The sequence below is a fragment of the Candidatus Saccharibacteria bacterium genome (assembly GCA_016699895.1).
In the GTDB taxonomy this organism is placed as follows: Bacteria; Patescibacteriota; Saccharimonadia; order Saccharimonadales; family Saccharimonadaceae.
This window is the reverse complement of sequence record CP064991.1, coordinates 230,686-345,669: the sequence shown is the minus strand read 5'-3', so window position 1 is coordinate 345,669 and position 114,984 is coordinate 230,686. Positions and strand designations below refer to the sequence as shown.

General features: G+C 46.3%; 117 protein-coding genes, 7 tRNA genes, 6 pseudogenes and 1 riboswitch (2 of these 131 cut by a window edge). Of the genes and pseudogenes, 43 read left to right on the top strand and 87 right to left on the bottom strand.

The features are described from left to right. The 6 genes in view from ftsH to IPL44_01855 are tightly spaced (at most 56 nt apart) and all read right to left on the bottom strand, a layout consistent with a single transcriptional unit that may run on beyond the window. A protein-coding gene (gene ftsH, locus IPL44_01880; protein QQS17762.1) for an ATP-dependent zinc metalloprotease FtsH crosses the window boundary here: on the bottom strand, positions 1-821 show its start. Its footprint begins 1,072 nt before the window's first position; 821 of the gene's 1,893 nt are visible here — the first part of the coding sequence; it begins with the start codon at positions 819-821; the stop codon falls past the left edge of the window. 41 nt (positions 822-862) lie between these two features. Further along, entirely contained in the window at positions 863-1,735 is an 873-nt protein-coding gene (gene tilS, locus IPL44_01875; GenBank protein ID QQS17761.1) for a tRNA lysidine(34) synthetase TilS, read from the bottom strand. A gap of 12 nt (positions 1,736-1,747) precedes the next feature. Then, entirely contained in the window at positions 1,748-2,047 is a 300-nt protein-coding gene (locus tag IPL44_01870; protein ID QQS17760.1) for a hypothetical protein, read from the bottom strand. A 56-nt stretch (positions 2,048-2,103) separates the two neighbouring features. Next, entirely contained in the window at positions 2,104-3,474 is a 1,371-nt protein-coding gene (locus IPL44_01865) for an NAD(P)/FAD-dependent oxidoreductase (protein QQS17759.1), read from the bottom strand. 9 nt (positions 3,475-3,483) lie between these two features. Next, the gene (locus IPL44_01860; GenBank protein ID QQS17758.1) at positions 3,484-3,744 is read right to left on the bottom strand and encodes a hypothetical protein; all 261 of its coding nucleotides are present in this window, start codon (positions 3,742-3,744) and stop codon (positions 3,484-3,486) included. Between the two features lie 23 nt (positions 3,745-3,767). Then, a complete protein-coding gene (locus IPL44_01855) occupies positions 3,768-4,469 on the bottom strand; it encodes a hypothetical protein (GenBank protein QQS17757.1) in 702 nt (233 codons plus the stop codon). 96 nt (positions 4,470-4,565) lie between these two features. Here IPL44_01855 and IPL44_01850 point away from each other — a divergent pair, with 96 nt between their 5' ends. The 5 genes from IPL44_01850 (at position 4,566) to IPL44_01830 (ending at position 8,415) form a co-directional block, all read left to right on the top strand. Then, entirely contained in the window at positions 4,566-5,480 is a 915-nt protein-coding gene (locus IPL44_01850; GenBank protein ID QQS17756.1) for a cation diffusion facilitator family transporter, read from the top strand. A gap of 288 nt (positions 5,481-5,768) precedes the next feature. Next, positions 5,769-5,845 (top strand) — tRNA-Met (locus IPL44_01845). A 14-nt stretch (positions 5,846-5,859) separates the two neighbouring features. Further along, a tRNA-Met gene (locus IPL44_01840) sits at positions 5,860-5,937 on the top strand. Positions 5,938-6,021: 84 nt separating this feature from the next. Beyond that, a complete protein-coding gene (locus IPL44_01835; GenBank protein ID QQS17755.1) occupies positions 6,022-6,606 on the top strand; it encodes a hypothetical protein in 585 nt (194 codons plus the stop codon). A gap of 30 nt (positions 6,607-6,636) precedes the next feature. Beyond that, a complete protein-coding gene (locus tag IPL44_01830; protein QQS17754.1) occupies positions 6,637-8,415 on the top strand; it encodes an ABC-F family ATP-binding cassette domain-containing protein in 1,779 nt (592 codons plus the stop codon). A gap of 32 nt (positions 8,416-8,447) precedes the next feature. Here IPL44_01830 and rny read toward each other — a convergent pair whose 3' ends face one another. The 3 genes from rny to ruvA all read right to left on the bottom strand — a co-directional run bounded on the left by rny (position 8,448) and on the right by ruvA (position 11,052). Continuing rightward, a complete protein-coding gene (gene rny / locus IPL44_01825) occupies positions 8,448-9,935 on the bottom strand; it encodes a ribonuclease Y (GenBank protein QQS17753.1) in 1,488 nt (495 codons plus the stop codon). A 145-nt stretch (positions 9,936-10,080) separates the two neighbouring features. Further along, positions 10,081-10,464 (bottom strand): hypothetical protein, encoded by a 384-nt coding sequence (locus IPL44_01820; GenBank protein QQS17752.1) that lies wholly within the window; start codon positions 10,462-10,464, stop codon positions 10,081-10,083. Positions 10,465-10,467: 3 nt separating this feature from the next. Further along, complete coding sequence (gene ruvA / locus IPL44_01815; GenBank protein ID QQS17751.1) at positions 10,468-11,052, bottom strand: Holliday junction branch migration protein RuvA; 585 nt, start codon at positions 11,050-11,052, stop codon at positions 10,468-10,470. 101 nt (positions 11,053-11,153) lie between these two features. Between ruvA and IPL44_01810 the strand changes: the two genes are divergently transcribed. After that, positions 11,154-11,387, top strand: coding sequence for a hypothetical protein (locus tag IPL44_01810; protein ID QQS17750.1), 234 nt, complete (start codon positions 11,154-11,156; stop codon positions 11,385-11,387). Between the two features lie 11 nt (positions 11,388-11,398). On the opposite strand, the gene ruvC is transcribed toward IPL44_01810, so the two are convergent. Next, complete coding sequence (gene ruvC, locus IPL44_01805; GenBank protein ID QQS17749.1) at positions 11,399-11,878, bottom strand: crossover junction endodeoxyribonuclease RuvC; 480 nt, start codon at positions 11,876-11,878, stop codon at positions 11,399-11,401. A 19-nt stretch (positions 11,879-11,897) separates the two neighbouring features. Continuing rightward, complete coding sequence (locus IPL44_01800) at positions 11,898-13,673, bottom strand: lamin tail domain-containing protein (protein QQS17748.1); 1,776 nt, start codon at positions 13,671-13,673, stop codon at positions 11,898-11,900. A 77-nt stretch (positions 13,674-13,750) separates the two neighbouring features. Here IPL44_01800 and IPL44_01795 point away from each other — a divergent pair, with 77 nt between their 5' ends. Further along, positions 13,751-14,506 (top strand): PH domain-containing protein, encoded by a 756-nt coding sequence (locus tag IPL44_01795; GenBank protein ID QQS17747.1) that lies wholly within the window; start codon positions 13,751-13,753, stop codon positions 14,504-14,506. On the opposite strand, the gene IPL44_01790 is transcribed toward IPL44_01795, so the two are convergent. Beyond that, positions 14,503-14,946 (bottom strand): type II secretion system protein, encoded by a 444-nt coding sequence (locus IPL44_01790; protein QQS17746.1) that lies wholly within the window; start codon positions 14,944-14,946, stop codon positions 14,503-14,505. The genes IPL44_01795 and IPL44_01790 overlap by 4 nt on opposite strands. 21 nt (positions 14,947-14,967) lie before the next feature. Beyond that, positions 14,968-15,372: a septum formation initiator family protein gene (locus tag IPL44_01785; protein ID QQS17745.1), complete on the bottom strand. Its 405-nt coding sequence runs from the start codon at positions 15,370-15,372 to the stop codon at positions 14,968-14,970. Between the two features lie 67 nt (positions 15,373-15,439). Here IPL44_01785 and IPL44_01780 point away from each other — a divergent pair. After that, positions 15,440-15,515, top strand: a tRNA-Ile gene (locus tag IPL44_01780). 4 nt (positions 15,516-15,519) lie between these two features. Here the strand turns inward: IPL44_01780 and IPL44_01775 are convergent. From IPL44_01775 to IPL44_01765, 3 genes are all read right to left on the bottom strand, one after another. Continuing rightward, complete coding sequence (locus tag IPL44_01775; GenBank protein ID QQS17744.1) at positions 15,520-16,020, bottom strand: hypothetical protein; 501 nt, start codon at positions 16,018-16,020, stop codon at positions 15,520-15,522. Between the two features lie 86 nt (positions 16,021-16,106). After that, a complete protein-coding gene (locus tag IPL44_01770; protein QQS17743.1) occupies positions 16,107-16,316 on the bottom strand; it encodes a hypothetical protein in 210 nt (69 codons plus the stop codon). A 92-nt stretch (positions 16,317-16,408) separates the two neighbouring features. Beyond that, positions 16,409-17,080 (bottom strand): hypothetical protein, encoded by a 672-nt coding sequence (locus IPL44_01765; GenBank protein ID QQS17742.1) that lies wholly within the window; start codon positions 17,078-17,080, stop codon positions 16,409-16,411. A gap of 38 nt (positions 17,081-17,118) precedes the next feature. Between IPL44_01765 and IPL44_01760 the strand changes: the two genes are divergently transcribed. Continuing rightward, entirely contained in the window at positions 17,119-18,408 is a 1,290-nt protein-coding gene (locus IPL44_01760; protein QQS17741.1) for a hypothetical protein, read from the top strand. Here IPL44_01760 and trmB read toward each other — a convergent pair. Genes trmB through IPL44_01745 form a run of 3 tightly spaced genes read right to left on the bottom strand, consistent with a single transcriptional unit; the run spans position 18,347 to position 20,493 of the window. Further along, positions 18,347-19,615 carry a tRNA (guanosine(46)-N7)-methyltransferase TrmB gene (trmB, locus tag IPL44_01755; GenBank protein QQS17740.1) on the bottom strand — a complete coding sequence of 423 codons (1,269 nt, stop codon included), beginning with the start codon at positions 19,613-19,615 and terminating at the stop codon, positions 18,347-18,349. The genes IPL44_01760 and trmB overlap by 62 nt on opposite strands. Positions 19,616-19,621: 6 nt before the next feature. Then, the gene (locus tag IPL44_01750) at positions 19,622-19,996 is read right to left on the bottom strand and encodes a hypothetical protein (GenBank protein QQS17739.1); all 375 of its coding nucleotides are present in this window, start codon (positions 19,994-19,996) and stop codon (positions 19,622-19,624) included. Continuing rightward, a complete protein-coding gene (locus tag IPL44_01745) occupies positions 19,993-20,493 on the bottom strand; it encodes a hypothetical protein (protein QQS17738.1) in 501 nt (166 codons plus the stop codon). Before IPL44_01745 ends, IPL44_01750 begins: the two co-directional genes overlap by 4 nt. Before the next feature lie 83 nt (positions 20,494-20,576). Here IPL44_01745 and IPL44_01740 point away from each other — a divergent pair, with 83 nt between their 5' ends. The 3 genes from IPL44_01740 to IPL44_01730 are packed head-to-tail and all read left to right on the top strand — an operon-like array spanning position 20,577 to position 22,721. Then, entirely contained in the window at positions 20,577-21,005 is a 429-nt protein-coding gene (locus IPL44_01740) for a hypothetical protein (GenBank protein ID QQS17737.1), read from the top strand. Further along, positions 20,992-22,014: a UDP-N-acetylmuramate dehydrogenase gene (gene murB / locus IPL44_01735; GenBank protein QQS17736.1), complete on the top strand. Its 1,023-nt coding sequence runs from the start codon at positions 20,992-20,994 to the stop codon at positions 22,012-22,014. Before IPL44_01740 ends, murB begins: the two co-directional genes overlap by 14 nt. A 23-nt stretch (positions 22,015-22,037) precedes the next feature. After that, a complete protein-coding gene (locus tag IPL44_01730) occupies positions 22,038-22,721 on the top strand; it encodes a hypothetical protein (GenBank protein ID QQS17735.1) in 684 nt (227 codons plus the stop codon). Here the strand turns inward: IPL44_01730 and IPL44_01725 are convergent. Continuing rightward, complete coding sequence (locus IPL44_01725; protein QQS17734.1) at positions 22,714-23,997, bottom strand: serine hydroxymethyltransferase; 1,284 nt, start codon at positions 23,995-23,997, stop codon at positions 22,714-22,716. The two genes, IPL44_01730 and IPL44_01725, sit on opposite strands and share 8 nt — an antisense overlap. Positions 23,998-24,094: 97 nt before the next feature. On the opposite strand from IPL44_01725, the gene IPL44_01720 reads away from it, so the two are divergent. Continuing rightward, positions 24,095-25,627: a UDP-N-acetylglucosamine 1-carboxyvinyltransferase gene (locus IPL44_01720; protein QQS17733.1), complete on the top strand. Its 1,533-nt coding sequence runs from the start codon at positions 24,095-24,097 to the stop codon at positions 25,625-25,627. Between the two features lie 41 nt (positions 25,628-25,668). Here IPL44_01720 and IPL44_01715 read toward each other — a convergent pair. The 5 genes from IPL44_01715 to IPL44_01695 form a co-directional block, all read right to left on the bottom strand. Beyond that, positions 25,669-25,746: transfer RNA gene (locus IPL44_01715), tRNA-His, on the bottom strand. A gap of 97 nt (positions 25,747-25,843) precedes the next feature. Next, positions 25,844-26,515, bottom strand: coding sequence for a hypothetical protein (locus IPL44_01710; GenBank protein ID QQS17732.1), 672 nt, complete (start codon positions 26,513-26,515; stop codon positions 25,844-25,846). Between the two features lie 105 nt (positions 26,516-26,620). After that, positions 26,621-26,697 (bottom strand) — tRNA-Arg (locus IPL44_01705). Beyond that, on the bottom strand, positions 26,698-27,465 hold the full coding sequence (locus IPL44_01700; protein QQS17731.1) for a coenzyme F420-0:L-glutamate ligase: 768 nt from the start codon (positions 27,463-27,465) through the stop codon (positions 26,698-26,700). It lies immediately after the preceding tRNA gene. 7 nt (positions 27,466-27,472) lie between these two features. Beyond that, entirely contained in the window at positions 27,473-28,330 is an 858-nt protein-coding gene (locus IPL44_01695; GenBank protein ID QQS17730.1) for a YitT family protein, read from the bottom strand. Positions 28,331-28,427: 97 nt separating this feature from the next. Beyond that, a riboswitch (SAM riboswitch) is annotated at positions 28,428-28,524 on the top strand. On the opposite strand from IPL44_01695, the gene IPL44_01690 reads away from it, so the two are divergent. After that, entirely contained in the window at positions 28,520-29,590 is a 1,071-nt protein-coding gene (locus tag IPL44_01690; protein ID QQS17729.1) for a methionine adenosyltransferase domain-containing protein, read from the top strand. (Overlaps the previous riboswitch by 5 nt.) A gap of 64 nt (positions 29,591-29,654) precedes the next feature. On the opposite strand, the pseudogene IPL44_01685 reads toward IPL44_01690, so the two are convergent. From IPL44_01685 to IPL44_01665, 5 genes and pseudogenes are all read right to left on the bottom strand, one after another. Next, positions 29,655-30,823, bottom strand: a pseudogene (locus tag IPL44_01685) (restriction endonuclease). A gap of 59 nt (positions 30,824-30,882) precedes the next feature. Beyond that, the gene (dcm, locus tag IPL44_01680; protein QQS17728.1) at positions 30,883-31,983 is read right to left on the bottom strand and encodes a DNA (cytosine-5-)-methyltransferase; all 1,101 of its coding nucleotides are present in this window, start codon (positions 31,981-31,983) and stop codon (positions 30,883-30,885) included. Positions 31,984-32,174: 191 nt separating this feature from the next. After that, positions 32,175-32,249, bottom strand: a tRNA-Gly gene (locus IPL44_01675). Positions 32,250-32,282: 33 nt separating this feature from the next. Further along, a complete protein-coding gene (locus tag IPL44_01670; GenBank protein ID QQS17727.1) occupies positions 32,283-34,700 on the bottom strand; it encodes an ATP-dependent Clp protease ATP-binding subunit in 2,418 nt (805 codons plus the stop codon). Beyond that, the gene (locus IPL44_01665; protein QQS17726.1) at positions 34,685-35,071 is read right to left on the bottom strand and encodes a hypothetical protein; all 387 of its coding nucleotides are present in this window, start codon (positions 35,069-35,071) and stop codon (positions 34,685-34,687) included. Before IPL44_01665 ends, IPL44_01670 begins: the two co-directional genes overlap by 16 nt. Before the next feature lie 158 nt (positions 35,072-35,229). On the opposite strand from IPL44_01665, the gene IPL44_01660 reads away from it, so the two are divergent. Together IPL44_01660 and IPL44_01655 are read left to right on the top strand one after the other, a co-directional pair. Beyond that, the gene (locus IPL44_01660; GenBank protein ID QQS17725.1) at positions 35,230-35,661 is read left to right on the top strand and encodes a type II secretion system protein; all 432 of its coding nucleotides are present in this window, start codon (positions 35,230-35,232) and stop codon (positions 35,659-35,661) included. A 38-nt stretch (positions 35,662-35,699) separates the two neighbouring features. Further along, on the top strand, positions 35,700-36,452 hold the full coding sequence (locus tag IPL44_01655; protein QQS17724.1) for a thioredoxin domain-containing protein: 753 nt from the start codon (positions 35,700-35,702) through the stop codon (positions 36,450-36,452). A gap of 1 nt (position 36,453) precedes the next feature. On the opposite strand, the gene IPL44_01650 is transcribed toward IPL44_01655, so the two are convergent. Further along, the gene (locus tag IPL44_01650; protein ID QQS17723.1) at positions 36,454-37,395 is read right to left on the bottom strand and encodes a magnesium transporter CorA family protein; all 942 of its coding nucleotides are present in this window, start codon (positions 37,393-37,395) and stop codon (positions 36,454-36,456) included. A 44-nt stretch (positions 37,396-37,439) separates the two neighbouring features. Further along, on the bottom strand, positions 37,440-38,063 hold the full coding sequence (locus IPL44_01645; protein QQS17722.1) for a class I SAM-dependent methyltransferase: 624 nt from the start codon (positions 38,061-38,063) through the stop codon (positions 37,440-37,442). 43 nt (positions 38,064-38,106) lie between these two features. Between IPL44_01645 and cadA the strand changes: the two genes are divergently transcribed. Then, positions 38,107-39,936 (top strand): cadmium-translocating P-type ATPase, encoded by a 1,830-nt coding sequence (gene cadA, locus IPL44_01640; protein ID QQS17721.1) that lies wholly within the window; start codon positions 38,107-38,109, stop codon positions 39,934-39,936. A gap of 1 nt (position 39,937) precedes the next feature. Here the strand turns inward: cadA and IPL44_01635 are convergent, their stop codons facing one another. The 11 genes from IPL44_01635 to IPL44_01585 all read right to left on the bottom strand — a co-directional run bounded on the left by IPL44_01635 (position 39,938) and on the right by IPL44_01585 (position 52,696). Beyond that, positions 39,938-42,187: a ribonuclease J gene (locus tag IPL44_01635; protein QQS17720.1), complete on the bottom strand. Its 2,250-nt coding sequence runs from the start codon at positions 42,185-42,187 to the stop codon at positions 39,938-39,940. Between the two features lie 139 nt (positions 42,188-42,326). Next, the gene (locus IPL44_01630; GenBank protein QQS17719.1) at positions 42,327-42,953 is read right to left on the bottom strand and encodes a uracil-DNA glycosylase; all 627 of its coding nucleotides are present in this window, start codon (positions 42,951-42,953) and stop codon (positions 42,327-42,329) included. Next, a complete protein-coding gene (locus tag IPL44_01625; protein ID QQS17718.1) occupies positions 42,946-44,187 on the bottom strand; it encodes a trypsin-like peptidase domain-containing protein in 1,242 nt (413 codons plus the stop codon). Before IPL44_01625 ends, IPL44_01630 begins: the two co-directional genes overlap by 8 nt. A gap of 100 nt (positions 44,188-44,287) precedes the next feature. Continuing rightward, a complete protein-coding gene (locus IPL44_01620) occupies positions 44,288-45,178 on the bottom strand; it encodes a hypothetical protein (protein QQS17717.1) in 891 nt (296 codons plus the stop codon). Between the two features lie 85 nt (positions 45,179-45,263). Further along, on the bottom strand, positions 45,264-47,333 hold the full coding sequence (gene pnp, locus IPL44_01615) for a polyribonucleotide nucleotidyltransferase (protein QQS17801.1): 2,070 nt from the start codon (positions 47,331-47,333) through the stop codon (positions 45,264-45,266). A gap of 233 nt (positions 47,334-47,566) precedes the next feature. After that, complete coding sequence (gene rpsO / locus IPL44_01610) at positions 47,567-47,833, bottom strand: 30S ribosomal protein S15 (GenBank protein QQS17716.1); 267 nt, start codon at positions 47,831-47,833, stop codon at positions 47,567-47,569. Between the two features lie 51 nt (positions 47,834-47,884). Next, positions 47,885-49,183, bottom strand: a complete 1,299-nt coding sequence (locus tag IPL44_01605) for a hypothetical protein (protein ID QQS17715.1) — start codon at positions 49,181-49,183, stop codon at positions 47,885-47,887. Beyond that, complete coding sequence (locus IPL44_01600) at positions 49,183-49,866, bottom strand: collagen-like protein (GenBank protein QQS17800.1); 684 nt, start codon at positions 49,864-49,866, stop codon at positions 49,183-49,185. The genes IPL44_01605 and IPL44_01600 overlap by 1 nt, the downstream gene beginning before the upstream one ends. Before the next feature lie 41 nt (positions 49,867-49,907). Then, positions 49,908-50,048 (bottom strand): hypothetical protein, encoded by a 141-nt coding sequence (locus IPL44_01595; protein ID QQS17714.1) that lies wholly within the window; start codon positions 50,046-50,048, stop codon positions 49,908-49,910. 101 nt (positions 50,049-50,149) lie between these two features. After that, on the bottom strand, positions 50,150-50,809 hold the full coding sequence (gene truB, locus IPL44_01590) for a tRNA pseudouridine(55) synthase TruB (GenBank protein ID QQS17713.1): 660 nt from the start codon (positions 50,807-50,809) through the stop codon (positions 50,150-50,152). A gap of 21 nt (positions 50,810-50,830) precedes the next feature. Then, entirely contained in the window at positions 50,831-52,696 is a 1,866-nt protein-coding gene (locus IPL44_01585) for a hypothetical protein (GenBank protein ID QQS17712.1), read from the bottom strand. Positions 52,697-53,017: 321 nt separating this feature from the next. On the opposite strand from IPL44_01585, the gene IPL44_01580 reads away from it, so the two are divergent. After that, complete coding sequence (locus tag IPL44_01580) at positions 53,018-53,407, top strand: 30S ribosomal protein S20 (GenBank protein QQS17711.1); 390 nt, start codon at positions 53,018-53,020, stop codon at positions 53,405-53,407. A 47-nt stretch (positions 53,408-53,454) separates the two neighbouring features. On the opposite strand, the gene holA is transcribed toward IPL44_01580, so the two are convergent. Next, positions 53,455-54,378, bottom strand: coding sequence for a DNA polymerase III subunit delta (gene holA / locus IPL44_01575; protein QQS17710.1), 924 nt, complete (start codon positions 54,376-54,378; stop codon positions 53,455-53,457). A gap of 153 nt (positions 54,379-54,531) precedes the next feature. Here holA and IPL44_01570 point away from each other — a divergent pair, with 153 nt between their 5' ends. Together IPL44_01570 and IPL44_01565 are read left to right on the top strand one after the other, a co-directional pair. Further along, positions 54,532-56,703: a glycogen debranching enzyme GlgX gene (locus tag IPL44_01570; GenBank protein QQS17709.1), complete on the top strand. Its 2,172-nt coding sequence runs from the start codon at positions 54,532-54,534 to the stop codon at positions 56,701-56,703. 216 nt (positions 56,704-56,919) lie between these two features. Beyond that, positions 56,920-57,129: a hypothetical protein gene (locus IPL44_01565; protein ID QQS17708.1), complete on the top strand. Its 210-nt coding sequence runs from the start codon at positions 56,920-56,922 to the stop codon at positions 57,127-57,129. A gap of 17 nt (positions 57,130-57,146) precedes the next feature. On the opposite strand, the gene mutM is transcribed toward IPL44_01565, so the two are convergent. The 7 genes from mutM to IPL44_01530 all read right to left on the bottom strand — a co-directional run bounded on the left by mutM (position 57,147) and on the right by IPL44_01530 (position 65,541). After that, positions 57,147-58,022 (bottom strand): bifunctional DNA-formamidopyrimidine glycosylase/DNA-(apurinic or apyrimidinic site) lyase, encoded by an 876-nt coding sequence (gene mutM / locus IPL44_01560; GenBank protein QQS17707.1) that lies wholly within the window; start codon positions 58,020-58,022, stop codon positions 57,147-57,149. 28 nt (positions 58,023-58,050) lie between these two features. Continuing rightward, entirely contained in the window at positions 58,051-58,485 is a 435-nt protein-coding gene (gene dut / locus IPL44_01555) for a dUTP diphosphatase (protein QQS17706.1), read from the bottom strand. 1 nt (position 58,486) lies between these two features. Then, on the bottom strand, positions 58,487-60,655 hold the full coding sequence (locus tag IPL44_01550) for a DNA translocase FtsK (GenBank protein QQS17705.1): 2,169 nt from the start codon (positions 60,653-60,655) through the stop codon (positions 58,487-58,489). Positions 60,656-60,706: 51 nt separating this feature from the next. Beyond that, on the bottom strand, positions 60,707-62,461 hold the full coding sequence (locus IPL44_01545) for an MFS transporter (protein QQS17704.1): 1,755 nt from the start codon (positions 62,459-62,461) through the stop codon (positions 60,707-60,709). Between the two features lie 59 nt (positions 62,462-62,520). Next, positions 62,521-64,290 (bottom strand): DUF2207 domain-containing protein, encoded by a 1,770-nt coding sequence (locus IPL44_01540; GenBank protein QQS17703.1) that lies wholly within the window; start codon positions 64,288-64,290, stop codon positions 62,521-62,523. A gap of 57 nt (positions 64,291-64,347) precedes the next feature. Continuing rightward, complete coding sequence (locus tag IPL44_01535; GenBank protein QQS17702.1) at positions 64,348-64,872, bottom strand: NAD(P)H-dependent oxidoreductase; 525 nt, start codon at positions 64,870-64,872, stop codon at positions 64,348-64,350. A 111-nt stretch (positions 64,873-64,983) separates the two neighbouring features. Next, positions 64,984-65,541: a DUF308 domain-containing protein gene (locus tag IPL44_01530; GenBank protein ID QQS17701.1), complete on the bottom strand. Its 558-nt coding sequence runs from the start codon at positions 65,539-65,541 to the stop codon at positions 64,984-64,986. A 123-nt stretch (positions 65,542-65,664) separates the two neighbouring features. On the opposite strand from IPL44_01530, the gene IPL44_01525 reads away from it, so the two are divergent. The 3 genes from IPL44_01525 to IPL44_01515 all read left to right on the top strand — a co-directional run bounded on the left by IPL44_01525 (position 65,665) and on the right by IPL44_01515 (position 69,533). Further along, on the top strand, positions 65,665-67,236 hold the full coding sequence (locus IPL44_01525; protein ID QQS17700.1) for a trehalase: 1,572 nt from the start codon (positions 65,665-65,667) through the stop codon (positions 67,234-67,236). A 42-nt stretch (positions 67,237-67,278) separates the two neighbouring features. After that, complete coding sequence (zwf, locus tag IPL44_01520; protein ID QQS17699.1) at positions 67,279-68,658, top strand: glucose-6-phosphate dehydrogenase; 1,380 nt, start codon at positions 67,279-67,281, stop codon at positions 68,656-68,658. A gap of 164 nt (positions 68,659-68,822) precedes the next feature. Continuing rightward, entirely contained in the window at positions 68,823-69,533 is a 711-nt protein-coding gene (locus IPL44_01515) for an alpha/beta fold hydrolase (GenBank protein QQS17698.1), read from the top strand. Positions 69,534-69,540: 7 nt separating this feature from the next. Here IPL44_01515 and IPL44_01510 read toward each other — a convergent pair whose 3' ends face one another. After that, entirely contained in the window at positions 69,541-70,479 is a 939-nt protein-coding gene (locus IPL44_01510; GenBank protein ID QQS17799.1) for an FAD-dependent oxidoreductase, read from the bottom strand. Positions 70,480-70,499: 20 nt separating this feature from the next. Beyond that, entirely contained in the window at positions 70,500-72,083 is a 1,584-nt protein-coding gene (locus tag IPL44_01505) for a glycosyltransferase family 39 protein (GenBank protein QQS17697.1), read from the bottom strand. Between the two features lie 45 nt (positions 72,084-72,128). On the opposite strand from IPL44_01505, the gene IPL44_01500 reads away from it, so the two are divergent. Further along, positions 72,129-73,514 (top strand): alpha-amylase, encoded by a 1,386-nt coding sequence (locus IPL44_01500; GenBank protein QQS17696.1) that lies wholly within the window; start codon positions 72,129-72,131, stop codon positions 73,512-73,514. Here IPL44_01500 and IPL44_01495 read toward each other — a convergent pair. The 5 genes from IPL44_01495 to IPL44_01475 all read right to left on the bottom strand — a co-directional run bounded on the left by IPL44_01495 (position 73,511) and on the right by IPL44_01475 (position 79,156). Further along, positions 73,511-74,416 (bottom strand): rhodanese-related sulfurtransferase, encoded by a 906-nt coding sequence (locus tag IPL44_01495; protein QQS17695.1) that lies wholly within the window; start codon positions 74,414-74,416, stop codon positions 73,511-73,513. The two genes, IPL44_01500 and IPL44_01495, sit on opposite strands and share 4 nt — an antisense overlap. Positions 74,417-74,432: 16 nt before the next feature. After that, positions 74,433-76,289 (bottom strand): ABC transporter ATP-binding protein, encoded by a 1,857-nt coding sequence (locus IPL44_01490; protein QQS17798.1) that lies wholly within the window; start codon positions 76,287-76,289, stop codon positions 74,433-74,435. Positions 76,290-76,438: 149 nt separating this feature from the next. Further along, positions 76,439-78,199, bottom strand: coding sequence for an ABC transporter ATP-binding protein (locus IPL44_01485; protein ID QQS17694.1), 1,761 nt, complete (start codon positions 78,197-78,199; stop codon positions 76,439-76,441). Beyond that, entirely contained in the window at positions 78,196-78,636 is a 441-nt protein-coding gene (locus IPL44_01480) for a MarR family transcriptional regulator (GenBank protein QQS17693.1), read from the bottom strand. The genes IPL44_01485 and IPL44_01480 overlap by 4 nt, the downstream gene beginning before the upstream one ends. A 76-nt stretch (positions 78,637-78,712) precedes the next feature. Continuing rightward, a complete protein-coding gene (locus IPL44_01475; protein ID QQS17692.1) occupies positions 78,713-79,156 on the bottom strand; it encodes a hypothetical protein in 444 nt (147 codons plus the stop codon). A gap of 66 nt (positions 79,157-79,222) precedes the next feature. Here IPL44_01475 and IPL44_01470 point away from each other — a divergent pair, with 66 nt between their 5' ends. Both IPL44_01470 and IPL44_01465 read left to right on the top strand, forming a co-directional pair. Next, entirely contained in the window at positions 79,223-79,540 is a 318-nt protein-coding gene (locus IPL44_01470) for a YdeI/OmpD-associated family protein (GenBank protein QQS17691.1), read from the top strand. After that, positions 79,524-79,991 carry a tryptophan-rich sensory protein gene (locus tag IPL44_01465; protein ID QQS17690.1) on the top strand — a complete coding sequence of 156 codons (468 nt, stop codon included), beginning with the start codon at positions 79,524-79,526 and terminating at the stop codon, positions 79,989-79,991. The genes IPL44_01470 and IPL44_01465 overlap by 17 nt, the downstream gene beginning before the upstream one ends. Before the next feature lie 20 nt (positions 79,992-80,011). Here IPL44_01465 and IPL44_01460 read toward each other — a convergent pair whose 3' ends face one another. From IPL44_01460 to IPL44_01395, 14 genes are all read right to left on the bottom strand, one after another. Next, the gene (locus tag IPL44_01460; GenBank protein QQS17689.1) at positions 80,012-80,581 is read right to left on the bottom strand and encodes a DNA-3-methyladenine glycosylase; all 570 of its coding nucleotides are present in this window, start codon (positions 80,579-80,581) and stop codon (positions 80,012-80,014) included. Between the two features lie 24 nt (positions 80,582-80,605). Further along, the gene (locus tag IPL44_01455) at positions 80,606-81,166 is read right to left on the bottom strand and encodes a DUF1697 domain-containing protein (GenBank protein QQS17688.1); all 561 of its coding nucleotides are present in this window, start codon (positions 81,164-81,166) and stop codon (positions 80,606-80,608) included. Next, positions 81,145-81,378 (bottom strand): putative cation transport regulator ChaB, encoded by a 234-nt coding sequence (gene chaB / locus IPL44_01450; GenBank protein QQS17687.1) that lies wholly within the window; start codon positions 81,376-81,378, stop codon positions 81,145-81,147. The genes IPL44_01455 and chaB overlap by 22 nt, the downstream gene beginning before the upstream one ends. Positions 81,379-81,434: 56 nt before the next feature. Next, positions 81,435-81,896 (bottom strand): VOC family protein, encoded by a 462-nt coding sequence (locus IPL44_01445; protein ID QQS17797.1) that lies wholly within the window; start codon positions 81,894-81,896, stop codon positions 81,435-81,437. A gap of 99 nt (positions 81,897-81,995) precedes the next feature. Continuing rightward, the gene (locus IPL44_01440; GenBank protein QQS17686.1) at positions 81,996-82,781 is read right to left on the bottom strand and encodes a hypothetical protein; all 786 of its coding nucleotides are present in this window, start codon (positions 82,779-82,781) and stop codon (positions 81,996-81,998) included. After that, complete coding sequence (locus IPL44_01435; GenBank protein QQS17685.1) at positions 82,765-83,190, bottom strand: methionine-R-sulfoxide reductase; 426 nt, start codon at positions 83,188-83,190, stop codon at positions 82,765-82,767. Before IPL44_01435 ends, IPL44_01440 begins: the two co-directional genes overlap by 17 nt. 42 nt (positions 83,191-83,232) lie before the next feature. Further along, on the bottom strand, positions 83,233-83,439 hold the full coding sequence (locus tag IPL44_01430; GenBank protein ID QQS17684.1) for a CsbD family protein: 207 nt from the start codon (positions 83,437-83,439) through the stop codon (positions 83,233-83,235). 15 nt (positions 83,440-83,454) lie between these two features. Next, a complete protein-coding gene (locus IPL44_01425; protein QQS17683.1) occupies positions 83,455-83,628 on the bottom strand; it encodes a hypothetical protein in 174 nt (57 codons plus the stop codon). A gap of 413 nt (positions 83,629-84,041) precedes the next feature. After that, positions 84,042-84,620, bottom strand: coding sequence for a hypothetical protein (locus IPL44_01420; GenBank protein QQS17682.1), 579 nt, complete (start codon positions 84,618-84,620; stop codon positions 84,042-84,044). Beyond that, positions 84,607-84,960: a hypothetical protein gene (locus IPL44_01415; GenBank protein QQS17681.1), complete on the bottom strand. Its 354-nt coding sequence runs from the start codon at positions 84,958-84,960 to the stop codon at positions 84,607-84,609. Before IPL44_01415 ends, IPL44_01420 begins: the two co-directional genes overlap by 14 nt. Next, a complete protein-coding gene (locus IPL44_01410) occupies positions 84,957-85,217 on the bottom strand; it encodes an ATP-binding protein (protein QQS17680.1) in 261 nt (86 codons plus the stop codon). Before IPL44_01410 ends, IPL44_01415 begins: the two co-directional genes overlap by 4 nt. Positions 85,218-86,160: 943 nt before the next feature. Continuing rightward, a tRNA-Asn gene (locus tag IPL44_01405) sits at positions 86,161-86,235 on the bottom strand. A 48-nt stretch (positions 86,236-86,283) separates the two neighbouring features. Then, positions 86,284-87,540 carry an LCP family protein gene (locus tag IPL44_01400; protein ID QQS17679.1) on the bottom strand — a complete coding sequence of 419 codons (1,257 nt, stop codon included), beginning with the start codon at positions 87,538-87,540 and terminating at the stop codon, positions 86,284-86,286. A 284-nt stretch (positions 87,541-87,824) separates the two neighbouring features. Beyond that, the gene (locus IPL44_01395; GenBank protein ID QQS17678.1) at positions 87,825-87,971 is read right to left on the bottom strand and encodes a hypothetical protein; all 147 of its coding nucleotides are present in this window, start codon (positions 87,969-87,971) and stop codon (positions 87,825-87,827) included. A gap of 58 nt (positions 87,972-88,029) precedes the next feature. Between IPL44_01395 and IPL44_01390 the strand changes: the two genes are divergently transcribed. Continuing rightward, positions 88,030-89,439: a sugar transferase gene (locus IPL44_01390; GenBank protein ID QQS17677.1), complete on the top strand. Its 1,410-nt coding sequence runs from the start codon at positions 88,030-88,032 to the stop codon at positions 89,437-89,439. Here the strand turns inward: IPL44_01390 and IPL44_01385 are convergent. From IPL44_01385 to IPL44_01375, 3 genes are all read right to left on the bottom strand, one after another. Next, positions 89,396-90,823 (bottom strand): O-antigen ligase family protein, encoded by a 1,428-nt coding sequence (locus IPL44_01385; protein ID QQS17676.1) that lies wholly within the window; start codon positions 90,821-90,823, stop codon positions 89,396-89,398. The two genes, IPL44_01390 and IPL44_01385, sit on opposite strands and share 44 nt — an antisense overlap. Beyond that, positions 90,807-91,670, bottom strand: a complete 864-nt coding sequence (locus tag IPL44_01380) for a glycosyltransferase (GenBank protein QQS17675.1) — start codon at positions 91,668-91,670, stop codon at positions 90,807-90,809. The genes IPL44_01385 and IPL44_01380 overlap by 17 nt, the downstream gene beginning before the upstream one ends. 124 nt (positions 91,671-91,794) lie before the next feature. Beyond that, on the bottom strand, positions 91,795-91,941 hold the full coding sequence (locus IPL44_01375) for a hypothetical protein (GenBank protein ID QQS17674.1): 147 nt from the start codon (positions 91,939-91,941) through the stop codon (positions 91,795-91,797). Between the two features lie 79 nt (positions 91,942-92,020). Between IPL44_01375 and IPL44_01370 the strand changes: the two genes are divergently transcribed. The 8 genes and pseudogenes from IPL44_01370 to IPL44_01335 all read left to right on the top strand — a co-directional run bounded on the left by IPL44_01370 (position 92,021) and on the right by IPL44_01335 (position 98,343). Beyond that, the gene (locus IPL44_01370) at positions 92,021-92,662 is read left to right on the top strand and encodes a glycosyltransferase family 2 protein (protein QQS17673.1); all 642 of its coding nucleotides are present in this window, start codon (positions 92,021-92,023) and stop codon (positions 92,660-92,662) included. 55 nt (positions 92,663-92,717) lie between these two features. Beyond that, the gene (locus IPL44_01365; protein QQS17672.1) at positions 92,718-93,077 is read left to right on the top strand and encodes a hypothetical protein; all 360 of its coding nucleotides are present in this window, start codon (positions 92,718-92,720) and stop codon (positions 93,075-93,077) included. Between the two features lie 238 nt (positions 93,078-93,315). Next, positions 93,316-94,344, top strand: a complete 1,029-nt coding sequence (locus IPL44_01360; protein QQS17671.1) for a polysaccharide biosynthesis protein — start codon at positions 93,316-93,318, stop codon at positions 94,342-94,344. Continuing rightward, a complete protein-coding gene (locus IPL44_01355) occupies positions 94,344-95,195 on the top strand; it encodes a sugar nucleotide-binding protein (GenBank protein ID QQS17670.1) in 852 nt (283 codons plus the stop codon). The genes IPL44_01360 and IPL44_01355 overlap by 1 nt, the downstream gene beginning before the upstream one ends. Further along, positions 95,179-96,453 carry a glycosyltransferase family 4 protein gene (locus tag IPL44_01350; GenBank protein ID QQS17669.1) on the top strand — a complete coding sequence of 425 codons (1,275 nt, stop codon included), beginning with the start codon at positions 95,179-95,181 and terminating at the stop codon, positions 96,451-96,453. The genes IPL44_01355 and IPL44_01350 overlap by 17 nt, the downstream gene beginning before the upstream one ends. Positions 96,454-96,494: 41 nt before the next feature. Beyond that, positions 96,495-96,899 carry an EamA family transporter gene (locus IPL44_01345; protein ID QQS17668.1) on the top strand — a complete coding sequence of 135 codons (405 nt, stop codon included), beginning with the start codon at positions 96,495-96,497 and terminating at the stop codon, positions 96,897-96,899. 126 nt (positions 96,900-97,025) lie between these two features. Further along, positions 97,026-97,802 (top strand): annotated as a pseudogene (locus IPL44_01340) (DUF2142 domain-containing protein). Beyond that, a complete protein-coding gene (locus tag IPL44_01335) occupies positions 97,711-98,343 on the top strand; it encodes a hypothetical protein (GenBank protein ID QQS17667.1) in 633 nt (210 codons plus the stop codon). The pseudogene IPL44_01340 and the gene IPL44_01335 overlap by 92 nt, the downstream one beginning before the upstream one ends. Before the next feature lie 310 nt (positions 98,344-98,653). Here the strand turns inward: IPL44_01335 and IPL44_01330 are convergent, their stop codons facing one another. The 3 genes and pseudogenes from IPL44_01330 to IPL44_01320 all read right to left on the bottom strand — a co-directional run bounded on the left by IPL44_01330 (position 98,654) and on the right by IPL44_01320 (position 101,608). Further along, a complete protein-coding gene (locus IPL44_01330; GenBank protein QQS17796.1) occupies positions 98,654-100,180 on the bottom strand; it encodes a glycosyltransferase family 2 protein in 1,527 nt (508 codons plus the stop codon). Between the two features lie 60 nt (positions 100,181-100,240). Next, a pseudogene (locus tag IPL44_01325) lies at positions 100,241-100,530 on the bottom strand (glycosyltransferase). Beyond that, entirely contained in the window at positions 100,487-101,608 is a 1,122-nt protein-coding gene (locus tag IPL44_01320) for a glycosyltransferase family 2 protein (GenBank protein ID QQS17666.1), read from the bottom strand. The pseudogene IPL44_01325 and the gene IPL44_01320 overlap by 44 nt, the downstream one beginning before the upstream one ends. A 121-nt stretch (positions 101,609-101,729) precedes the next feature. Between IPL44_01320 and IPL44_01315 the strand changes: the two genes are divergently transcribed. Genes IPL44_01315 through IPL44_01305 form a run of 3 tightly spaced genes read left to right on the top strand, consistent with a single transcriptional unit; the run spans position 101,730 to position 104,240 of the window. Then, positions 101,730-102,275 carry a hypothetical protein gene (locus IPL44_01315; protein QQS17665.1) on the top strand — a complete coding sequence of 182 codons (546 nt, stop codon included), beginning with the start codon at positions 101,730-101,732 and terminating at the stop codon, positions 102,273-102,275. A gap of 10 nt (positions 102,276-102,285) precedes the next feature. After that, positions 102,286-102,564: a hypothetical protein gene (locus tag IPL44_01310; protein ID QQS17664.1), complete on the top strand. Its 279-nt coding sequence runs from the start codon at positions 102,286-102,288 to the stop codon at positions 102,562-102,564. Between the two features lie 20 nt (positions 102,565-102,584). After that, positions 102,585-104,240 (top strand): hypothetical protein, encoded by a 1,656-nt coding sequence (locus IPL44_01305; protein ID QQS17663.1) that lies wholly within the window; start codon positions 102,585-102,587, stop codon positions 104,238-104,240. Here the strand turns inward: IPL44_01305 and IPL44_01300 are convergent. The 5 genes and pseudogenes from IPL44_01300 to IPL44_01280 form a co-directional block, all read right to left on the bottom strand. Next, the gene (locus IPL44_01300; GenBank protein ID QQS17662.1) at positions 104,215-104,613 is read right to left on the bottom strand and encodes a hypothetical protein; all 399 of its coding nucleotides are present in this window, start codon (positions 104,611-104,613) and stop codon (positions 104,215-104,217) included. The two genes, IPL44_01305 and IPL44_01300, sit on opposite strands and share 26 nt — an antisense overlap. Further along, positions 104,576-105,661 (bottom strand): hypothetical protein, encoded by a 1,086-nt coding sequence (locus IPL44_01295; protein ID QQS17661.1) that lies wholly within the window; start codon positions 105,659-105,661, stop codon positions 104,576-104,578. Before IPL44_01295 ends, IPL44_01300 begins: the two co-directional genes overlap by 38 nt. A 5-nt stretch (positions 105,662-105,666) precedes the next feature. Beyond that, positions 105,667-106,050 carry a hypothetical protein gene (locus IPL44_01290; protein QQS17660.1) on the bottom strand — a complete coding sequence of 128 codons (384 nt, stop codon included), beginning with the start codon at positions 106,048-106,050 and terminating at the stop codon, positions 105,667-105,669. 130 nt (positions 106,051-106,180) lie between these two features. Further along, positions 106,181-106,863, bottom strand: a pseudogene (locus IPL44_01285) (ABC transporter ATP-binding protein). Next, positions 106,863-107,686 (bottom strand): annotated as a pseudogene (locus IPL44_01280) (ABC transporter permease). The pseudogenes IPL44_01285 and IPL44_01280 overlap by 1 nt, the downstream one beginning before the upstream one ends. A 41-nt stretch (positions 107,687-107,727) precedes the next feature. Here IPL44_01280 and IPL44_01275 point away from each other — a divergent pair. From IPL44_01275 to IPL44_01265, 3 genes are all read left to right on the top strand, one after another. Further along, positions 107,728-108,594 carry a glycosyltransferase family 2 protein gene (locus tag IPL44_01275; GenBank protein QQS17659.1) on the top strand — a complete coding sequence of 289 codons (867 nt, stop codon included), beginning with the start codon at positions 107,728-107,730 and terminating at the stop codon, positions 108,592-108,594. 204 nt (positions 108,595-108,798) lie between these two features. Beyond that, the gene (locus IPL44_01270) at positions 108,799-109,806 is read left to right on the top strand and encodes a glycosyltransferase family 2 protein (protein ID QQS17795.1); all 1,008 of its coding nucleotides are present in this window, start codon (positions 108,799-108,801) and stop codon (positions 109,804-109,806) included. Next, entirely contained in the window at positions 109,763-110,191 is a 429-nt protein-coding gene (locus tag IPL44_01265) for a GtrA family protein (protein QQS17658.1), read from the top strand. The genes IPL44_01270 and IPL44_01265 overlap by 44 nt, the downstream gene beginning before the upstream one ends. Here the strand turns inward: IPL44_01265 and IPL44_01260 are convergent. From IPL44_01260 to rpmH, 4 genes are read right to left on the bottom strand one after another with little or no spacing between them, the layout of a single operon-like run. Further along, complete coding sequence (locus IPL44_01260; protein ID QQS17657.1) at positions 110,126-110,584, bottom strand: single-stranded DNA-binding protein; 459 nt, start codon at positions 110,582-110,584, stop codon at positions 110,126-110,128. The two genes, IPL44_01265 and IPL44_01260, sit on opposite strands and share 66 nt — an antisense overlap. A 10-nt stretch (positions 110,585-110,594) precedes the next feature. Then, positions 110,595-111,557, bottom strand: coding sequence for a membrane protein insertase YidC (locus tag IPL44_01255; protein ID QQS17656.1), 963 nt, complete (start codon positions 111,555-111,557; stop codon positions 110,595-110,597). 47 nt (positions 111,558-111,604) lie between these two features. Continuing rightward, positions 111,605-111,964: a ribonuclease P protein component gene (rnpA, locus tag IPL44_01250; GenBank protein QQS17655.1), complete on the bottom strand. Its 360-nt coding sequence runs from the start codon at positions 111,962-111,964 to the stop codon at positions 111,605-111,607. A 59-nt stretch (positions 111,965-112,023) separates the two neighbouring features. After that, entirely contained in the window at positions 112,024-112,161 is a 138-nt protein-coding gene (gene rpmH, locus IPL44_01245) for a 50S ribosomal protein L34 (protein ID QQS17654.1), read from the bottom strand. A 230-nt stretch (positions 112,162-112,391) separates the two neighbouring features. Between rpmH and dnaA the strand changes: the two genes are divergently transcribed. Next, on the top strand, positions 112,392-113,768 hold the full coding sequence (dnaA, locus tag IPL44_01240; GenBank protein QQS17653.1) for a chromosomal replication initiator protein DnaA: 1,377 nt from the start codon (positions 112,392-112,394) through the stop codon (positions 113,766-113,768). Between the two features lie 255 nt (positions 113,769-114,023). Continuing rightward, positions 114,024-114,984 (top strand): annotated as a pseudogene (gene dnaN / locus IPL44_01235) (DNA polymerase III subunit beta); it runs 132 nt beyond the window's last position.

The window sequence follows — 114,984 nt, the reverse complement described above, 5'->3', positions numbered from 1 at the left end:
ATGATGCATGGTGCGTTCTTTTTGGCTTTTTCAAACAAATCGCGCACACGGCTAGCGCCGACACCAACGAACATTTCGACAAATTCAGAACCACTGATGGAAAAGAACGGCACATCAGCTTCGCCAGCGACGGCGCGAGCCAACATAGTTTTACCAGTTCCTGGAGGGCCAACTAACAACACGCCCTTTGGTATCTTAGCACCAACCTCAGCGAACTTCTTTGGATGACGCAGGAAATCAACGACCTCAACTAAATCCTCTTTGGCTTCTTCGTTGCCAGCAATCTCAGCGAATTTTGTCTGTTTTTTATCCTTGCCATACAGTTTGGCTTTGCTGCGACCGAATCCCATCGACTGATTATTTTGTGCACCAGCTGATCGCATCATCCAGACAAACAGTCCGACGATCAATAGGCCGGTGATCATGAGGCTGATCATGTTCCAGATAAAGTCAGAGCTGACGTCTGGCGCCTCGACCGTATACTCAACTCTGCTGATATTGAGACCCTGCTCGCTAGCGCTAGCTCCGCTCGGGATACGCGATTTTAGGGTAGGGGTTTTTTCCGCCTTGCCGTCTTTGCCGTTCACCGTAATCGTCAGTTCGGCCCCATTTTCAACAATTTTTGCAACTTTGCCGTCCTCAACCTTGCTAACGAGATTACTAAAGGAAATTTCCTCAAGTCTGTTTGTAGGTTGGACTGCTGCATAGATCATCAAGGCTAACAATATAATAATCGTATAGAAAATTGTGTTTTTGAGCCAACGCGACTTCTTTGGCGGCTCGGGCGCACGACCCCCCGGGAGCTTTTGATTTGTTCTCATCTAACTATTGTACCATAGAGCTAGCGATGTTCTAGGTTATTTCATAGCTCAATAGCTAGCTCGCGTTGTGAAACGCTCGCCCTCACGTTACCAAACATTAATCGACGTCCAGACCTCGCAACTTTGGCAAATAATAGTAGTCTGCCTAGCTGTGGACGCGTCAATCGTCCATCTACTGCTTTATGCAACAGCTCAACCGCGACATCCTCTGGTATCATGATTAAATAATATCGTGATATAGACACAGTACGCCCAGTAAACATAGCGACGTTGTTACCTATCATCGTTATTTCAGTCTCGATCTTATCACGCACCTGGTTTTGCTGTTTATACAATCGCATCAGACGGTGTCGATCAGTAGGCACTATGGCTAGTAATCGATCTCTGACGCGATTGCGGAAATAGTGAGCTGAGAAATTAGTTTCGTCGTCGTGCCAGGTCAAATTGTGATCGATGGCATAGGCTACAATTTCAGCCTTGGTTTTATCTAGCAGGGGACGCACAATGGCACTAGTCATCGGTGCGAGTCCACGCCAGCCCGTACCACGCAGCAGATTGATGACAATCGTCTCCAATACATCGTCTTGGTGATGAGCAGTAACGATAGTTCCGTCCTTTGCTATTGACCGCAGAAAAGTGTAGCGCCGTTCCCTAGCTACAGCTTCACTAGCATTAGCTCCTAACGTGGCAGAACCAGCTACGAAAGCAACGCCGTAGTCCGTACACAGTTGATCAACAAAGCTTGCGTCTTCACCAGACTCGGGTCGAATCCCGTGATCAAAGTGAGCCACAATAAAATCCTCGGGCCAGGAAGCCCCATCAAAGTGGAGCTTCCTGAAATGGCTATCACGTGCGACCATATCGAGCAGTACGACCGAGTCAATACCGCCCGAAACTGCCAGCACATAGTTCATCTGCCTATTATATCAGGCAGTGACAAGCTTGCCGTCTCGCAACTGGAAGGACACGTCCGTCCGACCGGCAATATCCAGATCATGTGTCACTACTACGATAGTCACATGTTCAGCTCGCGACAATTGATGCAACAAGCCAAAGATCATTTTTCCCGTAGTGGCATCGAGATTCCCTGTTGGTTCATCGGCTAGCGCCGATGCTAGACCTGATTCTCCATCATCACATACCTCGACAATAGATTTTTCTTGCTTTAGCCCGCGCGACAAAGCGCCGGCAATCTTTGGCTCGTCTTCTACTATTAAAACTTTCATAATGAATCTATTTAACACGCCAAACCTGAAAGCTGGCTGAACCTTATATTATAGAACTATCGAAGCTTTGCGCAAGCTAGTCGCAAAACTTCTGCCCAGGACCCAAAGGGTGGCGTTAGCTCGGCTAGCTCGTGCGCCGTTAGACCTTTGTTGACAGCCAGCGACGCCGTGAGGATGGTTTCCGCGGCATGTGGCGCCATGATGGTAACACCGAGTAGCACGCCTTTGGTGTCAGTTAACACTTTGGTGAATCCCATGCCGAAATTAGCAGCGTTAGCGCGCGTCACGGACGAGTTCGCTACCACCGAGCGATGGAATTTGATATCTTCTCGGACCAGATCTGTCTCGTTTAGACCGACAGTAGCGATTTCTGGCGTCGTCCAAAGTACCCGCGGTATGGCATTGCTGTCGAACACGGCAAGTGAGCGACCCCACACATTGTTAGCGACGATTTTGCTCTGAGCCAAAGCGCCTTGAGTCGACTCAGATCGACCCGTGACTGCCCCAGCAGCGAAGATATGCCGCGAAGAGGTTGCTAAATGAGCATCGGTATGAATACCTAAACGATCATATTCGACACCGGTGTTTTCTAGACCAATATCCGTATTCGGCTTCCAGCCAGCGGCAACGAGGACTTTTTCGACTTTGATTGAGTGTTCGTGTTCGCCGGACAGATAGTTGACGCGCACTAATGGACTTTCCTTTTTGACTGACACGACGCTAGCCGAGGTAATAATCTCCATGCCGCGTTGCTTGCGGAAGATCTCTGACAAAGCCTCCGAAACTTCGTCATCCTGTTTCGGCAAAATGCGTTTTTTAGATTCTAGCAAATAAACTTTGGTACCAAAAATAGCAAATAGTTCCGCTAGTTGGACGCCCGTTGCGCCAGCACCGATCACCATCAAAGTTTTTGGCGGACGTATCAGATCAATAATCGTTTCCGCGGTTAGGTAATCCGCCGTCTCTAGACCAGGGATAGTAGGAATAGCTGGTGATGCACCAGTAGCAATCAAGATCTTCTCGGCAGACAAATGTCGCCTGGCAATCGATAATTGGTTTGGTGACAAAAAGTGCGCCCGACCCTTGAACACGCTGATGCCACGACCACGTAAATAATCGCCTGTCGACGCTACACCCGAGCGCTTGATCGTCAGATCTTTCCAGTTCTTGATACTAGGATAATTGTAGCCAATAGTGTTAGTTCGGATGCCAAACGGCGCCGCTCGGCGCGCCTCGTCAAAGGCGTGCGCCGCCGTTAGTAGCGACTGGAGTGGCAAATCGCCTACCGTTGGCGCCGATCCGCCCAAAATCCCCTGTTCTATGACGGCTACGCGCTTGCCGGCTCGCGCAGCAGATTCAGCAGCTAACGATCCAGCCGGTCCGCTGCCGATGACGATCAAATCGTAGTCGTAGGTTACCTTTACCATTAATTTCTCCTAAAACATCCTTTTTTCATTTTCGTAAAAATAAGCAGCGTCGGGATCGTAGTCGGCTAGAGCCGCCGCAGTTTGCAACCGTAGTTCACGAGTCGTAAACTCAGTTTTATCACCTAGCCAGCTCTCAACTTTGTTGATAACCCTAGCGGCGAAATCGTCGGCCTGGCCAGACAAGCTATGATTGGCCATAACAGCGCTCCTGACGGCAACGGCTAGTCGATCGCTGTCGTAATCTTCTTTTCTAATGATGCTTGTTTTCATTTTTTCTCCTTTTTTTTATCTCTTTATGCCACGTATGTTAATAAATAAATGCTGAGCGTGATCATCAAGATACCGGCCGTGATCTGCAAAAATCGTTTGTTTTGTTCGCGCCAGCGCTGGATCGCGCCAACTTTGTAGCCGCGCGCATAAGCTATAGCTAGGGCGATTTGTGGCGCTACGGCGATTACCGTATAGACTATTAAAGCCAAGTAATAGGCGGGTCCTGTCATGCTAGATGCGATATAGGCAGCTATCGTCATTGGGAAAATGATGAAGACGATTTCTAGTAAAACCGCCATGCCGCCGAGCAAAAAGCTCCTATCGACGCTACCCGCTCGTTTGGTCGCCGCGTATATTCGCTCGGCAAAGCGCCGCGGTAGCCAGAGTCTGGTGCCTTTTGGATCGTACCTATAATAGAATAATAGGACTGCAAACCCAGCGGTCATTAGCGCTGAGATTAGTACCATTAACACAAAATCATTATCTGACCAGCCGGTCGTCCTAAACATCCAGGCGAGTCCCGCTAACAGAGCCAGTGTCACCACTACCGAACCCGCGACGTAGCTAGTCATTAACGCGCCGTGACCACGTTTGACCCGATGATTAGCCAGCGACACGCCCGACAGCAACGTTAGTACGCTAATACTCAAGCTAAAGCTAGCTTGCACGATCGCAACTATGGCTATAGGTAGCCAAATTGCCATCACTAGAGTATTTGTGTCCATTATCTGTTGCTTCTCCCTATGCTATATTTTAACACTAACACTATAAAAGCACAAACGAAATGCTTTGGTTCGTCGATTCTGGTACAATAGTTGAACATGAGTAAGGTTTCTGATGTTCGCGTCGTGCTGACATCCTTCGTCGTCAGTATCTTTGACGTGGCGTTAAACCTATTAGTTGCGCTCGTCACCGGCAGTACTGTGATGTTGTCGCAAGCTCTCCAAGGCTTATCTGACCTCATCACTGGCGGCATCTTGTTTATGGGCGTCAAGCGCTCCAAACGCCAATCGGACAATAAATTTCAGTTCGGCTATGGACGTGAGATCTTTTTCTGGGTCTTGATCGCCGGTATCGTCATGTTTGGCGGTACAGGTTTAGCGTCTGTTTTACTAGGCTACAACCAGATCGTCAAGCCCGAAGAAATCGAAAATATCTGGCTAGCCATTGCCATGCTCGTGGTCGGATTTTCGACTAATTTCTATGCATTCCGACTCAGTCTTGTCCGCCTCAAACAGCACAGCCGTAGCGGCAGCCTGTGGCGACACTTGATTTCATCTAGCATCGTCGAGACCAAGGCAACCTTTATCATTGATTTCCTCGGCACGCTAGCCGCCGTTATAGGATTTGTCTCGCTAGTTATCTCCCTGATCACCGGCAATGAACAGTTCGACGGCCTCGGCAGTATCGCCATTGGTCTAGCTATGATGGTTGGAGCGATTTTACTAATGAAAGACGTCCGCGATCTGATTGTCGGCAAGTCGGTCGACAAAGATACCTCGCGCCGGATCATTCGCGCCGCCACCTCGATCGACGGTGTCAACAAAGTGCTGGACCTGCGCACCATGTATCTAGGATCTGAGAAGCTGCTAGTTATTTTGGAAGTTCATATCCAGGACGATCTAGACACCGATACTATCGAAAAAATCACCGATATTATCAAAACCAAAGTCCAGCGGCTCGTGCCAATCGCGCAACATATACAGATTGAAATCGAAACACCAGACAACGAATAATTATTGTCCTTACGTTAAACTTGACAAAATGTCTAAAGTTTGCTAGTATAGATAGTATTAACAATTAATTAAACAAAAAGGAAAAGTTATCATGTCAAACACCGAACCGAAACCCGAAATGCCAGCCTCAGACGATGAACTAAAATCTCGCCTGGAACGCTTTGGGGGATCAGTAGTTGCAAAGAGACTACTCGCGTTAGAGAATATAGATCTAGGTATCTAATAGTCACAATTTGCGTTAATCTGAGCTATTTGCTATAATCGTCCCCGGTAATTGGTCAGGATCACGGCACCGTAGCTCAGTTGGTTAGAGCGTAGGACTCATAAGCCTGAGGTCGCTGGTTCGATCCCAGCCGGTGCTACCAAGTTTAAATTATATCGCGGGGTGGAGCAGTCTGGTCAGCTCGCTTGGCTCATAACCAAGAGGTCGTTGGTTCAAATCCAACCCCCGCCACCAAGAAAATTCCCTCATCGCAAGATGGGGGTATTTTCTTGGTTACAAATTGACAACTGCTCATGCTTACTATAAAATGAATTCATTATGAATAAACCAACAAAAAAATCTACGAAAAAGGCAACCGACAAACCCTCGGTCAAAAAGTCGCATCACATTAGAGGGCTAGCTATTGTCCTATTTGGCGTCGTTATCCTATCGGTTCTAGGTACTCTCGCCTTTCATAGGATCACCGTCAGCCAACGCCTGCAGCGAATTAATGCTGTCTACCAGAGCATCGATCTGGATGATAGCTATCTGATGGCAGCTAGCAACGTATTCGGCGAAAAGCAGGTCTACAGCTGGGACAAAGGTCGCACTTCATCGTCATATATAGTTTACTATCACGGTGCCAATGTCGATGTTACCGCCGCAGAGCTGAAAAAGAAGATTGAGGCAGCTGGATTCGAATATTTCGAAGAACCTTATCCAGGTAGCGCCGACGTGGAGTGGCATTTCAAATCAAAAGACGGTGTCTATGTTCGCCTAACCGTTTCTAGCAAATCGCGCAACGAGGCTATCCGCGATGCCAATCTGATGCATCAAGACGATTCCGCCGCTATCGATATGGATCCGAACGCCGGTCCAGCTGTTGTCATGATCAAAGTCAATCTCGACGATAACAACGAATAAAAGTCCTCTTCTCTGTTACAATAGTAAGCTATGATCGCTGATATCACCGTAACCGAGAAATCATTCGGATCAAAACTTCTCATGAGTAATGTGAAGTTTTCGGTTGATGATGGTGAAAAAGTCGGCATTATCGGCCGCAACGGCGTCGGCAAATCGACATTGTTCGGTATTTTGGCTGGCACCGATACCGATTTTACCGGGGACATTATCTATCGACGCGGCACAACGGTGGTTGCTACCGCCCAGGAGCACCACACCATGGGCGACACAACCGTGCTGCAATATGTGCTAGCTGGTCTGCCAGAATATTCCACGCTCAGCCATATCATCGAAACGTATCCAGCAACTATGGGCGATAATATGAAAAAGATCGAGGAGTACACTGCCGCTTTGCAGCGTTTTGATGATAAGGGTTTTTACCAGATCGAGGAACAAATCGAGCGTGAACTCGCCAACTTTCAATTGCCGGATGTCGCGCATCGCCCTTTTGCGACGCTGTCCGGTGGTCAAAAACGCCTCGTAGAGGTGGTGAAAATCATGCATTCTGATGCGCATTTAGCACTGGTCGATGAACCGACTAACCATATGGACTATGTCGCCAAAGCCCAGTTTATTGAATGGCTAAAAGATGCGCGCGAGGCAGTTCTCGTCATTACGCACGACCGCGATGTTTTGGCCGAAGTCGATCGAATCATCGAGCTAAAAGACGGCGGAAATGCTAGTTACAAAGGCAACTATGATGCCTATTTGAAACAAAATGCCGTGTCGACCGGTTCGCAAATGAACGAGTTTGAGCTCATCGAAAAACGGATTGTGAACCTGAAACAAAAAGTGATCGATTACCAACGACTCAAAGAAAAATCGCGCAATCCCGGCACTATCCAAAAGTTCAAACGACTCGAGGAGAACTCGCGTAAAGAGTTAGCCGAGCTCCAAGCCAAGGAAAAACCGACCTTTTGGATCGACAAAGAATCGGTCGAGAACTTGAACTATAAAGTCGCTAGCCAATATGACAAATTCAAGGCTCGAAACGTCCGCATCAATCTCAAAGACGACAGTTCGCGTAGCAAACATGTGCTAGTGAGCGCCCGAGATTTGGCACTCGGGTACGGCGAAAGTCCATTATTTGAAGGTATCGACATTGATCTGCGCGAAGGCGAGGCCGTGGAGCTGCGCGGTCGTAACGGCGCCGGTAAAACTACGTTGATCAAGGCACTACTATCCAGTTCGACTTTGTCCCAACCTCATTTTTCTCAGACGCGCTCGGCGCTAACTAATCCTGTCTTGCCTCGCTCTGGCGGAAAGCCAGAGTCTTCGAAAAACGAGAATGAAACAAAGTCTGAGACAAAGCCTAACAGTTCTGACCTTGTAATGTTTAGCGGCGAGCTAAAACTCGATCCGCAGGTTCGCGTCGGCATCTACGAACAAGAGGTCTCACCGACCTATTTCGATTTGCCGCTCGGCGAGGCCATCGAACGCATGTACCTCGATCGGAATCTCGCTATCACTACCACCAAAGTTCGTAGTCTGATGAGCGATTATCTCTTTACCGAGGGCGACGGACAAATCCCCATCCGGCGTCTCAGCGGCGGGCAAAAAGCTCGTTTTCAATTAATTACGATGCTCGCGAACGATCCGCAGCTACTGATTCTGGACGAACCGACGAATCACCTAGACCTACCGAGCATCGAAGAGCTCGAAACTGCCCTAGATAAATATAATGGCGCGATTCTCTACGTCAGTCACGACAGCTATTTCAGATCTAAACTCGGCGGTGAAGTTGTCGAGTTAAAAAGCCCCGAGGTTTAACTCGGAGCTTTTTAGTGCAGATCATTTTGACCTTATTTGGCGTATTCGATAGCGCGAGTTTCGCGGATCACGTTGACCTTGATCGTACCCGGATACTGCATAGTAGATTCAATCTTGTTGGCAATATCGCGCGACAGTTTGATAGCCGACAGATCATCGATGCGTTCTGGTCGGACAATCACACGGACTTCGCGACCGGCCGAAATAGCGTAGGCTTTGTCGATACCCTCGAAACCAGTGGCGATATTTTCGAGATCACGCATACGCTCGATAAAGTTCTCGGCACTAATATTGCGAGCACCAGGACGAGCTGCCGACAAGGCGTCACAGACTCGAACCACAACAGCCTCGGGCGTCGTTGCCTCGATGTCATCGTGGTGAGCCTCGATAGCGTGCGCGATCGCTTCGCTCATACCGTATTTGCGCGCTAGTTCAGCTCCAATGTGGTGATGTTTGCCTTCGATACGATGGGTTACAGCTTTGCCAACATCGTGCAAGAAAGTCGCGATTTTAGCAGTTCGAACATCTGCACCAACTTCTTCTGCGATGATACCGGCTAATTGCGCCATCTCAGTAGAATGCTTTAGAACATTCTGCCCATAGCTAGTTCGGAATTTTAACTCACCCATTAGTCGTAGCATCTCTGGCGGAATGCCAACTATACCAGCTTCGCGCGCTGCGTCTTCACCAGCCCGAACGATCTCTTTGTCGATCTGCTTGCCGGCCTTTTCGACCACCTCTTCGATACGAGCTGGGTGGATACGACCATCTTTCATCAACATCTCGAGAGCGAGCCGCGCAGTTTGGCGACGCACCGGGTCAAAGCTCGATAGGATAATCATGCCTGGGGTATCGTCAACTAGGATATCGACGCCAGTGGCGCGCTGGAGCGCCTGAATGTTGCGACCCTCTTTGCCGATGATGCGGCCCTTCATGTCTTCGTCGGATAGCTCAACCGCCGTAACAGTACGCTCGGATGTTACATCGCTGGCCATGCGCTCCATAGCGGTCAGGATCACCATTTGCGCCTTCTCCTCGGCGGTGTCTTCGGCCTCGCGTTGCAATTTCGTGACCAGCCCGGTCAAATCGCCTTTGACGTCGCGCTCGGTCATCGCCATTAATTTTTCGGCGGCTTCTTTTTTAGATAATTTGGCGATTTTTTCGAGCTTTTCCTGCTGTTTGTCGCGGATGTCACGGACTTCGTCCTTTAGTTTATCGATATCTGATTCCGAGGCACGAATCTTCTCGGCACGTTTGTCGAGCTCCTCGATTTTCGAGACGATCGCATGCTCGCGCTCGGCGATTTTGTCCTCTGACTTTTTCAGATCACGGCGCAATTCGTCAGCTTCTTTTTTGGCTGTTTCGGTGGCCTTTAAAATAATATCGCTGGCCTTGTTTTGAGCATTGGCGAGGATCTTATCGGCTTTGGCACCTTTTTGCGCACTCTGGACTTTGGTGTACGCGAAAGCTCCACCGCCGCCAACCGCGAGGCTGACTAACGCAATTAAAATTGTTTCCATACTAACCTTTCCGCCGCCCGCTCATCAAGGCATATCTTCATCGTCACTCACACTGGTTCGGATGATGCCCGATGCTGGGCTAACTGATTCAAATTAACGTAAATGGTCATAAAAGTAATATACAACCACACCTAGTATAGCACTATTATTTTTTTGGCGCAGTAATAGTAGCCGGCGCGCCGTATTCCGGCAAAACAATCTTGTCGTCCGCGCCACTAGCGAGCTGTGTTAGACCAGATTTTAGCCAGTCCTCGCCGTTCGTCCCAATAATCGGAATATTTTCCGCATAAGCCAGCGCATTCGCTACCGTAATACCGATCCGTAGACCCGTAAAGCTACCCGGGCCTTTGAATACGATTATCCCCGTTACGTCACTATATTTGCCGTCGATTAGCCCATCAATTTCACCCGGCAAATCACGCGCCAATGTCCGCCCAGCCGGCCAGAGTTTCTGTTGCTCGATTTTGCCATTTTCGTCAAGCCGATAAATTTCTGTATCGCTCGTATCAGTTCTAATTGCTACATACATATACTATTTCCTATCCTTTAGCGCCTCCGAAACGCGTTTCGCCGTTGGCAAGCTCGGATCGATGCCGGCTAGCGCCTGCGTTGCCTCGGCTAAATTGTAGCCGAGAGCCATCAATGCGTCGAGCGCCTCATCGCCCGCCAAATTCGAAATCGCTCCAGTCGCAGGGTCGTGACCTGGTACATAGGTCGATGCGCCGACTTTGTCGCGTAGGTCAACCGTCACTCGTTCGGCGGTCTTTTTGCCGACACCGGCCGCCCGAGCGATAAACGCCACGTCAGCACTGGCAATGGCGCTACGAACCGACTCGGCCTCACCGAGACTCAGAATCGCCAGGGCAGCTTTTGGACCTACGCCCTGAACCGTTATTAGTAGCTCGAACAACCGTTTCGCCGCCAGGGTCGAAAAGCCATAGAGATCCTCAGCCTGTTCACGAACGTGATGATACGTATAAAACTTTGCCTCACTATCCAAATTCGCTCGCTCAAAATCAGTCGCGGCGAGCTGCACCTCATAGCCCAGGCCCCCGACGTCGACAACGACGGAACCGGAAAGCTTTTCTATCACTCTACCATTTACAAATGCAATCATAGGACTATTTTAACACGGAAATCTGTTGTAATATTAACTTGACACCATGCTACCGCTAAGTTACAATTAGACCATAGAGCTAAATGATTATAAGGAGGGTTATGAAAACAGCCAAACATATTATAGGGTTCTTCGCTGCTGTGTCGGGTATAGTGGCAAATATTGCAGGGTTGTATCTGATGAACCATGCGAACCTAGGGAATCTTTATTTCGATCAATTAGGTATCAGCCAGGTTCTGCTCGCCTGGTTTACAATGCTATCGATTGTGCTCTGGATCATCTTTGTAGTCTTACTGCTCATCCCAGCTAAAAAAGCTTCTGCAAAAAAGAAATAGTTTTTATAGAATCAACTGACTCGCGTCATCATATCGTGGGTAATCGCCGCGGCAAGTGCGTCGGCGCAGTCGTCTGGTTTTGGTGCGGTCTTTAGATTCAGATGGATCCGCACCATCTCCTGAATTTGCTTTTTATCCGCTCGACCATAGCCTGTCAAGGTCTGTTTAATCTGGAGCGGCGTATATTCAAATACCGGTAAACTCGCCTTGGCGCCAGCTAACATAGCGACACCGCGGGCATGCGACACACTCATTGCCGTCGTAATATTTCGGGCAAAAAATAGTTTCTCAATCGACATAACGTCCGGTTTGGTCTCTCGAATAATCTCGGTCAAACTATCGTAGATATCGACGAGACGCTCGGTCAGCGGCGTATGTGCCGGCGTCGTAACAACACCCGCATCGACCATCACAGATGGCTTGCCTTTTATAACATCTATAACGCCAAAGCCCAATATACCAGTGCCTGGATCAATTCCGATGATTCGCATGCACCAATTCTACCACGCTCTATCGAGCAGTTGTAAATTGCGTGCGGAGTTTGCGTATGAACTGACCGATTTCCATTTTGTATTGAAACAGCAATATCCCAGCCGTTGCAGTCGCTACGCCAATCGCCGCCAGTAGCAATTGTCCGCTAGCGCTCGAGGGTGGCCCAGCTTCAACGGCAAATCGACCTGCCGCCGAGGCGACAATTTTGCGACATCGATTGGTCTCTGCATTCCGTTCGTAGCCATCAGCACAAGGCTTCAAGGTCGAAATCGTTGTCGCAATATTTCGGCAACGATTGGTTTCGGGATTGCGCTCTTGGCCCTCTTTGCAGGGCGTGAGGGTTGATGTGGTAGCGATTTTGCGACAGCGATTCGTTAGCTCATTTCGATAATACCCGGCTGCGCAAGCCTTAACAGCTGCAATCACAGCAACTTTATTGCATCGACCAGTTTCCAGGTTTCGGTAATAACCATCTTGGCAGGTTAAGTATTCCTGGAATATATTATTAGATCCCGGCGTCACGGCATAAGTTTGCACCCATTCGCCATCAATCAACGACCACGAGGTGTATTTGTCGAGATCGGAATAAGCGGTACTATCCACCTCCAACTCGCCGTCGGAACTGTAGATATACACCGCACCGGTCGTGGTTTTAGTGAGAGCTAGCGGCGTATTGCTAATTTTAATAACCCGGAAATTGCTAGGTGCCAGTGTCTCGTTGTTAAATTCGAAATAGCTAGTGGTACTACGGTTCGTCATCAGCTGACATCCGTCTAAATTGACCGCCTGATCGCTAACATTTACAATTTCAACGAACTGGTCGTCGATGTTGGCGCCGATTTCAGATAATTTTATACCGTCGCAATAGTTAATCGGCGGCAACATATTTAATGCGCCAGGACTCGGTTGTTTGGAAACCTGCCAGTCCTCGCCTATTTTCCACCACGACGTACCAGCTTTTAGTTCAGGATAGACCTGCACATCTAGCTCAGTCGCGCCGTCGCTCGATAGTACATACACCACGCCGGCTACCGTTTTAGAGAGCAGCAACCCGTCAGTTTCGTCGATAAATAAAATCCTCATTTCACTCGGTTTCAATGTTTCGGTACCAAATTCAAAATAGTGAGTTTTGCTGCGATTGGTCATAATCTGGCAACCTTTGAGATCGATAGGTTGCGTAGAAACATTGCTGAGTTCTATAAACTGTCTACCATATTTTCCACTCCCCGGATAAGCGCCAACCTCGGTTATTTTCAGATTTTCGCAGTCTGGATTGGTCTTCGGATCTTCGGGTGGGTCTGTTTCTTCTTCATCTGGAGGCTCGATAATTATAATGTTAGCTTGCCCAGGAGTTGGTTTGGCGCCCTGCCATACACTATCAATCAGCGACCAAGACAAACCTTCCTTTTGAGATCCATACGACATGCTGTCGACTACCAATTTGCCCGTATCGATGAGCTGAACCTGTCGCGGACTGCCTGTCGGGTTTTTTGTCAATTTCAGTTCGGTGGCGCTAGCCAAAAACAAGGCATGATACGCGCCCGGTTGAACTAATACTTCTGACTGGAACGTATAGCTCGTCGTGCTGCTGCCATATTGTGTTGTTATTGAATAACCAATTAGATTTTGTTCGGTAGCGCTGCAATTGAATAGTTCAATAAATTGATCCTGTAGATTCGCACCGATTTCCGTAATCTGAAAACTATTACAAGTATCAAGGGTTTCGGCTCGCGCAGGGGTTGGTAGACTGATTACTATCAGCACCGCTAGCAGAATAAGCGCGAGCTTTTTCATTAATCCATTGTATACAAATCATCAGCCAGCCGCAAGGTTTGGCGTTTTAGGTCGGCTTGTTATACAATAGTAGCACTATGGAGGAGCAGCCAGACGACAGGCCCGTCGCCTACGACGCAGAGGGCCGACCGCTGTACTACCATCCGGAGTCAGCGAGCGAACCAGCGCCAAGCCAGACGCCACCTCCTGCCGCGCCCGAAACGACGGCCGCTCCCGAACCCACATCTTTGCCCAGCATAGAACAAGCCCCTGCTAGTGAACCTGAAACAAAGCCGCCAGAGCTAGAACAAAAGCACGGCGAATCAGTTGCGAACTATCCGGAGCTCGATGTTGGACCGAATGAGTTCGTTGTCATTGATGTCGAACGATCAATCGTCGGTCTCGTCCTGATCTGGATGGTAGTCTGTGGCGCATTCTTGGCCTTTATTATCACGACCGTTCTCGTATCGCAGATCACAGTCAACAGTCCATATGTACTATTGATTGGCTTTTCGCTGGCAGTTACCTGCTTTATTGGTGGACTCATCGCGACCTATGTCTATAACCAGAACTATTTCATTGTCACTAACGAACGAGTTATTGCCAACGTTCAGGTTTCACCCTTTTCGCGCATGAATCAGAATGTAGAGCTAGAACATATCGAGGACTGTAGCTACACCCAGAGCGGTGTTTTGCAAACATTGCTCAATTACGGCTCGATCCGCCTCAGTACTGTCGGCGATGAACATACGTATCGTTTCAATTTTGTACGTGATCCTAGCGGACAATTCCAGATCGTAAACCGAGTAGTCCAAGCCGTCGACGAGGGCGAACCGACTAAATATAAACACTAATTAGAGCTAGGTGATGTCTTGGTATAGTCAGCTTCGGCTTCTAGGTCGGCCGTCAGCTTGAACTGCTGGCAATGGCCGTCGCTATCGCAATCACTCGGCGTATAGCGATAGTTGCAATCACCATCCACCGCCTGCTGATCATCAAAATCGGTGTAGGTACATTTATTGCCATCTAGGGTAAATCCGTCTGGATCAGTAAATAATGTTGGATCAACCGATGGCAAGGTGTCGCGCGAAATCGTCTCGGGATAGTATTTGTTTTGTTGGTAATAGACCTCGGTCAGACCATAATACATAGCATTGACGGCAGTTTTCCTCGTTTGATCGCGCGCTGCCGTTTCCATATTGCCTCGTTGGATGACAAAGAACACCGCTAGTGTTACCAACACAATGAATGACACCACTAGCTCAATCGCCGTAAACCCCGCCTGTTTTTTCATGATTTTTCCATTGTAGCACATCTATGATTGCCGCCCAAACAGGAAATCCATCCATTGCTCGAAATTAGACTTTTCAACCACCAGAGACGTGGCGTCTGTCGTGCTACCGCTCGTATTATCGGAATGCGGCAATATCACCAGGTGTTCGCCGGGCTTGGCTTTGTTGAGGAGCGCCCTTGCCTGCAACTCAAGGAATTCATCCGTCTGGTAATAGGCCTGCTGGAGTCGCAGATTCTCGTTCTGTAACTCCATGACTTGGTTGTCTAATCGAGCCTGCTGGACTTGTTTTTCGAGATCGTAGTTTTTCGTCAAAACATTAATTGTCGACCACGCCCAACTGAGCGCTAGCAGCATCGCGATCATGAGTGCGATGTTTTCTAGGGTGAGATGTTTTTTTATATCCGAAAAACCAGCAAATAAACGCATGTGGTTATTATAACACAATAACAGCCAAAGAGTGGCGGCGTTAACTTGTAGTATAATAGTCCGTGTTCGGGGCGTAGCTCAGGGGTTAGAGCAGTCGGCTCATAACCGATTGGTCGCTGGTTCGAACCCAGCCGCCCCGACCAGACATTATTGTAGAGAATTGTAATAACGATCAGTCGCTCGATCGACCTCATCTTGTGTCGGCGGATGATCGAAAGTCTCAGTTATCGGAAAATCTAGTACGACGCTATAAGTTTTTGCCTTCGACCCCATGTTTGGATCTAACGCCTGTTGCTGATTTTGTTGCTTTTTGAGCGCCGCAGAACTGAGCAACAGATCGGCGCAGGGTGTTTTATCTGTATCAATCACAGGGTCGTCAAGGTTGTCCCGAAAATGACGGCGATTCTTTGCACTATCTGGGAAATGAGGAGTGCCCTTGGTCAAAATAACTGCCAAGTGGCCATATGGTCGACCATTTTTAGTATCCAGATCGCAGCTATCTCGGAAAGGACACGCCTCGCAGGCAATCCGACCCATTGGGCTGATCTGCGGCTTGTATCGGCGCGACACGCCAAGGGCATCAATCATCTTGCGCAGTTGTAGACCACGCTCCGAGGTGTGACTGGTTTGCCATTTAACCTTTGTCATATCCTTATTATAGCATAAATTCTATAAAAAATCAACCAAAAACGCGTCTCCGGAGAGACGCGTCGTCTAAAAGCTAGAAATGTTGACTATTTCCTCGTCTTTTTGATAGTCAAGAAACCGTTGCGTGGGTTTTCAACAACTTCGTAGCCTGCTGGCAATTCAGTTGGGGTACCTTTGCCGCCTTCAACTTTGGCAAAGAAGTAGATACGTTGCTCACGGCCACCGCGCAAAACGACGTCCTTGTAATGCAAAAAGTATTCAACCCCCTTAGAGTTAGTGTGTGTGTAAGTTGCCATAATTGTCCTCCTTACTTTACTTACATACCCCAGATTACAGCACCTATCTCTCCCTGTCAACCCCTATTTTCAGATTTTCGGAGGAAACGTTATCAGAGGGCACGATATTTGAATTTTAGGATCACGCGCAAGATTATAGCGGTCAAGAGGCGCAAGACGATCGCGAGCGTCAGCAAAAAGCACACCAGTAGCGTGATGCCCGCCGCATCGAGACTCCAACGAGTCGGTGAAAATTCAATATAGTAGGCGTCCGGGGTGATTGATTCAGCCTCGGCGTAGCCGCTATCGCCGCTGGCACCGATCTTTTCGGAAATACATTTGGCGCGCGCCCTCGAGCCGCCATTGTACCAAGCCGAAGCACACTCCTCGGTAACTTTTTGATAGAGAGTCTGATCAATATCCACTGGTTTCGCAGCCTCTAGCGCTTTGTTGACCGCTTGATCATAGAGAGTCTGGAGTGGCAAGCGTGGCACGGCGCTATTCATGTGACTGGCCACGAAATTCTGGAGTTTTTTGGCGGCTTTTTCGACTTTGACGATATCGCCCGTTTTGTCAGCGGCTTTTAAATCCTCGTAGAGATCCAGCGCACCCAGACTATTGAGACGCAAAAATACCGCGGCTAGCATCGAGAAAATCAGCAACAATACCAACATTTGCCAAATTTTGACGCCCTTTAGGGAATTGAGAATATGAATATCACGCTTGACTGCGTCACCATGACCCAGATTCTGATATTTTTTATCACGCCAATTCCACCCCTTCATTAGTGAAAATTATACCATAAAATGCTAGAATTGATGGTGTGAACATCTTTGTATCAGGTATTGGCGGCGCCGGACTCGGCCCCTTGGCAGAAATTGCACTCGATGCTGGGTATTTGGTGCGTGGTTCAGACCTAAATCCATCACTCGTATCACGAGAGCTCGAGGCACGCGGCGTTACTATTAGCTACGAGCAATCGACTGAGAACATTACACGCGTCCATCAGGAGCAACCGATCGACTGGTTTGTCTATACGTCGGCTCTACCTGACGACGCCCCGGAGCTCGTCTTTGCACGCGCACACCATATTCATACCAGCATGCGCGACGAATTCCTCGCTAGATTTATCGAGGATCATGGTTTAGAGCTGATTGCTATCGCCGGTACACACGGCAAGACGACGACGACCGCACTAATGGTGTGGACGCTCCAGCAGCTAGGTTTGCCGGTTAGCTATTCCGTCGGATCTACTCTATCGTTTGGCCCTAGCGGCAAGTTTGACCCTCATTCACGATTTTTCGTGTACGAAGCCGACGAATATAATCGTAATTTCTTGCATTTTAGTCCCGCAGTGAGTCTATTGCCGTCAGTCGATTATGATCACGCTGATATTTATCCAACGGTCGATGATTACCGGGCGGCTTTTCGCCAATTTATTAGCCAGAGTGACCGCGCCGTCCTGTGGCGCCAAACCGCCGACTATTTAGAATTTGATTCTATGCAATCTGATTCAACCGTGCTGGACGGCACCGTCTCCTCGCAGGAGATTCGGCTAGCTGGAGCAACCATGCGGGCTAATGCCAAACTAGTACTCGAAACTTTGCGCCAGGTTCTAGATGATTTTGACGAAGAACGTATCAAAGACATCATCGCTGCCTTCCCGGGATCTGATCGCCGTTTTGAAAAATTAAGAGAAGGTCTCTATAGCGATTACGCCCATCATCCGGCTGAAATTGCCGCCACTATCGAAAAAGCTCGCGAGCTGTCTGACCGTGTTGTTGTGGTCTACCAGCCGCATCAGAACCTGCGTCAAGCAGAATTGATGCAGCATGGCGGTTACGCAGATGCTTTTATCGGAGCTGACCAGGTCTATTGGGTGCCGACTTATTTGGTACGAACCGATTTGGTTGAGGGTACCCCGAAGGTCCTCACACCGGCTGATTTAATCGCTAGTTTGAGCGATTCGTCGATGGTGGAATCGGCCGAGCTAAATGATGCATTGTGGCACAAGATGCAACACCATTTAGAACAGGGCGATTTGGTGCTCGTTATGGGCGCTGGACCGATTGACGGCTGGTTGCGCGAACAAGCGCAAACTGCGCAAAATTGATCATTAATCCCTCACTAGCAAACCGTTTTTCATAACTCGTCATGATCTTTGACTCATCGGAGGCATCTGAGGCATGTAGGTCGCGGGTCATGCATAGCTGATGCCAGCCTTCGGTCGCAAACTGCTCGAGCGACCACTCAAAAAGTTTGTTACTATCGGTCTTGAAATTCAATATTCCGTTTGGTTGTAATAGTTGTCGGTAATAATCCAGATAGCGCGGCGCCGTTAAGCGGTGTTTTGCATCGGGTTTACGCGGATAAGGATCGGGGAACGTAATCCAAACTTCATGTGCCCTAGTATCAGGTATAACTTCATTGATTCTCGCAATATCGCTACGGACAAAATAAATGTTGGTGAGCTCGAGACGAGCTGCCTCGCGTGCACCTTGATAGAGTCTGTCACCTTTGATATCAGCAGCAACAAATAGCCGCTCTGGATGACGCCTAGCCAGCTCTACCGAAAACAAGGCAGAGCCAGCGCCAATTTCAACAGTCAAATCCCTGTCATCCGATACTATTTCGTCGCGTCTCTCTAGCCATTCTTCGAGATGGAAACAGGTGTCTAGCTCATCAAATTTAGCGAATTTATAGAGTTTGCGGCGCCTAGTAATCACAAAATCCTCGGGGTGATTATGTCCGTCCGGTCGCAGTGTCTCAACTGTGCTACTACTAGAAAAACGGATGATACGCGACGGCTGATTGGTGTCACATTCCCCGCTATCGACATATAAACTGACCAAATCGCCAAAGTAATCTTTGGCCTCCCCGATATTACGGGCTGGCAATTGATCTGGTAAATTAGCGCTCGGCGCACAGAGCGGACCGGTTTTTTCCAGTAGTTCGCGCAGTGCTCGGTTTTGTTTTGAAGGTACTCGGAAACAAATCGTCGGCTTGCCAGAGCGAGTATCGGCCAGCCACGGGGCTTTTGAACCTTTTGACGATAGGATAACAGAAGTTGCAAATGGCGCGGCCCAGATTGTCTCGAGCCTAGCTCGAATCTGCGGGCGCAGCGATACCAGCTGCCCCACCGTCTCGACACTGTCAGCCAGTACGATAAAACCTTGCTCAGGCGCACGGTCGCGCACCGAATGGAGTCGTTCGACCGCCGCTTGGTCGAGCGCCAACGCAAATATACCATAAATGGTGTCACTCTTCATGACGACTAGCTCGCCGCGCTGTAAATTGTCAACTATATCTTGCTCGGTCATGATAGATTACTGATCAGTTGACTCAGTGATTTCGGCGTTAGGATTGAGCCCGAGATTATCGTCGCTCATATCTGACTCGTCGTAGTTATTGGTCTTGTCCAGCTTGTCGCTGATACTAGTATATCGGTTACGAAAATCTTTGATCGCATCGGCGTTTAATTCCCCAGTCGGCGAAAATGGTTTAGTGCCGCTGTTGTCGTCATCAACCTCAGTACGCGCCTTTTCATAGCCCGGACGACTAAGGTCTAGTTTGGCGGCACCGCTAGATTGATACAGCCACAGGCTGACGCTCGTCATTATAGCAGCTATCAAGATTGCCCCGATAATAAATGTCAGCATCTGATTATTGAGAACCCAGGCTTTGAGGCGTTCTATGTTCATAGATTTGATTCCTTTACTAGTGAATCAAAACTGCTGTAATAGTCTCGTATGTTGGTATTGAGATTATCAGCATCGATTCGTAACGTGGCCCGAGCCGCCCTGGCCTTTTCTAGCTGATTATAAAAATCAGCCGGCCGATCAGTGCATTTGATATTAATCGCCGTAGATACGACGTCGTCATACGTATCATAGTGGTTGCGGAAACTATCAAACTCTCGTGAGAAATTGTCAGTTATCGTAGTCAGTTCTGGCGCCGTGATCCGATTAGCTGCCAGGCGCGCATTCATCGCAAACATGAGTCCCAAAATCTCATTATAGTCATATCCTCGGTTGATCCGTACGACCGCATCGGCTTTCTCTATCTGAGATAAGGTTGACTGCGCGACTAAGCAGTTATTCCTAATAAAATTCTCGTCCGGCATAGCTAGTGCCATCCTAGATGCAAAAACATCCGCCAGCAGCATAGCTGCCATTGCCATGATAGCAATTTTCTTCATTACCATATTGTAACATCGTAAAAAGCAAATTTCAAACTGGCTCTATCAAGATTTATAGGTTTTATAGTGTTATAATATATGATATGAAAAAGCGTAAGTTCCTATTTATCGCTATCAACCTATTTGCGGCCGCCGGAGTCGCTTTCAGCATTGGTATGGATTGGCTCGGTGGCGAAGCACCCCGAGTTGTTAGTCTCGCTAGTATCATGCCGTTCGACCTACCTAGCCAAATCACTGAGCTTTATTTATCAGTCGCAACGCTACTGGCAATAGGAGCTGTATTCATAGGAATCGGCGGGCTGTTCTCGATGCGATCGATGGTAGCAACTGGCCTAGCAATGAGCCTCCTGACTGCCGGTTGTTGGATGTGGCATTTCGGATTCGAAATGAACGCCCTAGGCATGAATGACGGCTTTAGCCTATTCGCAGTTAGTTTTGTAGTGTCATTCCTATCATTAGTCCTCCATCGCCACCAAAGGCATCACGATAGAAAGAAATATGGTCACCACTGAGCAATATCCTCTCGCTAAACTAACGACTATGCGGCTGGGCGGCGAAGCTCGTTATGTCATCGAGATTAGCAATCACGATGACTTGCTAGCGGCTCTAGATTTTGCCGAGTCGCGGAATCTACCGTGGTTTGTATTGGGCGATGGCAGTAATGTTATTGCCGGCGGTGATTACGACGGAGTGATTATCCTGAATAGAATTGCTGGTTTTGAAAAGATCAGCGAGGACGATTCGAGCGCAACATATAAAATTGGTGCTGGTGAAGTCTGGGATCAGGTAGTTGAACGACTCTGCGCGCTAGGACTGTCCGGCGTAGAAGCAATGAGCGCGATCCCGGGGCGAGCTGGCTCGACACCAGTTCAAAATGTCGGCGCCTATGGTCAAGAAATCGCCGATACGTTGGTTGAATTAGAGGCGTATGACACGGAATCTAGTGTCTTCGTCACCCTCGGCCGTGACGATTGCACATTCTCCTATCGCAATTCTATATTCAAAAACCCCGCGACGCGCCGTCATGTTATTACTTCGATCACACTACGGCTCAATAAATCTTGGATGAAGCCACCATTTTATGCCAGCCTCGAGTCATATTTGACACAACATACTATCACCGACTATTCTCCGAACAATATTCGAGCGGCTGTCGTGTCGATACGTGCCGAAAAATTACCACCGGTCGATCAGATTGCGAGCGCTGGGTCATTTTTCAAAAATCCTATCGTGGATAACGAGGTGGCCAATTTGTTGCTCGCGAACTTTCCTGACGCACCACATTGGTCAATGCCTGATAACAAAGTTAAGTTAGCCGCTGGCTGGTTAATTGATCAGGCTGGGCTAAAAGGTTTCACGAAATACGGTATGGCGATATATCCGAAAAACGCGTTGGTGCTCACGAATATGAGCGCCAAGTCAACCGATGACCTCGCAAAGTTCAAGACCGAGATCATAGCCGCCGTGCAAGCCAAATTCAATGTTACGCTAGAACAAGAACCTGAAAACTTGCCAGACTAAACGTATCCGCTATAATATCTATAATGAATAATGATCATCAACCAGAAAGTGATGGAATAGATAGAAACTCACTAGTGGTGCAGCCGCCAGCAGATAACCAGGGTCTCAATGACACTCAGCCTGCAGCCAAACAACCTTTACGATACCGCAAGATAGACCCGAGAGATAGAGATCTGCCCCAAAATACTAGTTTGCTAGGATATAAACCTAATCGCAAAGAAACTAAACCGGTGGTTATCAGTCAGCCGGTCCGCATCCTGACGATATTTTTTGGCGCAATAACAGCGACATTTTTTGCAGCCCTGTTAATATATTTGCTGGCCGACTATGCTGCCGCTATTATTAATAAAACCCCTAGCGCCATCGGCCAATATTTGCCACCACACAGTCTGATGGATATGGAGCGATGGACGACTAATACTATCATGTCAATCATAATAATATTCCTACTACTCTGTTGCTATATCAGCTTGGTGTCTTATTCTATCAAAATAGCAAAGCTCAAAGAGAAGGGTCGAAGAGCCTGGATAGGTAGCGCCGCGACGACCGTTATCTCTCTGGGTGTAGCGTTTAGCCTCCTAGTGTATAGCGGCAATAACCCATGGAGTTATGATTTTTTCTTTGTATCCGTAATACTACCTGCCATAATGTGTCTTTTCGGTATAGTTTGGCTACTGATAATACCGGTTCGTAAGTGCTTTATTTAGCTTTATCACTCGGCAATGGGAATTTGCGGGCTAATGCAATGACTTCATCGTGGATCTTGGATAGCTTGGTGGCGTCATCACGATTCTCGATCGCTGCTAACATCCACTCGGCAATCTGATCCATATCAGACTCGACGAGACCGCGCGTGGTCATAGCTGGTGTGCCGAGACGTAAACCGCTCGGGCGGAATGGCGGCTCTGGATCATTTGGAATCGCATTTTTATTGGCAGTCAAACCTATTTCATCGAGAGCTTTTTCAACTATGCCACCATGTACGCCGAAACTAGATTTGACGTCGGTGAGGATGAGGTGGTTATCAGTGCCGCCAGTGATGAGTTTGAAACCACGTTTTTTCATGGCTTCGGCAAGGACGCTGGCGTTTTTCACCACCTGCGCTGCATAGGTTTTGAACTGCGGCTGGAGTGCTTCGTGGAATGAAACCGCCTTGGCCGCAATCACATGCATTAGCGGTCCGCCCTGCGTTCCAGGGAACACACTGCGATCGATCAAGGTCGGAATATTTTCGATAGTATGTTCTGGCTTTTTCAGTGGATTGCCGACCGTGCCTTTCGACAAGATCAAACCACCGCGCGGGCCACGCAGCGTTTTGTGGGTCGTCGTTGTGATCACGTGGAAACCAAAATCAAATGGGTTCGGATGAGCGCCGCCAGCGATCAATCCCGCCACATGCGCCATGTCTGCCATCAGCAAGGCATCAACTTTTTTGCCAATCGCCGCAAAACGCGCAAAATCGGGAATGCGCGAATAGGCGCTATAGCCAACCAGGATAATTTTCGGTTTATGTTTGAGCGCTAATTCCTCTAGCTCGTCATAATCAATTTCGCCAGTCTCGACATCTTTCATGCCGTAACGAATAAAGTTATACACCTTGGCACTCTGCGTGACCGGTGCGCCGTGTGTCAGGTGACCGCCGTGTCCGAGATCCATGCCGAGCACCGTATCGCCAGGTTCGAGCCAGGCGTTATAGACTGCATTGTTGGCCTGCGCGCCAGAATGTGGTTGAACGTTAGCGTGATCAGCGCCAAATAATTGTTTGGCGCGCTCGATCGCGAGAGTCTCGACTTGGTCGGTAAATTCTTGGCCGCCATAATAGCGGCGACCGGGATAGCCTTCGCTATATTTGTTAGTAAAAATGCTACCCATAGCATCTAGCACTTCGCGGCTCACATAGTTTTCGCTCGGAATCAACTCTAACCCGTCACGCTGTCGCTCGGTTTCGCCCACGATTAAATCGAGTATCTCTTTGTCTTGCATATGTTCCCTCCTTCTAATTGATTAAATTATACCATCCTACCACCAAAATCAGAAAAGGTTGTGGTTTTTATATCAAATATGATATAATTGTCATGATATGAAAGAAGATTATCGAGAAAAAATTGGTAAACTAGTCGCTGAATTGCGCGCTAGTCACGGGTTAACCCAAGCCGAATTAGCCGAGCGATTAGCCACGAGTCAGTCAGCCATCAACCGTATCGAGCGCGGTGGACAAAATATTAGTCTCGAAACGATAGCTAGGATTTCTGATGTCTTGAATGCGGAGATTCTATCAGTGAACGACGAGAGCAAACTCAATATACGCGTCCATGGTGGTCATACATTACACGGTGAAATTGAGACGAAAACCAGCAAAAATGCTGCCGTCGCCCTACTTTGCGCCAGCCTGTTAAACAAAGGTAAAACCGTGTTCAAGCGCGTCGCCCGCATCGAGGAAGTCAATCGCATCCTAGAGGTACTAAATTCAATTGGCGTCAAAACTCGTTGGTTAAACGAGCAAAACGATCTCGAGATTATTCGACCCAAAGTATTGAAACTGAACGACATGGAGATTGAAGCTGCCAAACGCACGCGTACTATCATCATGTTTCTCGGCCCATTACTGCATCAATACAAAAGCTTCCGATTACCTTTTTCCGGCGGCTGCAACCTAGGTAAACGCACCGTTGAGCCACATCTGGTCGGCCTGCGTGAATTCGGCATGAGTGTTGATGCCCAAGATGGCACCGATTACTACCAGGTTGACGTCAAACCGCGCAAACCAAGCGGTCCTATCATCTTGACCGAACGCGGCGACACGACGACTGAAAATATTTTGATGGCTGCTGCCATGAACGAAGGTGAAACTATCATCAGAAATGCTAGTCCAAACTATGCAGTTCAAGACCTCTGCTTTTTCCTGCAAAAACTCGGCGTTAAAATTGACGGTATCGGCACGACGATTTTGCGCGTTCGTGGTGTAAAAACTATTAACAAAAATGTCGAATACTATGTTAGTGAAGATCCGATCGAAGCCATGAGCTTTATTGCGGCTGGCGCTATCACCAATTCGGAGATCACCGTCACACGTGCACCAATTGAGTTTTTGGAACTCGAGATGGCAACACTCGGAGAGATGGGTCTCAATTACGAGCTCGGTCCAGAATATCGTTCGCTCAATGGTCAGACCCGCCTTGTCGATATCACGATAAAGAAATCTCAGCTCCATGCCGCCAAAGACAAGCTGCACGCCTTGCCATTCCCGGGCATCAACCAAGACAACTTGCCGTTCATGGGATTGATCGCCACTGCCGCCGAAGGCCGAACGTTGGTGCATGACTGGGCTTATGAGAATCGCGCGATTTACTTTACCGAGCTCAGCAAGCTCAACGCTAATGTCGAAATGGTCGATCCTCACCGCGTCTATATCACCGGTCCAACGCGCTGGAAACCAGCCGACGTTGTCGCGCCACCAGCATTACGTCCGAGCGTCGTCGTGTTGCTGGCTATGTTAGCCGCACCGGGGACGAGTATTTTGCGCGATGTCTACAATATCAACCGCGGCTATGAAGATTTCTATCAACGTCTCAACAGCCTCGGCGCCAAAGTCGAAACCTGGCGCGAGATATAGAAACAAAAAAACCGCTTCTACTCGAGCGGTTTTGATAATTCTGGGGCGAATGATGGGACTCGAACCCACGACCTCCGGAGCCACAATCCAGCGCTCTAACCAAACTGAGCTACAATCGCCACATTGCCTACACTAGGCTGTGCTATTTTAGCATACTTTATCGGATACGCTAAATGACATACGGCACAAACCCGGCGTAGGCAACCAAAAACTATTCTAGTAATCGAAATATTGACGAATTGAGTCGTAATCTGTGGTTCTAGTCGTTGATGAACTATGGGCCTTGATTGGCACAGTGATGAACGTCGCGACTAGCAAGGCGCCAGCAACTGACATGGCAACTATTGTTAGCAATTTACTCTTGTTGTGGCCGCGCATGATTTCCATCGCCATCCAGCCAGCAAATCCGACAACGCCCACCGACAGCACCAATGGCAAGAACACACCGAGATACATTGCACCGATATCAGTGCTGGTACCGATTAGTAATAGCGAGGAAATCAAGATGGAAACCATCTCGAGAACCATAACAGCAGCGGTGAGAACGAACACCCCAACTAACGCATTAGTAATGAATGCATAGGCGGTCGTATTGGTGTATTCTGGCTGCTTTGCGACCTCGCGCGATACTTTACCGTACAAAAAGAAGGCTGCTACTGCCATACCAACGCCAACCACTGCTAGCAAGATTGTATCCGTGTACGTATTGCCTGCTGCAAATACTGTCATGAGATTTTGCAAGGTAGTGTCGCTACTCGTCCACATCGAAAATAGTTTGCCGATAACAGCCACAGCTGAATACACGCTCATAAAGGTCGCGAAAGCAGCGCCTGTGTAGAGCAATGTCGTCAAGCCTTTGGCACTCGACTGAGTTACTTTATTAGCCATAGATTCTCCTCCTTCAGTAAACCTTACGTTTTGTACTATTAGTATACCATTTTTCATACAAAAAACACTCTGTCTAGAGAGTGTCTTTGTTGTATACATTTACCCTGGTATCCCGGGAGGGAATCGAACCCCCGACACGAAGGATAGAAGCCTCCTGCTCTAATCCGCTGAGCTACCGGGACCTACCTGTCTATTGTATCATAACCACCGGCGCCCCGTTGCCAATTAACAGAGTTCAGAAATGGCGCATAGAGGTCTTCGTCTTTGTCGACAAAGGTCGCGGCAACATCCTCGGGCGTAGGGTCATGGTCAACAAATTCTACGAAATCAGCCTCAGAAATAATAGCGATCGGCGTAGACTCAGTTCCCTCACCCATTACGACATTTGCCGCCGCGGCGAGACCGCCGGCAATAGCCGAAACTGAGACCTTGAATTCATGATCGAACAAATCAGTCGTACCGCGCAGATCATTCAATGCATTAAATCCACTCCAGGCCACCATAATACCGATCGTACCTCGCCTGAGTGGCGGCAAGCAGTTGCTGTCGGTGATGATTACCCCGATATTCTGGCGATTAAAATGTTCACATAGGAACTTGTGCGCCGAATTTGCCGACGCGAACGGATCTTTGGGCCACAAAACCCAATGTCCACCACCATTACTCTCATCAATTCCGGCGCTCGCAATGAGCGTGCCACGCGTGATCGCAAACCCATAGTTATATTCGGAAAACTCTGGCGGTAGATAGTAATCGGCCTCTCGTTTGACTAGATCAGCCCGAGTTATCGAGTCAATATTAACCACGCGGTTTTCGCATAGTGCCACGACTTTTGAACTAATCGCCACGACTGAGTTCTCTGGCAATGCCGTGATGCTTTCCGCCAGTAAATCATTCAGGCTGATCTCACCAGCATGAATGACTTGTGTTTTTATCGCCTCAATCTTCATAGCTATGTTAGGCCTGACCCTCGCGATATAGCGAGCCTTCCGATACACGGTCCATCACTTCATGCGCACTGGTGATAACCACAAAAGCATGCTGGTCTATTTTACGGATAGCCTTTTTCAGCTTTTGTTCGTCAAAGCGAGTGATAACAGCCAGCATGATACCGTGCGGCTCGTCATTGTCGCCAGGTTTACTTTCCCTAAAATAGGTTACTGGCTCCTGCATGATTTCGTTCACGGCCTTGCCGATTTCGCGTACGCGCATGCTCACCACCCACATGCAACGATCTTCGTTGAGACCTTCTACCGTCACATCAATCGCCTTGTGAGCGATAAAGTAGGCCACGATGGAATACATGGCGCTTTCCCAGCCAAAAGCAAAGCCGGCCATAGTAATGATGAGTCCATTTATCACCATGATTGCCTCGCTGACCGAAAACACGGTCTTGCGGTCGATCAGCACCGCCACCGTATCGGCGCCGTCAATAATGCCGCCGTAACGCACCACTATGCCTACACCGAGGCCTACCACCACGCCACCGAATATCGCCGCCAGCATCGGGATATCCGTGAACCCATGTTCGACGTGAGTAAAAGTCAGCACCGCCAGCATAGCAATACCAATGATTGATAGTATAGTAAATTCCCGACCCATCTTTTTATAGCCTAGAATCAAAAACGGAATGTTCAGTATGAGCAAAAATAGACCGAGTGGCTGCCCAGTCAACTTGGCTGCTAAAATTGACATGCCCGTTACACCACCATCTAGCAAATGATTCGGTAGCAAAAAGTACTGCAGTCCGACTGCGGCTATGCCCGCACCTAGCAACGTAAATGAAATCCGTTTGATTGTTTCTGTAGCTATCATCAACCCCTTTCTAATCTATCTATATTGTACCACGGCGGCGACACAGGCAGCTTGACCTGTCCGGCAAAACTGCTATACTTGACCTACATTAACAATTTAAATATCAAGAGCGTAGCGAGGGATCGGCCCGATGACCTACCAGCAACCTACCGCGAGGCAAGGTGCTAATTCCGCCCAGAAAGGAAAGATATGAGTAATTTACTCTCTCTAGATGTCAACTATAATGTGCGAACGGCTGAGTTTGTGTCGCCCAAACACCCAGACAAGATCTGCGACCAGATCTCCGATGCTATTTTAGACGCACATCTCGCCCAGGATCCAAACGCCCGAGTCGCCGTCGATGTCGCGGGTGGACACGGCGTGATATTTATTACCGGCGAAATCACCAGTCATGCTGGTAATGTAGATGTCAAAGCAATCGCCAAACGACTAGCTAGTGCAAATGTCGTCGTTATCGAAAACCTAGAAAAGCAAAGTTCGGAAATCGCAGTCGGTGTAGATACCGGCGGCGCTGGCGATCAAGGCATCATGGTCGGCTATGCTTGTGATGAGACACCTGAACTACTGCCGGCCGAATATGTATTAGCCCGTTCATTGAACCAGTCTATCTATTATGGTCCGTTACACAGCAAGGCTAAAAATATGATTAGTGGTCTAGCGAGTCAGTCGCAGGCTTTTGAAACTGATGGCAAAACGCAGATTACGTTGTCTAATGGCAAGATCCAAACCATCGTAGCTAGTTTTCAAACGCCAGAAAAATTCAAGGGTGAAAATATTAGTTCGATTCTGCGCAAACGGATTGCAACTTGGTTGAAAAATGAGGTTGATGAAAAATTCAAAGGTAATAGTTCTATTGACATCATTGTAAATCCCTGCGGCGACTGGGAGGTTGGTGGGTTTGATGCCGATGCTGGCATGACTGGACGAAAACTAGTCGTCGATAATTATGGTCCACGAATTCCAATTGGCGGTGGTGCGTTTTCCGGCAAAGATCCTAGCAAAGTTGACCGCTCGGCAGCCTATATGGCACGTCGGATCGCAGTTGATTATCTAAAAAAATATCGTACCCATGAAGTTTTCGTCTACCTAGCCTACGCTATCGGCAAAGCCGAGCCTGTCGAAGCCACGGTAATTATCGACGGTCAATCACAGCCAGTAACTGGCTACGATCTAACGCCGCACGGTATCATTCAGTTGCTAGACCTAAAGAAGCCGCGCTATGAACAATTAGCGCGCGATGGTCATCACTTTTTATATTAGAACGAGTGCAAATTTCTCGGCATTACCCATAGCACGGAGTGTTGTAGATTTTACAAGTTAAAGACTAGCTAATCATCTCTTTTGACTGAGAGATAAAGCTTCTGAGTGTCAATATATCTTCTCTATACTCTATCGGAAATGTTGAGAGATGTTTTCAGGAACTACAAGTGTCAAATTCTCGTCTCTCATCTCTTGGAGTTGATTGGAGGATATACCTTGTTGAAGTGTGAATAAGTGTTTATGCGGTATTCGTGCTGCTTCATTTAAAATTTGACGCCAGCGATCTTTGCAAGTTGTTTTTGCGCCAAGAAAAACAAGTTTGTCGCTACTATAATTGTCGTCACGGTATAGTGTAATGCTCGGAATGATAAAGTCTGGCTTCTTTTTGCCTTCAGTAATGCCTTGCGAAGTATACGGAAGCCTATTAACATCAAAAATCTTCTCTAAATGATGTTCGAGCGATTTTCCTGCTCGGCTTTTTCTACGATTTAGTACTGTGTTTGAAAAAGTAACTAGACTCTCAACGTCATTAAACGGTTGTGCGAGTTGCGGACTATACAAATGTTTTTCTACAGCCTTGAATAAGTCGAATTCCGTATCTACCCAACTTGTTATCGCCAAGTCTGGCGACTGTACAGCAATTCGCTCATCCTGTCTATTCACTTCTAGGAATATTTCTCGTGCCTTTGCGGAAAGTATTTCAGTTGTCGGAAAATCATTCGATAGTGATCGAATATAGTCATCGATTAGCCCCTGTAAGCTTGTGGGTGTTGCCACCAATTCTGAAATAAGTCCATTTGTTTTATCTGGAGAAATACCAAAAAAATTCAGATAATTTTCTATTTCAACTTCCGTTTCAAGTACGTAAGCCTTGTAATAATCGTCGGCGACCTTGCTGATTACCAAAAGACTGCCGATATTTTCATCGTTTAGAAAAGGAAAATTATGTCCGAATCGCGTAAGCCGATATTCGTTTCGTGTTCCCGTACCATAATAAATGAATCTGCTTTCTGTTTCAAAATCATCCTGCCAATTAATTATCTCTGTCTTATCTTTGTTCACGCCTCTAACTCCGGGCGAATCAAAGAAAAGAGACCAAGCAGTTTTACTAATGTGATAGCCAGACTGATGGCTGCCTGTTGATCCAGTGTCGTTTGGTGTAATGAACTTGCAGTAGGTTGCCTGCCCGCTTTTAGTGGATTGAATAGCAGATTCAGAAAAGTCAGATAACATACAATAATTCTATCAAAGATGCGCAAAAGTTACTACAGAATAGAGCGTGAGGGTCTATATCAGACTTCACCAGCAGCTTGGAGCAGCGAAGACTGCACCGACAGTCCAACAGGCTCGGTTTTATTCGTATTGATACCTGCAGGAACATACTTTCCCCACGAATTCGATGTGTGTTCTCGCTGCTGTAAGCTTGCCTTTGGCTTTCCATATTCTAACAACACTCCAGAAATCTGCTTCGCTACGGCGGAGACAACTGGCACAACTATTGAATTGCCGAACTGTTTGTAGGCTTGTGTATCAGATACAGGTATTTTGTATGATTCAGGAAATCCCATCAGTCGCGCACATTCTCGTGGGGTCAATCGACGAGGATTTTTTCCATCCTGTGCAATTAACACCTCTGAACCATCCTTATAGTAGCGCGCACTTAGTGTGCGTGAATTACCATTTGGGTCCGTCATGCCAAATCCAAAACCGTTGCCTTTTTCTTTATGCTTAGCGGCATAATTTACAAGATACTGCCATAACTTGTCAGAGAGCGTATACTTGTCATCGACGTCTTTATCGAGAATACTCGAAAAATGAGGACCTTTTTCAGGAATCTCTGGATATTTAAACTCAAAACTTTCTGGCACTAGATCTTTTCTGAAACCTACTATGTATGTTCGTTCGCGGTGCTGAGGTACGAAGTATTTTGCGTCGATGACTTTATAAGTGGTTTTATAGCCTAGTTCGTCTAGAATCTGCATGATGACCCTAAAAGTGTTTCCCTTGTCATGGCTAACGAGGTTTTTGACGTTTTCGAGCATAAAACTAGAAGGTTGCTTTGCTTCGATGATTCGGGCTATCTCAAAGAAAAGGTTACCCTGTTTATCGTCAGAGAAACCATGAGCGCGCCCCAAGCTGTTTTTCTTTGAAACACCTGCTATCGAAAATGGCTGGCAGGGGAAACCCGCAAGAAGAACGTCAAAATCAGGAATCTGGTCGGTTCTAACTTGCCTAATATCCCCAAAAGGGATATCTCCGAAATTAGTTTCGTAAGTCTTTTGAGCATACTTATCCCATTCAGAAGTGAATACGCATTGACCTCCCGCGCTTTCAAACCCTAGTCGTGTTCCGCCAATTCCGGCAAATAAATCTATAAAAGTAAACTGAGCCATACTAACCCCTCCTATTCCAATACTTCTTATTTTACCACAAAGGGAAAAATATTAAAAGATACTTATGCTTTCCAACCCATAGAGAAGACCCGTGCTTCTACAGATATGCGCCCCTAAAACACTCGCCGACTCGAGCTTGTTCCTATCACATACCAAAGCAAAAACCAGTCTTTGGCGACTGGTTCTTACTTTGGTGCGGGCGGAGAGAATCGAACTCTCGTCGCAAGTTTGGAAAACTCGAATATTAACCACTATACGACGCCCGCATTGCCATAGTATTGTATCAAAAGATAGCAAATTTATCTACTGACGCCACCGCTGGCTTGGATGTCGGCTAACGTGATCCTGATGCCCGATCCGGCGACCAGCTCGCCGCTCAGCATTTTTTGTGCCACAATATTTTCAACCGTACGCTGAACTACGCGGCGCATTGGGCGGGCGCCGAGACGTGGATCATAGCCAACGTCTACCATAGCGCGTTTAGCGTCATCATCGACCGCTACGCTAACCTTTTGCACCTCGAGGTTTTTGTTGACTCCAGCCAAAATAAGGTCGATGACTTGCAGCAGTTCTTCTTTGTTCAGTGGTCGAAAGACGACAATTTCATCAAAGCGGTTCAGGAATTCTGGCCTAAACTCTTGACGTTCGATTAGCTCGTTAGTGATCTGTTCCTGGAACTGCTCTAGCTGATAACCCGCATCAATATATTGGCGGATCCGATCAGCCCCAGCATTAGAGGTTGCGATCAAGATTGTGTCGCGAAAACTAATTTCGCGGTTGTTGATGTCGCGCAAAACGCCTTCGTCGAGAACCTGTAGCAAGGTGGTGAGGACGTTTGGATGAGCTTTTTCAATTTCATCGAGCAACACGACGCTGAACGGATTCTTCTGCACCTGAGCAGATAGTGAGCTCGCATCGGTTGCGCCGTCGGCAATGAGTCGTGCGACGTCTTCGGCACGAACATATTCGTTTAGGTCGATACGCACCATATGCTCTTCGCCACCAAAGTAGACGGCGGCAAGACTCTTGGCTAATTCGGTTTTTCCGACACCAGTCGGACCGAGGAATAGAAAGGTGCCGATTGGGCGATTTTCGTTCCTGACACCAGCGCGCGCTCGTCGCAGGGCGGCGCTAACGGCAGTAACAGCTGTCGTCTGATTGATCATACGTTCATGGATCAAGTTCTCTAGATTGAGTAATTTTTCGCGTTCGCCAGCATCGCCAGCATCAACCGACCCGCCAACTTTAACTCCTAGGGTTTTTTCAATAGCCGCTGTCACCGAGCCGGCAGTCACCAACCCTGATTCGGCATAGCTAGTCGCGCTCTGGAGCAGCTGAATAGATTTTTGCGGCTGCGCCACGTCGTTGATATAACGTTCGCTCAATCGATACGCCTCAGTTAGCGACTGATAGGTAAAAGTTACATGACGTTGAAATTCAAAACTAATGATCTGATCCTGCATTACGAGTAACGTTTCGTCGCGGCTGGGCGGAGCCACCTGGAGACGGTTCAACGCCGCTGCGAGAGCCGGTTTCGCCTGAGAAATTTCTAGGAACTTTTGCTCGTCTAGCGCCAAAATGAGCCGAATGCCGCCACCTTCTAGAATTGGTTGCAAGATGTTTGAAATATCGACCGAGCCAACGCCTTCTTCGAAAAATAGCTGGGCATTGTCGAGGAATAGAATGATGTTTTTAGCCTTGTAGGCCTCAACTAGCAAGGTATTCATGAGGTTTTCGATTTCGCCCCGCCCCGACGCCGCCGAAATGAGCGCCGCCGCATCGAGCGCAAACACTTGACGAAAACGCACGTTGTCTGGCAACTGCATGCCGCCGTCCATCAAGGTTTCGGCGAAACTGTCGACGATTGTTGCCTTGCCTACACCGAGCGGTCCGATCAAGGCGGCATTCTGTCTATTGCCGGAACTAAAGTTATCGATCATGGCCACAACTAATTCATGATGACTCTCGAGGTGAACGTTCAAAGATCGCCCTGTCGCATAACGTTCCGATAAATTGGTTGCGAAATGCTGCAGGGTTGGAATGTACCCAAAACTCCAATCTCGCCCGATACCGCCAGTCAATTTCGGCTGGTCATGTTTTGCAATCAAGGCCGACAAATGTGCGAACCACTCAGCGCCACGGGTCATGTCATCTTCATCGAGGTGTAATGCACTCAAAACTTGCTTTGCCCCGTCAGACACGCGCACCAAGGCAGCCGTCAGCGTAGCAGATGAAATAGTATCAGCTTTATCCGGCAAATTATCGTGAATCTTTAACATCTCTTGCCATACCGCTGCCGAATCGGCTGGGTCAGGCGATACTAGATCTGGTAAATACTGGGCCGAAATACCGAACCTCGCAAAGAAGAATCGTCCGCCGTTGGTTTGGCTAATAGCGACTACCAAATCGCGCGGACTAGGATGTTCCGGCAAGACACCTAGCACATCGCCAGCCAAAATATCAGATAGATTCTGCGGTTTTGGGTTGGCCGGTAGTTTATCGAGATCGTTAACTTTCCAAATATGAACCATCATTGGCCAGGCTGCTAGGCCGAGCAACAACCAGCCAATCGACTCGGACATAATTAGTAGCGCCAGCCCGCCAAATAACAATAGCAGCGCAATAACCACAGCCAGCAGATCGAGAACTTTACCAAATTTGGCACCAAAACGTGCCTTGGCGGCTCGCATCGATCTAAAATCTAGACGAGTTTCCATGGTGCTCCAATACTTGTTATCAGAATTACTCCAACAATCGGCAGTAGCGGCACGGCTGGCCACAATATCAAGCGAATCAGACTCAACATCAACATGAGAAACAAGGTCACTAACCCGAAAATGATCATAAACGTTCGCATGACTGCGCCAATAATACGCGAAAACAATCGGTCGCCCCAAGCACGAAACTTTGAGGCTATATCATTACCAGTGGCATCAGCAGAAATCTGCCTATACGGTGCAAACAGCGTCTTAGCTAGTAGCGAAATAGAAAAAAAATCGCTCGTTCGTTGCATCGAAACTTTGATTCGTTTGATCTGAGCATGCCATCCAGCCCCGTACCACCAAGAGAAAAAACCCACCAAAATCATGTACTTCATTATACCATTGAACCAGAGAACGACAAAACGCCGCATGGCGCCAACGATATGTGCAATCCTGAATTTTTGCTTGACGGGGCTCTACACTAATTGCTATAATTGTAAGCATAACTACGGTTTGTCATATATTTAGAAGGGTTGGGTAATACATGATAAAGTCTAATCAACATAGCGGCTTTACTATCATCGAGGTTGTATTGGTTCTCGCTATAGCTGGCATGCTGTTTTTGGTAGTTTTCCTAGCCGTGCCCGCAATGCAGAGAAACCAACGAGACAACGCTAGAAAACAGGATGTCAACAAAGTCGTCGGCGGCATCCAGCGTTACATCGTCGATAACTCAGGCTGGCCGGTCTCTGGTATAGTGTCGACCGGATTCTTTACTGATTTTGCGATAGCGAGTGGAGCCCAGTTCCGTGCTGCCGCCGCAGGCTGCACCAAAGACGTCGTCGGGACGTACGTCCAGATTGCTCCTGGGTGTAACTGTAGTTACACAGGAACCCTAGATTACTCTGCTCGCACAGCTGCGATACATATCTTGCTAGAGAATGGTGGTGCCTACTGCAAAACGACTACTCGGTAGTCTCGTTATGATATACTGTTTACGTATAAAGGAGGGATATGAATAAACGATTGTGGATCGTGTTTGCTGTTTTGGTTATTGCTGCATTAGGGGGACTCGTTTGGTGGAAAAACACCAACAGTGATGGCGGTACATCGTATGTTGATAATTTGAATGGTAATAAAATTATCACTGTAGACGACGTCGTAACTGCCAAAAACAAAGCGGCTAACGGCGGAAAAGTCGCTAGCGATTTTAGCGTCGATAAAAATACTATTATCCCAGATCATTACCTAGGCGACATTGACTCTAAAGTTACTGTCGTTGAATACGAAGACTTCGCCTGTAGCGCCTGTAACAGCTTTGCTTCGTCAGCCAGTGGCATCCACAACGATTACAAAGATAACGTTCTATTCGTTTATCGTAATTTTAATATTGGCCAAAACACCTCAACTCTGTCCGAGAGTGCGGCCGAAGCGGCCTATCTACTAGGCGGTCAAGATATCTATTGGAAAATGCACGACCTGATATTTAGTGATGAGACCTGTGTAGAAGGCAACGACAAGACTACCTGCCAAAACACAGTGATAGACTATGCTAAACAGCTAGGTCTAGACGCTGACAAATTCAAAGAAGCCCTGACTAACTATTCCGATAATGGTATCCAGGCAAAAATTCAACGCGACAAGAAACTTGGTACAAAAGCTGGTGTGACCGCTACACCAACCTGGTTTATCAATGGCGAAAAGATTGAGGGAGCCAACGCCTCAGCCATGCGCAGTGCTATCGACGCCGCGCTAAAGAGCAAATAATCTAGAACCAGTGACGACGCTTGGCGACGAGGATAACAGCAACTATCGCAGTTACTGTCCCAGCTATAATTGCTATGAACGCCCATGGGTGGTGTTGCATCGGCAACTCTATATTCATACCATACATGCCGAATACAACGTTCGGCAATGCAATAAAGAACGTTGCCGCCGTAAGGGCTTTCATGGTACGGTTTAGCGAATTATTCGATAATGCGGCATAGGCTTCACGAACACTCACGATCCGAGCTACATTCGTGTTGCAGGTGTGAATCGATTGCTCAACCGACAGTATAATATCCTCGATCATGTCGCGATCATTATTAGTTAGGACTAGATGCTTAGAGGTGGCGAGCCGTCTCATGAGCGGCACCACCGGGTCGAGAGCACTCGTGAAACTATTAATCTGTTCCTCAACTAGAACGAATCGGATAAAATCTTCACTCTCTAGTTTGCCACGTTGCATTTTGTCGATAAGTTTCTTTACCGACTGAGTTTGGCCTTTGATATATAGTTCATACTCATTAAATATTTGTGTTAGAATCTGGAGTAGCATGGCTTTTGACGAACGCATCGAAAAGTTGACATCACTCCCCAAAAAATCTGCGTTGTCTAATTGAACCGGTGAAACCGTCAGCAGATCCGCCGCGCTATAAACAAATAGGAGCGGGCTAGTCGAGGTTGACCCCGATTTATTCATCCTCGGCCAGCGTACGTACAAATAGTCGTGCGCATTATCGTGATCTAGACGCGGTGACTCATGAATGTCGAGTGCGTCACTCAGATTGCCGACCTTGAGCCTGAATCGCTCGGTAGTCACGTCGAGTTCTTCACGGCTCGGATCCTCTAGCGATATCCAGGTATTTGCCGCTGGGCGTAAATCGCCTACCGAGACCGCCTTGCGTGTCAGACTGCCATTCGTCGCCTTGGAAAAAATCTCTATCATACCTCTAGATTATAGCGCTTGTGGTAACTATAATCAATCACCTATCAGACTAGTTTGATGATTCCTAGCGATTGCTCGGTTCGAAAACTCTTGACCATTGTCTGATGTTGCTTGATCCATTCATCGGTCGCACGAGCCGCGCCTGGCAATGCTTCGCTATCGTAATCATCAATGACGATTGTCGCCCCAGACGAAAATACATTCTGACAAGCCCGAAAACTGTCTCTAATGCTCTCATAAAAATCGCCATCAAAAAAGGCAAAACAGAGGCTGCTCGGCATATCAGTTTTCTCGAGATCACTAAACCAGGCTTTCTTGATCGTCGGTTGAGGCAGGTGATTTTTCGTAAACGTTCTAACTAAATCGGCCTTGGTCGTATGTAGTTCGCCGGCCACAAATTGATCGCCAACGGTCGAGTTGTCCTGGGCGGTTTTCAGCGGCAGGCCAGCAAAACTGTCGTACAAATATAGTTTTCTGCTTTCATTTCTAGTCTCTAGGATTCGAGCCAAAAACAAGCTAGTTGTCCCTTTGTAGCAACCAAGTTCGACAACATCGCCATCGATCGCATTTTCCAAAACGGATTCGAGCTCGCGCAAAATGACACGTAGTTCAGCCTTGTCTACCTGATCAGAAATCAACGGATATTTCTTTAACAGCGTTTCTATCATGTGACTCATTATATACCAGGCCAGCTATAGTATAATAGTAGTTATGAAGTCTATCATTCACTACTGGAAACTGTCACTAACTATCATTGTCGGCATCGTTGCCCTAGTACTATCTTTTAGATTACATCAACCTATACCCGCTCAGTGGCTAGTCAGCATCTATGCGATTTTTATTGCCATAATCTTACTGATTGATATGATAAAGATGCTACGCTCTGGTAGCTATGGCGTTGATATTTTGGCGATTACTGCCATTATTGCAACTATTGCGGTTGGACAATTTTGGGCAGCATTAGTAATAGTCCTGATGTTGACTGGCGGTGAGACATTAGAAGATTTCGCCGACCACCGCGCCAAACGTGAGCTATCAGCCTTGCTCGATAGAGCGCCTCAGATCGCTCATTTGCTACGCGACAAGGCAATAACCGACGTTCCGGTTTCGCAGGTTCAGCCAGGCGACACTGTCATGGTCAAGCCATTTGAAATTATTCCAGTTGACGGCACCTTGCTATCTAGTAGCGCGACGCTTGACGAGAGCAGCCTAACTGGTGAATCGCTGCCGGTCGAGCGAAAAGCTGGTGACAGCGTGTTGTCTGGTGCTATCAACGGGCACGCGGCTATTCACATAAAAGCTACTGCTACGGCCAAAAATTCCCAGTATGAACAGATAATCAAGCTAGTTCGTGAGGCTGAATCAAACCCAGCACCATTTGTGCGACTAGCCGACCGCTACGCCGTGCCTTTTACCTTGATTTCCTACCTGATCGCCGGAACAGCCTGGTACATGTCTGGCGATCCGGTGCGATTTGCCGAAGTCCTCGTGGTAGCCAGCCCTTGCCCGCTGATCCTGGCGGCGCCGATTGCTATCATCTCTGGCATGAGCCGTGCCAGCAAACATGGTATCATCGTCAAAGGTGGCGCTGTCATCGAAAAGGTAGCTTCGGCGACGACGTTTGCTTTCGATAAAACTGGTACCTTGACACATGGCGAGGTCAAGGTCAGCAAGATTTCCCCAGTCGGACAGTTGCCCGCTAGTGAGCTAGTTAGGCTAGCTGCCAGCGCTGAGTCAGGTAGTTCTCATGTTTTGGCCGAATCGATTCTAGCTTATGCCAAGAGGCATGAACTGAAACTAACCCCGGCTAAAAACGTCCGCGAGATAGCTGGTGACGGTATTTTCGCGACGGTATCAGGTCACAAAATCATAGTCGGAAAAGCCACTTTTTTGAAAAAGAACAAGATCTCCGGCCTAAAACGAATTCCGATCGACAAATCACAAACTGCCGTGTTAGTAGCTATAGACGGTGATTTTGCTGGGATCATTTATTTTGCCGACATAGTCAGACACGATAGCAAAACAACCATTAAAGAGTTACGTCAGCTAGGTGTCAAAACTATCGCTATGCTGACCGGCGACAGAACAGATATAGCCAAAAAAGTTGCCGCCGAAGCTGGTGTAGACCAGGTCTATGCTGAGCTACTCCCAATTGACAAAGTCAACATCATGAAACGTCTGTCATCTGACAAGAATATCGTGGCCATGGTGGGCGACGGCATCAATGATGCGCCGGTCCTCGCGGCGGCTGATGTTGGTATCGCCATGGGCATGCGTGGCAGCACTGCCGCCAGTGAATCAGCCGATGCAGTCATATTGCTAGACCGCATAGACCGCGTAGCCCTGCTCCGCAGTATCTCTAAACGCTCTATCAACATAGCTCTGGAATCTGTCTGGGTCGGTATCGTATTATGTTTAGTACTAATGGTGATTGCGGCCTTTGGCAAAATACCCGCTCTAGCGGGAGCGGGTTTGCAGGAATTGGTTGACGTCGTTGTTATCTTTAACGCCTTGCGCGCTCATCGTGGCGCTAGACAATAGATTACTCGCGCCACATTCGCATCGGATTCGGGCCAGTTGGAGTCTTTTTGAATGAGATGGCCTCGGGAGTCTTGGCAGCCGACTGAGAAGCTGGCTGATTAGTTGGAGCATTCTTTGCCTTTGGTCGGCCATTGAATGATCTTGCCTGCGGGTTCGCTTTACGAGCCGTAAAGTGAGCGGTGTTGCCGCCACGGATGCGTGCCATTTCTTGCTTTTCAAAATCTGAGTCTCGGCGTTCGCCGTTAGCAGGATTGTTCTGATTTCTATTATCAGTATGGTTTGAACCGCCGCTACCGATTTCATTAACGACTGGGATCACGATTGGTGTGCGCCTAGTTTGATCATACAGAATCTGCGTGATTTCATCGCGCAAATCATGTTTAAAGGTTTCCATATCGACGCGACGAGAAGCATAGGCTCTAGCGGCTTTCTGTTTAACGTACTGGCGAATGGAATCGATCAAGTGTTCACTGTCGCGTAAATAGATAAAACCGCGCGAGATGATATCAGGGCTCGATAGCAAACGCCCACTACCACGCTGGACAGTCAGAACCACTACAAAAATACCCTCAGTTGACATGTGTATGCGATCTTTCAAAACGACTTCGGACACAATAGCGCCGGCATCATCATACATCACGCTGCCAACATGCACGCGGTTAACGCGTTTGGCCGTACCGTCATGGTAAAATTCAACTACATCACCAGCATCGCAGACAAAAATATTGTCGCGCGGAATACCGCATTCCTGTTCGGCAATCTCGGCGTTATGAACGAGAAACGTAAAATCGCCGTGGTTCGGGAAATAGAATTTTGGATTGAGCGCCGTGATATAAGTCACAAAATCATCATGGTAGCCGTGACCGCCCAAATGAACCGCACCGACGCCGTAATTGGCCGCGTTGTTCCTCGAGATAACGTCGCAGCCTTCGCGAATCAGGTTATCCTCCATAGTTGCGATGTGAGCTTCATTACCAGGAATTCGGCTCGAACTCAAGACAATGATATCGCTGTTTTTGATCTTGATAAAGCGATGGGCACCACTAGCCATACGATTCAAGACGGCATTCAGTTCGCCCTGGTTACCAGTACAAACGATACAAACCTTATCATCCGGCAACTTGACAGCGTCTTCTAGCTTGATCATGGTATTTGGAGGAATCTTGAGATCACCAGTTCGGAGTGCTATTTCAACGTTATTGATCATCGAATAACCAGCTACTGCCACTTTGCGACCGTGAGCCGCGGCCTCGCCAATCACTGTTTGGATACGGTGAATCTGCGACGAGAACGATGATACAATGATCCTCGAATTGGTAAATTTATCCATGACTTGACTGAAACTCATCTTGATCTCAGCTTCGGTACTATCGTTATGACCAGGCACTTCGCAACTAGTTGATTCGTTAACGAGCAACAGGATATTTTCCTTGGTGGCGATCTCGGTAAAGCGCTCTAGGTCGAATTTGCGACCATCGAGTGGATCTTCCTGGAAACGCCAGTCGCCCGAAAAGACTACGACGCCAACCGGTGTGCGCACGACGATAGCAGCGCTGTCTGGGATCGAGTGGTTCACGCGTACAAACTCGACGGAAAAATATTTGCCAACCTTGGCAATGTCATGATTTTCAGGACTCATCTCGTGATATTCTGGCTCGTAGCCGCTATCCGATTCCTCCATGTTCTTTTTCAACATTTCGAGAGTGAATTTTGTCGCATACACCGGTGCTGGAATTTTCGGGATCAGGTGATGAAACGCGCCAATATGATCAAGGTGGCCATGCGTAAATAATGCAGCCTTGATATTGTCTTTACGCTCCTCGAGATAGGTAATATCTGGCACAATATAGTTGATGCCCGGATAATCATCGCCTGGGAATAAAAAGCCCATGTCGACGACCACGATCTCATCATCATATTCGAGTGCCGTGGTATTACGACCGATCTCGGTACCGCCAACTGGAATAACTCGAAGAGCTGGTTGATTAGATTTTTTGTTACCGTTTTTAAAGAAACTGGCGCTATATTGTTCGCCATCAAAACCATTGTAAATTGATTTGTTGACCGGTACATCGATAGCATACTGCGAGGCTTGTAATTTAACATTCTCGCTAATGCGGCGCTGAGCACGCATAACCTCACCTTTGCGAGTTTTGGTAGCATCTAATACTGTATTACCAGTTTTTCGTCTAACATTTGGACGTTTTGACAAGTCGTCCCCTTGTGTTTCAGCCAGTCTTCGTTGGCCCATATATTATTCTCCTTTTCTTTCGTTTCGCCTTTGATCTCGAATAGTTTGATAAGTTCCTAGTAGAGAGAGCGATTATCGCTTTGGTACGTAACAGTATAGCAGATGTGTACGAAAAATGCAAGTACCCTGCTGATCTTGGCTATGATGACTGGGTCATAATAGATATGACGTAGTCGTGATCTCGGAGACGTTTCAGAATACCGGGTAACTCTATAAAATCATTCACCAGTGTTTCACGCATGCCGCCATTATAGAGGGCAGCCGCTGGATGAAACAGGGGTAGTACAACGATAGATAGCTCTTGATCACCCGATTTCATCGAGACGCGTTTTGGCTGACCGTGGACTGACGATATTTTTGCCCCCGGTAAAAAATATTCCATAGAATGCCGCCCCAGCGTCGCTACAATTTTTGGTTGAATAATCTCTAGCTGACGCCACAAAAATGGCCAAAAAGCAGCTTTTTCCTCTGGGAACGGATCGCGATTACCCGGCGGACGATATTTTACAATATTTGTAATATAAACATCTTGCCGGTTCATATTGGCGCTGGTTAACATTTCATTGAGGAATTTGCCCGCGGCGCCAACGAACGGTAGTCCTTGCTCGTCCTCATTTTTGCCTGGTGCTTCGCCGATAAAAACTATGTCAGCATCAAGATTACCGTCGCCCATTACCAAATTATGCGCCTGCGCCGCTAGTTCTGGGCAAATATCTCCCGCGAGGATGTCCTGTCTAACCTGATCGAGCCGTTCGGCTTTATTCATAGACGCCCAATATGACAGTGATAGTCAGCGTCTCAGAACCACGCAACACAGTCAAAACAGCTTTGTCGCCAGGCATCATCATACTCGTCAGGGAGGATAATTGCACCGAACTGGATAGTTTCGTACCATTCACAGCGGTAATGACATCGCCATCCTTTAGGCCGGCTTTGTCCGCTGGACTGCCCGAAATCACGGCTGGGCCACTACTATCGCCCTTTAGATAGGCACCGTCGCTCACCGATAGATGATTCTCCTTGGCAACAGCGCTCGTTAACGTTAGATAGCGCACGCCGATATAAGCTCGCTCAACTTTGCCGTTTTTTAGCACACTGGTCATCACGCCTTTGGCTTCGTTTGTCGGTATCGAAAAGCCGATGCCTTGGGCGTCCTCAATGATTGCGGTATTGATACCAATGACTTTGCCATCGAGCGTCACCAACGGTCCGCCGGAATTGCCAGAGTTGATGGCTGCATCAGTCTGCAAAAGATTCGTCAAAGTCTCGGTTGTGTTAGAATCAACCTCGGCTGTAATCGTTCGCCCGGTGCCGCTAATGATGCCACTGGTCACGGTGTTTTGGTATTCACCGAGCACGTTACCGATCGCAATAACTCGTGATCCCACTGCGACCGACGAGCTGTCGCCAAACTCAGCCGCGGGCAAGCCGCTAACATTATTGATCTTCAGAAAAGCAATGTCGTTAAGCGGATCACGGCCGACCACCTTTACATTATCGTATTCAGTACCGTCTTTGGTGATGACCGCCACCGAACTAGTGTTTTCGCCGATGACGTGTTTATTCGTGATAATATAGCCATCGCTGCTAATAATAACACCGGTGCCGGCACTGGATGTTTGATAGGTGCGTGTGTTATCACCGCCAAACCACCAGCTAGAGCTACTATCACTAGAACTCGAATTAGTCGTGGTGCCATTCGCTATAATCGAAACCACACTAGGGCTGACCTTTTCTACAACCTTGGCGATAGCTTCTCCCTCGTTAGTAATAGTCGTTGTGTTAATGGTGGAGTTAGACGTAGCATTATTACCTGATCGTTCAATCAAGGAAAAGGTCGCGGCGCCCGATAGCCCAGACATAAAAGCTAAACATACTAATAGGATGACTTTTGCTACCCCTAGACGAGCAGTTTTTGGCTTTCTATGTACGGCTACTGACACTTGACTGTCACCAGTCTGTGGTGCGTTATTTTGACGGTGTTGAATGTTATCCTCCATAATATTATCCATTCTACCACGTTACCATTCCCGGCTGAACGTTAACTGGCGAACAAATCAAGGATTCGTCCGCCAGTTGCTTTTTTGAATGTAGATCGTACTAGTTACCGTTAGTTTTGTCGGTCAGGTATTGACCCAGATCATTCACGGCGCTATTAAATTCTATTGCGTCATACAGTTTTTCGAGATTATCTCTCCAGGTATCGTCAGCATCAGTTAGTTTGGTGCTAGTAGAAGATACTTTGCTATAGAGAGATGAGTCATAGTTACCAGAGTTGACCGAGTCAACATAAGCCTCGAGAGCGCTAATGAATTCCGGGAGAGCCGCATTGATCTCAGCCAGGTAATCTTTATTGACTTTCTGTTTGAGCTCTAGAGCTTGCAATTTTGCTTGGTACTGTTTGAGCGTGGCAATAGTTTGATCAGCATCACTATAAGATACAGCGCTAATTTCGCTCACAATAGGTAATATCTTGTCTAAATATTCAATTTCCACGCTAACAAAGGTCTCTAGATCGGCTTTTTCGGTGCTCACTTTTTTGTAGTAGTCAGCAGCTTTCTTGTCATTTTTGATAGCCTTTAAATCACCCAGCTCCTTGAAGTTCTTGTCTATGTCGGATAAACCGGTCTTTAGCGTTTCAAGCTTTTTGGCAGACTCGCTCTCGGTATCATAGCTACTCACATAAACGGAGCTGACCGTTAGGTATGAGCTAGCCAGAGTTTTGGCTTTGGTTTGAGCATCGCTATAATCTTGCTTGCTGACACCACCGAGCACGAGCATCAAAACTAGCGTGACGATGCCTGCAATCAGAACAACACCGCCAGCGATCAAACCTATAATGAGACCTTTTTTAGATTTTTTAGGCGGGGTAGCTAACGGATCACCTGAGACAGGTTGAGGCACGACAGGATTTGGTGTACCTACCTCTGGGCTCGGATTTATATTTTGATTTGGCTGATTGTCAACCGGGCTCTGATCACTAGGATTCATAATCAATACTCCTTATGGTTTTAATGGTACTGCCATTATACCACAAAGAATATTGATCGTCAGCGAAAAATCAGAAATTTTTAGTTTAGGCTACATCAGATGGTTTCATACTGAGAGACAGACGTCCACGATCGTCAATTGCCATCAATTTGACGCGAACTTTGTCGCCTTCTTTCATGACATCGGTGACTTTTTCAACACGCTGGTCGCTCATAGCCGAAATATGACACATGCCGTCGATACCAGGCAAGATATTGATGAATGCACCAAAGTCTTTGATGCTAACGACTGTGCCTTCGTAGATTTTGCCGACTTCGGGTTCTTCGGTTAGAGACCTAACCCAGGTGAGGGCTTGTTCCATTTTGGCAGGATCATTGCTAGCAAACGTAATCAAACCGTCTTCTTTGATGTCAATCATGACGCCAGTTTCAGAGGTGATCTTGTTGATGGTCTCGCCGCCCTTGCCGATGACTGCGCCGATTTTATCTGGATTGATCATCAGTTTTTCAATGCGTGGTGCGTATGGTGACAAATTGTCACGTGGGCCAGGCAAGGTTTCGAGCATTGACTCTAGGATAGTAGCGCGAGCTTCTTTAGCCTGGTCGAGAGCCTTTTTCAAGACGTCAGCTGGCAAGCCGTGAACCTTCATATCCATTTGGAGTGCTGTGATACCTTCGCTAGTACCAGTCACCTTGAAGTCCATGTCACCAGCAAAATCTTCTTGGTCGGCTAGGTCAGTCAAGACGTAATAGTCATCGCCATCAACCATCAAGCCCATTGCTACACCACTGACTGGACGTACTAGCGGTACGCCGGCATCCATGAGTGCCAAACATGATGAGCAGGTAGCGGCCATAGAGGTCGAACCGTTCTGGCTCATGATCTCAGTCACGCTACGAATGGCGTATGGAAAGTCCTCTTCGCTCGGCAAAACAGCAGTCAAAGCTCGTTCAGCGAGATAGCCGTGGCCGATCTCACGACGACCTGGGCTACCGAGACGTTTCACTTCGCCGACTGTGTAGCCCGGCGCATTGTAGTGATGCATGTAACGACGCTCGCCGTCAGTCACCTCCATAGTGTCAACGATCTGAGCGTAACTGAGAGGTGCCAGGGTAACGATATTTAACGCCTGGGTCAAACCACGCGTGAACAAACTGGAACCATGCGTTCGTGGCAGAACACTCACCTCAGAACTGAGTGGACGAATATCTTTCAGGCCACGACCATCTGGACGAACGCCCTTTTCTACGATGCCTTTTCGGACATCCTGGTGCATAGCCAGAGAGAATGCCTCGGCGTATTCACCTTTTAGCTCTTTCCATTCCTCTTCACTATGTTCGGCAGAAAAATGCTCTGTGTATTCTTGTTTGAGAGCAGCTAGGAGCTCATTGCGCTCTGGATAAGGTTGATGCAAGTCGTCAGTCAATTTGTCGGCTAGCCAATTGGCAGCGGCAGTTTGAATATCTTCGTTAGGCTTGACTAGTTCATAAGCCTGCTCGGTTGGAGCGACAGCTTTACGTAACTCTTCTTGGAGTTTAATTACTGGCTGAATTTGCTGATGAGCCCACGCAATAGCGTCAGCTACTGTATCTTCGCTAACCTCATTCGCGCCGGCTTCAACCATCATGATGCCAGATTTTGAGCCAGCCACAAACAGATCCAGTTTATTAGTGTTCATAGCCTCGCGAGGTAGAAATGTCGCAAATGCACCCTTGTCATCCAAGCCAATACGGAGACCAGCTATTGGGCCGTCGTATGGTGTGCCAGTGATCATCAGCGCCGCGCTAGCCGCTACCATGGCGACAGCGTCTGGACGAAAGCCGGGATCCATTGACAGCACGCTCGCAACTACTTGGCATTCGTTGCGATAGCCCTTTGGAAACAGTGGGCGGATTGGTCGGTCGATCAGACGACCGATGAGAATCGCCTCGTCAGACGGACGACCTTCGCGCTTGATAAATCGAGAACCGCTAATTTTGCCCGAGGCGTAGAACTTTTCCTCGTAATCGATCGACAATGGGAAATAGTCGAGATTAGGGTTAACGGGACCAGTTTGCGCCGTGCCGAGGACGACGGTTTCGCCGTATCGCACCAAAACTGAGGCACTGGTACGGAAACCAACACGGTTGACTTCGAGTGTCAGGGTGCGACCCATCCACTCGGTTGACACGGAGATAATCTCCTTGCCTGTTTGAATGACTTTTGTCATCAAAACTCCTTTCATTGCTAGCGTCAGTAGCGGGTATTTCTGGCAGATAATCTCTGCAAAAAGTATCCGACGCCGACGCTACAAAAACTTAATTACTCTAGTATTGTACCATGAATCACTGTATCTAAAAAATAGAATCGCCCTAGTTGGGGCGATTCTATTATATGCAAAACCTTGTATTATTTGCGCAAGCCCAAGGTTTCGATAACCTTTTTGTACTGAGCAAAGTCGTTCTTTTCCAGTGAACGTAACAATTTTTTGCGACGACCAACCATCTGGAGTAGACCACGACGTGCCATAAAATCATGTTTATTAGACTTTAGGTGCTCGGTAATCTCATTGATACGTGCCGTCAAAATCGCTACCTGTGCAGCCGGAGAGCCAACGTCGTCCTTGTGCACCTGAGTCGATTTAATCGCTGCTAATTTATCCTCTTTTGTAATCATCGTGAGATAGTTTAGCAGATTATGGGATGAAACGCAAGAGGTAGGAATAAACTAGGTGATGTCAACGATCTCTACCGTGTCAACGTTTGTCCCATTCCATACGCCAACTAGTTCTGCTGGCTGCACCGTAGTGCCATCCCATACACCATAGATCTCGGGGAAAAGAAGCTCATCGTCCTCATGACGACCAACCCAGGTGGTACTATCGCTGCGAATCTTTACTCTACCTACAGCAAAATCATTAATACTAACGCCTGCAGTTATTCTACCGAGGTAAAACCGAGTTAATGTATTTGAACCCGAGTCAATTGGACTGAGAAGGCCCGTATCATAGAGCGGTGAGTCTGATCCTAACGGAAATACTGCACCACGATACGTCTGAGCGATCCTATCAACCCTGATTTCAATACGATACATAGTAGCTGTAGACATGACATTCGTCGAGCTTCTAATTATCTCTACGCCCGGATTAGCAAAAAAGCGAATCTGACCTGGCGATCCACTACCAGCCATGACAATTCGATCAATATTGAGGTTATTTACCGTCCCAGCAGTAAATATCGAGGCGGCCGCTGACCCCCACGCATTCGGCGTCTTTATGTAAAATCGGGCTGCGAAGGTGTCTGCCGTCGACGACCATGACGCGTAATTGACAGTGTCGCCGGCAGCAATAATCATAAAATCATCGCTGTCCAGCGTAGGTGTCGTCCCTGTTATCGCCGGCAGATCACCGCCATCCCATTCAATAATTGTGTCGGGATCTGTGGCGATATCTGAAGCATGTCGTCCAATCCATGATCCGATAGTATCGACAGCCTTGATTCGACCTATCGTTAGTTCATTCAAAGAATTGCCGCCGGTAACATGACCAAGCCAAATATTAGTAAATGTTGCTGCACCAGTGTCTATAGATGTCAACAGCCCCGTATCGTGAATTGGTGTTTCACTCATTAGTGGAAATACAGCGCCACGATAAGTCTGATTGATTCGATCAATCTGTATCTCTACACGATATTCAGTAGATAGAGAGACTATATTGCTTGCACGCAAAATCTCTGTGTTGCCTGCTCTAATATGACGAATTTGACCTGGCGACGCAGACCCAGCGATGTTAAATCTAGCATTAGAAGCAGAGCTGGCCCGAGCGATCATCATAGACCAAGCTGCCGCTGCCCATGCTGATGGCACTTTAAAATACCAACGTAAGGTAAATTGATCTGCACTAATCGGCCACTGGGCAACATTATCCGCCGACCCCGTAGCAAATATCATCGAATGGCCATCAACCGTCGGGGTAGTGCCTACTATAGAGGGCAGCGCACCTCCATCCCATTCAAATAATGTAGCCACTAGACTGTCCTACGTACAATTAGGGTTCCTGCTGGAGTACCTGCCGGAATATCAGCTTCAGTTTGACCTGCTTCTAGCGTGTATACCATCTGCAAAACTACCCCATTGCGCCTAATTGCACCGTCTGACCAACGTACACCAAAAGGAAGTGTGTATACCGCACCGGTGCGCCTATCGTTAACTTCAAATGCATTGCCGTTCAAATTATCACCATCCTGTATGATGGCACGTACGAGTGAATCTGCCCACGATGAATATGGATTACGGCCTCGCAAAGCACCCCATTCATTGAGCCACATGCGTTGACTACCATTGACATTGATATGAAAGATGTCTGGATCTGCTGGATCAATTGTATAGTTTAAATTACGGTTGATCATTGATGCGGACGGCACTGATGAAACCGTAGCATTTTGCTGTACAAACATACTAGTATCAGGCGTAGGACCAGTCGCACCTTGTGCGCCCGTTGCACCAGTGGCTCCTACTGGTCCAGTCGCTCCAGTGAAACCTTGAGAGCCTGTTGCACCAACTGCGCCTGGGGTTCCGGTTGGTCCGGTAGCGCCAGTAGCACCCGGTGAACCACCACCTGAGTTTAGTTTGGATACTACGGTAGGATCTAGTTTGTCTTCGGTGATGGTTTGGTCTTGGATTTCATCTACTGCGATAGAGCCAGGGGCTATTGTGTCGGTGGAGACGGCGCCAGTAGCGAGACTAGCCGCCGTTACGGAACCTGGAACAATAGTATTTGATGAACACTATTGTCTTTTAGTGTACCATCGTTCTTATGAGCAGCTGATAGGTAGTCGTTTAGGATGGCGCCCCATTGTCCGGCGTCTGATCCTGGTGTTGGTAGTCTGGTCATGGTTTAGTTTGTTAGCCCTATTATGTTATCCTTGTTATGCTTATGTAATTCCTATTATACCATTGTTGTTATTGTTTATTTAAAAACAGAATCGTTGAGGATTATTTTATAATTTTTATAGTTTCGATATTGTCAATATCATATGAGCCAACCTTGGTACGGCGTAGCTTTGTAGCATATGCACCAGTACCCAAAAGGTCGCCGATATCTTGGGCGAGTGTTCGGATATACGTACCTGATGAGACGTGAGCGCGAATTTTTATATGTGGGTATTCGTAGCTCAGTAGCTCGATACTGTAAATCTCGACTTCTCGAGATGGCATCTCGACAGCTTGTCCGGCTCGTGCCAATTTATACGCTCGCTGGCCGTTGATCTTGATAGCCGAAAAAACCGGTGGGGTTTGCGTAATCTTTCCCAAGAATGTTTTGATAGTCTGTCTCACCTGCTGCTCACTCGGGATGTCCTGGACTAGCTGCTCGGTAATTTCACCTTCCGGATCGCCGGTTGACGAGATGGCGCCGAGTCTGATGGTTGCTTCGTAGACTTTGTCTAATTTAGAGAACTCGCCAGCGCGACGGGTGAATGTGCCGCTGAGCAGGATCATCAGTCCCGTTGCAAATGGATCCAAAGTCCCGGTATGGCCAACTTTAATTTTTCGTCCCGCCTGCTCAGATAACTGGCGGCGAACTCTAGCAACCACCCCGAACGATGAGATACCGGCCGGTTTATCAGCTAAAATAATCTGGTCAAATTGTTCCAATTGCCCCATTGTATCATGTAGTTACTGGCCAGGGATACGATACTGAGCTGGATCATCTGGAGCGGTGTTGACTGACGGAAAGAGACTGCTATCGCCTGACATAGACGCCATAGCCGGTTCGGGAGCTGGCGATACAGCGGTTGGAACTGGCGGTAAGTCAAACGTTGGAACGGTACTAGATGGCGGTAAAGTACCCAAATCAGGTAGTGGCAACGGTGGCGGTGGAGGCAATGGCAAATCAAAGTTCGCTGGTGGCAACGGTGGCATGGTGGTATCAACTGTAGTAGCTTCCGTGAATACCCCGGCAGGAGATGGCAATTCGGCTGCTACCGTTTGCGCATCGGTGACTTGTCCTGCAGTAGTCTCGGCCGGTTGAGCAGCCGACAAGGCTGCCGCTAGATCATCACTCGGCAAACCTTCTAGCGGAGTTATATCAGACGACAAGGTTGGCTGGGTAATGGGCGCAGGTGCTGGGCTCGGTAACTTGGCTGTCGTTAGACTCGGGTTTGTATCGATCATTGGAGATATGGGCGACGCCGTTGCTATGTCACCAACATGCGACAAAGGAGCCGACGCCACACTCTCTAGTGGTGTTTCATCTAACTGGGTCGCCGCGGTGAGTGGGTTAGTGATGCGCTCTTCGACATATGGCATGCCATGTGATAACTGCGACCCATCATCAACGGTATTAACAGTCGTACTGAGGTCATCAAGGATCGGTTGCGCCGCGTTGGCCGCGACAACATTATCGAGAGCTGTTTCAGTAGAATCATATTGGGTAGCAGGTTCAGTTTCTGGTTCTACTGCCGGCTCTACTTTCTGGGCTAGGTTAGCCTCAGTTAGTTGTGATTCAGCGACAGCCAAAGCATCAGCGCTCTTTTGTTCCGCTAGACGCCTCGTTTCCGCCTCAACCATGTCACCCATAGTTCCGGCAATATTTGGCTGTTTTGTAGCGTCAGTTTCAACAGACGCCTCTGTAGATTCCGTAGTTGGCTGGGGTGTTTCGTTAGTCGTCACAACCTCGGCATGATTTAGTTCTAGCTCGTTGCCACCAGTCTCATCCGCAGCAGCTGTCGTCGCGACATTGCTTAGGTTTAACCCTTCGGTCGCAGCTGCTAGCTCAGAGGAAATCAATTGCTGATTAGCGCCCTTTGCCATCAGATTAGCCGCCAATGTCATGACTGATGGCGAAGTCTTTTCGTTACGGAACTGATCAGTCGCAGCAACTATTCCAGTCAGTAGTGCCGTCGAAGTTTGTTCGTCCAGTAAAGGTTTTTCCTTTGCATCCAAATTGCCTATCAAGCTAGCCACCATCTCAGAAAAACTGCTAGCATCTGGCTTCTGCCAGTTGATAGAGCCGAGCGAGCCTTCTGAGGTATCGATATTAATTGTTGCAACTGTAGCATCGTGGAAAATGCGCCCGTGCGCAGCAATCGCCGCGTCGAGATCTTCTTTTTTATCGACGCCAATTGCGACGACCAGCTCAACGTTAAATTCGCCTTCACTAAAACTGAGGTCTGATTCGGAAATCGTCGTGCGATATGGTGTTATGAGAACTTTGACGATATCGCCATCAACTTTGAACCGCAGCCGGTCAGCCTTTTGCTTGTCGAGCGAAATAATAAAATCACGCAAACTATCGGCGTTATTCTCAAACGTTTTTTCCGGTTCCAGAAAGTTAATCGCTGGTGGAATTACACCGCTGAATACAGCCGTAGCATGTTTCTCCATCTTGTCGAGCGCAATCGTCAGGGCCAACGCTGCTGCCAATTGATCAACGCTCGGATCGCGCGACACTGTGATCAAGATATTGCTCAGCGATTTAATTTTAGCCGCAATCTGAGTCTCGGCGGATTTATCAACTGCTATTTTTGATTTATCGTTCATTTTTTAATAATCCTTTATAGTGTAATTTTAACATAACCATTTGACTATAGTCAACATCTGATTTTGAAACTCATTCCTAGAGTAGTTCTGCAACTAAAGCGGGTGACGCAGACAATTCCGCGGGTCCTGCCGCTCGGTCCGCCCCTTCTTTTGAAAAATCATAGATTTTTCCAAAAGCGGGAGCTGCCCCGCCTCACGTCACCCGCTAGGCTTTGAAGCCTACATGTGAACATTTGACCTCTGCTCTGTTTTGCTGTATAATCGCCTAGTTAAATGATAACGCGTCAACGGTCTTAGGATCGCCGCGAAAGGAGTAATTCTATGCCGATTATCAAATCAGCAGTCAAAAAAATGCGTCAGGATCAAAAGCGCTACGCGCAGAACCTGCGCACTAAACGAGCGTTGCGCGCCGCCGTCAAAGCGTTCGAGACGAAGCCGACCTTCGATACCTTACGCGCAGCCCAGAGTGCTATCGATACCACAGTAAAAAAGAACGTTCTCACCAAAGCTGCCGCTGGTCGTCGCATGTCTCATTTGTCAGCTACCGCCAAAGCTGCCGGTGTTAAAATCCCAGCTGCTGCGAAAAAGGCCGCTCCAAAAGCTACTGCACCCAAAGCTGCTGCCAAGCCAGCTGCGAAAAAAGCACCAGCTAAAACGACTACTACCGCCAAGAAAGCTCCGGCAAAGAAACCGGCCGCTAAAAAAGCTTAGTTATTAGAAACTCGGAAATAGTCCGCACTAAAAAGTCGGACTATTTTTTACATCTTGCCAATAGCAATGGAAATCAAGGCCCAGGCTTCGGTTGAGCGAGACAACTTGATTTTTGCATCAGTAGCAGCTAACAGTGACGCGACTCGTTTCACGCGCTCTTTCTGCTGCTCTGGATCTCCCATGCGCCGCGCTACTTCACCCATTTTTGATAATTGAAAAGGGTGGATTTTTAACGTTGACGCTACATCTCTCTGACCCGCCCCATGCACGGCAGCAGCAAGAGCAAACGCCTGGCTCGCTAATAGCCCCATAAACTTGTTCGGGTCTTCAAGACTTGCTACTTTTTCTAGCTCTGCGAGAGCCGCTTCGCGCCGGCCCGATATCACTTGTTCGAAAATCATAAAAGCATTGGCTTCTAGACTAGGTTCGACATACTGACGCACCAGCTGTGGTGTGACGACCTGGTCAAGCGTTCGTAATTTAGCAACTTCCATAGCTAACCGCCACTGATCACCACCAGTAGCGCCGATCAATTCATCGACTGCGGTGGATGTATATTCTAGACCGCTCGACGCTAGTTCTTGGCGGACCCAGTCGGCCAGCTCATGGCCTTTCAACGGTTGGAATTCTCTGACTCGAGCAGCAGTTTTTAACGTTTTGAATGTTTTAGTTCGTTTATCTGGTGATGTAACAGATATTACTAGAGATGTATCGTTGGGAACACGAGCTATGTTCTCGCCAATCAACGCCCAAGCATTATTATTTTGGTCTAAGCTATCTAGCAATATCAGTCGCTCGGGTGCAAACATATTGATGTTAACTATTTCAGCTATCAAGCGCTGTGGTTCAATATCGCTACAATTAATCTGGCTAACAGCATCAACTCCGTATTTTTGGGTAAAAGCTGCCACTAATTCATCAACCGCCCGCTTCCGCAGCAAATCATTTTCACCATAATAAAGATAGATCACAACTCTATTGTACTACGAGGCGAGCGGGAATCGATCGTATTTAATCTTTCATATAATAGCGAGTGGGGCAATCGAGCCCCTATTGCATGATTATATCACTTATGATATAATACAAAGAGGCTTTCATTGCAAAGGTTTTGAGGTATTGCGCGTATGTCAGTAATTGTAGATCGTGAGTTATCATCACCCCGGGCAGCCATAGAGCACCATGCCGATGAGTTATATGGAATTTTATTTGATGCAGGAGAACATACCGAGCTAGACAAGCCAGCCCTTGGAATCACCCTGCGAGAAGATGGTTGTGATTTTGCTGTACATACTGGCGACGATGTTCTAGGTGTCGATTTTTGCGTCGTCAACCCTATTGATCCGGGCGAGAGCATCCGCTGGAGACTGCACCCTAGCCACAATAATGATAACTCAAATACCTATACCGGCTTTATACCGGACGTACTACCCGGAGATCTATATGGGCTACGAGTCGAAAGGGCTAAAGACCCGAACAGCTACGATACGCTTTTGCTTGATCCCTACGCCAAGGCTATTACTAGGCTAGGATTACCAGATCACCCTAGCTCACCAGCCTACGGCGTCATTGTAGGAGGAGAATTATCCGCCACCACACGACCAAATATAGCCCCTGAGGATCGTGTAATTTATGAATCTCATATCAAAAATGCCACGATGCTTCACCCTGATATCCCAGAGGAACTACGTGGTACCTACCTAGGATTTTGCCATCCTGCCCACATTGAACACTTGAAAAGCCTAGGTGTTACTACTGTCGAGGTATTACCTATTATGCAGTTCTTTTCAGAAGAATTTTTAGCTAACGCCGGAAGAGTGAACGCGTGGGGCTACAATACTGCTGGTTTCTTTGCACCACACGAAGGCTATGCTCATGACAAAACACCAGGTGCTGCCATAGGAGAGGTCAAGACCATGATCGATACTCTGCACGCCGCAGGAATCGAAATCGTGCTCGACGTGGTCTATAATCACACGTCCGAGGGCGGTATAGATTCACCCGCTCACTCTCTCAGAGGTCTCGATAATGAAGGTTATTATCGTACCTACACAGACAACCAAGGCAGGCAAAACTATTTCGATGCTACCGGTTGTGGTAACAATATTGACTCTAGCAAACCAGCTGCAGCTGGTTTAATTTGGGATTCTCTTTCCTATTGGCACGAAACCATAGGTGCTGATGGTTTTCGATTCGACCTAGCCCACGCTATGATCGGTGACGGTTCGTTGTTTACTCGATTAAAAGAAGATGAGCGCTTTCGCGATTGCTTGCTCATCGCTGAGCCGTGGAGTATTTACGAGTATCCTCGAGGACTTTATGCCCATGCCGGAATAGCCGAATGGGACGGGGAATACCGCAACTACGTCCGCGGATTTTGGGGTAAGGGCAAAAAAAATCTACATGATTTGAAACCGTTTCTAGAAGCTAGTATGGGAGCTGACAAAACCGTCAACTTTATCACTGCGCATGATGGTTTTACTCTGCATGATTTGACGGCTTATGAGACGAAACATAATGAGCTAAATGGCGAAAATAACCGAGACGGCACAAATGACAATCGATCTGATAATCATGGTCACGAAGGCCCAACCGATAATACCGAAACGAATAATTTGCGCCAACGTACCGCCCGTAATTTACTGGCAACGTTAGCTATGTCTCGAGGTATCCCCATGATTCTGGACGGAGACGACCGATTACATACGCAACTCGGCAATAATAATTCGTATTGCCAGGATAATCTGATAGCTTGGAGAAATTGGGACTTATCGGACAAACAGAAAGAGATCGGTAAATTTATTCAATCTCTGTTAGCTATACGGCGACAAAGTTCGCTAGGCAATTCTGCCGCTATAACGCACGATATCCCAGCAAGCCCGATTGGCGAACGTGGTATTGATTGGTTCAATTTGTGGGGACTACGAATGAGAGAAACCGATCCCGAATGGCACGGTATACCAGTCTTTAGTATGTACAGCTCGGGCCTAGCCGGAGAAAATACTAAAGACAGCCTCCTCTACTATTTAAATGGCTCTGGCGAAGACGTCTACGCTTCACTACCTCGAGAACTAGCCGCCAAAGGTGATTACGTACTCCTAGCCAATACCGATACTGGTGCAACTGACCTAGAGGGAACGGTTCGGGTGCCCGAAATCTTTCCGCTAAAAGCCATGTCATCGGTGATCTTACGTCGAGTCTCCTGTGTGCTACCTCCGGTAAATGAACCTGTGCGGGATCCATTAGAACTTGGCTTTGTAGATCTTGGTCACAACATGATAAGCATTAATCATTCCTAATATACTATTTGACACTACGCAGTTAGCTGTGCTATTATTTCCTACAATAATGATATATGTAGCCAAAGCACAGAACTTGTTGTTGTCTCTCAGCCTAGCCGGGCTGTGCTTTAGCAACGCTGAAGCCACCACCTAAAAAGGTGAATCGCACAGCCCTCAAGCCAAAGTGGTTTCAGCGAATGAAACTACTTTTTTAAATCTCGAAAGGATACTACTATGCATGCAAATAAACCTAGCTACGATGAACCAATCGTAAACGGTACCATTAAAGATGTACATGGAAATGAATATGAGGTTGTCAATGGTAGAGTGGGTCGTCGTATCGATCCGTCCCATGACCGACAAGAGATCATGGTTGATGATCGACCCCGCTATGCGGCTGAAAGTGGGGTCACTGTAGCTAGAATGACCGTTGAAATTGCGTAGTTGCAAGCAGCACACTATTAATTATCTGGCGCCCTCTGACAATTTGGGCAAATATGCGTGCCGCGTCCAGCCACCCGAATCTTTTCGATCGTCGCACCACAGCGTGGGCAGGCTAGCCCTTCTCGCCGAAAAACATTAGCGAACAAGTCGAGATAATTACCCCTCGAACCGTCGGCTTTGATATAGTTTTGCATCGTGCTGCCGCCCGATTCTATAGATTTAGTCATGGCTTCGATAGCACCCTTTAGGATAGATGCTAGTTGGCTATCAGTGAGATCACGAACTCTGGTTTCTGGATGTATTTTGGCTAGCCATAGGGCTTCGTCGGCATAGATGTTGCCGATGCCGGCTATGACCGACTGATCTAAAATCGCCGCCTTGATCGTAGTATTGTTACGTCGACGAACTCTAGTCAAAAACTCCTCTGCCGGATTACCGATGAGCGGCTCTGGCCCGAGTTTACTAATAAATGCTAATTCGTCGATTGTTATAGTTGGGATTAGTTTGATCCAGCCAAATTTGCGCTGGTCATTAAAAAATAACTTTGCACCATCATCGAAGGTGAGATAAATCCTGGTTGATTTGTTTGGCAAGTCTTCGACGAACGACTCGTTAGGATGACCACCCGCCCAGTTATTGGCACCGCGCACCACGATCTGTCCAGTCATTTTTAGATGAACTACTAGCGAATAATCGGTCGACAGGTCTATCAACAGCACTTTGGCACGACGACGAATATTTTTTATCGTGGATCCGATAATAAATTGCTTTATGTCTTCGCCGCTGCCATGAAACGATTTTTCGTTCAAAATAACGACATCCATGATTTGACGCCCAACTAATATCGGCTCTAGTCCACGTCGTATGGTCTCGACCTCTGGGAGTTCAGGCATTATTGATCGTCTCGTTTAGTAGCTCGTATCATAATCCAGTGCTTCCGAAACCGCCCTGTGATCGCTCGGTGTCCGATAGCTCTGAGGCCTCTTCCCATTCCACTGTCTCGTGCTTTGCCACGACACCCTGAGCGATGCGCATGCCTGGCTCAACAACAAAGTCCACCGTGCCACTATTGAGTAAACCGACCATCATCTCGCCGCGATAGTCAGCGTCAATCGTCCCGATAGCGTTAACTGGCAAAACGCGGTGCTTGAACGCCAGACCCGAGCGCGGTCGAATCTGCAATTCGTAACCAGCTGGGATCTCTACAGCCACACCTGTCGAAATCGTCTCGAACGTTCCTGGCTTGATAACGACTGGCTGCGTGATGGCGGCATGAAAATCAAATCCGGCTGCGAGTGCCGTTTGGTATTCAGGCAGAATCGCATGTTCTTGAACTTTCTTTATCTTGATTTTCACATTACTCCCCTAGTTCATCGAGCGAACTGATCAGCACGTCACGTGGTCGGCTACCGTCCTGCGGCCCAATAACGCCGTTTTCTTCCATTTCTTCCATGATACGAGCCGCTTTGCTATAGCCGATGCGGAGACGGCGCTGGAGTAGTGAGGTGCTGGCTTTACCAGCTTCGATCACGGCGCGCACTGCGTCCTTGTATTCATCATCACCCGAACCGTCAAAGTCCATCACCACCCCGCCATGATTGTTGATTTGTACTTGTTGCGAAATAATATCGGCATTATACTCCGGCGGGCGCTGCAAACGCAGATAATCCGTTATTTTGGTGACTTCTTCGTCTGATACGAATGCGCCCTGAACACGTTTTGGTTTCGCCATTGACGGCGTCAGCAGTAGCATATCTCCTTGACCAAGTAACTTCTCGGCGCCAGCTTGATCCAAAATAGTGCGCGAGTCAACCTGGCTCGCTACGGTAAACGCAATTCTGGCTGGCACGTTGGCTTTGATGAGGCCGGTAATAACATTGACCGATGGACGCTGCGTTGCTAGCACGAGGTGAATGCCGACGGCACGAGCTTTCTGGGCAATACGCACGACTAGAGCCTCGACATCGCGCTTTGCCATCATCATGAGATCAGCCATCTCGTCAACCACGATCACGATATATGGCATGGCCTCGCCGGTCTTCTTTTGATTGTATGATTTGATATCACGCACCCGCTCTTCGCTGAGCAAACTATACCGACGCTCCATCTCGCCAACCGCCCATTTGAGGGCGCCAATAGTCTTTTCCGGTTCGGTAATGACCGGTGTCAACAGATGCGGAATGTCATCGTACAGCCGCATTTCCACCTGTTTTGGATCAACCAAAATAAGCTTCATATCAGCTGGAGAATTGCGATACAGTAGTGAACACAGGAGCGAGTTTAACATGACAGACTTACCAGAGCCAGTTTGACCAGCGATAACAATATGCGGCATCTTGTTAAGTTCGCCGACTACTGGATCGCCAGAAATGTCTAGGCCGATTGAAAAAGCCAGTGGTTCATGAGTATCCTTCCAGGCACTAGAATTGAGAATGCTATGGAGTCTAACATCGGCTGGTTTGATATTGGGGACTTCGATGCCAACTGATCGCTTGCCCGGAATCGGGGCTTCGATACGCAAAGTTGGTGCTGCTAAATTGAGCGATAATGAACTATCTAACGCTGTAATACGAGATAATTTAACGCCACTTGGTGGTTTCAAAGTATACTGCGTAACTTTTGGTCCAATATTGACACCTTCCATCTCGACATTAATATTGAATTCGGCCAAAGTATTGCGAATGATTTCAGCGTTATGATTAACATCCCCAGGATCGGCTGGTCGTTTCTTTTTAGATAGTAAATCGAGATTTGGAAATTCCCAATCTGGATCAGACGCCATCGTCAGCGCAACTTTTTCCTCGGGTTTCACCTTTGGCTTGTCTCTTGGCTCCTCGTCGCGTCGATGGTCGAGGTCAACTGTTTCTACGCCTTTGTTTAGTTTTAGTTTAATAGGCTCCTTGACGAGTGCATCGCTAGCTTTGACACCATTTGCAATTTTGGCGTTTTGTTCGTCAATCGCCGCATCTTCGCGACGGAAAAAGGCCATAATACGGCCAAAGACCACCTTTGGCGAGACGCTCAAAACGAATAACGACAAGACCAAGATCAAGACCGACAAAATTAACGCCGCCATTGGCACATTAAGGAATCTGAGCAACGTGTCGGCAATAATCCAACCAAAGATACCGCCGCCATTACCGGCAAATGCCTCGGCCTGGCTGGTTGGATCCTCAATCAATAACTGGAATAAGCCAGAGAAAAATAGTAGGAAAAGCGTCGTAGCTACCCAAATCGCACTAGGCAGTCGATTGTCTTCGTTGCGAAAAATCTGAATCGCCTGCCACAGGAACACGAACGGAACAACAAAGGCTGTCCAACCGATCAGCCACCGTAGACCATTAGCAAAACTGACCGGAAAAATACCGCCGGCATTAAACAGACCTATACTAGCCGTCAAAGCGACAACGATCAAAAATACGGCACCGACTTGCGACCAAAATCCACTCGGTACACTGTGCTCGAGCTTGTCATTTTTCTTGGCATTTTTGGGCGGACGACCTGGCCCGCGCTTCTTGGCACTCATGGTTCAATTATAGCATTGACTAGGCTACTAGTAAAACTGATCAAGCCTACGCTAGCCTTCGATACCGATATCTGATTGGCGTAGACCGTGCAATTTGCCGGCGGGTAGTAGCGTCGCGGCAATCACAGTGGCAGCCAGTGATAATCCGAACGATATCCAGAAAACTTGGTGCAAGCTATCGGCGAACGCCTTCGTCACTTTGGTATAAAAATCATCAGCAGCCTGCTTGGTCTGCTGTAAGGCCGCTGTGCGCTGCGGTTCGGGTAGTTTTACTACAGATTTTTCGATCGACTCGTTAATCTGTTTTTTAACCGATGGTTCATTGAGGCTGACAGCCAAACTGGCGTCAACGGCTTGCCCGTTCAAGATCTGACTAGCGGCAGGCGATTTCGTGAGTTCAGTGATAAATGGCATAGTCGATACCGAACCGAGACCGACAGCCACTCCAGCCGTCAGAATACTGCCCATAACAGCCGTACCGACAGTCGAGCCTAGCGAGCGAAAGAGCTGGGTCGAGCTAGTTGCTGCCCCTAGTTCACTCTGCTTGAACTGATTCTGGACGGCATTGTTAATTGTCGGCATACATTGCCCCATACCGAGACCAGCGATTGCCATAGCAATGGCTTCAAACCAATACGGTGAATCTGCGGTTAGACGAGTCATCATAAACATAGCTATGGTCACGACCGCTAGACCCAACACCATCTGGAGTTTGTAACGGCCAGTTTTGGTCATAATGATACCACCTGTCGCCGATGAAATCGACATGGTCAGAACGAACGGCAAGAGCATCATACCGCTATCGGTAGCGCTGGAGCCAAACACCTGTTGATTAAACTGTGTCAGATAGAGAATGCCCGCCATAAAAGCCGCGCCGAATAACGTCATAATAATCATACTGTAACGGAACGTCGGATTACGGAAAAAGTTGAGTGGAATAATTGGTGATTTGGCTTTTCGCTCAACTAGAATAAAGCCAATGAGCGAGATAGCCGACACGCCTAGTAATAGTGCACGGACAGTATTCAAACTAACCCCCGCATCTATAATGCTTTTGAAAATTGATTCGGTATTATCAACACCGAGAATCAACGTTGATAGCATCAGAGTTAGGAACGCTGCTCCCAAATAATCGATAACGTGTCGTTTCTCATGTTTAATATGAGGGCAATATACCCAAATCAAGATAAATGAAACGATACCGATTGGAATGTTGATCCAAAAATTCCAGCGCCAGTCTGTCGTCATGCCAAAAATAGTATGCGCATCGGTAAAGAAGCCGCCGAGTAGCGGACCAGCCACCGATGACAATGCAAAGACCGCCCCGATCAGGCCCTGCCAGCGACCACGTTCGCGAGGTGTAAACAAATCTCCAATAATAGTGAAAGCATTGGCGAAAATCACACCGGCACCGACACCCTGCAAGGCACGAAATAGGATGAAAGAGGTAATATCCTGCGCTACACCGCTGAGGAGCGATGCAATCGTAAATATGGCCACGCCAGAAATGAGCAGTTTCTTGCGGCCGAACATGTCGGACAATTTGCCGGCCAGCGGCACGGTCACGGTCATCGTTAGCATATACGCTGTCACCACCCAGCTGAGACTACCAAAACTCTGGAAATCTTCGACAATTTTGCCGAGCGCAGCGGCGATAATAGTTTGATCTAATGATACTAGGAACATCGCGCTCATGACCGCTAACATAACGATAACTTTTTGTCTGGTTGAAATATGGTGCAAGGCCGGCTTGTGATCGTGTTGATCATGAGTCGATTTTTTGACAGCTTGATTCGTATTACTCATGTTTTGATACCGTCTTTCTATATGTAACAGCCTACTAGTTTACTGCGTTTTAATTATTATTACCAGCCGCCACCACCACCGCCACCACCACCGCCGCCGGAAAAGCCACCGCCGCCCGATCCGCCCGATGACGACGAGCTAGCGCCACTCGAACTAATCGAAGTCGTCAAACTATTCATTGAGCTAGTAAAGGCTGCGGCATTAAATGCCATCAGGCTCGCGCCGCTATACCAATCTGGAGTAGTATGAGCTGATTCATACAGCTGGCCGAGTCGCTGGTTCCATTCCTTTTCCTGGCCAAAAAGAATCGCGTATGGCAATACTCGCTCGTAGAGTTTCACCATTTGTCCCGGATCATTCGCGTTGACACCAGATTTCTCGGCACCCTCTGGGCTTTGTAGCATCTTGAGACGCTCCTCTTCGGCGACTGAGATATACATTTTGAGACCCAACAAATAACGACGTAAAGCCAAACCTTCATCGGTCAGTGGCCGAATCACAGCGCCCATAATATACATTATCAGTGCTACCGTCACTAACGACACACTCAGAGATAAAATGCCCAGGGCTAACGTGATATGTCCTAATTTGTATAATTTAGATGAAGTGGTTTTGTCTTTTACTTTCAACCCGTAGGTATCTTCTATCAGTTTTCGCGTTTTCCCGGTATTATCTTGCAGTCTGGTTGCGACCGAAACGCTTTTCGATAGATCTTTCGAGCTAACCTCATTACCGACATCAACTGTAGTAAATATATCCTTCAAGATTTCCTGCTCCTCGGGTCTCAAGGCCGGATCAATTGGGCGAAGAATCTTGAACGTATATTCGGCCTGCCTAAATATACTCTTTGGCTTCGTTTCATAGATAGCAATAAAATGACGAACTGCAAGGTCAATTAACTGCGCCGTGAGACCTTTAGTCGAAGTAATGATGTCGGCCGACACCGTGACGCTGGCGTTGCTCGGTGGAATGTACTCTGGAACAATCGTACCGAGCTCTTTTTTACGATTCGATAGATTAATGAACCGAATAATCGCCACCACTAACAATATGATCGCCATTGGTATAGTCGCCAGTTGCAGCCATTGCCAATATATCACGAGTTTCTCCATCAAGGATTGTTGGTACTCGCCAAAGGTACCCTTTTCAAATCCGACCGCAATCGTTATGTTGTCGCCAGCCGTTAAATTGGTCGCTGAGACCGTAAATATGTTGTCAGCTTGCGTTAATATGCAGGTATCTAACGACTGATACTGTCCCCGATAGCAAGCCGTATCCCCGCTCAAAGCACCGATCAAGCTATCGTCGATCTCTAATTTAACGCTGAGAGCGCTAATTGGTACCGCCCAGGCCGTACCATTCGTATCCCAATAAAATTCATCCGAATTGGTATTGGCAAAGAATTTAGTTACGTCACGCTGCGTGTAGGTAATGTTATAGGTTTGTGTTCCATAAACGTACCGATCAGCATCACCAATGCGTAAAACCGTATAGTCTCCACTCTGGTACGTTGTATGATTCCAGCTACCGCCAAATTCATCAGTTACCGAAATACTACTAATATTAGTTGGATGACCATCATAACTAGTTGGTATATACCGCTCGATACCATGATTAACACTGCCGGCAGACGGAAATTCTGCCACTATCGTCTCATCAGTAACGAGAACTGATCGATTCTCGTTATCGCGTGTTAAATGATAGTCAATCGTATAATTAGATATAACAAAGTCGTTGAGCGATGCAGCTCTGGTATTTGGTGCAGCGAAGCCTAGGTTCGTGACGAGAGACAATAGAACAGCTAGAACTACCAATGATAGACGCTTCATATACGACTATTCTAGCACAATCGATATCATTGTACGCCGTGGTTTTCGCAAACAAATCTATAGTACATCGAATGCTGCAGCAATTTTACTAACCGCTTCACCACCATCAATAACCGAGCCATCAACCTGGATGTCTTTCATGAAAGCCAATTCAGCCGTTGCCTGAAGGTCGAGCTTGACTACTGGAGCTAACTCGCGAATAGCGGCTAGTGATTTCGATCCACCAGACCAACCATATGATACGACAATTACTGGTTTATCATTCCATTCGACGAACAATGAGTCGATTGCGTTCTTTTCGATTGCGGACAGGTTATGATTATATTCTGGCGTAACCAAGACTACAACATCAGAACCATTGACTAAATCACTCCACTTTTGAACATTTTCGTTCTCAATTTTGTAATCTGGGCTCGACGGTGCATTCTCGTTATCAAAAAACGGTAAATCGATGTCGGCCAAATCAGCTATCTCTACCGAAATGTCTTTGCGATTAGCTAGGTCGGCCTTTACTAATGATACAACTTTATCGGCCACCCGACCTTTGCGGGCGCTACCAATAACTACTAAAACTTTTTTCATTATCCTCCTTCTTTGATAATAGTTGAACTATTTCTATCCTATCACATTCGCTGGTGCCATGTCATAAAAAAGGCAGGGAAATTCCTGCCTTTTTGCTATTCGGGTAACTACTTACTCGATACTGCGAACACGAAATGCTAGCCCGATATTGAGAGCACCACTGAGCAGCATGTAGAAGCCAAGTGCCCATACGAAAACTAATCCAGATGCTACTGGATGAGCCAGTACTGCAATGCCAGCAGCTACACCGACTAGTCCCATGAGTATATAGAACCATCGGTTGACCCTCACCTCAGAATCCGTGGCGAACAAACCGACCAAGAAGTCTACGATACCGCGTGCAACCAATGTAAAGCCAACGGTCAGGATGATGACGGCCGCCGAAACATCTGGGTTGCGAAGCAAAAAGATACCGAGACCCAACGCTGCCAAGCTAAAGATCGACTCGACCCACCACAAATTTGAACGTCCGATACCCAAGAAACTGTGAACTAAACTAACCAGTCCCCAGACCAAAACGAATACACCGAATAGTTTAATAAAGACCGCAGCGGTCAAGCCCGGCCAAAATAACGCAGCGATACCAAATAGAGCAGCCATGACGCCCTCTACTACTAGCACCCCGGCTAGCGTATCACGCGCTTTATTCTCTAACTCATGCTTTGCCATAACATCACCTCCTTTTGTGATTAATGACTGTAGTCACAGTATACAACCTGAAAACAACCTTGTCTATCTACTATTATCTGCTCTCGTTGAAATTACTGCCTTTAGCGCTTATAATTGATAGTAATGGCCGAAAAGAAATCTATTATCCCAAAAACCATCCGGGCAAATATCGTTAAAACTGCTGGTATTGCTGCAATAAAACCGCGCGATCCTGACGAGATATTCGACGAACTATTTCGCGATATCCAGACCACCGAAATCTTTAATGATAACAAAATCTTTATCGACCTAATTCCGAAAAAGAGCCCTCTCCTCATCATGCGTGCCTATCGCCAAGAACGCAAACGGCCAAATTTCAATCTGGCTGACTTTGTTGATCGCAACTTTCGTCATCTCAAAAAGCAACGCCAGCCTGTTCAAACCGAACCGAACAATGACGCAACAAATTACATTGCCGAATTATGGCAGGAACTCACTATTACCAATCGTCGTAACCGCGGATCACTGCTGGCGTTACCGTATGAATACGTCGTACCGGGTGGCCGATTTCAGGAACAGTTCTATTGGGATACGTATTTTATTATGCTGGGACTGGCTCATGAAAAACAATGGTCACTGATCGAAGGTATGATAAAAAATTACACCTATATGATCAGGTGCTTTGGCTTTATCCCGACGGCTAATCGATCGTATTTCCTCAGCCGTTCGCAACCGCCGTTTTTTTCCCATATGATCGAGCTGCTCACAAAACATCGTGGCCAGTATACCATTGTTGAATATCTACCGTATTTGTTAAGAGAACGTCAATTTTGGATGCGCGGCCAGAGCACGCTAAAAAATGAATTTTCAGCGACTAGGCGGGTTGTACGGCTCGAGGATAAAATCCTCCTAAATCGTTATTTTGATAATCGATCATCGCCTCGACCTGATACTTATATCCAAGATATGTCACGCGCCGCCACTACGCCCGAGGATTATCACAACACTATGTACCTGCATTTACGAGCTGCTGCCGAGTCGGGTTGGGACTTTAGCTCGCGCTGGTTTAAAGATCCACAGGATATCAACACCATTCACACCACCGATATTGTACCTATCGACTTGAATTGTCTGCTCTATCATCTAGAATCAATGATTACTAGTGCGTATCGTCTCATTAAACAGGAACGCTTGGCAAAAACCTATGAAACTGCAGCTCGTCGTCGGGCAGTGGCGATCGAACAATATTGTTGGGACGAACAGCGCCAGTTTTACTATGATTATGATTTTGTAAAACGAGAAAAAACTAGTTCAGATACGTTAGCCGCAATCTTTCCGCTCTATGTCGGTATCGCTAGCAAACAACAGGCTGCCGCAGTAGCGCACAAACTTGAAAAAGATTTTCTAAAACCTGGCGGGCTGGTGACAACCCTCGTCGATAATGATCAGCAGTGGGATTCACCAAACGGCTGGGCACCAATGCAGCATGTCGCCATCAAAGGGCTCGAACGTTACGGTTATACCGAACTCGCCGCTGCCGTCCGCGAGCGATGGCTGAGCACAAATCAGCTCGTGTTCGATACGCATCACAAATTTATCGAGAAATACGACGTTATCACACCCGGCACACTAGGCGGTGGTGGTGAATATGAATTACAGGACGGTTTCGGCTGGACTAATGGTGTATTCGAAATACTCTCTAGTGACGACATATAGGCTCTTTACACTGACAGCATAATGATCTATATTTAATCTACCTTGATAGATAATGCCGTAAAGAATCAACCTCTGCAGATCATCATATTTGGTGTCACTGGTGATTTAGCGCGGCGCAAATTATTGCCTGCGCTCTATCACTTGATCCAGTCTAACGATCTGCCAAACAATACCCGAATCATCGGCATCACTCGTCATTCTACTACCGAAAAAGATATTTTGGAGGGCATGACACGATTCATCCCAGAAGCTACCGACCCACGTATTTTGCGCAAGCTCGCACGCATGATTACTATCCACAGAATGGATGTGACTAATGCCAAAGACTACAAAACATTACTATCAGATTTGCGAGAATCAGCAGAATCCGGTTCGCAGCGGCTTTATTATTTGTCCATTCCGGCTCAGGCCTTTTCTGGCATCGTTAGTAATCTCGGACTAACTGGGCATAATAAAAAGTTCCGAACTGAATCCGGACTACCAAAACTGTTAGTTGAAAAGCCGTTTGGTCATGATACCGAATCAGCTAGAACGCTCATTAATCTAACCAAAGAGCACTTTGACGAAGCGCAGATTTTCCGCATCGATCATTATATCGCCAAAGAAACCGCCCAGAATATCCTGACGTTTCGGTTTGAAAATCCACTATTTGAATCAATTTGGAATGCACGCCACGTTGCATCAATCAAGCTTTCAGCCATCGAAACGATTGGCATCGAAGGTCGCGGGGCTTTTTATGATCAAACTGGCGCCCTGCGCGATATTATCCAGAGTCATCTACTACAGGTCCTAGCGCTAATCACGATGGAACGTCCGCTCAATTTCGGCAGCACCGAGATCCATCGCAGTAAACAACGCCTGCTCGATAGTATTATGCCGATCGAAACCGACGAAGTAGCACCCCGTGTAACACGTGGTCAGTACGAAGGCTACCAAGCTGAGGCTAATAGTATCGGCTCGTCGACCGAAACATTTGCCCGTCTAGACGTCACGATCAATAACGAGCAGTGGCGCAAAACGCCGATTACGATACAGGCCGGCAAGGGTCTATCCGATAAATATACCGAGGCGCTCGTTACTTTTCGCCCAACCGAAGATGCTGCTGGTCCAAATGCCCTCATTTTCAGATTGCAGCCCAATGAAGGTATCACGATTGAGTTGCAAGCTAAAAAGCCTGGCACCTCGAACGCCACCGAGACAGTGACGATGGATTTTGATTATAATCGGTCATTTTCCGATCGCCAAGCCGAAGCCTATGAGCGCGTCATCGTTGACGCGATCCGTGGCGACCAGTCGCTTTTTGCCTCGAGTCGCGAAGTTATGACATCATGGAAAATTATTCAGACGATTCTAGACACCTGGCAGTTAAATAGTAGTGATCTACGCATGTATCCGCTCGGCACATCGCCCGATAACCTCTAGCGACCCTATCGACCATCTTTTTATTATGGTAGTATAAACTTATGGTTTATCTACAAAGATCACTTGCTGCTATCGACCGATTCATCAGAACTACACTGAGGGTTCCTTTTCGGTTACACGTTAGATATAAACGTATCGTGTCACCGACTGCGCCAACCTACGTAATGATTCACGGATTAGCCGACACTGGTAATTTATGGCGACCTGTTATCAATATGCTGCCAGACAACGTAAACTATATCGTGTTAGATCTGCTAGGACACGGTGACTCACGGCATTTTTTGGGACAGGTTTATCGTAGTGATTATCAAGCCAGAAATGTCCTCGCGACCTGTCTGACACTAGGTTGTATTGGACCGTATACGTTTATCGGGCATTCTTTTGGTAGCATTGTCGCTATCAAATGCGCCAAACAATACCCTAATACTAAACGATTGATCCTTTGTTCACCACCCCTCTACACTAGATCAATAAGCGATCGACGGCTGGATCTCAACGATACCGAGTCGATACTCTTTGAAATCTACCGCCAAAGCCTCAAGCATCCGAAAGGTACTGTCGCCATATATAACCTCATTAATGCATTGCATCTAGGCGGTCCATCGAAAACAGCCCTTCGCAAGGAAACGTTTTGGGCTTTTAGAGAAACGCTCTACTCTGGTATCATGAATCAGAAAGCCGCCGATGATTTGAAGCGATTGAAATTACCTATCGACATTATTTACGGAAAACTTGATCCGCTCATTATCAGTAAAAATATTACTGCTATCGCCGAACATCGACCAAATATAAAGGTCAAAGCAACGTTGAGTGATCACGCTCTACGTAGTCCTATGGTAAAAGCCATTAAAAATGTACTGGCTAATTCAAATTAGACTATAACTATTCTTTGCTTTCGAGATATTGGCGCATTTTTAGAGCTGCCGTTGCACCATCGCCAACTGCTGCTGCGATCTGCATTGTAGCGCCCTCTCGGACATCACCAGCCACAAACACACCCGGCATAGAGGTTTCTAGATCGGCGTTAGCTTTGACAAAACCATGCTCGTCTAATTCAATGTCGCTACCAGCTAGGAACCATGTATTCGGTATCAAGCCGATAAAGATGAATACGCCGTCGGCATTGACCACGCTCTGTTCGTCGGTCTGCTTGTTACGGATCTTTGCGCCGACAACAACATCATTTTCGGCGATGATTTCATCGACTAGCACATTGGTATGGACGGTAATTTTATCTTTTGCTTCTTCGAGTTTGCGGAGCAAGACTTCCGAGGCACGCAGTTCGCTACGAACCAACAGATCGATATGCGTGGCAAATCGTGTCAAAAATAAAGCTTCCTGGACACCACTATTGCCGCCACCAACTACAATCAATCGCTTTTCTTTGTAAAAAGCACCGTCACATGTAGCACAGTAATGCACGCCTTTTGCAAAATACTCCTCCTCGCCAGGAACGCCGAGTTTACGATGATCGCTACCCGTCGCGATCAAGACCGATCGAGCTAACACTTCATTGTCATCAACTGATAATTTGATCACATCGCCCGATCGCTCGATCTTTTCAACCGTACCAAAATCAATTTTTGCACCAAACCGTTCGGCCTGTTCGCGTAGCTCATCAGCTAGTTTCAAACCTTCGATACCTTGCGCATAGCCAGGATAATTATCGATCCAGTCAGTCGTCGCAGCCAGACCGCCAACAATTGCTTTTTCATATAATACTGTTTCAATTTCTTCGCGGGTTGTATAAATCGCCGCCGTTAGCGCCGCTGGACCAGCACCAATCATTACCACATCGTGAATATTTTGTTCTGCCATAATGTATCTATTATATCACGCGCCTAGCGGCTCTGTGTTTCGAAACGAACGGCTTTGTATGATGAATTATCGTCAATTGAATTATAAATAGACACCGAGTCAATCTGTTTCCAACCATGTGCAATCGATGGCGGCGTGATTTCATTATCGCCCACGCTACCAAAGTACCACACTACCTCGTGCTGTTTCGTAAAAGCATCGAGGTTTTTGATTTTGAACTGGTCATGATCTTTTAGCATATCGAGTGAACCATAGATATATTCAGTCGTTTGATCGAGGAAATAAATCGGATGCTCGTCTCTATTATAGAAAATCGCTTCGTAGAATATCCATGGGTCAGTCGCGATCAGCGGCTCGCCCGGTTTGGCTTTTTCCGCGATGGCCGCAATTAACTCCTTGGTCCGAATCGAAGTACTGCTAATTTTGTTGTAATTGCCATAGTAATAAACTCTGTCGATACCGATACCAAACGACACCAGAATCAAGAGGGTCATCACGATTGGTAGCCATCGTTTTTTGTTACCGTGCGTAATCGCTATGGCCATTAACAAGGCGAGGGCGACAATTGACGTCATGAGATATCGATCGATAAAGGACGACGTCAGCGGTGGCATCGATAGCAGCAACAAAATGAGTGGCGGGACGACAGCCAGACAACTAATTAACAGTATATTTTGCCGATCTTTCTTTGATTCTATATTGCGATACGTTCGATATAGCAACACTATAGATCCAACCACTATCGCAAAATAGAGCAATGCTAGCCACGATTCAACTTTGTTGTGATCCAGATACATTAATATATTTGTAAGATAGTTAGTGAATGTATCTGCCGATATAGTAGGAATCCAAAAGCCCGCCTGCAGAACGCTGAATTGATGAATTGCCGTTGGTAACCAAACTGCAAAAATACCGACCGCGAGTACATGCGTCCAGACCCATGATTTGCTAAAAAAGTTTTTGGCTAGTTTTTTGCCACGGTCACCATCGATTCGCAGGTAAACATATCGCCAGACCCAGTGTGCTAGCCACACTAGTGCAATAAAGTAATGAGTCAGCATACCCGCCACCAGCAACAATCCGTAGGTGATCCAGTATTTGCGACGATTCGTAGCCATGGCTCGAACTAGTACGTAGGTGGCACCTAGGGCGATGGCTGTGACCATCGTATACATCCTTGCTTCATCACCAAAGCGAATCAACATCGGCGACAGGGCGAGTAGCCAGACCCCAATGATCGCAGCCTGGCGGCTAAACAGCTTCTTTAGCAGTAAAAATCCTAGGATAATTGTTACGATCGCGAACACTAGGCTAAACGACCTAAAACCGACCTCGTTCGTACCAAACACCGATGTCCAGCCCTTTATCAGCCAATAATACAGTGGTGGATGCATATCATTCCCCGTATAATGGGCGATTTCTGCAACGTTAAACCGGGTAATATACGCCGTAAACGCTTCGTCAAACCAAATCGACCAGCTAGCTATTCGCGCAGCTGCCAAACCAGCGTAGGTCAAGATCGCGGCGGACAACATTGCGATGTCAATATGTGGCCACGCCATCAATTTACTACCGAAATTTTTGAATCCTTTTACGAGTTTCTTCATAGCTAATTCCATCATAGCATATATCTGATGTGATATAATCCTCTTGTGATTAAATGTAACCGACTGTATGAGATAAACACTGCGACCTACTTGCGGAAATTATCTGCTCGATATGGTCGGACCATTACTCTAGCCAGTATTCCGGATGAAGAAATCGCCAGGATTGCAGATAGCGACTTTGACGCCGTCTGGTTAATGGGCATCTGGCGACGCAGCCGCGCAGCAGTTGAATTGGCGCTAGCAAACCAACCACTAATCAACGAGGCCCGCGCCCTATTACCAGATTTCACGATAGACGATATCGTCGGCTCGGCCTATTCGATCCAGTCATACGAGATAAACGAACAACTCGGCAACGAGGCAGAACTAGCGCAGTTGCGACAAAAATTATCCGCCTATGGATTAGGCCTGATTCTCGATTTCGTACCGAATCACACTGGTTTTGACCACGACTGGATCACGACACGACCGGATAACTATATTATGGGCGATCAGGAACAGCTATCTAATCACCCAGATCAATACCGTCAACGTGGCGATCATATTATCGCTAATGGGCGCGACCCTAAACTCGGTAGCTGGTCCGATGTCGCCCAGCTCAACGCTTTTTCACCGTCATATCGCGAGTCTAGCGTCGAAACCCTGAATCATATTGCCTCGTTATGCGACGGCGTGCGCTGTGACATGGCGATGTTGCTGACCAATGAAATTTTTGCTGGTACGTGGGGTGCGAGTGCTGGTCCAGCTCCCGAGATCGAATACTGGTCAGAAGTCATCTCGGCAGTCCGTAACGTCAATCCAGACTTTTTATTCATCGCCGAATGTTATTGGAAAACCAATGCCTTGCTCCTCGGCCAAGGATTTGACTATTGCTATGACAAGGACCTTTATGATTTATTAGTCAAAGGTTCAGCAGCCGAAATCGTTGATCACCTAGTGAAAACTAATGGTATCGCTGCGCATCAAGTTTATTTCATTGAAAACCACGATGAACCACGTGCCGCGACAGCCTTTACTATAGAAAAGCAAAAGGCCGCCGCCTATATTGTCAACTCGTTGCCCGGTCTCCATTTGGTATACGACGGACAAACGACTGGTTATACGGCTAAAATCCCCGTTCACCTGGGGCGTGAACCGGACCTACCCGTCAACCACAATCTAGCCGACTATTACGATAGGTTGCTACGAAGGTCCATTGATTCTAATCTGACCTGGAGAAATCTCGAGGGTTCTCCAATCCTCATCGGCTCTAATAATATAGGGATACATTCTCTCGTAAACTACAGTAACAAACCCGTCGAAGTTGATATAGCTACACTTTCCATGGATCCAAATAGTTTCAAACCGCTCACTGGATCAGACGAATTGTCATTTAACGACAACACTCTGACGTTAGTGCCGTGGCAAGTAGTGGAAACTCACACTATCTAAGCAGCTGTTTTGGTCTTATATTTGGCTTTACATGCCGTAGTATGAAATAGCAAATCTGGATCAGCTTTACAGGTATCACAAACGAGCATGAGGAGATTGCAGGTCGGTAGGGCGCAGTTTTTGAAATTACTGGTTTTGCCGCCGCAATGGATGCATTCGCCAATTTTTTTGGCGTGGTCGCTAAATTCCGTGGCCATACGGTTGTCAAACACATAGAGCGAGCCTTCCCACAGACCATCATCACCATATTCTTCGCCGTATTTGACGATGCCGCCATCAATTTGATAAACGTCTTTGAAGCCGCGCTTTTTCATCATGGCACTGATCACCTCGCAGCGAATTCCGCCCGTACAATAGGTAATGACTTTTTTGTCTTTGATATCATCGTATTTGTCCGATTCTAGTTCGGCAATGAAATCACGCGAGGTGTTGGTATTTGGTACGATAGCGTTTTTGAACTTGCCAATACTCGCCTCATGCTCGTTACGACCGTCAAAGAACACGATGTCATCGCCATATTTTTCAACCATTTCGTTTACCTGGCGCGGTTTAATGTGTTGACCACCACCAATTACACCGTCCATATCGACATCAAATTCATCTTCGCTATTTTGAAAACCGACTAGCTCTCGACGGTTTTTTACCTTTAGGCGAGGAAAGTCGTCACGAGAACCTTCCGACCATTTAAATACTGTGTTTTTAAATGCCGGATACATTTTAGTTTCTTTGATGTATTCTTTGAGATCTTTCATCTCACCACCCACCGTACCGTTAAGTCCATGAGGCGACACTAATATACGACCCTTTAGATTGAGACGAGTACAGAGAGCTTTTTGCCATAGTCTCACCACCTCTGGATCTGACAAAGGAGCGAATTTATAGTACAGCAATATCTTTTGCATGACTCTATTCTAGCAGTTATTCTGTGGCACCGGCAAATTGGCTGTTGTATAGACCGGCATAAAAACCGTTTTGTTGCATCAAGGAATGATGATCGCCCTGCTCGATCACGTTGCCATCTTTCATGACCAGGATGAGATCAGCATCGCGAATGGTTGATAGCCGATGGGCAATCACAAAACTCGTTTTATTCTTCATGAGGTTATCCATGGCTTTTTGAATCAGCACTTCGGTACGTGTATCGACCGAGCTGGTAGCTTCGTCCAGTATCAACATCGGCGTTTTAGCGAGCATCGCCCGAGCGATCGTCAGCAGCTGTTTCTCGCCCTGGGAAATATTATTGGCCTCCTCGTTCAATTCCATGTCGTAACCTCCCGGCAACGAATGGACAAAGTGATCAACATGCGCTTCTTTGGCGGTGGCGATCATTTGATCCTCGGTTGCCTCCGGAGCGCCATAGGTGATATTGTCACGAATCGTACCACTAAATAGCCAAGTATCCTGCAACACCATGCCAAATAGCTGGCGCACGTCTTCGCGTTTCATATTTTTAATACTAACGCCATCAATCGTAATGTCGCCGCTGCCGACTTCGTAAAAGCGCATCAATAGATTCACCAGCGTCGTCTTGCCGGCACCAGTTGGACCGACAATCGCAATCCGATGGCCTGGTTCGATCGTCGCGGAGAGACCTTTAATCACCGGCTTTTTCGGATCATACCCAAACACGACATTATCGAATACAACTTGACCCTTGATATCTTCGATATTGGTAGGGTTCAAAGCGTCGGCAGACTGCTCTGTCTCATCGAGGAACTCAAATACACGCTCTGCCGCTGCTGCGGTCGACTGCAACACGTTTGCTACATTAGCCGTTTGTGTAATCGGTTGATTGAACTGTTGTACGTACTGGATAAAAGCTTGGATATCGCCAATTTTGATATGACCATTAATGGCTAGCCATCCGCCCACAACAGTAACACCAACATACCCCAAATTACCAATGAGGTTCATCAATGGAAACATCAATCCAGAAAAGAACTGAGCTCGCCAGGCACTATGGTACAGTTTGTCATTAATGGCATTGAATTTTGCGACAGAGGCTTTTTCGCCGTTAAAGACGCGCATCACTTGATGTCCAGCATACATTTCCTCGACATGCCCATTAATGTTACCCAGCAGTTCCTGCTGACGCACAAATTGCACCTGGGACCTCTTTGTAATTATCCTAATAAATATAAAACTAATAGGTAGAACCAGTATAATAATAAGCGTCAGTACCCAGCTAATTGAAACCATCATAGCAGTGATGCCAATAATCATAACGACCGACGTAACAATTTGAGACAAACTTTGATTGAGCGTCTGTGAAATAGTATCGACATCGTTAGTCACCCGACTGAGAACCTCGCCATATGTCCGTTTATCGAAATAACTGAGCGGTAGGCGATTGATTTTACTAGAAATATCACGGCGCAAGTTGTATGTCACTTTCTGGGTGATGTTGGTCATGATCCAGCCTTGGATATAACTAAACAGCGCGCTCAATAGGTAGAGGCCGAGCAGTAAGATCACGATATCGCGGATAGCATCAAAATGAAAACTTGGGCGTGCACTGAGATCAAGCGACTTGATTGAATCTAGCTGGCTGCTGGGGATTTTAGCGAGATCTGACGCTGACATACGGTTGATAATATCTGCGCCAGTCGTGCCTTTGGGCAACGTAGTACCATCAGGCAGTTTTTCCATAATGGTATCGTAGGTCTTCATACTGACATAGTCATCAACTATGTGGTTTGTGGCATGACCCATAATTTTTGGACTGGCGATTGCAAATGCGGTGCTAGCGATAACAAACACCAAAACCACCGTCATCTGCCACCAATATGGCTTTAAATGGCTTGCCAGTTTTTTAATGGTGCCTTTGAAATCACGAGCTTTTTCGACAGGTGCACTGACCGGGCCGCCACCAAATCCACCAAAACCACGCGAACGATGAGATTGAGATTCGGTTTTCTTTTCCATTACTTGGTCTCCTTTCCATTTGTTTCAATGGCAGCGAGCTCCTCGTCTGATAGCTGAGAATAGGCGATTTCCTTATATACTTTGCTCTGTTTCATTAGTTCACGGTGTGTACCTTGACCGACAATCTTACCTTCGTCTAACACAATAATCTTATCGGCATTCATTATGGTGCTAATACGCTGTCCGACGATCAACACCGTTCTGTCTTTGGTCTCAGCTTCTAATGCTTTTCTGAGCGCCGCATCAGTTTTGAAATCAAGCGCCGAGAACGAATCATCAAAAATATAGATCTTTGGCTTGACGGCGAGCGCCCGGGCGATCGACAGGCGTTGCTTTTGCCCACCTGACACATTCGAGCCGCCTTGGGCGATGTCGCTATCGATACCGCCATCTAACTTTTTGATGAATTCGCTGGCTTGCGCAGTTTTAGCAGCTTGGTTTACATCTGTATCCGAGGCTTTGGCATTGCCATAGGCAATGTTACTTTTGACGGTTCCCGAAAACAACACGCCTTTTTGTGGCACGTACCCAATCTGTCCGTAAAGATCTTTGAGGCGCAAGTCCCGCACATCGACACCATCAACTAACACCTGACCAGCTGATACATCATAAAAACGAGGTATTAAACTGATAAGCGTCGATTTACCGCTGCCAGTACTACCGATAAACGCTGTAGTCTGTCCCGGTTCGGCCGTAAAACTGATTCCCGATAGTACCGGGCTGTCGGCATCCGGATAGGTAAAGGTCACATCACGAAATTCAACTCTACCGTGACCATCGTGACTCGGCTTTTTCGGATATTTTGGATCATGAATCGTTGGTTCAGTGTCAATAACTTCGCTGACGCGCTTGGCCGAAACCGATGCGCGTGGAACCATAATAAAAATGATTGAAATCATCAAAAACGACATGATGACCTGAGTAGCGTACTGCATGAACGCCATCATGTTACCTATTTCTGTTGTGCCGCTGCTCACCAATTGTGCGCCAAACCAAACAATGAGGACTAGGGCAATGTTCATGAGTAACATCATAAATGGCTGCAAGATAATCATCAGGCGATTAACAAATAGATTGAGTTTCATCAAATCTCGGTTAGCGGCATCAAACTTTTTCTCCTCAACTTTTTCATTATTAAAGGCTCGCACCACGCGCAGACCTGTCAGATTCTCACGCGTCACAAGATTTAATCTATCGACCATTTTCTGGAGAGCTTTGAATTTGGGCAGGGCAAATATGAATAGGAAAATAATAACCGCTAGTAGAGCCACGACCGAAACGGCTATAATCCAACTAAGTTCAGGTGCGTTCTGAATAGCATTTTGAAGGGCGCCAATTGCCATAAATGGCGCCATTAGCACTAACCTAAAAATCATAACTGTGACTGTCTGAATTTGCTGAATATCGTTTGTTGAACGGGTGATTAATGAGGCAGTAGAGAATTTGTTAAATTCGGCTATAGAAAAACTCTCGACTTTTTCAAAAACTTTTTGTCGAATATCACGTGCAAAACTGGTAGCAATGCGAGCCGCTAGATAACCTACTCCAACTGCTGCAATGCCACCGCCTAGCGTAATTAGTAGCATGAGACCGCCATTTACATAGATAGCATGCATATCCTCGGTGATAATGCCTTCGTTAATAATCTTTGCCATATAATCCGGCAGCTGCAAGTTTGCCATAACTTGTAGGTACGTTAAAATTACTAATGGTATTATCAGCCATATATATGGTTTTAGGTACTTAAATAATTTCATCATCGTTGAATTTCCTTTGTTCTATTTACTAATTTTGCAGTTATAGTTTCTATTTGCTGTAGTTCCTCGTCGGTTAACAGATCAAATAGTTGTGTTATTTGCCTTGCACCACCGCGACGAACACGTCTAAAGTGTCGGAGCCCATTGCGCGATAATTCAACATAAGCAACCCGTCGATCTTTTTCATCCTGTGTCCGCTCGACAAAGCCTTGCTCAATCAAGCTGTCTAGGAGCTGCGTCGCAGCGCTTTTTGATACACCTAGAGCCAGCGCTACCTCACTCATGGTTTTGCGTCCTTCGTGCATCAATAGCATTAAAACTGATGCTTGGGTCATAGTCACGCCAAAGTGCCGGTGAGAAAACCGGCTACCGTGAGAATAGGCTCGCTTGATGGCGTGGAAATTCTTGAATATTGCTTCGATATGTTGTTCGCGATTCATAATTCAGCAGATAGTTTAGCAGCTAAACTATTTCGTGTCAACTATTTTTGAATTAAATATAATAAACCGCTACTACCTATTGTCCGGATTTTTCGACTACAACGTCAACCACTACACCGTCCTCGATATAGAAATTTAATCGCCCTTCGACGAATGACATATCAGCTGGCAACGGTTCGCCATCGCGCTCTACAACTCGAGCTGGTACGTTTTCAGAACGAGCTTTGTTCAATGCGGCCTGTTCGCCGAGCCCAATATAGGCTTTCTCGTCGCCTTCAGGCTTGTTTTCTTTGGGTAGAGATTGAGACTCGTTAGTATAGGTTTTTCCATTAAACGAACATTGCTCGGGATACGTTTCCATCACTCGTCCACTCGCAGCTTTGCACTCAGTAAAGTTTGTAACATTAGTGCCAGGATTCATGAAGACCCATGCTATGACTACAGCAATGAGAGCGCCAATACCCGCCAGAGTTATTGTCCAGACCGATCGTTTTGACATACTTTTTACCGAATTTGCCATGAGCCCTCCTTCTCGATATATGATTCTATTGTACTACGAAGCGAGAGGAGGTACACTATATACTATATGAAATTACCAGCTGGCACCGTCCATAACAACGTTCCGAGCGATCTAGCAAAAGCTCTATCGAGAGACAAAGAAGCTCTGGCTGCCTGGTCGGACATTACGCCCCTAGCTCGCAACGAGTGGATTTGCTGGACTATCACACCAAAGCAGCAAAAAACTCGCGACGAACATGTTAGTAGAGTCGTAAGCGAGCTCAAAGAGGGTATTCGTCGACCCTGTTGCTGGATGGGCTGCATCCATCGCACCGACAAAGAGATTAGCCCGTCAGTTCGTGGTATTTTAGGTAAAAAGGTCAAAACATATGTCAAAGAAAATTAGTATCTTTGCCTTTTCTATTTTCGTCTCATTAATTGCAGGCGGTATCGGCTCTATCGCAACTATACCAAATATTCCCTCGTGGTATGCTCAGCTCGACAAACCGCCATTACTACCCCCAAATGAATTATTCGGACCAGTATGGACATTGCTATATATTCTAATGGGTGTTTCTCTGGCATTGATTATTTTACACAAAGCCAGTGAGAAGAAACGTGCTTATACGTGGTTTGGCGTACAATTAACATTAAATACGCTCTGGTCAATTGTCTTTTTCGGTTTGCACCAGCAGTGGATCGCAGCTGTGATCATTATTGCTCTAATCGCCTCAATTATTATGACTATGAAAAAATTCCGTGCACTTGCTCCGGCAGCATTTTGGCTATTAGTTCCCTACCTAACATGGGTATGTTTCGCAACGTATCTCAATATTGGCGTAGCAGTACTGAACTAAGAGTGATCTCTGCTACATTCTCACTTTTTTGATATATAAGCATTACCGGTAATATAAAATCGACGCAGTTCATGCACAGCTTTTGAGATGCCAATACGCTCGCCAACTGTAATTTCATTATCTGGAAGTTCCGGTTTCTTTATAAGTCTAATTGGCGACTTAGTGAGATCGTGACCACTGAAAGCTCGATTGATATCGAGGGCTGCACAGATTTTACCAGGGCCATTTGTGACATTAACACCGCTCATGCCGCGTCGATACTCGATGACATCAGTCCCATCAACTGGCTCAACGGCGCGGATCAATACGCCGGAACCAACCCCTTCTTGTCCGCACACTATGTTTAGGCAATGGTGCATACCATAGGTAAAATAAACATATAAATGCCCGGCGCTTTTGAACATCGCCTCATTGCGCTTGCTCCGTCCATTAAATGTGTGACTAGCCTCATCTGTTTGATCATAAGCTTCAGTTTCAACGATCCGCACGCGAATCTCTCGACCATCTAGTTCACGTACCAATTCACAACCGAGCAGCCGTCTTGCTGCTATTTCTGCCGGTACATCAAGCCATAAAAAACTTTCCTTCATATTATAAATATTGTCTCATACCTTCTAAACAAGTTCTGCGAGCTTCTTGGCGGTGTTGATGTTGCGAATAGTTATTTTGCCATAAAGACTACTGCCAATCAGTTTTTGTAAGCTACCTTTCAACTGATTGGAACGGGTAATATTCGCTATAACCGCCCCATCGACGTATATCATAGTTTCGATGTCAGGATTGTGGCCGAGTTTTTCTAATATATCCGGCGTATTGATTTCATCAAATAAATAGAGGACATCTGACTTCTGGCCGGATTTATCAGGTTTTGGTGAGTCGTTGGTCCAATCAGCCGGGATAGCGTTAGCGATCGCTCGTATCTTATCCCCTGATATCACCAGCGTAGGAATATCGAATCCAAAATGTTTCTCGAGCGCCGCTCGCACCTTGCCTGACTGCACTGCATTATCACTAGTAAATACCGCGTTGCCGGAATTAATATAAATCACCACGTCACGAAATCCCAGACCCTCTAATACATGACGAAACTCGTCTTTTGGCACTCTATGGTTCCCACCAATATTGATCCCTCTCAGTAGCGCTACGTATTTCATCATTTGGTTAATGGATGCCATTTACCATCGTCGCCTTTTTCGTATTTGTTCTTTACTGCCGCCCAAGCTACCCGACGCGCCGTTTCCTCTCGATCCGCATCACCTCTGCGATCTTCGGGGTCCTTATATTCATCGTAAGCGCTATTAAACGCCTCGCGAAAAATATCCTGGGCATGTTTTGGTAATACATTTGTTACGTTGTCTGGTAGGTCCGCGTTTGATTTGTACGGCATAATTACCTCCTTGCTTTGACTTTCGTCTTATATAGCTACACGATTTATAATCTAGGCTAATATTCGGCTACTATGATCTTGTGTTGATTCATGAGCGTTTTATATGCACCTGGTTTTTTCATCAGCTCATTCATGTTTTCTGGTACAATTTGCCAGCTCAGACCAAATTTGTCTTTGCACCAGCCGCACTGTTCCGACTCTGGCACAGCCGACAGCTTTTCCCAATAGTAATCGATCTCTGCCTGATCTTTGCAGTTAACGGCAAATGACACTGATTCGCTAAAAGTAAACTCTGGACCTGCGTTAATCGCTACGTAACGCGTGCCGCCAATCTCAAATTCAACCGTCAGAGGCTTGCCAGCCATATCTAGTTGAAAGTCAGCTAGGCCTTCTTCGGCACTATCTGGGTAGTACTCGGTTGATACGATCCTACCATCGGGAAATACTGATACGTAAAACTCGGCCGCTTCCCGCGCATTGCCGTTGAACCATAAATTGGGGGTTATCTTTTGCATGATTATACTCCTTTCTTGAGTATTTTGTGATAGTGAATACCAGGAAATAATCCTTATTGAATTATTATACTACGTGTAATAAAAGCTCTCTCGCTTATTGCTTTAGCGTTGTCGTTTGGCATTATGTTCTTTTCCCTCCGACACCAGATAGTTCTTTGCTTCCCGCAAAAGAAACAGACTCACATCATCTCTAGTCTCACCTTTCCCTCGGAATGGGACGCTGATATGCTGAATCAATAGGAGAATATACACCATAATAAAGGTGATGACCCCGACAATAAACAGTCCGCCATAAAAGGGATCGATATTGGTACATACCAACAGTCCAATAATGAGAACGACAATCGCCCTTATCAAAAAGAATGCCGATGGAATAAATTGTATACGCTGAATATAATTCACCCGAAATAAGTTGCGCATCAGCTGAGTCTGCTGGGTCTTTAGTTTAACGACAAAATTTGGCGGCACACCTGCTCGCTCCATTTCCATGAACGATACCTGTAGCTGGGCAATCTCTCTCCGCGCCTTTTTGCGATTTATGCGCGTTCCTTCGCGAAATGCCCTGAGAACATCGAGAAGGCTGTGTCGAAAATGATCGAGATTAAACTCTGGGTAGTATTTATGGGTGTCTTTGGCGTCATTATACATATCCTCTATGTTCGAGGCAAATTCTGCCGGGATACGCTCACTCTCTTTGTAATCCGCTATCGCGGTCGACAGGACAAAACCGAGAACGAATATGGCACTCGATACCACGCTATTATGAAGCGACGTCTGTTCGATAAATTCAAAACCGAAATAGTGCATGGCATACTTGATTGGCAATACCAAGAGCGCCGCGAATAACGCCCACAAAAATATCCTATAATTCCTAAGTAGTCGTTGCATGTTTTATCCCATTCTCTTGTTCAACAAACCTCAGCGAAACCGAGTTCACGCAATGACGCACGTTCTTCGGCGTCAAATACTCACCCTCAAATACATGGCCCAAGTGCCCGCCGCAGTTCGCACAGGTAATCTCTGTACGCTGACCATCAGTATCGAGCACTCGTTTCACAGCGCCCGGTATTTCATCGTCAAAACTCGGCCAACCGCAGTGCGAGTCAAACTTATCTTGTGATCGATATAATGGAGCGTCGCATTGACGACAGACAAATATCCCAGGTCTTCGTTCGTCAAGCAATGTTCCGCTAAATGGCAGTTCAGTTCCCTTGCCGATTATGACACAATTCTCTTCGTCATTGAGATTATGTAACTTTATCATGCCTATCTCCGCAGTACATCCACGAACCGACATTAAAATAACTGCTTGTAAGCCTATAAGTTGCCATATAGCGTCCTAGTTGCCGGAGTCGGTCTTGTCCCCTGACCTTGTCGAGTACATCGTTGACTTTTTGCCAACCTGGTCCCCGATCTCTTCGGCTTTATCTTTCAGATTACCGGTAATCTGTTCTAGCTTGCCTTTTGCTTCAAGTTTTTCATCGCCTGTTACCTTACCGACAGCCTCTTTTGCCGACCCTTCAAGTTTGTCACCTAGTCCACTCATGGAATACTCCTTTCGTTACTGGTTACGTACACCTATTATAGCAGATGATAGTTTCTTCGTCAGGGCTACCGCCCCAGTGACGGCAGCTAAATAAATCAGATAATTTACAAAAATCGTCGAACCTCGACCGCCTGTTCGATACAGCGTAATCGTCAGCTCAGCATCCGGGTAGTAGTTAATGGTAATCATCCTAAAAGGAAAGCCCCGATGCTCAATTTCCTAGTAACAGAGAGTGTTATTTAACTGCTTGTATTTTAGTTTGGTTTAATAGAGCAGTTTGACTTGTCCGGATATTGTCCGGATATTGTCCGGATAGATTACTATTAACAGGGGTAAATTATGTCCGTCCGGATATTGTCCGGATAGCCTAGTTATTTAAAACGTACTTAGTGCCCGGTCCCTTACCTTCGACCTTAATAATTTTATATTCTATCATCTCACTAAGTTCACGTCGTGCTTTACGGTCATCGTATACACTAGTCATATGATTAACATCACAATATTCTCTGTTGGATATACTGCCATGATTTTTAATATGCACTAAAGCATTTTGTTGAGTATCTTTTAAAGAGTACAGGTCAGCTATATTTTTTACCCACTCTTTATCTTTGCTTGAGTGTGGAGAAGAAAAAAAATAGCGTGGCTTTAAAACTACCAGAAACGTTTTCGAACAGCGGATCTAGTAAGCCTTTATTCCTAGCAGCCTGCTTTATTGTTAAGATCCCACGTGCACTTTTATCTGTAACCTTAAATACTTTTAACATCTCCATTAGATTAGGGTTTCTTGCCTTAGAGTCTGTCTTATCTAAGTCATCGATTGCGACCAAGCTTTCTCCGGGATTAGATAGCTCAATTCTATCAGAATATAGATCTACATTGACGCAAGAGCTTGACACTGAATAGTCTCGATGCGCAATAGCATTTGCTAATGCTTCCCGTAAGGCAGCCTCTGGTAAAATATATTGATCCTCGCGTAAGCCAGTTTCTTCATTTAAAGTACCTTCTACTGGTAATTTTGACTTTATATGCTCAAATGCCTCTGCAAATTGCTTTTTTATATCGCCATGAAATTCTTTTCTTTCATTATAAATTTTCGTTAAATCGTCTCCGACTTTGCTTGCCCCAGCAAAATATCTAAAGTCTATATATACATTGTTTAGCGTCTCGTCAATTTTTCTCATTCATCCCGAAACTAATTAGGCCAAATACAGTTAATTTGTCTTCTCTTAACGCTTTTAATTTAGTAAGTTTAGTTTCTGTGTTCAGGCCGTCAATACCAGCTAGACCGGTTTTTGATATATATTCATCAACTTTGGTGTCGTCAACTAATTCTTTAATGTTGCCATTGACTGGTTGATTTTCGCCGCCTCCGCTGGCACCGGCAAACATACTCTTTTTCTGTTCATCAGTAGCTAGAACCGTTGTTGCTCCTTGGCGTATATACACTTTTTTCTCGCCAACTTTCTTGCTAAAGATTGGCTTATCGTAAAACGGAGATTCTTTGATATTAAGCTCGATCATGCCCCATTACACTCGATATTAACAGAAATTGGCCTGTTGAACTTATCGTTACTAATTAAGGTTGAAACATCTTTCTGTAGTTTGTCTAAAATTTCACGGCTTAGCTCTATCTCCTGACCATCATCACTTACACCTAGTAAAACCTTGCCACCACGCGTGTTTGCAAAAGCGCTCATATGCTGCCACAGGCTGTCAGGTAGAACTCCGTTCTCGCAGCTCTTAAATTCAGTGTCTAGATTCTCGATAAGTCTGTGCATACTATCAATAGTATACCTCTGACACAATAAAAACACCAGAAATGAAAAGTGCCAGACCATTTGGTCTGACGTTTTTCATGGCTCCGCTTACAGGTCACGGACAACAACAGTAAGGCAAGACTAACGTAAGTCGACACGCGTACCAGCTACGAGATCATGCGGCGCTCTACCGTCTTGTCGCAAAGCAATCATAGCTACATAGATAATTACCAAAATCATAGATACATTCAAACCGGCAAAAATCCATATAGGTACATCTGCTTCATATCCAGATTGGTAGAAAACATATTGCATCTGCCATATAAATGTATGGGCTACTTCCCAGTGGCAATAGCTTCACGATAGTTCGCAGTAAAAATACTTATTTTCGATGGTGCCCCTCCTTCCAATGTGACCACTCGCATACCAATTTTGATCTTTCCAATCGTTGCGTGACGAGTGCCCACCTCGCTAACGTATAGATATATACCTACCGGAAATGTTAGTACAAAAAGAATATAATTTGTGCGCCTATCAGGCCCAAAAGCTCCCAAGATAATCAGGATATCCGCCTGATTAGAGAAAGTGTAAACCCTATTAGCCCTATGATTGCCATCCAGATTAAGATGACTAGATAGTCGATAAGGGATGCTTTTATGCGTCGATACCGGCGTTACATTGTGGCTTGCTGGATCTTTTTTGTTTTTTCATCATTTGACATATTCACTATAACAAAAAAATAAAACAGGCAATCCAGTAACGTGAATGCTTACTGGATAGCCTGTAAAATATATGCTCTGGCTCACAAATAAGAGTTTAAAATAAAGTGTTACCAGTTTTAGTTTATTGAAGTATTGCTTATTATCATCATTTATCCTATTCGTTAAGTACATTACTTAAATTAAACATTCAAAATTCTAATCTATCTGCGCTTAAGTTTCAATCCTACAAAAAGTAGAACACTTGGCTCCGGAGGCCGGATTCGAACCGGCGACCAATTGGTTAACAGCCAACTGCGCTACCGCTGCGCTACTCCGGAACACAGCAGCAATTATAGCGATTTTATCTACTACCGTCAAGGTGAGAACTAATTCGTATCGCTCGCGCCAAATACGATCACGAAAGCCACATCGTCTTTGGCAGTATAGCCGGACAGTTTGCCGTCTTTGACCTTGACGCCGTATTTGGATTCAAGTGCCTCTGCAGTGGCTGATTTATCTTTGTCTAGCTGGTAAATAGTTACCGCTACGTCACTGGTCTCTGGCGCATTCGTGATAGCGCCAATTTTATACCCAGCGTTCTTTAGATCGTCGGCCTTTTTCTGGGCCAGACCGTACGTTCCAGAGCCATTCAACACATCGATAACTGCCGCCTCACGTTTCACAGGATCGCTCGTCAAATTCTCGCTGACATATTCCTGGATATCGGAGTAATTATACGTCCCAGCGGTCGGAATGACTACGCTCATAGAGTTGATCATACCGGTCGTCATCAGGTCGTTACCGTCAGTTCGGCCAACGAGCGGCAATGAAATGATCGAATCTGATTTGATATTTGACGCTAGGTCAATCAAGGTTTGAATTTCCGAACTCTTGAAACTAGTCTGTAGATTATCGCCGAGCGCCTCAATCAGCGAGTTAACGGTGACTGGGTTTGCCAGCGTGCCGATACTGAGCGCCTTTTCCCGGAGAGCTGCCAGGATCTTTTGCTGATACATTTCGCGGTCAAAATTACCGCCAGCTAGACCGTAACCACCGTGGCTATTGCGCGAACGGGCCAGTGCCAATGCACGCTCACCATTCAAATGCGCTTCACCATTCGGGTATTTCACTTTGGTTGCGACGTCGTAGATGCCACGCGAATCATCACTCTCGATCATGACATCCACGCCACCTACGGCGTCAACCGTATTGACTAGCGCGGTCCAGTCGGCATGTACGTAATATTGAATATCTAGTCCCAGAATCTCGCCGGCCTTGTCCTGCAGTGCTTTGGCGCCCGCCTCCGAGCTACTCTTGTTATCTGTATAACCGCAATAATACGACTCATTTAATTTACCAGCCGTCGTACCGAGGGCTTTACAGGTTCGTTTGACATAGAGATCACGTGGTAGGCTGATCATGTAGGCATTGTGTTTGTCCTGATCAACGCTGAGTACCATGATCGAGTCAGTCAAAAATGCCCCATCCCAGGCATTTTCGCTCATTGTATAACCGCTGGTACCAAAAATCAGGATGTTCGTGCGACCATTTTCATCCTCGAGCAATTTTGCCTTTGATGTGAATGCGTCGAGTATGTTGCCTTTAAAGATCTTGCCGCCAGCTACTAGGAAGCGATAGACCAAAAACCCTCCTACGATCACCAAAATAGCAGCGAGTCCGATTCCCGCCCATTTAATATAACGTCGTTTGCCTTTTTTTGACTTGTCTTTGGCTTTTTTGTCTCTTTTGAGCTTTTTGTCTTTTTTTACATGGCGACGTTTGGCTGGCTCTGATGAGACGGCAACTGTTTCATTGCTCGGGCCAAGATCGTTCAGCGTCTCTGTAATTTCAGTATCAAGATCTGCAGGTTGTATCTGTTGATGTGGTTGCGGCTTTGGCCTCGCGGCTACCGACAGAGGTTGTCTATCTAGCGTATGATGAGGCGTTGGCTGTCGACCTTTTGTGAAGGATTGGTGGTATCAATAAAAGCTCGCCGATTAGCGCCGTTGCCTGATAACGCGTCGTCACGTCGTCGTAATGTGAACCCATCAATCGATTGTCGTTTTTTATCCATTAACCTGTCAATTTTACCAGATTTATGGCCCCGCGACAAATATGTTATGATTATAGCTATGCGAGATAGAGCTTCTCTGAAATTCAAACTTTTCTTGATTGTAGGCGATGCGCTAGCAGTAGTCGGCGCCTATGTCCTGGCCTATGTTATTCGTGTTAAAATCAGTGATGTTCCTACTGCAGATGTTGTTTTGGCACGGCCATACCTCTATGCAGTGCTCACATTACTGCCGTTTGTTATTATTTGGTTCAGTCTGATTGGCACCTATCGATCAGTACCACAAAAGGTACTCGCCCAGGCTGGTCGACTGCTATCGGGCGCTCTCGGCGCAATGTTATTCATGGTGACTGTCGACTATTTTAGCAATCAGCCGATTTTCCCAGCTAAATTAGTACCGATTTATGGTTTGATCTTTAGCGTTATATTCCTCTGCGTTGCACGTGGTACACTATACCTCCTCCGCTATTTGCGTCAACGAAAAAACCTTGGTGAATATCAATATGTCATGATTGTCGGTAGCAACTCCACCGCCAAAGATATTGTCGATTACGTCAGCCAACAAAACAATAATTACAAGATTCACAGCGTCATCGGTGATGGTCGAATGAAATTTACGACACACAAAGATATCGCCTCCGCCTTGCGCAGTCATAATCCCAATATTATTATCCAGGTAGCCACGGCCGATCAGCCGGTAATAGATCGCGATTTGCTAGAGTATGCGCAAAAGAATTTCGTCGAGTTCAAATTCGTACCGAGCGAGATCAGTGATTTGCCAGAACGTGTCGAGCTCGAATTATTTATGGACGGCATACCGATGATGTCAGTACAACAAACAGCTCTGCTCGGCTGGGGACGCGTATTTAAACGAGGGTTTGATATTATCGTGAGTCTCATCGCACTCATTATTCTGTCTCCGCTATTCCTGATCGTTGCCATCATCAACAAAATGGTGCTTGGCAAAGTATTTTTCCACCAAACACGGATCACTCGCGGCAATCAGCCATTCGAACTGTATAAATTTCAAACGGTTATCAATGATTATAATGGTCTCACCCCCGAAGAAGGCTTTCGCAAGATGGGTCGACCCGAACTCATCAAACCATACCGCGACGGTGGTGACCAATTACCTAATGACCCACGATACGGTGCTTGGGGAAACTTCTCACGAAAAACCTCGCTGGATGAACTGCCTCAGTTATTCAATGTTCTACTAGGCGATATCAGTCTCGTTGGACCGCGTGCACTCATCCCCCAGGAAATCAATGCCTACGAGAAAAAACACGCTATTCTCAACGTCAAATCTGGTATCACTGGGCTGGCCCAGGTGTCTGGTCGACGCGACCTGCCGTGGGAACAGCGCCGCAAACTCGACGTCTATTACGTACAGAACTGGTCATTCCCGCTCGACATCCAGATTTTGCTCAAGACCGCGTGGCAAGTGATCGCTGATCGTAGCAATACATAACGAATAGTATCAACGTCAAATAAATATGGAGTGCGCTCGGATATCCGCTAAAGAACGCCCATTGCGCCATAAAGGCAGCTAAAATTCCCCAGACCCATTTCTGTCGCCTCGTTACGTACATGATGCCGCCTAACATAGTCAAGAATAGCGCTAGCCCAATAATGCCACGTTCTAGCAATATTTCGACATATTCATTTTGGACAATTTCGCGGCGATCATTATGCCCGGCCGATTCAGCCATTGCGACACCTGCACCACCCAAACCAACACCAGCTAGCATCCGAAACGGTGTTTCCCGCCACGCATCTAGCGCCAATCGCGACAGATTGACCCTGATATCTGTTGACTCGGCCACATAGCCATCATACGCCGGTTTCTCACCGTCTGACTCTTGAACGGCTATTGGATACTCAACTGCATCATATATAGATTCCGGCACGTCTCTGCCGCCCACCTGCCGCACGTCAATCAATCCGAGCGACAACTGATTCAGACTCTTTGCCACCGCCTCGCCAAAGGTCTGATCATATTTCCCATTCATTACCGCGGCCGTTCCTTGTAGCGCCAAGGCCATCACGCCACCTACCACGATAGTAGCGACACTCATCATAATGCGCTTTGGATGCCGATAATAAACCGCCACTAGCACGATTACGCCTACCAAAAATGCAAATATCGCGCCTCGACTCAGCGTCAACACGAGCACCGTGGACAAGAAGCCTAGCGACAGCCACACGCGCCAACTTTGTTGCTTGCTCATCGATACATGGACTAGGATCAACATAGGAACTAGCAGCATACTGCCAAAGAACTGCGGCTCAATGGCAAACACATTGGGGCGCACAAAGCCAAATTGATCCGCCACACACCCAGCACAGAGCAGCGTGTCTTGCCTCGACAGCCACACACCCAAAAATAGCTGCAAAATCGCCAGGCAGCCCATGATCAGCGCCGTAACAATATAAAGTTTAGCGAGTGTCGGTAATAGTTTCTTGATTCTAGATACCGACGCCAAACAGGCGGCAAAGACGAGTCCCAACATCCCGCTGATGCCGAATGTCAGCACCCCACGGAGTACATTAGGCGTCCATAGTAAACTAACAGCCTGCCACAATATAAAACCGATCACTAGCCAGACCGCCGGTTGTCGCATTAGTTCCGATCGACCGCGCCAGATCCTAGGCAGTCCAACGATTGATAAAATTAACACATAGACCAGTGGCACAGTAAGTTTGAAATACATCGTATTGTCAGCTCCGAAATCAAGGCGTGGGTAATAGGAAAACCACACGACGATCGGTGCTAGTAATAACAACTTTTCAAATAGATCGGTTTTTAGGCCAGTCAGTCCCAACCAACCGCTAATTTTACTGGTTCGATTCATTGCTCGCCTTTTGCACTAGATCGTACAATTGTTTTTTGAAATTGTCTTCTGAAAATTTTTCGGACGAACGGCTGACCGACGATGCATCAAACGACATCGTATCGATCCGACGAATTGCCGCGGCCAGACTATCAACCGTCTGCTCGTCAAAAAATACGCCGTTCCGGCCATCCTTTATAAAATCCAGTGCGCCGCCCTTTCGTAATGCTACGACTGGCGTTCCAGCAGCCAGCGCCTCGACCGGCACAATCCCAAATGGCTCTAGACTCGGGAATAAAAACGCTTTGGCGCCCGCAAAATGTTCGACGATTTCGCCAACTCCGTTATAACGCGGTAGGAACCTGATATTGTCATGGCCGCGAGCCTGTTCGACCAACTGCGCATGTTCTGGACCATCGCCAACTACCAATAGTTGTTTGTTTAGTTTGATACAAGCCCCAATTGCCAGATCAACCCGTTTCCAACTAACCTGTCGTCCGGAAATAATATATCCTTTACGCCCGGAAGGTGCTTTACGCTCGGCCACCAGTCGCTGGATCTCTGTGACCGCAACAGTTGGCGCAATAATAACGCTGTCTCGATGGTAGTGCTTTTGTATCTCCGATTGTATATAGCTCGAGATCGACACAACGACATCTGGTCGCTGTGCTGCCGCATAGTCCCGTTTGCGAAGCGGCTTGACGAGTAGCTTCAAACCCAGCCGAACCAGGGGATCCAACACTCCAAACCCAGGGTGCGCCATATATTGATCATAGAGCGTCCAATAATACTGTGTCGGCGCATGCATATAGCTAATATGGAGTGTGCCGGGCCCTGTCCGGACACCTTTCGCTTCGGCACCAGTCACCGAAATTACTAAATCATAATCGGACAGGTCGAGTCGATTAAAATACCATTGCCGCAAAAATGGCGTGAAGCGCCTCGTCCACTGCGGCAGCCAATTGAGCCATCCGGTTCTGACATCGCAATCGTTAAACCACGTGGCGCGCTTTGGCCGATACTGCGACGTATAAATAGGGGCCTCCGGGGAACATTTCGTGAACGGCCAAAATAACCTTCTCGCCACCGCCGATCTCAGTCAGCCAGTCACAGACGATTGCCGTTTTCTGTACCTTCATACTACTATTTTACCCCAGAGACGCCGACAATACTATGCTACAGCGATAACACCGCACGAATAATGCTATAATATATCTAATGAAACGCGTATGTGTAATTGTCCCCGCCTATAACGAAGCGCCAGTTATTGCCGACGTTATCCGTCAGGCGAACAAAGCATTTGCAAAGGCAAAAGATTTTTCGATCGATATCGTGGTGATAGACGACGGCTCAAAAGACACTACTGCGATAGAGGCTGCAAAAGGTGGAGCAACTGTCGTCAACCATATTCTAAACTCTGGCGCAGGCGGCGCCACACTAACCGGGCTAGCCTACGCACGGCAAAATGGCTACGATATCGCTGCCACCATGGACGCTGACGGTCAACACGCCCCCAAAGATGTCCTAGCAGGAATCGCACAGCTCAATCGTGACAATGCCGATCTACTGATCGGCAGCCGTCTCATTAATAGCGAGGGTATGTCAAAAACTAAAATCATCGGTAACAAAGGTCTCGGTATCATTACCTATATCCTATTCGGCATCAATTCTACTGACTCACAGTCGGGTCTGCGTATTTACTCGCGTCGCGCTATAGAAATGCTCGATTGGCGAACTACTGGTTATGAATTTTGCTCTGAAATGCTATGGCGCGCCAAACAGATTGGATTAACCATCGATGAATTCCCGATCCAGGCTATCTATACCGACTATTCCAAAGGTAAAGGTCAAAACAACTGAACGGCATCAACATCGTCAAACGCCTATTCAAGCAACGATTAGTGGAGTTTTTCGAATGAGATATTTTGCCCTAATCCTGCTGAACGTACCGATTATTTTGCTAGCGTTGATTAATATAATTACGCAGTATAAACTAAAAAAAGTTAGCATAGGCCGCTTTCGCCATCAAATTATCATTTGGCTAGGTGCGCTAATCATCATTGTCGGATCATTCCCTGTCTACAATATTATGAATGGGCGCGCGCCACTCGACTCCCACGAGCTCAGCCTATTCGACATTGTCGAGATAACCGCTATCATCTTTCTGATCTACATTGTCAACAATCAACGCCAGCGCGCCGATCAAACCGAAAAGCGCCTACGCGATTTGCACCGAGAGCTCTCTATACAGCTATCAGACAAATATAAAAAATAAATGATGCGAAAGTGCATTCTGTGCGGTCCATCTATACTGAAAAACAATTAGGGCTGCTTTTCGATAATACTGAGGTGTCCTGCCTACGCCTTGTCTTAAGCTATATCACCCGTCTGAAAAATCTACTAAGTGAGTGTTTGTCTCAGAAACTAGGCTCTATATAGCTATTCGCACAGTTGATAAAAAAACTATATTGATGCTATAATAATCCCCAGTAAATAACATGCGAGGAGATAGGATGTTCAAAGGTAAGACTCTTTTAATTACGGGTGGAACAGGCTCATTTGGGAATGCTGTTTTGAAACGTTTCCTTGATACCGATATCAAGGAAATTCGCATATTCTCGCGTGACGAAAAGAAACAAGACGATATGCGCAAACATTATAACGACGACAAACTGAAGTTTTATATCGGCGATGTTCGCAATCCCGAGAGTGTCCGCGAGGCTGTCAAGGGCGTCGACTACATCTTTCACGCTGCCGCTCTCAAGCAAGTACCATCATGCGAGTTCTTCCCCATGGAAGCAGTACGCACAAATGTCGTTGGTACCGACAATCTCCTGAGCGCTGCTATCGACGCAGGAGTTAAGCGTATCGTATGCCTTTCGACTGATAAGGCTGCGTATCCGATCAATGCCATGGGCACGTCAAAGGCCATGATGGAAAAAGTCATCATCGCTAAAGCCCGCAATACTGATCCTAAACAGACCGTCATCTGCTGTACCCGCTATGGCAACGTCATGGCATCACGCGGCTCAGTCATCCCAGTCTTTGTCGAACAGATGAAGGCCGGCAAGTCAATCACTATTACCGACCCTGAAATGACTCGCTTTTTAATGAATCTTGATGAAGCAGTCGAGCTGGTCGTCTTTGCCTTCAAGCACGCCAACCAAGGGGATCTCTTCATCCAGAAGGCCCCAGCCAGCACGGTTGGTACGCTTGCCGAAGCCCTCAAAGAACTGTTCAAGTCAGACTCCAAGATCAGGGTTATTGGCACGCGTCACGGCGAAAAAGCCCATGAGACACTCATGACCCGCGAAGAAAAGGCCAAGTCAGAAGACATGGGTGACTACTATCGCATCCCAGCCGACAACCGCGACCTCAATTACGAAAAATACCTTGAGGATGGCGACAAGAAGCTGACCAACGCTGAAGAATACACCTCTCATAACACTATCCGCCTTGATGTTGACGGAACGATCAAGAAACTCCTCACCGTCGACTACGTCAAGCAAGAACTGAAGGGTAAAGTAGGGGTCCAATCATAGTGAAAGTTCTCGTTCTCGGTGGCGGCGGTATGGCCGGACATGTTATTGCAACGTGTTTGTCCGAACAGGGCCATATCGTCAACACTGTCTCAGCGAGCAATAAACTCAATGGTGCTACCACGCTTCTCGATGCTACAAACACCGCCCGCCTCCGAGAGTATCTCGAAAACAATACATTTGATATCGTCATCAACTGCATCGGCATACTTATCCAGCAGAGCGAATCACGCAAGGATCTTGCCGCCTATCTCAATAGCTACCTGCCTCACTTTCTAGAGCGCTTCTACCGAGACGAACCGACACGAGTGATACATCTTAGTACCGACTGTGTCTTCTCTGGCAAGCATGCGCCAGACCGTGAGGATTCGCCATACGACGGTGAGATCTACTACGACCGCTCCAAGGCGTTAGGCGAAATCATCAATGACAAAGATCTGACGTTCCGTATGTCTATCATCGGTCCTGATATGCAACAAAAAGGCATTGGGCTGTTCAACTGGTTCTACGCCCAGACAGGTAAAATCAATGGTTATCAGAAAGCCCTGTGGAACGGTATCACAACAATTGAGCTAGCTAAAGGAATAAACGCTGCTATAGAGCAGAAGTTGACCGGTCTTTATCACCTTGTGCCTAATACTCACATTTCAAAATATGAGCTGCTGAAGCTCTTCGTCACCGTATTTGATCGTAACGATATTACAGTCGAGCCCGAAACATCAACTGTTTCGGACAAAACACTTATTACTACCCGCACCGACTTCGACTATACCGTCCCGTCCTATGAAGTGATGCTCACAGAAATGAAACAATGGATCGAGAGCCATCAGGATTTCTATGCCCACTACCGATAAGTCTGAACGAATTCTCATCGTCGGCCAGCACTACTGGCCGGAAACATTTCGTATCACCGACATCGCAGAAGGCCTGGTAGAGCGAGGATACAAGGTAGAGGTCTTGTGCGGCACTCCAAACTATCCGGCCGGCAAGTTCTTTGAGGGGTATGGTTTTTTTAAGAAAAAGACCGAGATACGCAACGGCGTAAAGATCACACGCATCCCTGAGATACCTCGCGGCAACAATTCAAATTTCCGCATTTTCATCAACTTCATTTCCTTTCCTTTTTTTGCATTATTTTACGTACCCTTCTTTCTCTTTAAGAAGTACGACCGGGTCCTAGCCTACCAACTTTCACCGGTTTTTATGTCCCTTCCGGCGATCCTGCTGGCAAAGCTTAAGCGTAAGCCTCTTTACTTTTATGTCTGCGACTTTTGGCCACATAGCCTATTCTCAATGCTTGACATCAAGAGTCCTTTCCTGCGGAAAATTATCACTCGCTTCTCATATTGGCATTATCGCCGATCAGACGGAATTATTGGCGTCTTCAAAGGTATGCAGGAACGATTTGTTAGCGAGGTAGGGATAGCAAAGGAAAAGACACTCTACATCCCTCAGGCTCCAGAGAAAATATACGAAGCAGAAGCTCACGATAAAGAGCTCGAAAAACGGTTTGCTGCTACCTTCAATATCGTTTTTGCGGGTAACATCAACCCCGCACAATGTTTCGATATAGTAACACAAGCCGCCAAGATAGCAAAAGAAAAAGTACCGGCAGACGTTCGATACATCATCCTGGGCGACGGCATGTCACGTAAGTGGCTCGAGACGGAAGTGCACAAGCTCGGACTCGATGAGCAATTCGTATTCGAGGGGCTCAAGCCTGTCACCGAAGTACCAAAATATCAGTCAATCGCCGACGCAACTATCGTAGCATTGTCGAAAAGCCCTCTATTTGAATATGGCATTCCCGCAAAAGTATATTCCTACATGCCTGCTGGCAAACCCATCATCGCCGCTATGGATGGTGAGGGTCAACGCCTTATAAATGAGTACGCAAACTGCGGTATTTGTGTTGACTCGGGAGACATCCAAGGTCTAGCAAATGCAATAAAAAGGCTTGTCACAATGCCTGTTAAGAAAAGGAATCAAATGGGACAAAACGGTAAGAAGTACTACTTCGAGCATTTTGAGCGAGAATATAATCTTACCAGACTAATAGACTTCACTATTAATAACAGACGGACTCCCGACTCAGAATATCCGGATAATTAATCCTCTAGACATTCACCGTATTGATAACTTATAATAAATCTATGGACAAACTACTAATAGCAGCTTACGTATTGACCACCGCAGGCGGTCTCGTCCTTCTCAAACTAGGAACGAATGGCTCTGGCTTTTTATCAATTGTTGACGGCAAGCTTGTTTGGAATCTGGGCATCCTAGCTATGCTAGGAATACTGACGTACGGAATAAGTTTCTTGCTTTACATCATTCTTGTCTCCAAATTTAGCCTGGGATACATAGTCCCTCTAACAACAGCTCTTGTATATATTCTAGTATTTATTGCATCTTATTTCATATTCAAAGAAGATTTTACCTCAATGAAAATAGTAGCTATTGCAATGATTATTGGTGGGGTCATTCTTCTAAATACCACGCCAACCCCAGAGACAGCGACTCCTAGGTCAGTAGAACGCTCGACTCAATCTAAATAAGATCGCACGACAGGAATTTCCATTAATGATATAATTAATGAGCATATGCGTAAAATTATCTCTTCGCCAGCTATTGTATTCTCGATCATTGCTGTTTTTTTGGTAGTCTTATTATTGTACTGACTCCCCCCATTCGCTGGAGGGGATGAAGAAGCTCACTTCGTCCGAGCATATGGTATATCGCGTGGGCAACTCACAGTGAAACGTTACGAGGAAGTACAAATACCTCAAAGCTATCGAAAGACCATCGGCTGCATACAGACCTCAAAACCGATTCCTGGCCAACTTTACAAATACGACTCGACCACATACGGAAGCAATAAAGCCGAATCCCTAAAGTGCGCTTTTGCACTGCCATTAGATAGGGCGAACTCTGAGGGCGTTATTACTACCGCTTCAAGCTATTCACCCACCACCTATATACCACAAACAGTGGCTATTCTCATTGGTAAAGTATTCAATATGCCTATAGTTGCCATGCTGTACATGATGCGCATATCTGTCATGATTGCATATATTGCAATGATAGTTGTAGCTATAAAACTATTGCCCGTTAGAAAATGGGCGCTCGTTGGTATCGCCCTGCTTCCATACTCAATATCCCACTTTGCAAATCCTGGTGGCGACTATATGCTATACGGTGCTATATCTATCTTCATTGCAGTTATCGTACGCAGTATGTATTTGGCTCCTGCACAGCTCAAAAAACAGAGTAAGTGGTTACTTGCAATTGCATCTCTTGCTGCGATTATGATGGTTCTTCCCAAGGGAATGATACCTGGCATATTATTTTTACCGCTATTTTGGTTTTATGGGGCAAGAAAAATACATCTGGCAAAAGGCTACCGTCATAGCCTTGGCGGCAGTGATTGCAGTACTGTGGCAAAAGGCAGTAGGGAGTGACGTTATGGAGAAGCCAGACTCTGCACCTATCGCTATATTAACTTTTCCGTTCGCATTTATAAAAACGATGTTCTACGGCTGGATAGGTTACGATTTTCTATATAATGGCAGCGGAGGAGGTGGGGCGGCGGCTATTCCATCAGTTATTGTCACCCTCGTCAACGCGATGATTATAATGTATCTATTTGTCGGCTATGCCAAAGACACAACGAAGCTCAATATGAGTAATCTATGGCGCAAATTATTTGGTTGGTCAAGCATCGCAGTTGCGTCATTGGTTGTAGTAGCCAGCTTTGCGGCCATACACATAGCCGCATCATATATGCAAAACGGTGATAATATCATCAGGGGTGTTCAGATACGATACTATTACCCGGCCTTGTTTATGCTTGCTGCTATTCCATTTGCCCGTGTGTTTATTACAAAAGAAATAATATTTAGAAATGTCGTTATTATTGGCTCTTGCCTATCTCTCGCAGCTACAGTGTTTGTTATCCTTCTCAACTACCAATGGGGAATGTTTGGCGGCCTGCTCGGCTAAGTTTACTTCCCTAGTCTAGATAGCTCACGCCGAACACGACGTGCAGCCCTCTTTATAAATTGTCTTTGTCGCGGGGGCACATAGGGGGCTACTTTATGAGCTACTTTACGCACCAAACTAGATCCTCTGTCGGAACGTTTATTCGCAAGCTCGTTTTTTTCGATCAGCGCATTCATTCGACGCTTATATTCGCTTAATTTTAACAAGGTATAGCTCGCATAATCACCTCGAACGATTGATTCGAATTGCTGTTTGTCAAATTCACTACCCGCATGCTCCTCCTCGAGATTATAGGTAGTGATCAGCTCGGCTAAACTATCGAATACTTTCCTGTGTGCAGCAGCATTTTCTCTACCACCTCTAGACTATAGAGCATGTGTGCAACTAGTCCTCGTCGAAATGCGTGCATAATAGAGCTGTCTTTCGTAAGCTCCTTTGCGACCAATATGTCATGCATACCTGCAAAGGCCTTTGTGAAATCTAGTGCCTTACTATCATCTATAGTGCCCATCGCAGAGTAGTTGTTAACGAAATCGTTTCTATAGAAATATATACGATCCTCAATAATATACACTCCGCTAGAGAGCATGATCGCCTCGAATACGAACAGTGTATCCTCGCAAATACGAATGTTCTCGTCGAATCGTAGTTTATGTTTGTCCAGGAATGTTTTGCTGTACAGCTTTGCAAAAGGCGAGTTGATGCTCGTCATAACGTGGTACAGTGCGTCTTTATCGCCCTGATCGTAGGTGAAATTCTTGTGTACGGGCAGAGTATGAGGCTGATAATCAAAATAATAGCCAGCTGTATGATAGTCATATATTCCGCCGATATAAATATCCGACTTTTGTCCGTCTCTGTCTGCAGCCTGGATGAGCCTCTCGACTGCAAATGGCTCTAGAAAATCATCGCTGTCGACGAACATCACATATCTGCCAATAGCGATGTCTAATCCGTGATTTCGAGCAGCCGATACGCCGCGATTCTCCTGGGTAACTACTCTCACCCTATAGTCACGTTTTGCAAATAGATCACATATCTCAGCTGTTCGATCAGTTGAACCATCATTGATCAAAATTATTTCCAAATTAAAGTACGTCTGGTTGATAATTGATCCGAGACTCTGCTCCAAAAAATTTTCGGCATTATACACGGGCACAATTATCGAGACAGTTGGCGAAGTCTTTTTGTAGTTAAAAAATCCTTCAATGTTACCGGCGCGCTCGATTTCATCCATAATAACCTTGTGTTCGTTCCAATAGCGATGGTGTCGGCTCGCCGTGATGATACCCTCTAACCTGTCGTTGAATACCTTTTTATCATTGGCGGTCAGGGGGTCCTGATTGAGATTATATGCTCTACTGAGACTGATAATGTAGTGTAGACCAAACCAATAAGCTATCTCATTGGCATATTTTTTGCCAAATCTTTCTAGACGCTTGTCGTGAACCTCTGCTAAATATTCGAATCTAGTCAGTGGCTTGCCATTATAAAAATTCACGTATTCTTTGTCATTCTGTCCCATAATAGAATCTGGTCGCTGACGATAATAGAGCAGGCGATTATCAACGATAGCCAGAGGTGTCTTTAGGTCAGAATAGTACATCATCGACATGAATTCGTCTTCGTTTGTCCTATAGTTTGAAAAATCCCAGTCAATCAACGAGATGAGTCGACGACTAAACAATTTTGCCCATGCAGTTTGCATGAAAAAATACTCGTCCGGACGACCATCGAGCAAATACATATCAATTGTTGACTTTAGAGCTTTCGTATACGTCGATAATTTCTTGTCATCGCGTTCATAGGTATCTACAAAATATTTATATCCGCACATTGCTATTTCTGAGCTATGCTTTTTTGCCGCTTCTAGCAAATAAGCAACGTAATGTGGATCGATCACATCATCACTATCAACAAAGGTGATCCATTCCCCCGTACTCACCTCAAAACCGCTCTTGCGAGCCATATTTAGCCCAGCGTTTTTCTTGTGCACGACTTTGATCCGCTGGTCTTTTTGGCGAACTCATCGCACATCTTTCCGGATGAGTCTGTAGCGCCGTCGTCCACCAAAATAATCTCTAGGTTATGATATGTCTGGCCCATTACGCTCTCGACACACTCCCGCAGAAACTTCTCAACATTATAAATAGGGAGAATAACCGACACTACATCCTTGTTTGGCATTACCTACCTCACCATGCTTTTTTAGTTTGCGCTTGACGTTTGATAGAAACTTCAACCCAGAAACTTTGATCGAGTTCATTGACTCTAGTCTCCACCGCAAATCTTTGATGTCACCTGCTACGTCGATACTTCGCAGTTCTACTTCTCGATCAAACCCTACCTTGTCATACATCATCTCTTCGACATGTTTTGTCAGCAATCGCTTGTTTTTACCCGAGAAATCTTCGTGTATTTCTTCGTAATATTTAGCAGCCTGTGTATTTCGTAGATAGCGATACTGTTTCTCGTATTTGTTGAATATACCTTTGGCCTTCATAAAATTCTCGATTTCTTTGAATACGAACAGTAGATCCTGTAACACTCTATCTTTCTTTTCTACATTAGCGTTTTTCGCCGTAATTGATCCATCGTTTATCAGGTAATAATAAAAGGCAAACTCTGCACGCGCTAGCTTGTTACAATAGTAAAACAAGTGGACATTAAATAATATATCCTCACCCATTAAAACATGTCGATCGATATCCTTTAGGTCTTTCATAGCAGCATCTATAACAGACTTATGATACAACTTGCCACAAACCTCCCAGAAAAAATTGCCTTTTCGCAACAACTCAGACAGCGCCGCATTTTTGCCCTCTATAACCTCGTCATAACTAATACTTTTTACTAGATTAGGCAGGTGTTTCGATTGATTCTTTTCCTCATACCGCATCGTCTCGTTCAAAACGATATCGGCTCCGGTTTCGATCGCCCGACGAACTAGTTTTTCGACGTAATCGATACAAATTGCATCGTCTCCATCGATATTTATAATGTAGTCGCCCGTTACCTGTTCCATGCCTTTGATTCGCGCACGAAACAGTCCCACATTTTCCTTTAGATTGATAAATTTAATGTTTTTATGCTTGGTTTGATACGTTTTCACGATTTCCGCTATGTTGCCTGGACTTGCGTCGCTCACTACGATAACTTCGATGTTTTTGTATGTCTGATTTAATATACTATCGAGACATACGGGCATATACTTTTCAACATTGTAGACAGGGACAATAATAGATACAAGTGGGAATTTTGTCATACCCTATATGATAGCATAGGCCTAGTTATTGCGCCACTCGGATCTCAGTATTTGATAAATCTATAATACTTATGTTATAATAGCACTATAGGATATAATAAAGGTAAAGGGCACTGGTATTATGCGCATTCAACAGAAAAAATCACCAAAAAAAGCTCTCTTAATTGCCGGCATCGCTGTTTTGATCCTCGGCGGAGGTGTTTATGCCTACTACGCCACCCGTCCGTCAGACGATAAACGTTCGGCTGAGACGAGTAATAATGATACTCCAAAAACAAATGATGAGACGGATAAAACGAATGACAAAACTACACCGACCACTCTAGGAGAAGACGGAAAAGACACCCCTAAACAATACGAAGGCGATAGCCCAAACACGAGCAACTCTCTGACTGGCGTCATTAACTATAAATCTGTTGTTGATGGTAATTTAACGCTACGTGTCACCATTGATCAATCCCTCACGTCTGGAACATGTAGTCTAAAATTAACCTCGGCCGGAAAAACGGTGACGAGAAGTGCCTCTATTATCACAAATCCATCATCATCGACCTGTGAGGGCTTCTCCGTACCCGTCTCCGAACTATCTAGTGGACAGTGGGCCATCGAAATAACTGTAACGAGCGGAAACCGAACCGGCACCTTTAAAGACAGGGTGACTATCTAGGAGAACGAGAATGATACTACGGATCAGACACAATAATAATACACCGAGGACTATCGTCACGACTGCATTTGTCGTTATTGGATTAGCCTTTGGCGTCTGGTCGTATCTGCAGCTCCAGCGCCCTGCCGATGCTGCAGATCTACGCAACTTTGACCCGAGTAATATCATGTCTGATTCCGTGATGAGCAACAAAAACAGCATGACCGAAGCCCAGATCCAGACATTCCTGAGAGTAAAAACCCCTGTAATAATACAAACATTAGCAAAGCTAGCCAATACCACAAGGTAAAGGATGGTCGATTCGTCTGCATGTTCGAAGATACCTTTGATGGTGAATCTGCTGCCCATATCATCTGGCAAGCCGCACAGGACTACAGTATCAACCCTCAGGTAATCATTGTTCTACTGCAAAAAGAACAGGGCCTGATCACCGACACATGGCCAAACAGCATTCAGTATCGTTCGGCTACGGGCTATGGATGTCCCGGCACAGCAGCTTGCGACACCCAGTATTACGGCCTAAAGAACCAGATACGGCAAGCCGCAAACCTCTTTCGCAATGTTCTCAATGGCGGCTGGAGCAACTACCCAGTCGGCGAGAACTATGTTCAGTACCATCCAGACCGCAATCGTTGTGGTGGATCTACTATCAATATCAAAAACCGTGCAACCTCAGCCCTCTATCGCTACACGCCGTACCAGCCTAATCAGTCAGCGCTCAATGCTGGGTATGGCACCGGCGATAGCTGTGGCGCCTACGGTAACAGAAATTTCTGGCTATATTTCACCGATTGGTTCGGTGATCCAACAAGCGGCATCTACCTAGATATCACCAAAGCGACTGGGGAAATAAACACATTATACTCTCAGCAGAAACTTCAAATGGGTAGTCCTAGCGGTACAGTAAAGTTAGAATATGACGCTGCCCCCAGAGTTTGGCAGAGTTACGATAAAGGCGTAGTTATATGGACCATTGAATATGGAGCCCGCTTCGTCCCCTACTCTTCCACATATCAGCGATGGCAAGAACTCGGAGGAAGTGTCGGGAGGCTGGGTGTCCCAAGCTCACTCGCAATACGTGAAGATAGCGATGGCAGAATTTGGCAGCAGTTTAAAAATGGGCTCGTTATATATACTCAAGATGCAGGTGGGTGGGAAATCGTTCCAGGTCCAATCGGTGACAAGTGGTATTCTACAGGAGGAAGTCTAGGTCCCCTTAAACAACCCATATCCACCGTTACAGTCACAAACTCCGGCAACAGACAGCAGCTGTTTAAAAATGGAATAGTGGTCAGACAAGACGCAAATAGCCCTGCTCACACAATAGTTGGAAATGTTTACGAAGCCTGGTTGAACTATCGACAGGAAGTCGGAATACCTACGACAGATACTGTCGTTGAACCCTCTGGTCACACATGGCAATCGTTTGACAAGGGGTTGATAGTTCAAGCTCCCAATGGCTCCGCCTGGCCTATCCTTTATGGTAACTTTTACACTAAATGGCAGTCGCTTGGAGGTAGTTTCGGAGTACTTGGTCGACCCACATCAAACCAAACCTCGGAAGAAGACGGTCGGTCATGGCAATTCTACGAAAAAGGACTCGTCGTAAGAAAGTCTGAAAACTCTAGCCCACACGAGATACTCTTTGGTCCAATCTACGACAGATGGCAGCAAATAGGAGGGTCGACGGGGCTATTGGGAGTACCACAAGGAACGTACGGCACCGCAGACGACGGTCGGTCATGGCAATATTTCGAAAATGGTGTTATTATACACAGCCATACAACCGGAGCATGGGAGATCGAGGGTAATTTTTATGGCTATTGGCAAGAGCAAGGAGGTAGCTTGGGGCGCCTCGGTAAACCTATTGGTCAAAAATACATAAACGGTGACAATTCTCGCTCTCAATCATTCGAGAAAGGCAAAGTTGTCTGGCGACCTACTTCTGGGTGGTCTGTGGAATAGTTTTTGGATTCTTCTTGTAATTTTCTATTAGCTCAATGTCCTTCAAGTCTTTACTAGCTGAGTCAGGGTCTTTGGTGACTCTTGTTCTTTTCATTGATTCAACAAGGTCAAGTTTTAATATTTTACAACCAGCATAATAGAAAAAATTGTTTGGGTCAGTTATCATCTCCTCTACAGACAGCGGATAATACCCTGTATACTTCCCGTCGTGGCGTTCGACGCCATTAATACGAGAGGAAAGTTCTTCGCAAATACTTATATAATCAACGTCTGCCGCATTGCGCAGACCGAAGAAATCCATTACTGCACTTGAATCTATACAAAATCTATCTTTATCAATAAAACCTTTCGGTAGAGCTTTTGTATTGATCAAATAGGTTAAGTATGCTCGGACTAAACGAATAGTATCGCCTAAGTGTCTCGACTGTACCTTCGTGGAAAAACATCCGGGCAACAATATTAACTTCATCGTAAGTGTCTGTCATGTGTATAGAATTCTTATCAACCCCCCACACGTTGCGTAGATACTCCTTTTCACGAACCCGCTCCTGCATACTCATGTTACTTTCAATTATATAGACGTGGAGATTGCCTTTTCCGCTAAAACACCATTCTGCCTTATTCGAGACACCCCGAGAGCCCTCATAATTCCACTCTTCGCCGTAATAAAGTTGTCGAACAACACTCTCCCCGTCTAGCTCATTATGCTTAAATACTTTTTGATTAACTACTTTCCCAATCCTTTTGAGATGCTGGTCCGCCTCGCGTCTATGCCCTTTCGCGGCAGGAAATATGATGACTGCAAACAATTTCTCAGGGCACAACGAAACATACTCACGAGTCATTGCATCGAGATATTTCTCCCCTAATAAAAACTCTGGTTTTTCTGATAGTTTACCTCTAAAAAAATCGGCACCCCAGGATCGTTCCTTTTCTTGCTTCTCCTCAATAACATTCACTAGGTTTCCCGTAACAATCGCAGCTACTCGATGCCCCCCATTCCTAAGCATACCGTTTGCTTGATTAACAACGACAGGGCTGTCTGCGTAATTCATCCTGCCACAAAGATAGCTATCAATTATTCCAATGTAACTATTCTTAAAATCCTCGTATGTTTCTTTATTAGGCTCATCCTCATAAAAATTATTCCAGGAACGTAGGTGCTCTTTGTATACAGCTGCTGGCCAACGCGAGGATACTCCTTCAACATATGCTCGTGCGAAGAGTGTCTTGGCTGCAATATCCAGCCTATCGGCATTAACAACAAAACGAGCATCGCGTATAACATGCCCCCTGTCCCTAGCTTCTAAAACCCTTTTGAAACTCGGCGTTCCTGGGTTTCGTTTTCGAACACCGATACCCCGCAAAAAAGACCAACCATTCTCCTTATAATATCTCCACAGGTAAACAGCATCGTGCACACGAATCATTCTATGGAAAACTCCTCGTTTGGCCTCCAGTGAACGTCCCATTCGGATTGTCGGCTAGCATTGTCTATATCAAAAGATGCTACATTTCCAAATAGGGCATATTCTTCCGTTCTGTCTGATTTCTTAACCGACACCCTGAGAGTGAAAATTCCGCTTGGAAAAATATTTTGAAGCTTTAGCTTAATATGTACGGGGTCATCCTTTTTAAAATTAGATACACACCCTATCTTTTCATCAGAGGAGAAACGATACACCTGCTCACCTGTGTCTCGATCGATAAATACGGATACTATGGCATCATCTATGTCTTTTTTCGGTGTTAATAGAATATCAATATTGATATTATCATCATCTCGCCGACACGATGCCTTAATCAACATTGGCGATCCTGTCTCTTTGCGTCTATCGCGAGAATCGTTAGTTATGATATCATCGTTCCCACTATCGCCTAAATTACTATTGATTTCCCTGTATAGCTGCGCTATCTCGGCTGCATTCCCCTGAACAAGATCACTCCTTATCAATCAGAGCAGCTTTGTTGCAAAATCGCTGCACAGACTCCATAGAGTGTGTAACAAGGATAACGGTCTTCTTGTTTTTCTTTAGTTCGGCAAAATAATTGAAACATTTTCGCTGAAACTCCTCATCTCCCACCGCCAAGACCTCGTCAAGCACTAAAATGTCAGCCTCTGCCTTGATCGCGATAGAGAACGCCAATCGAACCTGCATGACACTGGAATAGTTTTTGAGCTTTTGATCCATAAACTCTTTCAACTCGGCAAATTCTACGATGTCTTCGTACATAGCGGACATTTCCTCGTGTGAGAATCCTAGCAGGGCACCGTTCAAATAGATATTTTCTCGACCCGTCAGTTCGGGATTAAATCCGACACCTAGCTCGATAAACGGCACCAGTTTGCCATTAACGATAATTTTTCCAGAATCGGGTTCGTAAATCTGCGAAATGAGTTTTAATAGTGTTGATTTTCCCGAACCATTCCTACCGACAATGCCAAAAAAATCACCTTTTTCAACATTAAACGATATATTTTTTAGAACATGCTGTTTTTATAGCCTTTGACACCCCTCGCAGCATTAATAACCATCTGTTTTATGCCGTTAGACTTCTCTGTCGGGAGACGAAAACTCTTGCTCACGTTTCTTATTTGCAGTGCGTATTTCGGCTCGCTCATTACATAATCTCCGCAAATTTTTTGCTATTTTTTCTAAAATATATCGCTCCAACTACTACGATAACTATCGTCAAAATAACAGGAGTGATTGCTATCCATATAGTAGGCTGAATATCCCAAGCCGTCGGCACATTGACTGGAGAAATCAAATTATGTCGGATATCCTGTATGATCTGTCCTATTGGGTTTAACATAATGATATTTTGTGCCGCAATGCCCATAACACGAAAATCTGCAACTTGGGTCAGTGGATAAATAATAGGTATCGAATAAAACAATATTTGTATCACAACATCCCAGATATGTCCTATATCACGGAATTTGACATACAGAGTCGAGAGTAGCAGTGCGAGTCCGAACGCCAGCATAAATAGCTGCAGAATATTTATCGGTAGTAATAGTATATATGGAGTCAATTTCACTCCGCTAAACAACATAAATACTACGACGACTGCTAGATTGATCGTGAGGCTTATCATGGCGCTCGCCATCGAGGAGAGGATAATGATATATTTTGGAAAGTTAATCTTGCGCAAAATATCACCCCTAGACACGATAGATTGCATGCCAACATTAGTTGCCTCTGTAAAAAACTCCATAGCGATATACCGAGAAGGAGAACTAGCGGGTAGGTACTGGTTCCATCGGTAAATCTGAGGAATTTTACAAACACCGTATACATCACTGTGAAAAGTAGCAGTGGCTTTAACACCGACCACAAGATACCGAGAAACGAACCCTGATAGCGTAGCTTGAAATCGGTCTTTACCAACTCATACAAAAGCACACGATTCTTCTTGTCTAACAGTCCACTTTTTACCATACTTACTCTTAATTATACCACGATGATGATATACTCATACTATGAATAAACCGCTCGTTAGCGTCATTATCCCAGTTTGGAATACTGGAGCTTCCGTATGCAATATGACCGACGCCATTCTGGGCCAATCGTTCAGGGATTTTGAGCTCATCCTAGTTGACGATGGATCAACAGATAATACATTGTCAGTTCTCCGAAAAATAGAGAAGGTCGATTCGCGAGTTAGAGTTTTTACAAAACCAAATGGCGGACCATCGAGTGCACGAAACCTAGGGCTAGAAAAGGCGGGCGGGAAATACATCCAATTCTATGATGCCGATGACAGTATAGCGCAAGACGCATTGCAAATCGTTGTTACTGCGATCAAAAAATCGAAAAGTGATCTGACTGTTTCTGGTTGGAGTATTGATTTACTGGGTAAACGGAAACGCATAGATAACTATAAACATATATCGCCCAAGAGAGAGTTGGTATCAAATAACCTCGAGGCCTATGTTTTACGCTCGCTCGGTACCAATGGGATGCTCTATAATTTATGGAATAAGCTCTTTCGAGCTGATATTATTCGGGAGCATCATCTACGTTTTCGCGAAGATCTTAGTTTTGGTGAAGATCTCATCTTTGCACTTCATTATTTCTCGCACATATCGCATCTCGAGGTTATCTCTGATATAACCTATCATTATCACGAAAGTAGTGCCGGAACATTTGGAAAATCAGCACTAAATACGACATTTCGCCAGATCAATTCAGAGGAGCTCGCTGCATTTGCGAGTAACAATAAAACTCCAGAGATCAATGATTTATTTCATTGGATTGAGTGGAGATGGTTACTCTCGTACTGGCTCCTCGTTACCCGGAGTCACAGGTCATATCGCCAGAAAATTGTGAGTTTGAAAAAAACCTAGGCGGTGAATATATAGTAGCTAAAACTACTCGGTTTATAGGGATAAAAAAAAAGTTCTAATGGAGCGTAGCGCCGCCATATGTTGCGGCACCTACCACACCTCATTTATGGGATTATGTCGTTAGCGGTAGCATTAAAACATTTTCGAACCTGGGTAAAATCCTTGTGATGTTGCTAGAGGCTATAGTGATATAATATTGTCATGATAAAACTAATCACCATTATCATTCCCGCCTACAACGAGGAAAAATCGCTGCCGTTCATGTTTAAACGTTTAGCGAACCTAGTGGCAAATAACAAAAACTATCGTTTTGAATTTTTGTTTATTAACGATGGTAGTCGTGATCAGACATTAGCAATCCTAGAGCACGAATCCTCCGCCAACCCACAAGTATCCTATTTGAATTTTTCGCGAAACTTTGGCAAGGAAATTGCGGTGGCTGCCGGACTCGATCACGCCAGTGGTGATGCTGTAGTGATCATGGATGCCGACGGCCAGGAGCCGCCCGAACTCATCCCCGAGATGATCAAATGGTGGGAAAAGGGCTATGATGATGTCTACGCCAGGCGCACCCATCGTACCGAAGGTTTTGTAAAGAAGTTCTTTTCCAAACTCTACTATCGCACGCTACAAAAAATGACTCGGGTGGAGATCCAGCTCGATACTGGTGATTTTCGCCTCTTTTCGCGCCGTTGTGTTGACGCATTGAAACAGATCCGTGAAGCCTCGCGTCAAAACAAAGCGTTATTTAGCTGGGTGGGGTACAAGAAAAAGGAAATTACTTTTGATCAAGGTGAACGATCGGCTGGTACAACCAAATGGAAATATGGCATCTTGTCACCAGGCAACTCGCTCATCAATCTAGCCATCGATGGATTTACCTCTTTTACCACTATTCCGCTACGATTTGTGTCGCTATTTGGTGTTCTCATCAGCCTTGCTGCCTTTATTTACATACTAGTCATATTGATACAGGCTGCGCTAGGGTTGCCTCGAACCGGTGGGTTTAATACATTAATTATTCTCGTCCTATTCCTAGGCGGTGTGCAGTTGGTTAGTTTAGGTATTATCGGTGAATATATCGGTCGGATCTTTATCGAGACCAAAAACCGACCCCTCTATTTAATCGAGAAACTACATAAAGGTGCCGTAACAAAGGAGTCTAACAGTGAGCGACCAGCCAAACCAAACTACAAAACCAGCCGTCAGTAAAAAACCGCTAAAATTCGTCGTTATTGGTGTGGCGAATACTGTTTTGGATTTTGCAATCATGAATACCTTGGTGCTATTCGGGGTAAACGCCATAGTCGCAAACACTATATCAACCGGCATTGCCATGACATTTAGCTTTATCATGAACAAAAAATGGACATTTGATTCAAAATCAAAGAACTACGTCCGTGAAATCGTTCTATTTTTCGTCTTTACTCTGTTTGGTCTATGGGTGATTCAAAACGGCATTATTTGGTTACTCGTACATCATGCGCCACATTTCGGATTAGGCGATGGACTGTTTCTAAATGTTGCCAAACTAATCGCTAGTCCAGTGTCGCTGACTTGGAATTATCTGACCTATGATCGACGTAGAGAGTTGTGAGTAATCAGCCAACACCTTGTGCACAACACGACGCTCAGCCGGATTCATTGGTCGTAAATTCATTGGTTCACCGCTAGCCAAGACTTCATGAGCCCATTTTTCAGCCTGTTCGGCAATTCGATCATTGTGGCGACGTTTGTAATCAGCCACGTCGACATTGACACGGGTTAGTTCGGCATTTTTCTGAATCAGGGTCGAGCGAACGAGGAATTGCAGGCTACGCAACGTATCGCCGTTTTTCCCGATTAATAGGTTGCTGAGATAAGTATTCGGCACGTTGATCTCGATCACATCCTCGTCGGCCGTAGCATAAACATCGACATTGATACCAAAAAACGACAAGGTGTCCTCGACGTATTTCTTGGCAAACAGTATTGATTCTTCTCTATTCATGGTGTCCTCCTTATTTCGCTTTTATACGCCTAACCACCGTCGCACCACCGGAAGGTTCCGGGGTATCGGTGAGGGATTTTTTGTTTTTGGAGGGTTTGACTTTTATAATTTCTGCTTCGCGGACTTTTTTGTCAGAGGTTTTACGGCTCGGTTCGTTAGCTATTTTAATCATTTCTTCGTCATCCTTTTTCAGGACTATGCCTTGCTGGATCACCGCAACCAGTGACGTCGTAGCGTAATAAAGCATGACAGCAGCCGGCAGAGCGAGACCAACCATAAATGTCATAACTGGGAATAGATAGATCATCTTGCCGGTGGTCGCAGCCATCATCTCGGCCTGGTCAACCTCTTTGCCAGCTGCGCTATCACGAAACATTTCGCGTAGCTTCTTTTTCTCGCTAGGTTGCGGCATGACCTGTTTACTCTGCCAGAACTGTAATCCGGCGGCTAGAATCGCAATAACGAGCGCTGGAGCGTAACTACCGGCCGTTTTCGTTAGATCAATGAGGCCAAACAAATGGGTCGAACCGCCCGCTAATAACTCCGGAATCCTACCAAATCCGTCGAGAAATGGATAAATAAAGGTGTCGGGCGACGTGTGATTAACGGCGTTGTATTGAGCGCCAGTGAAAAGCTGTACCACACGGAAAATTGCGAAAAAGATTGGTAGCTGGATAATGAGGACTAATATTGAGCTAAACGGTTTGATACCGCGCTCGCGGTAGAGCTCCATCATCATCTGGCTCTCTAACATACGATTGCCTTTGGTCTTTTTCTTTATCTGTTTAAGCTCGGGTTGGATCGATCGCATCAATTTAGTTTGATGAAGCTGTTTTTTCACCAGTGGCCACAGCAGTAGTCGCACTAGGATGGTCATGATGATAATCGCCACGCCAAAATCAGCCACAAAATTATAAATGAGGGCTAACAGGTTGAAAATAGGCTGCGTTAATAAACGATCAAAGATACTCATGTCAACCATCATACCATCTACAGCGACAAAAGACTAGTTATTCTCAGTTATTCGTGGATCTTGGTGGACTTCAAGCCAGCACTATTTAATAGTGGCAAGATTTCAATCGTCAGTTCGTCGTGCGACATATCTAGCACTTCACCAGAATAAACACTGATCACCGCGTCTATTGCCGCGGCGTCTATCAGTAGTGGCCGGGCGCTCTCGTAAATCCGGCGGCGGATGCGGTTGCGTTTGACGGCGCTCTTGAATACCTTTTTACTAACCACAACCGACAGCCGTGGATGGCGGCGGCGCTTGTTTTCAGTCCATTTAATAGCCAGATGGCGATTACGTTCGCTCTGGCCGTGTTGAAAAACATATTTCAAACTATTGTGGCCGTGAAAGCGAAATTTTTGAGAAATCATACTATATAGTATACGATAAAAAAATCGCCCGGGAGTCTTTGGGGCGATTTTCAGTTGACCTAGATAGCTACTTTGGCGCGCTGTTTAATACGGCGGCGCTTTAGAACGATTTGGCCAGCTCGAGTTGACATACGTGCGCGAAAGCCGTGAACACGGGCTCGGCGACGAGTCTTTGGTTGATAGGTTCTCTTTGGCATAACGAGAGTATTGTATCAGATAAGGGTGTTTTCATCAACCTCCAGCGCTTTGCTTCGCGATTCCCGTGGTTTGGCTGAATAACTTTTCCACAGATATTTAATTGTTATCCACTATTTTACAGAGGAAGCACATTGACTGTGGAAAATTATAGCTCTGTTTGTAATAGTTGTTTAACTTTTGCCACAGTTTGTCTAGGGTTGTGGAAAACTATTCACATCTGGTATATTGGATGTTAGGAAAGGTATGTATTTTTGTGGAGAGTAATCAGAATAAAATTTGGGAGATAATATTAGGCGAGGTTGAACTATCAGTTCCTCCCGCCACCTTTAAAACGTGGTTCGAAAAAGCCTCCCTACTGAGTGTTGATGATCAGCATGTTTCTATTTTGGTTAATAATATTTTCGCAAAAGGTCAGTTTGAGACAAAATACGATGCCAAAATCAAGCAAATTCTAGTAGATAACGGATTCTCCAAACCGACCATTGAATATATCGTGAATAATAAAAAGGTTATTCGTAACGAGGCTGTGATACAAATCGATGAGCCGACCGTTTCGGTTACTAGCGGACCCATCTCTGGAAATCGCAAAACTGGTCTCAATCCGCGTTACCGATTCGATAATTTCATTGTTGGCACCTGCAACGACCTGGCGCATGCTGCCGCCCAGGCCGCCGCTAGTATGCCGGGGCAAAAATATAATCCGATCTTTATCTATGGCGGATCTGGCCTCGGTAAAACCCACCTAATTCAGGCGATTGGCAATGAGATTATCGCGGCTCACCCAGAAAAACGGGTGTTATACGTACCAACCGAAACGTTTGTAAATGAGTTTATTGATCATGTTCGGTACAAAAAGAACCGGGATTTTTCAAAGAAGTATCGCGAGGTTGATGTCTTGATTGTTGATGATATTCAATTTATCGCTGGCAAAAAGTCCAACCAAGAGGAATTCTTTAATACTTTTAATGCCCTCCATCAAACTGACCGTCAAGTGGTTATTAGTGCTGATCGACCGCCATCTGAAATACCAGATCTGGCTGATCGTTTACGTAGTCGATTTCAGATGGGTATGGCAATTGATGTTGGTTTGCCGGATTTTGAGACGCGTTGTGCTATCCTAAAAACCAAGGCGACGCTAGCTAATAGTAATTTACCGGACGACACTATTAGTTTTTTGGCCGACGCGGTGCGAACTAATATTCGTGAACTAGAGGGTGCACTCAATCAGGTGCTCGCCTACTGCGAAATGCGCGGCGAGGAACCAACTGTTGAGTTAGCTGAGGGGTTGCTCGGTAATATTAAATCGTCGCGACCCAAACACATTACTGCCCGCCAGGTGGTTGATAAAACCGCTAGCTATTTTGATCTAAAGGTTGACGAGATGCGCAGCCCAGCTAGAGATCGCCACATTGCCGAGCCGAGACAAATGGCGATGTATCTACTGCGTAGTGAGTTAAAGATGAGCTTTCCGAAAATTGCGCGTGAACTAGGACGCAAAGATCATACCACTGCTATTCATTCGGTTGAAAAAATCGAACGAGAGATTAAACTCAATACCCGCGTCCGCCAACAAGTATCAGATCTTCGGGAGGCCCTATATGCTTAAGGTTATGCTTAAAAATCTGTGTAAAAACTGTGATTTAGTCGTCGATACTTTTGGTAAAACCTGCCAAAAACTATTCACAATCTCCAAACAACGGGTTGTGGGTTTTATTCTTTTGTGGACAACACTCGAAAAATCCCAGCTTTTTCACAAAACTATCCACATAGCAATTGCGTCTTTTCTATCTGTAAATCCGTTTTTATACACAATATCCACAGAGCCTATTACTACTACTAAATTATATAGGAAAGGAACATTATGAAAGTATCAGTAACCCAGGAAAATCTAAGTAAAGCGCTCGGGATCGTTAGTCGAACAGCTAGTAGTCGAACTACCCTGCCAATATTAAATAATATATTTATAAAGGCTGAGGCTGGTGAATTAACATTATCTGCCACCAACCTAGAGACAGCCACTACTCAAAAGGTTCCAGCTAGCACTAAAACCAACGGAGTAACCACAGTGCCAGCTCGGTTAATTACAGAATTTGTGTCAAACCTACCAAAAGTCAATATAGATATTGATTTAACAGACGGAAAAATGAAGATAACAGCCGGCGGATATAAATCGGTCATCAATACTACGCCAGCTGATGACTTTCCTGCCCTACCGGAACTAACGAGTAAAACTACTTTAACTATACCGTCCGAAGATCTGAAAAAAAGCTATCGCCAGCACATCATTAGTGGCCAGTTCAGATACAACGCGGCCGATTTTGACTGGTGTTTATCTACACTCACTAGAGGGTAAACTATATATGGCGGCTACTGATGGTTATCGATTGGCTGAAAAGAATATTATGTCGGTCGACACTGATATTTCCGCCATTGTGCCGGCGTCAACTTTGAACGATGTCTCGAGAGTTATTGGCGATGATGTGAAGGAAGTAGTGATTGGTGTGGGTGAGGATCAGATCGAGTTTATTGTTGGACAAACTATCATTAATTCTCGTCTCATAGATGGTAACTTTATTAATTACCGACAACTCATCCCAACTAGCACAGAAACGGAGGCCATACTGGATCGAGCGGAGTTGTTACGTATTACTAAAATATCAGAGTTGTTTGCGCGCGAGAGTGCTGGATCGATTACCTTAAATATTAGCTCAACTAAATCCACTCTCAGTGTTCACTCGATTGCTTCGGAGTTGGGTGAAAATGATGCGGAAACAGAGGCGGAAACCAAAGGTGACGGTACGATTACTCTAAACTCGAAATAC

What these genes read in the sequence shown, in the direction of transcription:
- tilS (QQS17761.1), bottom strand. Translation starts at nt 1,735, where the DNA reads ATGAACTATGTGCTGGCAGTTTCGGGCGGTATTGACTCGGTCGTACTG.
- IPL44_01870 (QQS17760.1), bottom strand. Translation starts at nt 2,047, where the DNA reads ATGAAAGTTTTAATAGTAGAAGACGAGCCAAAGATTGCCGGCGCTTTG.
- IPL44_01865 (QQS17759.1), bottom strand. Translation starts at nt 3,474, where the DNA reads ATGGTAAAGGTAACCTACGACTACGATTTGATCGTCATCGGCAGCGGA.
- IPL44_01860 (QQS17758.1), bottom strand. Translation starts at nt 3,744, where the DNA reads ATGAAAACAAGCATCATTAGAAAAGAAGATTACGACAGCGATCGACTA.
- IPL44_01855 (QQS17757.1), bottom strand. Translation starts at nt 4,469, where the DNA reads ATGGACACAAATACTCTAGTGATGGCAATTTGGCTACCTATAGCCATA.
- IPL44_01850 (QQS17756.1), top strand. Translation starts at nt 4,566, where the DNA reads ATGAGTAAGGTTTCTGATGTTCGCGTCGTGCTGACATCCTTCGTCGTC.
- IPL44_01835 (QQS17755.1), top strand. Translation starts at nt 6,022, where the DNA reads ATGAATAAACCAACAAAAAAATCTACGAAAAAGGCAACCGACAAACCC.
- IPL44_01830 (QQS17754.1), top strand. Translation starts at nt 6,637, where the DNA reads ATGATCGCTGATATCACCGTAACCGAGAAATCATTCGGATCAAAACTT.
- rny (QQS17753.1), bottom strand. Translation starts at nt 9,935, where the DNA reads ATGGAAACAATTTTAATTGCGTTAGTCAGCCTCGCGGTTGGCGGCGGT.
- IPL44_01820 (QQS17752.1), bottom strand. Translation starts at nt 10,464, where the DNA reads ATGTATGTAGCAATTAGAACTGATACGAGCGATACAGAAATTTATCGG.
- ruvA (QQS17751.1), bottom strand. Translation starts at nt 11,052, where the DNA reads ATGATTGCATTTGTAAATGGTAGAGTGATAGAAAAGCTTTCCGGTTCC.
- IPL44_01810 (QQS17750.1), top strand. Translation starts at nt 11,154, where the DNA reads ATGAAAACAGCCAAACATATTATAGGGTTCTTCGCTGCTGTGTCGGGT.
- ruvC (QQS17749.1), bottom strand. Translation starts at nt 11,878, where the DNA reads ATGCGAATCATCGGAATTGATCCAGGCACTGGTATATTGGGCTTTGGC.
- IPL44_01800 (QQS17748.1), bottom strand. Translation starts at nt 13,673, where the DNA reads ATGAAAAAGCTCGCGCTTATTCTGCTAGCGGTGCTGATAGTAATCAGT.
- IPL44_01795 (QQS17747.1), top strand. Translation starts at nt 13,751, where the DNA reads ATGGAGGAGCAGCCAGACGACAGGCCCGTCGCCTACGACGCAGAGGGC.
- IPL44_01790 (QQS17746.1), bottom strand. Translation starts at nt 14,946, where the DNA reads ATGAAAAAACAGGCGGGGTTTACGGCGATTGAGCTAGTGGTGTCATTC.
- IPL44_01785 (QQS17745.1), bottom strand. Translation starts at nt 15,372, where the DNA reads ATGCGTTTATTTGCTGGTTTTTCGGATATAAAAAAACATCTCACCCTA.
- IPL44_01775 (QQS17744.1), bottom strand. Translation starts at nt 16,020, where the DNA reads ATGACAAAGGTTAAATGGCAAACCAGTCACACCTCGGAGCGTGGTCTA.
- IPL44_01770 (QQS17743.1), bottom strand. Translation starts at nt 16,316, where the DNA reads ATGGCAACTTACACACACACTAACTCTAAGGGGGTTGAATACTTTTTG.
- IPL44_01765 (QQS17742.1), bottom strand. Translation starts at nt 17,080, where the DNA reads ATGAAGGGGTGGAATTGGCGTGATAAAAAATATCAGAATCTGGGTCAT.
- trmB (QQS17740.1), bottom strand. Translation starts at nt 19,615, where the DNA reads ATGACCGAGCAAGATATAGTTGACAATTTACAGCGCGGCGAGCTAGTC.
- IPL44_01750 (QQS17739.1), bottom strand. Translation starts at nt 19,996, where the DNA reads ATGAACATAGAACGCCTCAAAGCCTGGGTTCTCAATAATCAGATGCTG.
- IPL44_01745 (QQS17738.1), bottom strand. Translation starts at nt 20,493, where the DNA reads ATGAAGAAAATTGCTATCATGGCAATGGCAGCTATGCTGCTGGCGGAT.
- IPL44_01740 (QQS17737.1), top strand. Translation starts at nt 20,577, where the DNA reads ATGAAAAAGCGTAAGTTCCTATTTATCGCTATCAACCTATTTGCGGCC.
- murB (QQS17736.1), top strand. Translation starts at nt 20,992, where the DNA reads ATGGTCACCACTGAGCAATATCCTCTCGCTAAACTAACGACTATGCGG.
- IPL44_01730 (QQS17735.1), top strand. Translation starts at nt 22,038, where the DNA reads ATGAATAATGATCATCAACCAGAAAGTGATGGAATAGATAGAAACTCA.
- IPL44_01725 (QQS17734.1), bottom strand. Translation starts at nt 23,997, where the DNA reads ATGCAAGACAAAGAGATACTCGATTTAATCGTGGGCGAAACCGAGCGA.
- IPL44_01720 (QQS17733.1), top strand. Translation starts at nt 24,095, where the DNA reads ATGAAAGAAGATTATCGAGAAAAAATTGGTAAACTAGTCGCTGAATTG.
- IPL44_01710 (QQS17732.1), bottom strand. Translation starts at nt 26,515, where the DNA reads ATGGCTAATAAAGTAACTCAGTCGAGTGCCAAAGGCTTGACGACATTG.
- IPL44_01700 (QQS17731.1), bottom strand. Translation starts at nt 27,465, where the DNA reads ATGAAGATTGAGGCGATAAAAACACAAGTCATTCATGCTGGTGAGATC.
- IPL44_01695 (QQS17730.1), bottom strand. Translation starts at nt 28,330, where the DNA reads ATGATAGCTACAGAAACAATCAAACGGATTTCATTTACGTTGCTAGGT.
- IPL44_01690 (QQS17729.1), top strand. Translation starts at nt 28,520, where the DNA reads ATGAGTAATTTACTCTCTCTAGATGTCAACTATAATGTGCGAACGGCT.
- dcm (QQS17728.1), bottom strand. Translation starts at nt 31,983, where the DNA reads ATGGCTCAGTTTACTTTTATAGATTTATTTGCCGGAATTGGCGGAACA.
- IPL44_01670 (QQS17727.1), bottom strand. Translation starts at nt 34,700, where the DNA reads ATGGAAACTCGTCTAGATTTTAGATCGATGCGAGCCGCCAAGGCACGT.
- IPL44_01665 (QQS17726.1), bottom strand. Translation starts at nt 35,071, where the DNA reads ATGATTTTGGTGGGTTTTTTCTCTTGGTGGTACGGGGCTGGATGGCAT.
- IPL44_01660 (QQS17725.1), top strand. Translation starts at nt 35,230, where the DNA reads ATGATAAAGTCTAATCAACATAGCGGCTTTACTATCATCGAGGTTGTA.
- IPL44_01655 (QQS17724.1), top strand. Translation starts at nt 35,700, where the DNA reads ATGAATAAACGATTGTGGATCGTGTTTGCTGTTTTGGTTATTGCTGCA.
- IPL44_01650 (QQS17723.1), bottom strand. Translation starts at nt 37,395, where the DNA reads ATGATAGAGATTTTTTCCAAGGCGACGAATGGCAGTCTGACACGCAAG.
- IPL44_01645 (QQS17722.1), bottom strand. Translation starts at nt 38,063, where the DNA reads ATGATAGAAACGCTGTTAAAGAAATATCCGTTGATTTCTGATCAGGTA.
- cadA (QQS17721.1), top strand. Translation starts at nt 38,107, where the DNA reads ATGAAGTCTATCATTCACTACTGGAAACTGTCACTAACTATCATTGTC.
- IPL44_01635 (QQS17720.1), bottom strand. Translation starts at nt 42,187, where the DNA reads ATGGGCCAACGAAGACTGGCTGAAACACAAGGGGACGACTTGTCAAAA.
- IPL44_01630 (QQS17719.1), bottom strand. Translation starts at nt 42,953, where the DNA reads ATGAATAAAGCCGAACGGCTCGATCAGGTTAGACAGGACATCCTCGCG.
- IPL44_01625 (QQS17718.1), bottom strand. Translation starts at nt 44,187, where the DNA reads ATGGAGGATAACATTCAACACCGTCAAAATAACGCACCACAGACTGGT.
- IPL44_01620 (QQS17717.1), bottom strand. Translation starts at nt 45,178, where the DNA reads ATGAATCCTAGTGATCAGAGCCCGGTTGACAATCAGCCAAATCAAAAT.
- pnp (QQS17801.1), bottom strand. Translation starts at nt 47,333, where the DNA reads ATGGGTCGCACCCTGACACTCGAAGTCAACCGTGTTGGTTTCCGTACC.
- rpsO (QQS17716.1), bottom strand. Translation starts at nt 47,833, where the DNA reads ATGATTACAAAAGAGGATAAATTAGCAGCGATTAAATCGACTCAGGTG.
- IPL44_01595 (QQS17714.1), bottom strand. Translation starts at nt 50,048, where the DNA reads ATGACCAGACTACCAACACCAGGATCAGACGCCGGACAATGGGGCGCC.
- IPL44_01585 (QQS17712.1), bottom strand. Translation starts at nt 52,696, where the DNA reads ATGAACGATAAATCAAAAATAGCAGTTGATAAATCCGCCGAGACTCAG.
- IPL44_01580 (QQS17711.1), top strand. Translation starts at nt 53,018, where the DNA reads ATGCCGATTATCAAATCAGCAGTCAAAAAAATGCGTCAGGATCAAAAG.
- IPL44_01570 (QQS17709.1), top strand. Translation starts at nt 54,532, where the DNA reads ATGTCAGTAATTGTAGATCGTGAGTTATCATCACCCCGGGCAGCCATA.
- IPL44_01565 (QQS17708.1), top strand. Translation starts at nt 56,920, where the DNA reads ATGCATGCAAATAAACCTAGCTACGATGAACCAATCGTAAACGGTACC.
- mutM (QQS17707.1), bottom strand. Translation starts at nt 58,022, where the DNA reads ATGCCTGAACTCCCAGAGGTCGAGACCATACGACGTGGACTAGAGCCG.
- IPL44_01550 (QQS17705.1), bottom strand. Translation starts at nt 60,655, where the DNA reads ATGAGTGCCAAGAAGCGCGGGCCAGGTCGTCCGCCCAAAAATGCCAAG.
- IPL44_01545 (QQS17704.1), bottom strand. Translation starts at nt 62,461, where the DNA reads ATGAGTAATACGAATCAAGCTGTCAAAAAATCGACTCATGATCAACAC.
- IPL44_01540 (QQS17703.1), bottom strand. Translation starts at nt 64,290, where the DNA reads ATGAAGCGTCTATCATTGGTAGTTCTAGCTGTTCTATTGTCTCTCGTC.
- IPL44_01535 (QQS17702.1), bottom strand. Translation starts at nt 64,872, where the DNA reads ATGAAAAAAGTTTTAGTAGTTATTGGTAGCGCCCGCAAAGGTCGGGTG.
- IPL44_01530 (QQS17701.1), bottom strand. Translation starts at nt 65,541, where the DNA reads ATGGCAAAGCATGAGTTAGAGAATAAAGCGCGTGATACGCTAGCCGGG.
- IPL44_01525 (QQS17700.1), top strand. Translation starts at nt 65,665, where the DNA reads ATGGCCGAAAAGAAATCTATTATCCCAAAAACCATCCGGGCAAATATC.
- IPL44_01515 (QQS17698.1), top strand. Translation starts at nt 68,823, where the DNA reads ATGATTCACGGATTAGCCGACACTGGTAATTTATGGCGACCTGTTATC.
- IPL44_01505 (QQS17697.1), bottom strand. Translation starts at nt 72,083, where the DNA reads ATGAAGAAACTCGTAAAAGGATTCAAAAATTTCGGTAGTAAATTGATG.
- IPL44_01495 (QQS17695.1), bottom strand. Translation starts at nt 74,416, where the DNA reads ATGCAAAAGATATTGCTGTACTATAAATTCGCTCCTTTGTCAGATCCA.
- IPL44_01490 (QQS17798.1), bottom strand. Translation starts at nt 76,289, where the DNA reads ATGACGGTGGTTTTGGTGTTTGTTATCGCTAGCACCGCATTTGCAATC.
- IPL44_01485 (QQS17694.1), bottom strand. Translation starts at nt 78,199, where the DNA reads ATGATGAAATTATTTAAGTACCTAAAACCATATATATGGCTGATAATA.
- IPL44_01480 (QQS17693.1), bottom strand. Translation starts at nt 78,636, where the DNA reads ATGAATCGCGAACAACATATCGAAGCAATATTCAAGAATTTCCACGCC.
- IPL44_01475 (QQS17692.1), bottom strand. Translation starts at nt 79,156, where the DNA reads ATGGCAAATTCGGTAAAAAGTATGTCAAAACGATCGGTCTGGACAATA.
- IPL44_01470 (QQS17691.1), top strand. Translation starts at nt 79,223, where the DNA reads ATGAAATTACCAGCTGGCACCGTCCATAACAACGTTCCGAGCGATCTA.
- IPL44_01465 (QQS17690.1), top strand. Translation starts at nt 79,524, where the DNA reads ATGTCAAAGAAAATTAGTATCTTTGCCTTTTCTATTTTCGTCTCATTA.
- IPL44_01460 (QQS17689.1), bottom strand. Translation starts at nt 80,581, where the DNA reads ATGAAGGAAAGTTTTTTATGGCTTGATGTACCGGCAGAAATAGCAGCA.
- IPL44_01455 (QQS17688.1), bottom strand. Translation starts at nt 81,166, where the DNA reads ATGGCATCCATTAACCAAATGATGAAATACGTAGCGCTACTGAGAGGG.
- chaB (QQS17687.1), bottom strand. Translation starts at nt 81,378, where the DNA reads ATGCCGTACAAATCAAACGCGGACCTACCAGACAACGTAACAAATGTA.
- IPL44_01440 (QQS17686.1), bottom strand. Translation starts at nt 82,781, where the DNA reads ATGCAACGACTACTTAGGAATTATAGGATATTTTTGTGGGCGTTATTC.
- IPL44_01435 (QQS17685.1), bottom strand. Translation starts at nt 83,190, where the DNA reads ATGTCGGTTCGTGGATGTACTGCGGAGATAGGCATGATAAAGTTACAT.
- IPL44_01430 (QQS17684.1), bottom strand. Translation starts at nt 83,439, where the DNA reads ATGAGTGGACTAGGTGACAAACTTGAAGGGTCGGCAAAAGAGGCTGTC.
- IPL44_01425 (QQS17683.1), bottom strand. Translation starts at nt 83,628, where the DNA reads ATGATTACCATTAACTACTACCCGGATGCTGAGCTGACGATTACGCTG.
- IPL44_01420 (QQS17682.1), bottom strand. Translation starts at nt 84,620, where the DNA reads ATGAGAAAAATTGACGAGACGCTAAACAATGTATATATAGACTTTAGA.
- IPL44_01415 (QQS17681.1), bottom strand. Translation starts at nt 84,960, where the DNA reads ATGATCGAGCTTAATATCAAAGAATCTCCGTTTTACGATAAGCCAATC.
- IPL44_01410 (QQS17680.1), bottom strand. Translation starts at nt 85,217, where the DNA reads ATGCACAGACTTATCGAGAATCTAGACACTGAATTTAAGAGCTGCGAG.
- IPL44_01395 (QQS17678.1), bottom strand. Translation starts at nt 87,971, where the DNA reads ATGGATAAAAAACGACAATCGATTGATGGGTTCACATTACGACGACGT.
- IPL44_01390 (QQS17677.1), top strand. Translation starts at nt 88,030, where the DNA reads ATGCGAGATAGAGCTTCTCTGAAATTCAAACTTTTCTTGATTGTAGGC.
- IPL44_01385 (QQS17676.1), bottom strand. Translation starts at nt 90,823, where the DNA reads ATGAATCGAACCAGTAAAATTAGCGGTTGGTTGGGACTGACTGGCCTA.
- IPL44_01375 (QQS17674.1), bottom strand. Translation starts at nt 91,941, where the DNA reads ATGAAGGTACAGAAAACGGCAATCGTCTGTGACTGGCTGACTGAGATC.
- IPL44_01370 (QQS17673.1), top strand. Translation starts at nt 92,021, where the DNA reads ATGAAACGCGTATGTGTAATTGTCCCCGCCTATAACGAAGCGCCAGTT.
- IPL44_01365 (QQS17672.1), top strand. Translation starts at nt 92,718, where the DNA reads ATGAGATATTTTGCCCTAATCCTGCTGAACGTACCGATTATTTTGCTA.
- IPL44_01360 (QQS17671.1), top strand. Translation starts at nt 93,316, where the DNA reads ATGTTCAAAGGTAAGACTCTTTTAATTACGGGTGGAACAGGCTCATTT.
- IPL44_01350 (QQS17669.1), top strand. Translation starts at nt 95,179, where the DNA reads ATGCCCACTACCGATAAGTCTGAACGAATTCTCATCGTCGGCCAGCAC.
- IPL44_01345 (QQS17668.1), top strand. Translation starts at nt 96,495, where the DNA reads ATGGACAAACTACTAATAGCAGCTTACGTATTGACCACCGCAGGCGGT.
- IPL44_01335 (QQS17667.1), top strand. Translation starts at nt 97,711, where the DNA reads ATGGGGCAAGAAAAATACATCTGGCAAAAGGCTACCGTCATAGCCTTG.
- IPL44_01330 (QQS17796.1), bottom strand. Translation starts at nt 100,180, where the DNA reads ATGTGCGGATATAAATATTTTGTAGATACCTATGAACGCGATGACAAG.
- IPL44_01320 (QQS17666.1), bottom strand. Translation starts at nt 101,608, where the DNA reads ATGACAAAATTCCCACTTGTATCTATTATTGTCCCTGTCTACAATGTT.
- IPL44_01315 (QQS17665.1), top strand. Translation starts at nt 101,730, where the DNA reads ATGCGCATTCAACAGAAAAAATCACCAAAAAAAGCTCTCTTAATTGCC.
- IPL44_01310 (QQS17664.1), top strand. Translation starts at nt 102,286, where the DNA reads ATGATACTACGGATCAGACACAATAATAATACACCGAGGACTATCGTC.
- IPL44_01305 (QQS17663.1), top strand. Translation starts at nt 102,585, where the DNA reads ATGTTCGAAGATACCTTTGATGGTGAATCTGCTGCCCATATCATCTGG.
- IPL44_01290 (QQS17660.1), bottom strand. Translation starts at nt 106,050, where the DNA reads ATGTTGATTAAGGCATCGTGTCGGCGAGATGATGATAATATCAATATT.
- IPL44_01275 (QQS17659.1), top strand. Translation starts at nt 107,728, where the DNA reads ATGAATAAACCGCTCGTTAGCGTCATTATCCCAGTTTGGAATACTGGA.
- IPL44_01260 (QQS17657.1), bottom strand. Translation starts at nt 110,584, where the DNA reads ATGAATAGAGAAGAATCAATACTGTTTGCCAAGAAATACGTCGAGGAC.
- IPL44_01255 (QQS17656.1), bottom strand. Translation starts at nt 111,557, where the DNA reads ATGAGTATCTTTGATCGTTTATTAACGCAGCCTATTTTCAACCTGTTA.
- rnpA (QQS17655.1), bottom strand. Translation starts at nt 111,964, where the DNA reads ATGATTTCTCAAAAATTTCGCTTTCACGGCCACAATAGTTTGAAATAT.
- rpmH (QQS17654.1), bottom strand. Translation starts at nt 112,161, where the DNA reads ATGCCAAAGAGAACCTATCAACCAAAGACTCGTCGCCGAGCCCGTGTT.
- dnaA (QQS17653.1), top strand. Translation starts at nt 112,392, where the DNA reads ATGTTAGGAAAGGTATGTATTTTTGTGGAGAGTAATCAGAATAAAATT.